103 protein-coding genes and 2 pseudogenes (2 of these 105 only partly in view) are annotated in these 111370 nt (G+C 68.7%); 43 read left to right on the plus strand and 62 right to left on the minus strand.

What is annotated here, in order from left to right:
- Positions 1 to 246, plus strand: the final stretch of a protein-coding gene (locus V5F59_RS17920) for an ABC1 kinase family protein (protein WP_393976561.1). Its footprint begins 1101 nt before the window's first position; the window shows 246 of its 1347 coding nt (coding positions 1102-1347); the start codon falls outside the window, past its left edge; the stop codon is at positions 244 to 246.
- Between the two features lie 253 nt (positions 247 to 499).
- On the opposite strand, the gene V5F59_RS17925 is transcribed toward V5F59_RS17920, so the two are convergent.
- From V5F59_RS17925 to V5F59_RS17985, 13 genes are all read right to left on the minus strand, one after another.
- Positions 500 to 1012 carry a GNAT family N-acetyltransferase gene (locus tag V5F59_RS17925; RefSeq protein ID WP_393976562.1) on the minus strand — a complete coding sequence of 171 codons (513 nt, stop codon included), beginning with the start codon at positions 1010 to 1012 and terminating at the stop codon, positions 500 to 502.
- A 1-nt stretch (position 1013) separates the two neighbouring features.
- The gene (locus tag V5F59_RS17930; RefSeq protein WP_393976563.1) at positions 1014 to 1277 is read right to left on the minus strand and encodes a YjhX family toxin; all 264 of its coding nucleotides are present in this window, start codon (positions 1275 to 1277) and stop codon (positions 1014 to 1016) included.
- 459 nt (positions 1278 to 1736) lie between these two features.
- Positions 1737 to 2906, minus strand: a complete 1170-nt coding sequence (locus tag V5F59_RS17935; RefSeq protein ID WP_393976564.1) for a M20 aminoacylase family protein — start codon at positions 2904 to 2906, stop codon at positions 1737 to 1739.
- 14 nt (positions 2907 to 2920) lie between these two features.
- Complete coding sequence (locus V5F59_RS17940) at positions 2921 to 3568, minus strand: SRPBCC family protein (protein WP_393976565.1); 648 nt, start codon at positions 3566 to 3568, stop codon at positions 2921 to 2923.
- Positions 3569 to 3589: 21 nt separating this feature from the next.
- Complete coding sequence (locus tag V5F59_RS17945) at positions 3590 to 4474, minus strand: NAD(P)-dependent oxidoreductase (RefSeq protein WP_393976566.1); 885 nt, start codon at positions 4472 to 4474, stop codon at positions 3590 to 3592.
- A gap of 18 nt (positions 4475 to 4492) precedes the next feature.
- A complete protein-coding gene (locus V5F59_RS17950; RefSeq protein WP_393976567.1) occupies positions 4493 to 6853 on the minus strand; it encodes a xanthine dehydrogenase family protein molybdopterin-binding subunit in 2361 nt (786 codons plus the stop codon).
- The gene (locus V5F59_RS17955) at positions 6850 to 7335 is read right to left on the minus strand and encodes a (2Fe-2S)-binding protein (protein ID WP_393976568.1); all 486 of its coding nucleotides are present in this window, start codon (positions 7333 to 7335) and stop codon (positions 6850 to 6852) included. The genes V5F59_RS17950 and V5F59_RS17955 overlap by 4 nt, the downstream gene beginning before the upstream one ends.
- Positions 7328 to 8224: an FAD binding domain-containing protein gene (locus V5F59_RS17960; RefSeq protein ID WP_393976569.1), complete on the minus strand. Its 897-nt coding sequence runs from the start codon at positions 8222 to 8224 to the stop codon at positions 7328 to 7330. The genes V5F59_RS17955 and V5F59_RS17960 overlap by 8 nt, the downstream gene beginning before the upstream one ends.
- Positions 8225 to 8228: 4 nt before the next feature.
- Complete coding sequence (locus V5F59_RS17965) at positions 8229 to 9326, minus strand: ABC transporter ATP-binding protein (RefSeq protein WP_393976570.1); 1098 nt, start codon at positions 9324 to 9326, stop codon at positions 8229 to 8231.
- Between the two features lie 12 nt (positions 9327 to 9338).
- A complete protein-coding gene (locus V5F59_RS17970) occupies positions 9339 to 10292 on the minus strand; it encodes a carbohydrate ABC transporter permease (protein WP_393976571.1) in 954 nt (317 codons plus the stop codon).
- A 1-nt stretch (position 10293) separates the two neighbouring features.
- Complete coding sequence (locus tag V5F59_RS17975) at positions 10294 to 11226, minus strand: carbohydrate ABC transporter permease (protein ID WP_393976572.1); 933 nt, start codon at positions 11224 to 11226, stop codon at positions 10294 to 10296.
- 84 nt (positions 11227 to 11310) lie between these two features.
- Positions 11311 to 12654, minus strand: a complete 1344-nt coding sequence (locus V5F59_RS17980; RefSeq protein WP_393976573.1) for an extracellular solute-binding protein — start codon at positions 12652 to 12654, stop codon at positions 11311 to 11313.
- Between the two features lie 161 nt (positions 12655 to 12815).
- A complete protein-coding gene (locus V5F59_RS17985) occupies positions 12816 to 13712 on the minus strand; it encodes a TetR/AcrR family transcriptional regulator (RefSeq protein ID WP_393976574.1) in 897 nt (298 codons plus the stop codon).
- A 211-nt stretch (positions 13713 to 13923) separates the two neighbouring features.
- On the opposite strand from V5F59_RS17985, the gene V5F59_RS17990 reads away from it, so the two are divergent.
- Both V5F59_RS17990 and V5F59_RS17995 read left to right on the plus strand, forming a co-directional pair.
- Complete coding sequence (locus V5F59_RS17990) at positions 13924 to 14235, plus strand: NIPSNAP family protein (RefSeq protein ID WP_393976575.1); 312 nt, start codon at positions 13924 to 13926, stop codon at positions 14233 to 14235.
- An 11-nt stretch (positions 14236 to 14246) separates the two neighbouring features.
- Entirely contained in the window at positions 14247 to 15623 is a 1377-nt protein-coding gene (locus V5F59_RS17995; RefSeq protein WP_393976576.1) for an L-serine ammonia-lyase, read from the plus strand.
- A gap of 333 nt (positions 15624 to 15956) precedes the next feature.
- On the opposite strand, the gene V5F59_RS18000 is transcribed toward V5F59_RS17995, so the two are convergent.
- The gene (locus tag V5F59_RS18000; protein ID WP_393976577.1) at positions 15957 to 17564 is read right to left on the minus strand and encodes an arylsulfatase; all 1608 of its coding nucleotides are present in this window, start codon (positions 17562 to 17564) and stop codon (positions 15957 to 15959) included.
- Positions 17565 to 18150: 586 nt separating this feature from the next.
- Here V5F59_RS18000 and V5F59_RS18005 point away from each other — a divergent pair.
- The 3 genes from V5F59_RS18005 (at position 18151) to V5F59_RS18015 (ending at position 19478) form a co-directional block, all read left to right on the plus strand.
- The gene (locus V5F59_RS18005; protein WP_393976578.1) at positions 18151 to 18441 is read left to right on the plus strand and encodes a hypothetical protein; all 291 of its coding nucleotides are present in this window, start codon (positions 18151 to 18153) and stop codon (positions 18439 to 18441) included.
- Positions 18442 to 18592: 151 nt separating this feature from the next.
- Positions 18593 to 19090, plus strand: coding sequence for an AraC-like ligand-binding domain-containing protein (locus V5F59_RS18010; protein WP_509211110.1), 498 nt, complete (start codon positions 18593 to 18595; stop codon positions 19088 to 19090).
- Between the two features lie 40 nt (positions 19091 to 19130).
- On the plus strand, positions 19131 to 19478 hold the full coding sequence (locus V5F59_RS18015) for a helix-turn-helix domain-containing protein (protein ID WP_393976579.1): 348 nt from the start codon (positions 19131 to 19133) through the stop codon (positions 19476 to 19478).
- Positions 19479 to 19804: 326 nt separating this feature from the next.
- On the opposite strand, the gene V5F59_RS18020 is transcribed toward V5F59_RS18015, so the two are convergent.
- From V5F59_RS18020 to V5F59_RS18065, 10 genes are all read right to left on the minus strand, one after another.
- Positions 19805 to 22720 (minus strand): VCBS domain-containing protein, encoded by a 2916-nt coding sequence (locus tag V5F59_RS18020; RefSeq protein WP_393976580.1) that lies wholly within the window; start codon positions 22718 to 22720, stop codon positions 19805 to 19807.
- An 89-nt stretch (positions 22721 to 22809) separates the two neighbouring features.
- Positions 22810 to 24108 (minus strand): HlyD family type I secretion periplasmic adaptor subunit, encoded by a 1299-nt coding sequence (locus V5F59_RS18025; RefSeq protein ID WP_393976581.1) that lies wholly within the window; start codon positions 24106 to 24108, stop codon positions 22810 to 22812.
- Positions 24109 to 24127: 19 nt separating this feature from the next.
- A complete protein-coding gene (locus V5F59_RS18030; RefSeq protein ID WP_393976582.1) occupies positions 24128 to 25798 on the minus strand; it encodes a type I secretion system permease/ATPase in 1671 nt (556 codons plus the stop codon).
- Between the two features lie 292 nt (positions 25799 to 26090).
- Positions 26091 to 29033: a VCBS domain-containing protein gene (locus V5F59_RS18035; protein ID WP_393976583.1), complete on the minus strand. Its 2943-nt coding sequence runs from the start codon at positions 29031 to 29033 to the stop codon at positions 26091 to 26093.
- Between the two features lie 323 nt (positions 29034 to 29356).
- Positions 29357 to 30034 carry a hypothetical protein gene (locus V5F59_RS18040; protein WP_393976584.1) on the minus strand — a complete coding sequence of 226 codons (678 nt, stop codon included), beginning with the start codon at positions 30032 to 30034 and terminating at the stop codon, positions 29357 to 29359.
- A gap of 11 nt (positions 30035 to 30045) precedes the next feature.
- Positions 30046 to 30552, minus strand: coding sequence for a hypothetical protein (locus tag V5F59_RS18045; protein ID WP_393976585.1), 507 nt, complete (start codon positions 30550 to 30552; stop codon positions 30046 to 30048).
- Between the two features lie 263 nt (positions 30553 to 30815).
- Entirely contained in the window at positions 30816 to 31427 is a 612-nt protein-coding gene (locus V5F59_RS18050) for a hypothetical protein (protein WP_393976586.1), read from the minus strand.
- A gap of 40 nt (positions 31428 to 31467) precedes the next feature.
- On the minus strand, positions 31468 to 32109 hold the full coding sequence (locus tag V5F59_RS18055; protein WP_393976587.1) for a hypothetical protein: 642 nt from the start codon (positions 32107 to 32109) through the stop codon (positions 31468 to 31470).
- A 5-nt stretch (positions 32110 to 32114) separates the two neighbouring features.
- Positions 32115 to 32402: a hypothetical protein gene (locus tag V5F59_RS18060; RefSeq protein WP_393976588.1), complete on the minus strand. Its 288-nt coding sequence runs from the start codon at positions 32400 to 32402 to the stop codon at positions 32115 to 32117.
- Between the two features lie 121 nt (positions 32403 to 32523).
- Entirely contained in the window at positions 32524 to 33051 is a 528-nt protein-coding gene (locus V5F59_RS18065; RefSeq protein WP_393976589.1) for a response regulator transcription factor, read from the minus strand.
- Between the two features lie 134 nt (positions 33052 to 33185).
- On the opposite strand from V5F59_RS18065, the gene V5F59_RS18070 reads away from it, so the two are divergent.
- Entirely contained in the window at positions 33186 to 34274 is a 1089-nt protein-coding gene (locus tag V5F59_RS18070; RefSeq protein WP_393976590.1) for a sensor histidine kinase, read from the plus strand.
- Positions 34271 to 35047, plus strand: coding sequence for a LytR/AlgR family response regulator transcription factor (locus V5F59_RS18075; RefSeq protein WP_393976591.1), 777 nt, complete (start codon positions 34271 to 34273; stop codon positions 35045 to 35047). The genes V5F59_RS18070 and V5F59_RS18075 overlap by 4 nt, the downstream gene beginning before the upstream one ends.
- Before the next feature lie 96 nt (positions 35048 to 35143).
- On the opposite strand, the gene V5F59_RS18080 is transcribed toward V5F59_RS18075, so the two are convergent.
- The 4 genes from V5F59_RS18080 to V5F59_RS18095 form a co-directional block, all read right to left on the minus strand.
- A complete protein-coding gene (locus V5F59_RS18080) occupies positions 35144 to 35869 on the minus strand; it encodes an ankyrin repeat domain-containing protein (RefSeq protein ID WP_393976592.1) in 726 nt (241 codons plus the stop codon).
- Positions 35870 to 35874: 5 nt separating this feature from the next.
- Positions 35875 to 36219 carry a hypothetical protein gene (locus tag V5F59_RS18085; RefSeq protein ID WP_393976593.1) on the minus strand — a complete coding sequence of 115 codons (345 nt, stop codon included), beginning with the start codon at positions 36217 to 36219 and terminating at the stop codon, positions 35875 to 35877.
- Positions 36220 to 36422: 203 nt separating this feature from the next.
- Complete coding sequence (locus tag V5F59_RS18090; RefSeq protein WP_393976594.1) at positions 36423 to 37172, minus strand: hypothetical protein; 750 nt, start codon at positions 37170 to 37172, stop codon at positions 36423 to 36425.
- On the minus strand, positions 37111 to 37911 hold the full coding sequence (locus V5F59_RS18095) for a hypothetical protein (RefSeq protein ID WP_393976595.1): 801 nt from the start codon (positions 37909 to 37911) through the stop codon (positions 37111 to 37113). The genes V5F59_RS18090 and V5F59_RS18095 overlap by 62 nt, the downstream gene beginning before the upstream one ends.
- 319 nt (positions 37912 to 38230) lie before the next feature.
- Here V5F59_RS18095 and V5F59_RS18100 point away from each other — a divergent pair, with 319 nt between their 5' ends.
- On the plus strand, positions 38231 to 39082 hold the full coding sequence (locus tag V5F59_RS18100) for an alpha/beta fold hydrolase (RefSeq protein ID WP_393976596.1): 852 nt from the start codon (positions 38231 to 38233) through the stop codon (positions 39080 to 39082).
- Positions 39083 to 39556: 474 nt separating this feature from the next.
- Here V5F59_RS18100 and V5F59_RS18105 read toward each other — a convergent pair whose 3' ends face one another.
- Together V5F59_RS18105 and V5F59_RS18110 are read right to left on the minus strand one after the other, a co-directional pair.
- The gene (locus tag V5F59_RS18105; protein WP_393976597.1) at positions 39557 to 39880 is read right to left on the minus strand and encodes a 4Fe-4S dicluster domain-containing protein; all 324 of its coding nucleotides are present in this window, start codon (positions 39878 to 39880) and stop codon (positions 39557 to 39559) included.
- Complete coding sequence (locus V5F59_RS18110) at positions 39877 to 41502, minus strand: FAD-dependent oxidoreductase (protein WP_393976598.1); 1626 nt, start codon at positions 41500 to 41502, stop codon at positions 39877 to 39879. Before V5F59_RS18110 ends, V5F59_RS18105 begins: the two co-directional genes overlap by 4 nt.
- Positions 41503 to 41676: 174 nt before the next feature.
- Between V5F59_RS18110 and V5F59_RS18115 the strand changes: the two genes are divergently transcribed.
- Complete coding sequence (locus V5F59_RS18115) at positions 41677 to 42633, plus strand: TauD/TfdA dioxygenase family protein (RefSeq protein WP_393976599.1); 957 nt, start codon at positions 41677 to 41679, stop codon at positions 42631 to 42633.
- Between the two features lie 85 nt (positions 42634 to 42718).
- Positions 42719 to 43882 carry an ABC transporter substrate-binding protein gene (locus V5F59_RS18120; protein WP_393976600.1) on the plus strand — a complete coding sequence of 388 codons (1164 nt, stop codon included), beginning with the start codon at positions 42719 to 42721 and terminating at the stop codon, positions 43880 to 43882.
- Between the two features lie 51 nt (positions 43883 to 43933).
- Here V5F59_RS18120 and V5F59_RS18125 read toward each other — a convergent pair whose 3' ends face one another.
- From V5F59_RS18125 to traA, 6 genes are all read right to left on the minus strand, one after another.
- Positions 43934 to 45841, minus strand: a complete 1908-nt coding sequence (locus V5F59_RS18125) for a recombinase family protein (RefSeq protein WP_393976601.1) — start codon at positions 45839 to 45841, stop codon at positions 43934 to 43936.
- 13 nt (positions 45842 to 45854) lie between these two features.
- The gene (locus tag V5F59_RS18130) at positions 45855 to 46088 is read right to left on the minus strand and encodes a hypothetical protein (protein WP_281805241.1); all 234 of its coding nucleotides are present in this window, start codon (positions 46086 to 46088) and stop codon (positions 45855 to 45857) included.
- 118 nt (positions 46089 to 46206) lie between these two features.
- Positions 46207 to 46503: a helix-turn-helix domain-containing protein gene (locus V5F59_RS18135; RefSeq protein ID WP_281805239.1), complete on the minus strand. Its 297-nt coding sequence runs from the start codon at positions 46501 to 46503 to the stop codon at positions 46207 to 46209.
- Entirely contained in the window at positions 46503 to 46829 is a 327-nt protein-coding gene (locus tag V5F59_RS18140; RefSeq protein ID WP_281805236.1) for a type II toxin-antitoxin system RelE/ParE family toxin, read from the minus strand. The genes V5F59_RS18135 and V5F59_RS18140 overlap by 1 nt, the downstream gene beginning before the upstream one ends.
- A gap of 296 nt (positions 46830 to 47125) precedes the next feature.
- The gene (locus V5F59_RS18145; RefSeq protein WP_281805234.1) at positions 47126 to 47344 is read right to left on the minus strand and encodes a helix-turn-helix transcriptional regulator; all 219 of its coding nucleotides are present in this window, start codon (positions 47342 to 47344) and stop codon (positions 47126 to 47128) included.
- A gap of 130 nt (positions 47345 to 47474) precedes the next feature.
- The gene (traA, locus tag V5F59_RS18150; protein WP_281805232.1) at positions 47475 to 50450 is read right to left on the minus strand and encodes a Ti-type conjugative transfer relaxase TraA; all 2976 of its coding nucleotides are present in this window, start codon (positions 50448 to 50450) and stop codon (positions 47475 to 47477) included.
- A 172-nt stretch (positions 50451 to 50622) separates the two neighbouring features.
- Here traA and V5F59_RS18155 point away from each other — a divergent pair, with 172 nt between their 5' ends.
- Together V5F59_RS18155 and V5F59_RS18160 are read left to right on the plus strand one after the other, a co-directional pair.
- Positions 50623 to 50949, plus strand: a complete 327-nt coding sequence (locus V5F59_RS18155; protein ID WP_281806382.1) for a conjugal transfer protein TraD — start codon at positions 50623 to 50625, stop codon at positions 50947 to 50949.
- A gap of 1 nt (position 50950) precedes the next feature.
- Positions 50951 to 51295 (plus strand): conjugal transfer protein TraD, encoded by a 345-nt coding sequence (locus tag V5F59_RS18160; protein ID WP_281805229.1) that lies wholly within the window; start codon positions 50951 to 50953, stop codon positions 51293 to 51295.
- A 292-nt stretch (positions 51296 to 51587) separates the two neighbouring features.
- On the opposite strand, the pseudogene V5F59_RS18165 reads toward V5F59_RS18160, so the two are convergent.
- The 4 genes and pseudogenes from V5F59_RS18165 to V5F59_RS18180 all read right to left on the minus strand — a co-directional run bounded on the left by V5F59_RS18165 (position 51588) and on the right by V5F59_RS18180 (position 54623).
- Positions 51588 to 52864 (minus strand): annotated as a pseudogene (locus V5F59_RS18165) (IS256 family transposase).
- Between the two features lie 57 nt (positions 52865 to 52921).
- Positions 52922 to 53311, minus strand: a pseudogene (locus V5F59_RS18170) (IS5 family transposase); the annotation flags it as partial.
- Between the two features lie 154 nt (positions 53312 to 53465).
- On the minus strand, positions 53466 to 54068 hold the full coding sequence (locus tag V5F59_RS18175; protein WP_509211071.1) for a group II intron maturase-specific domain-containing protein: 603 nt from the start codon (positions 54066 to 54068) through the stop codon (positions 53466 to 53468).
- Between the two features lie 132 nt (positions 54069 to 54200).
- Positions 54201 to 54623, minus strand: a complete 423-nt coding sequence (locus tag V5F59_RS18180) for a reverse transcriptase family protein (RefSeq protein ID WP_281805228.1) — start codon at positions 54621 to 54623, stop codon at positions 54201 to 54203.
- An 85-nt stretch (positions 54624 to 54708) separates the two neighbouring features.
- On the opposite strand from V5F59_RS18180, the gene V5F59_RS18185 reads away from it, so the two are divergent.
- Positions 54709 to 54864: a hypothetical protein gene (locus tag V5F59_RS18185; protein ID WP_281805226.1), complete on the plus strand. Its 156-nt coding sequence runs from the start codon at positions 54709 to 54711 to the stop codon at positions 54862 to 54864.
- A 9-nt stretch (positions 54865 to 54873) separates the two neighbouring features.
- Here V5F59_RS18185 and V5F59_RS18190 read toward each other — a convergent pair whose 3' ends face one another.
- Genes V5F59_RS18190 through V5F59_RS18205 form a run of 4 tightly spaced genes read right to left on the minus strand, consistent with a single transcriptional unit; the run spans position 54874 to position 60173 of the window.
- Complete coding sequence (locus V5F59_RS18190; protein WP_281805224.1) at positions 54874 to 56847, minus strand: ATP-binding protein; 1974 nt, start codon at positions 56845 to 56847, stop codon at positions 54874 to 54876.
- Positions 56848 to 56849: 2 nt separating this feature from the next.
- A complete protein-coding gene (locus V5F59_RS18195) occupies positions 56850 to 58472 on the minus strand; it encodes a carboxyl transferase domain-containing protein (protein WP_281805222.1) in 1623 nt (540 codons plus the stop codon).
- Positions 58473 to 58805, minus strand: coding sequence for an AtuA-related protein (locus V5F59_RS18200; RefSeq protein WP_281805220.1), 333 nt, complete (start codon positions 58803 to 58805; stop codon positions 58473 to 58475). It abuts the gene before it with no gap.
- A gap of 3 nt (positions 58806 to 58808) precedes the next feature.
- The gene (locus tag V5F59_RS18205) at positions 58809 to 60173 is read right to left on the minus strand and encodes an acyclic terpene utilization AtuA family protein (RefSeq protein WP_281805218.1); all 1365 of its coding nucleotides are present in this window, start codon (positions 60171 to 60173) and stop codon (positions 58809 to 58811) included.
- Positions 60174 to 60436: 263 nt separating this feature from the next.
- Between V5F59_RS18205 and V5F59_RS18210 the strand changes: the two genes are divergently transcribed.
- The 4 genes from V5F59_RS18210 to V5F59_RS18225 are packed head-to-tail and all read left to right on the plus strand — an operon-like array spanning position 60437 to position 63983.
- The gene (locus V5F59_RS18210) at positions 60437 to 61216 is read left to right on the plus strand and encodes an enoyl-CoA hydratase/isomerase family protein (protein ID WP_281805217.1); all 780 of its coding nucleotides are present in this window, start codon (positions 60437 to 60439) and stop codon (positions 61214 to 61216) included.
- A 22-nt stretch (positions 61217 to 61238) separates the two neighbouring features.
- Entirely contained in the window at positions 61239 to 61724 is a 486-nt protein-coding gene (locus V5F59_RS18215; protein ID WP_281805215.1) for a MaoC/PaaZ C-terminal domain-containing protein, read from the plus strand.
- Positions 61721 to 62869, plus strand: a complete 1149-nt coding sequence (locus V5F59_RS18220; protein WP_281805213.1) for an acyl-CoA dehydrogenase family protein — start codon at positions 61721 to 61723, stop codon at positions 62867 to 62869. The genes V5F59_RS18215 and V5F59_RS18220 overlap by 4 nt, the downstream gene beginning before the upstream one ends.
- 1 nt (position 62870) lies before the next feature.
- A complete protein-coding gene (locus tag V5F59_RS18225) occupies positions 62871 to 63983 on the plus strand; it encodes an NADH:flavin oxidoreductase/NADH oxidase (protein ID WP_281805211.1) in 1113 nt (370 codons plus the stop codon).
- A 247-nt stretch (positions 63984 to 64230) separates the two neighbouring features.
- Here the strand turns inward: V5F59_RS18225 and V5F59_RS18230 are convergent, their stop codons facing one another.
- Positions 64231 to 66189, minus strand: coding sequence for a TRAP transporter permease (locus V5F59_RS18230; RefSeq protein ID WP_281805209.1), 1959 nt, complete (start codon positions 66187 to 66189; stop codon positions 64231 to 64233).
- 32 nt (positions 66190 to 66221) lie between these two features.
- The gene (locus tag V5F59_RS18235; protein WP_509211111.1) at positions 66222 to 67184 is read right to left on the minus strand and encodes a TAXI family TRAP transporter solute-binding subunit; all 963 of its coding nucleotides are present in this window, start codon (positions 67182 to 67184) and stop codon (positions 66222 to 66224) included.
- A 267-nt stretch (positions 67185 to 67451) separates the two neighbouring features.
- Between V5F59_RS18235 and V5F59_RS18240 the strand changes: the two genes are divergently transcribed.
- The 4 genes from V5F59_RS18240 to V5F59_RS18255 all read left to right on the plus strand — a co-directional run bounded on the left by V5F59_RS18240 (position 67452) and on the right by V5F59_RS18255 (position 70856).
- The gene (locus V5F59_RS18240; protein ID WP_281806378.1) at positions 67452 to 68234 is read left to right on the plus strand and encodes an enoyl-CoA hydratase/isomerase family protein; all 783 of its coding nucleotides are present in this window, start codon (positions 67452 to 67454) and stop codon (positions 68232 to 68234) included.
- A gap of 127 nt (positions 68235 to 68361) precedes the next feature.
- Positions 68362 to 69159, plus strand: coding sequence for an IclR family transcriptional regulator (locus V5F59_RS18245; RefSeq protein WP_281805205.1), 798 nt, complete (start codon positions 68362 to 68364; stop codon positions 69157 to 69159).
- A gap of 7 nt (positions 69160 to 69166) precedes the next feature.
- A complete protein-coding gene (locus V5F59_RS18250) occupies positions 69167 to 70072 on the plus strand; it encodes an IclR family transcriptional regulator (RefSeq protein WP_281805203.1) in 906 nt (301 codons plus the stop codon).
- On the plus strand, positions 70062 to 70856 hold the full coding sequence (locus tag V5F59_RS18255) for an enoyl-CoA hydratase-related protein (RefSeq protein ID WP_281805200.1): 795 nt from the start codon (positions 70062 to 70064) through the stop codon (positions 70854 to 70856). The genes V5F59_RS18250 and V5F59_RS18255 overlap by 11 nt, the downstream gene beginning before the upstream one ends.
- 14 nt (positions 70857 to 70870) lie before the next feature.
- On the opposite strand, the gene V5F59_RS18260 is transcribed toward V5F59_RS18255, so the two are convergent.
- The 3 genes from V5F59_RS18260 to V5F59_RS18270 are packed head-to-tail and all read right to left on the minus strand — an operon-like array spanning position 70871 to position 74687.
- Positions 70871 to 71635 carry a CoA-transferase subunit beta gene (locus V5F59_RS18260; RefSeq protein WP_281805198.1) on the minus strand — a complete coding sequence of 255 codons (765 nt, stop codon included), beginning with the start codon at positions 71633 to 71635 and terminating at the stop codon, positions 70871 to 70873.
- A complete protein-coding gene (locus V5F59_RS18265; protein WP_281805196.1) occupies positions 71632 to 72573 on the minus strand; it encodes a CoA transferase subunit A in 942 nt (313 codons plus the stop codon). The genes V5F59_RS18260 and V5F59_RS18265 overlap by 4 nt, the downstream gene beginning before the upstream one ends.
- On the minus strand, positions 72570 to 74687 hold the full coding sequence (locus V5F59_RS18270; protein WP_281805194.1) for an acetate--CoA ligase family protein: 2118 nt from the start codon (positions 74685 to 74687) through the stop codon (positions 72570 to 72572). Before V5F59_RS18270 ends, V5F59_RS18265 begins: the two co-directional genes overlap by 4 nt.
- Before the next feature lie 282 nt (positions 74688 to 74969).
- On the opposite strand from V5F59_RS18270, the gene V5F59_RS18275 reads away from it, so the two are divergent.
- From V5F59_RS18275 to V5F59_RS18290, 4 genes are all read left to right on the plus strand, one after another.
- The gene (locus V5F59_RS18275; protein ID WP_281805192.1) at positions 74970 to 76121 is read left to right on the plus strand and encodes an acyl-CoA dehydrogenase family protein; all 1152 of its coding nucleotides are present in this window, start codon (positions 74970 to 74972) and stop codon (positions 76119 to 76121) included.
- 33 nt (positions 76122 to 76154) lie between these two features.
- Entirely contained in the window at positions 76155 to 77360 is a 1206-nt protein-coding gene (pcaF, locus tag V5F59_RS18280) for a 3-oxoadipyl-CoA thiolase (RefSeq protein WP_281805190.1), read from the plus strand.
- 3 nt (positions 77361 to 77363) lie between these two features.
- On the plus strand, positions 77364 to 79442 hold the full coding sequence (locus V5F59_RS18285) for a 3-hydroxyacyl-CoA dehydrogenase NAD-binding domain-containing protein (RefSeq protein WP_281805188.1): 2079 nt from the start codon (positions 77364 to 77366) through the stop codon (positions 79440 to 79442).
- Between the two features lie 132 nt (positions 79443 to 79574).
- Positions 79575 to 80579 (plus strand): MBL fold metallo-hydrolase, encoded by a 1005-nt coding sequence (locus V5F59_RS18290; protein WP_281805186.1) that lies wholly within the window; start codon positions 79575 to 79577, stop codon positions 80577 to 80579.
- Between the two features lie 19 nt (positions 80580 to 80598).
- Here the strand turns inward: V5F59_RS18290 and V5F59_RS18295 are convergent, their stop codons facing one another.
- Complete coding sequence (locus tag V5F59_RS18295; protein WP_281805184.1) at positions 80599 to 80910, minus strand: hypothetical protein; 312 nt, start codon at positions 80908 to 80910, stop codon at positions 80599 to 80601.
- On the opposite strand from V5F59_RS18295, the gene V5F59_RS18300 reads away from it, so the two are divergent.
- The 4 genes from V5F59_RS18300 (at position 80897) to V5F59_RS18315 (ending at position 84491) form a co-directional block, all read left to right on the plus strand.
- Positions 80897 to 81904 carry a TRAP transporter large permease subunit gene (locus V5F59_RS18300; RefSeq protein WP_393976603.1) on the plus strand — a complete coding sequence of 336 codons (1008 nt, stop codon included), beginning with the start codon at positions 80897 to 80899 and terminating at the stop codon, positions 81902 to 81904. The two genes, V5F59_RS18295 and V5F59_RS18300, sit on opposite strands and share 14 nt — an antisense overlap.
- A 106-nt stretch (positions 81905 to 82010) precedes the next feature.
- The gene (locus V5F59_RS18305; RefSeq protein ID WP_393976604.1) at positions 82011 to 82889 is read left to right on the plus strand and encodes an ABC transporter permease; all 879 of its coding nucleotides are present in this window, start codon (positions 82011 to 82013) and stop codon (positions 82887 to 82889) included.
- Complete coding sequence (locus tag V5F59_RS18310) at positions 82879 to 83679, plus strand: ABC transporter permease (RefSeq protein WP_393976605.1); 801 nt, start codon at positions 82879 to 82881, stop codon at positions 83677 to 83679. Before V5F59_RS18305 ends, V5F59_RS18310 begins: the two co-directional genes overlap by 11 nt.
- Positions 83676 to 84491: an ABC transporter ATP-binding protein gene (locus V5F59_RS18315; protein WP_393976606.1), complete on the plus strand. Its 816-nt coding sequence runs from the start codon at positions 83676 to 83678 to the stop codon at positions 84489 to 84491. Before V5F59_RS18310 ends, V5F59_RS18315 begins: the two co-directional genes overlap by 4 nt.
- A gap of 354 nt (positions 84492 to 84845) precedes the next feature.
- On the opposite strand, the gene V5F59_RS18320 is transcribed toward V5F59_RS18315, so the two are convergent.
- From V5F59_RS18320 to V5F59_RS18330, 3 genes are all read right to left on the minus strand, one after another.
- A complete protein-coding gene (locus tag V5F59_RS18320) occupies positions 84846 to 86198 on the minus strand; it encodes a ferredoxin reductase family protein (RefSeq protein ID WP_393976607.1) in 1353 nt (450 codons plus the stop codon).
- A gap of 1204 nt (positions 86199 to 87402) precedes the next feature.
- Positions 87403 to 88116: a sulfate transporter family protein gene (locus V5F59_RS18325; protein WP_393976608.1), complete on the minus strand. Its 714-nt coding sequence runs from the start codon at positions 88114 to 88116 to the stop codon at positions 87403 to 87405.
- A gap of 61 nt (positions 88117 to 88177) precedes the next feature.
- Positions 88178 to 88624, minus strand: a complete 447-nt coding sequence (locus V5F59_RS18330; RefSeq protein WP_393976609.1) for a DUF3574 domain-containing protein — start codon at positions 88622 to 88624, stop codon at positions 88178 to 88180.
- A 254-nt stretch (positions 88625 to 88878) separates the two neighbouring features.
- On the opposite strand from V5F59_RS18330, the gene V5F59_RS18335 reads away from it, so the two are divergent.
- From V5F59_RS18335 to V5F59_RS18370, 8 genes are all read left to right on the plus strand, one after another.
- Positions 88879 to 89568 carry a TetR/AcrR family transcriptional regulator gene (locus tag V5F59_RS18335; RefSeq protein WP_393976610.1) on the plus strand — a complete coding sequence of 230 codons (690 nt, stop codon included), beginning with the start codon at positions 88879 to 88881 and terminating at the stop codon, positions 89566 to 89568.
- A gap of 110 nt (positions 89569 to 89678) precedes the next feature.
- The gene (locus V5F59_RS18340; RefSeq protein ID WP_393976611.1) at positions 89679 to 90908 is read left to right on the plus strand and encodes an efflux RND transporter periplasmic adaptor subunit; all 1230 of its coding nucleotides are present in this window, start codon (positions 89679 to 89681) and stop codon (positions 90906 to 90908) included.
- Positions 90908 to 94054, plus strand: a complete 3147-nt coding sequence (locus tag V5F59_RS18345; RefSeq protein WP_393976612.1) for an efflux RND transporter permease subunit — start codon at positions 90908 to 90910, stop codon at positions 94052 to 94054. The genes V5F59_RS18340 and V5F59_RS18345 overlap by 1 nt, the downstream gene beginning before the upstream one ends.
- A gap of 141 nt (positions 94055 to 94195) precedes the next feature.
- Positions 94196 to 94675, plus strand: a complete 480-nt coding sequence (locus V5F59_RS18350; RefSeq protein WP_393976613.1) for a nuclear transport factor 2 family protein — start codon at positions 94196 to 94198, stop codon at positions 94673 to 94675.
- A gap of 85 nt (positions 94676 to 94760) precedes the next feature.
- On the plus strand, positions 94761 to 95327 hold the full coding sequence (locus tag V5F59_RS18355; RefSeq protein WP_393977074.1) for a TetR/AcrR family transcriptional regulator: 567 nt from the start codon (positions 94761 to 94763) through the stop codon (positions 95325 to 95327).
- A gap of 299 nt (positions 95328 to 95626) precedes the next feature.
- Positions 95627 to 96733: a methionine ABC transporter ATP-binding protein gene (locus V5F59_RS18360; protein WP_393976614.1), complete on the plus strand. Its 1107-nt coding sequence runs from the start codon at positions 95627 to 95629 to the stop codon at positions 96731 to 96733.
- Positions 96726 to 97412, plus strand: coding sequence for a methionine ABC transporter permease (locus V5F59_RS18365; protein ID WP_393976615.1), 687 nt, complete (start codon positions 96726 to 96728; stop codon positions 97410 to 97412). Before V5F59_RS18360 ends, V5F59_RS18365 begins: the two co-directional genes overlap by 8 nt.
- 46 nt (positions 97413 to 97458) lie before the next feature.
- The gene (locus V5F59_RS18370) at positions 97459 to 98244 is read left to right on the plus strand and encodes a MetQ/NlpA family ABC transporter substrate-binding protein (RefSeq protein ID WP_393976616.1); all 786 of its coding nucleotides are present in this window, start codon (positions 97459 to 97461) and stop codon (positions 98242 to 98244) included.
- A gap of 49 nt (positions 98245 to 98293) precedes the next feature.
- On the opposite strand, the gene tam is transcribed toward V5F59_RS18370, so the two are convergent.
- Positions 98294 to 99079: a trans-aconitate 2-methyltransferase gene (gene tam / locus V5F59_RS18375; protein ID WP_393976617.1), complete on the minus strand. Its 786-nt coding sequence runs from the start codon at positions 99077 to 99079 to the stop codon at positions 98294 to 98296.
- Positions 99080 to 99335: 256 nt separating this feature from the next.
- Positions 99336 to 100370: a glutamine synthetase beta-grasp domain-containing protein gene (locus V5F59_RS18380; RefSeq protein ID WP_393976618.1), complete on the minus strand. Its 1035-nt coding sequence runs from the start codon at positions 100368 to 100370 to the stop codon at positions 99336 to 99338.
- Between the two features lie 530 nt (positions 100371 to 100900).
- Here V5F59_RS18380 and V5F59_RS18385 point away from each other — a divergent pair.
- Positions 100901 to 101101 (plus strand): DUF2735 domain-containing protein, encoded by a 201-nt coding sequence (locus V5F59_RS18385; RefSeq protein WP_393976619.1) that lies wholly within the window; start codon positions 100901 to 100903, stop codon positions 101099 to 101101.
- Between the two features lie 265 nt (positions 101102 to 101366).
- Entirely contained in the window at positions 101367 to 101681 is a 315-nt protein-coding gene (locus tag V5F59_RS18390) for a hypothetical protein (protein ID WP_393976620.1), read from the plus strand.
- A 111-nt stretch (positions 101682 to 101792) separates the two neighbouring features.
- Here the strand turns inward: V5F59_RS18390 and V5F59_RS18395 are convergent, their stop codons facing one another.
- Positions 101793 to 102731 carry a LysR family transcriptional regulator gene (locus V5F59_RS18395; protein ID WP_393976621.1) on the minus strand — a complete coding sequence of 313 codons (939 nt, stop codon included), beginning with the start codon at positions 102729 to 102731 and terminating at the stop codon, positions 101793 to 101795.
- Positions 102732 to 102840: 109 nt separating this feature from the next.
- Here V5F59_RS18395 and V5F59_RS18400 point away from each other — a divergent pair, with 109 nt between their 5' ends.
- Together V5F59_RS18400 and V5F59_RS18405 are read left to right on the plus strand one after the other, a co-directional pair.
- Positions 102841 to 103551 carry an SDR family oxidoreductase gene (locus V5F59_RS18400; protein WP_393976622.1) on the plus strand — a complete coding sequence of 237 codons (711 nt, stop codon included), beginning with the start codon at positions 102841 to 102843 and terminating at the stop codon, positions 103549 to 103551.
- 86 nt (positions 103552 to 103637) lie between these two features.
- Positions 103638 to 104168 (plus strand): ester cyclase, encoded by a 531-nt coding sequence (locus tag V5F59_RS18405; RefSeq protein ID WP_393976623.1) that lies wholly within the window; start codon positions 103638 to 103640, stop codon positions 104166 to 104168.
- 25 nt (positions 104169 to 104193) lie between these two features.
- Here V5F59_RS18405 and V5F59_RS18410 read toward each other — a convergent pair whose 3' ends face one another.
- Positions 104194 to 105108 carry a LysR family transcriptional regulator gene (locus V5F59_RS18410; RefSeq protein WP_393976624.1) on the minus strand — a complete coding sequence of 305 codons (915 nt, stop codon included), beginning with the start codon at positions 105106 to 105108 and terminating at the stop codon, positions 104194 to 104196.
- A gap of 144 nt (positions 105109 to 105252) precedes the next feature.
- Between V5F59_RS18410 and V5F59_RS18415 the strand changes: the two genes are divergently transcribed.
- Positions 105253 to 105702 (plus strand): cupin domain-containing protein, encoded by a 450-nt coding sequence (locus V5F59_RS18415; protein ID WP_393976625.1) that lies wholly within the window; start codon positions 105253 to 105255, stop codon positions 105700 to 105702.
- Between the two features lie 149 nt (positions 105703 to 105851).
- Here the strand turns inward: V5F59_RS18415 and tolA are convergent, their stop codons facing one another.
- The 5 genes from tolA to V5F59_RS18440 all read right to left on the minus strand — a co-directional run.
- Positions 105852 to 106592 (minus strand): cell envelope integrity protein TolA, encoded by a 741-nt coding sequence (gene tolA / locus V5F59_RS18420; RefSeq protein WP_393976626.1) that lies wholly within the window; start codon positions 106590 to 106592, stop codon positions 105852 to 105854.
- Positions 106589 to 107002 (minus strand): ExbD/TolR family protein, encoded by a 414-nt coding sequence (locus V5F59_RS18425; RefSeq protein WP_393976627.1) that lies wholly within the window; start codon positions 107000 to 107002, stop codon positions 106589 to 106591. Before V5F59_RS18425 ends, tolA begins: the two co-directional genes overlap by 4 nt.
- Entirely contained in the window at positions 106995 to 107474 is a 480-nt protein-coding gene (exbB, locus tag V5F59_RS18430) for a TonB-system energizer ExbB (protein WP_393976628.1), read from the minus strand. The genes V5F59_RS18425 and exbB overlap by 8 nt, the downstream gene beginning before the upstream one ends.
- A gap of 12 nt (positions 107475 to 107486) precedes the next feature.
- On the minus strand, positions 107487 to 109250 hold the full coding sequence (locus V5F59_RS18435; protein ID WP_393976629.1) for a ShlB/FhaC/HecB family hemolysin secretion/activation protein: 1764 nt from the start codon (positions 109248 to 109250) through the stop codon (positions 107487 to 107489).
- Positions 109251 to 109571: 321 nt separating this feature from the next.
- A protein-coding gene (locus tag V5F59_RS18440; protein WP_393976630.1) for a beta strand repeat-containing protein crosses the window boundary here: on the minus strand, positions 109572 to 111370 show its 3' portion. 1285 nt of this gene lie beyond the right edge of the window; only the last 1799 of its 3084 coding nucleotides appear in the window; its start codon lies off the right edge, out of view; its stop codon occupies positions 109572 to 109574.

Raw genomic sequence — 111370 nt, forward strand, 5'->3', positions numbered from 1 at the left:
GCGCCCGGCCAGTATGGGCGCAAGGAGGCCTTCACCGTGCACAAGGCCCTGAAGGAGCTGGGGCCGGTGACGGTGCCGCGGGAATTCGTCTTCATGGACCGCGCCGCCATCGGCCTCGGCGCCGTGTTCCTGCACCTGAAGGCGGAGCTGAACTTCCACCGCCTGTTCGAGGCGGCCATCGCCGACTTCACAGCGGAGGGGGTGGAGGCGCGCCAGTCCGCGGCGCTGAAAGCGGCGGGGCTCTGAACGGGCCGGAGGAAGAAGGCCTCGCCTGATCGCCTCGGGCGCCGGGCCGATCCCAGCGCGGCCTGGGCTCGGGCGTCGTCGAGGTGGCGCGCGATCATCGCCCGTGCCCCCTGCCGGACCGTGGTGAGGCCCGCTTCCGGGCGGTGGCCAGGATGACACCGGCGCGGCCTGCGTTTGGCCGCTTCCCGCCGTTCGACTGCAGCCGAGATGAGTGGGCGGGCTGCACCATCTGAGGATGCAGCCCGCCTCTCGGTCACTCCGGCTGAGCCAGGCCGAATGCCGGATGATGGATCAGCTCTCCGCGCGGTTCGGTGCCGTCGAAGGGCAGGGCCTGCACCACCTCCGGGGGGCAGCCAGCCACGCCCAGGCCGGGGAAGGCCCGGAAGCCGAACCGGCCATAATAGGCCGGGTCGCCCACCAGCGCCGCGCCCCGGCTGGTCGCCCGCAATCGGCGGAGCGCTTCTGCCATCAGGGCCGTGCCGATCCCCTGGCGATGCCTCGCCGGTAAAACGACAAGCGGGCCGATCAGGCCCCAGCCGTCCTGCGTCCCGATCCGGGCCGCCGAGGCGGCCAGATAGCCGATCACCTCACCCTCGTCCTCACCTTCGTCCTCGGCCACGAGCGAGAGGGCGAGCGCGCCGTCTGCGCGCAGCTTCTCCACGATGCCCGCCTCGGTTCCGGTGGATTGCGGAAGCATCCGGAGCGCTTCAGTCACAAGCCGGCCGATCGCCGGGATGTCACCGGCCGTTTCATCTCGGATCAGCATGTCATGCCCCCTGGTTGTCGAGTTGCGCGCGAACGGAGGTGAGGCCGCGTTTCGAGATCCGGTACGGGCTGCCCGCCCGGGATTCGATCAGCCGTTTCCGCCGCAATCGGGTGAAGACAGCCAGGTCGAAGTCGGCAAGGGCCATCCCCTCGCGCGAGACGCATGTCGCGGACGTGATCTTGGGACCGTCGCCCCGCGCGTGCAGAATGTGCCCGCCAAGGGCCAGCACGTGCAGCGCACGTTGTTCATTTCGTGAGATGTTCATGGAAATCTCGTGTGACAGACGTGACAAAACACCCGGGCGTGCATGCACCCGGCGGCTTTGAACTCACGAGGCTCTCTGAGATCAGAGAGCCTTAATCACACAAGCTCTGACATCCAGTCCCCATCGATCGAGCAGCGGGCATTGTCGCCGCTCAGACCGCCAATCTAGGAAACGCGCGCCCTTGGAACAACCCCGTAAAATGACGGGCGCGGCGGCCGGTGCGGCGCTTCCCCTGCCAGTGCCGGGACCAGCACCAGCCTCGGCCTGCCCCTTCCCGGCCCCAGGGAACGTCCGCTTGTAGGGGCCCGACTGAGCCTCATCGGCGAACCGGCCTAAATCCCATTGGCAGACAGCCAGAATGCCCGCATTTGAAGCGCGCCGCGTATCCGTCAGCGCGCCAAGGGGGCATCTCGGCGGGCGAAGGCCGCCGTCGCCGAAGGGACCGCCGCCTGAAGCCCCTCAGGAGCCGCCGGCCCTGCGGGCCAGCTCCACGAGGTAGCGCACCCCGTGAGGCAGGGCGGCGTCGTTGAAGTCGTAGCGCGCGGAATGGAGATGGCGCCCATCCTCCGCCGGGCCGTTGCCCAGCCACACATAGGCGCCCGGCCGCTGCTCCAGCATGAAGGCGAAGTCCTCCGCCCCCATGCTGGGGGCAAGGTCGGTGGCGACCGCCGCCGTCCCCACCGCAGCCACCGCCGCCGCCTTGGCGGTTTCCGCCTCGGCCGGGGTGTTCAGGGTGGCGGGATAGCGGCGGGTGTAGGAGAAACGGCAGGTGGCGCCGAAGGCGCGGCAGATGAGGTCCGCCCGCGTCGCCATCTGCGCCTCGATCAGGTCCCGCACATCCGGCAGGAAGCAGCGCGTGGTGCCGCGCAGCACCACCTGGTCGGGAATGACGTTCCAGGTGTCTCCGGCATGGATCTGAGTCACGCTCACCACCGCCGCCTCGATGGGGTTCACGGCGCGCGAGACGATGGTCTGCCAGGCGTTCACCAGCTGGGCGGAGATGGCGATGGGGTCGATGCCCTGGTGAGGCATGGCGCCGTGGCTGCCCTTGCCCTCCACGATGGCCTCGAAGGTGTCGAAGGCGGCCATGACCGGCCCGCCATGCACCGCCATATGGCCCACCGGCAGGCCTGGCCAGTTGTGCATCCCATAGACCGCGTCCATGGGGAATTTATCGAACAGCCCATCCGCCACCATCGTCCTGGCGCCGCCTTCATTCTCCTCGGCGGGCTGGAAAATGAAGACGCAGGTGGCACCGCCTGTCCCGGTCTCGGCGAGAATGCGCGCCGCGCCCAGCAGCATGGTGGTGTGGCCGTCATGGCCGCAGGCGTGCATCCGCCCGGCCTGGGTGGAGGCGTAGGGCAGAGCGGTGGCCTCGGCGATGGGCAAGGCGTCCATGTCGCAGCGCAGGCCGATGGTCGGGCCGTTCCCGGCGCCCCTGAGCACCCCAACCACCCCGGTGCCGGCAAGGCCGGCATGCACCTCCAGCCCGAAGCGGCCCAGCCGCTCCGCCACGAAAGCCGCCGTGCGGTGCTCCTCATAGGCGAGCTCGGGATGGGCGTGGAGATCGTGCCGCCATGCCGTGAGCTCCGGCAGGATGGCGGCGATGCGGGCGGGGATGTCGGTCATGTCCGCGCTTTCCGTTAGAACCGGCCGAGATGGAGCAATGTCGCCACGGTGCCGATGCCGGCGCCGGCCACCAGCCACGCGAAACGGTCGAGCAGGCCATAGGCCGTCGCGGCCGGGGCCGCCGTGGCCGGCGCGGCGGGCGGGACGGCAGGATGGACCGGGATGGCCCGCGCCGCCGCCGGGGCGGCGGGGGACTCGGCTTCCGCCGGGCCGCCCGCCGCCTCACCCGCCACGATGCGGGAGAAGGCGCCGAAGAACTGGTCCGCCATGGTCTTCGCCACCCCGCCGATGAGCCGTCCGCCCACGGCGGCGAGCTTGCCGCCCACGTCCACCTCGGCGCTGTAGGTGAGGACCGTGTCCCCTCCGTCGGCGACGAGGCGCACCCGGGCCGAGCCCTTGGCGAAGCCCGCCGGGCCGCCCTGCCCGCGCCCCGAGAGGGTGTAGCCGTGGGGCGGGTCGAGGTCGGACAGCTCCACCTTGCCCTTGAAGGTGGCCGAGACCGGGCCGACCTTGGCGGTCACGGTGGCGGTGAACTCCTGCGCGCCGGTCTGCTCCAGCGTCTGGCAGCCGGGCAGAGCGCGGCGCAGCACGTCCGGATCGTTCAGCGCGGCCCAGACCGCCTCCTGGCGGGCGGGGATGCGGTATTCGCCGGTAATGTCCATGGCAAGGCTCCGGATTCGGCCTCAGAGGCCGGCATAGAGGCGGAACAGCGCCTGGGTGCCGTCGTCCGCGTGGCCCGCCGCGGCGAGGGTGTCATAGAGGCGCTTGGCCTGGGCGAGGCCCGGCAGATCGAGGCCCATGTGCTCGGCCTCGGCAAGGGCGATGCCCATGTCCTTGATGAAGTGGCGCACGTAGAAGCCGGGGGCGAAATCGCCGTCCAGCATGCGCGGGCCGAGCACCGAGAGAGCGAAGCTCGCGGCGGCGCCCGTGCCGATGGACTTCAGCACCGCCCGGGGGTCGAGCCCGGCGCGCGCGGCATAGGACAAGCTCTCGCACACCGCCATCATGTTGCAGGCGATGGCGATCTGGTTGGCCATCTTGGTGTGCTGGCCGGCACCCGGCCCGCCCTGGCGCAGGATGTTGTCGCCCATGGCGGCGAACACCGGAGCGAGGTGCGCGAAGGCGGTTTCCTCGCCCCCCACCATGATGGAGAGCCTGGCGTTGCGCGCGCCCACATCGCCGCCGGAGACCGGGGCATCGAGCACCGGCACGCCCCTCTCCACGCCCGCCGCGGCGATGCGCATGGCGAGCGACGGGCTGGAGGTGGTCATGTCCGCCAGCACCGTGCCGGGCGCCGCCCGGGCAATGAGCCCATCGGCGCCGAGATAGAGCGCCTCCACGTCGTCGGGCATGCCGACGATGGAGATCACCGCGTCGCAGGCCGCCGCCAGCTCGCCGGGTCTATCGTGCCAGACGGCGCCCCTGGCCACGAGCTCGTCGGCCTTGGCGCGGGTGCGGTTGAAAACGTGGAGTTCGTAGCCGGCGGCCTGGACGTGGCCGGCCATGCTGGAGCCCATGATGCCGAGGCCGATGAAGCCGACCTTCCGGATGGGGCGCAACGGGGTCATTCTGGTCCTTCCTGGATGTCAGCGGCGGCCGGCGATGAGGCCGCGGATATAGGGGGCGGAAAGCGGGAGGCGCTCGGCCACCGCCCCGAAGGGCGCCAGCGCGTCGTTCACCGCATTGGTCAGCGCGCCGATGGCGCCCATGACGCCGCCCTCGGCCATGCCCTTGATGCCGGCCGGGGTGCGCCGGCTGGGCGTGTGCAGGGGCAGGATCTCGAAGTCCGGCAGATCGCAGGCGGTGGCGAGCAGATAATCGGCGAGGGTGCTGGAAAGGTTCTGCCCGGTCTCGTCGTAGAACACCTGCTCCATCAGGGCGCCGGACAGCCCCATGGCGACGGCCCCCTGCTGCTGGCCGCGCACCACGATGGGATTGAGCACCGTGCCGCAATCCTCCGCCACCACGTAGCGGCGGATGGCGACGCGCCCCGTCTCCCGATCCACCTCCACCTCGCAGGCGTGGGCGGAGTTGGAATAGGTCATGGGAGGAGGGTCGTAGGAGAGCGAGAAGTCGAGGCCCGGCTCGACGCCGCCGGGCAAGGCGGTGGGGTCGAGATAGGCGATGCGCGCCACGTCGGCGAGGCCGATGCCGGCGGCGGTCCAGGTCCCTGCCACGCGCCGCTCGACCTGGCCGTCGGTGAGCCGCAGCTCGTCGGCGCTGTTGAGGTTCAGCATGTGGGCGGCGACGGTGAGCACATGGGCCTGCGCCTTGCGGGCGCATAGGAACAGCGCGCCACCGCCGGCGGTGGCGCCGCGCGCGCCGCGGCTGCCCATGCCGTAGGGCGCGACGTCGGTGTTGCCCAGCGCGATGCGCACCTGCGCGGTGTCCACCCCGAGCCCCTCCGCCACCGCCTGGGCAAGGGGGGTCTCATAGCCCTGGCCGGTGCCCATCAGGCCCACCGAGGCGTTGACGACGCCGGTGGGCTCGATGCGCACCCAGGCCGCCTCATGGCCGGAGCCGGGAATGCCGGCGGACTTGTAGAAGCGCGAGCCGTAGGTGGTGGATTCCACCACCGAGCAGAGGCCGAGGCCGAGATGGCGCCCCTCGGCCCGCGCCTCCGTCTGGCGGCGGCGGAATTCCTCATAGCCGACCGCCCCCACCACCGCTTCCAGCGTCTCGCGCGGGGTGATGTCCTCCAGGACCTCCCCGGTGGCCATGGTGTAGGGCAGGTCCTCGGGGGAAAGCATGTTGACGCGGCGCACCGCCAGCGGGTCGAGGCCGAGCTTTCGGGCCACCGCGTCCAGCGTGCCGTCCATCACCCAGCTGGTCATGGCCATGGGCGCCCGCATGGGGCCGACGCCGCATTTGTTGGTGAGCGCCACCGTGATCTCGTAGCTGTAATCGGAGATGCGGTAGGGCCCGGTGAGGATCAGGGCGATGACCCGGGCGATATAGTTGCCCGGAAAGAAGCTGTAGGCGCCGAAATCCTCGCGGATGTCGAGCTCCAGGCCCAGAATGCGCCCGTCTTCGGCCACGGATGCGCGGGTGCGGCAGGTGGCCTCGCGGGCGTGGCAGGCGGCCTGGAGATTCTCCAGGCGGTCCTCGCGCCAGCGCACCGGCCGCTTCAGCCGCATGGCGAGCGCCGCCACGGTCAGCTCCTCGCGATAGAGCGCGATCTTCTGGCCGAAGCCGCCGCCGATGTCGGGGCAGATCACCGTGATCTGGGATTCAGACAGGGACAGGCGCCGGGCGAGCTGGGTGCGCAGCGGGTGGGGCACCTGGTTGCCCACATGGAAGGTGAGGTGCGCGCGCCCCTCGTCCCACACGGCGGCGCAACCGCGGGTCTCGATGGGCACATGGGTCATGCGCTGCTGGGCGAATTCCGCCTCCACCACCGCATGGGCCCCACGCCGCCGCGCCGCCACGTCGCCCGCGGCGAACAGCTGGTGGGCGAGGCGATTGCTGGCGAGGCTGTCGTCCACCAGCGGGGCGCCCTCGGCCAATGCGGCGCCCATGTCGGGCACGGCGGGCAGAATGTCGTACTCCACCTCCACCGCCTCGGCGGCATCCTCGGCACGATAGCGATCGGTGGCCACCACGCAGCACACCAGGTCGCCCTGGAAGCGCACCTTGTCCAGGGGCAAAGTGGTCATGGCCGTGGGAACGAGGCCCTCGATGGCGGGGGCCATCTGGAGCGTGGTGGTCCATTCGGCCACGTCGCGCCCGGTCACCACCGCGACGACACCCGGCATGGCCGCCGCAGCGCTCGTGTCGATGGCGCGGATGCGGGCATGGGCGTGGGGTGAGCGCAGGAAGGTGGCGTGCAGCGCGCCGGGAATGGCGATGTCGTCCACGAACCGGCCGGTCCCGGTCAGGAGGCGGCGGTCCTCGCGTCGCGGAAGCGGCCGGCCGATCTGGGAGAAGCCTTCGGCGGCGGCCGTCATGCCCCCACCTCCCGCATCACCGCGGCGGCCTTCAGCACCGCCGAGACGATGGCCTGATAGCCGGTGCAGCGGCAGAGGTTGCCGGACAGCACGTCGCGGATCTCCTCCGCCTCCGGGTTGGGGTGGTCGCGCAGATAGGCCTCGAAGGTCATGACGATGCCCGGCGTACAGAAGCCGCATTGCAGGCCGTGGGCCTCGTGCAGCGCCTGCTGGAACGGGCTCAGGACCCCGTCCTTCGCCACCGCCTCGATGGTGGTGATCTCGTGGCCCTCCATCTGCACCGCGAAGGTGAGGCAGGCACGGGACGGCGCGCCGTCGATCAGCACGGTGCAGGCGCCGCACACGCCATGCTCGCAGCCCACATGGGTGCCGGTGAGGCCGAGATCCTCCCGCAGCACGTCGGAGAGCAGCTTGCGCGGCGGAACACGCACCTCGTGGTCGCAGCCGTTGACGGTGAGGCAGATGGAGACGGCATCATTCATGATCGGGCTCATGGGGAAGACCTTCGCCGGCCGGCGCAAGCGCAGCGGCCAGCGCGCGCGCCGTCAGGCTGGCCGCGAGCTCCTCGCGGTAGAGGGCGGGAATGCGCGGATCCTCGTCCGGCGCGATGGCGGCGGCCACGTCGGCGGCGACGCGGGCGCGCCACGCGGCATCCGGCGGCGCGCCGAGATGGCCAGCGAGCGTGGCATCCATGGCCAGCGGGGTGGGCGCGACGCCGCCCAGAGCGAGGCGGAGCGACGCCACCGTTCCGTCGGGCGCGAGGGCGAGGGTGGTGGCCACCGAGACCAGGGCGAAATCGCCGTGGCGCCGGGAGAACAGCTCGAACCCCCAGCCGCTGCGCGGGCCGGCCACCGGGAAAGCGACGGAGGTCACCATCTCGTCCGGCGCCAGTGCGGTGACGAGGCTCGCCGCGAAGAAGTCGCGGGCGCGGAGGCTCCGCCGCCCAGCCGCGCTTTCAACGCGGATCTCCGCATCGAGCAGGGTCGCGATGAGCGGCATCTGGGCGGCAGGATCGGCGTGGCACAGGCTGCCACCGAGGGTGCCGCGCTGGCGGATGGCATAGTGCCCGATGGTCGAGGCGGCCGCGGCGAGGATCGGGCAGGCCGCCGCGATCTCCGGGTCGGTGGCGACGCGGTGGTGCCGCGTCAGGGCGCCCACCACCAGCAGGTCACCGGCCCGCCGCACGCTGTCCAGCTCCACGAGGTCGTTGAGGTCGATCAGGTGCGCCGGGCGGGCGAGGCGCAGGTTGAGCATGGGGCCGAGGCTCTGGCCGCCGGCCAGCACCTTGGCCTCCCCGCCGAAGCGGGCGATCAGCTCCAGAGCCTCGGGGATGGTCTGAGCCCGGTGATAATCGAAGGCTGCCGGTTTCAAGATCTCACCAGATGAGGTTCGCGCCGGTCTCGGCGTCGAAGACGTGCAGCCGGGCGGTGTCCACCGCCAGCATGACGGTCTCCCCGTCGGCGTGGCGCACGTCCTTGCCGACGCGGAAGAACATCTCCTCGCCTTCCACCTTCATGCCGAGGAACTGGTCGGAGCCCACCGGCAGCACCGAGGTCACCTGCCCGCTCAGGGCGGCGTCGGACGCCGGGGCACGGTGCCCGTCCACGTCCTCCGAGCGCAGCCCGAGCCGCACCTGCCGCCCGGCGCTCGCCGCGAGGCGCTCCGCCGCGAAGGGGGAGAGGGCGAGCCGCACCGCGCCGCGGCGGAATTCCAGGCCCCCCGGCACCGGCACCAGCGCGCCGTCGAGATAGTTGATGGGCGGGCTGCCGAGGAAGGAGGCGACGAAGGTGTTGGCCGGCTTCTCGTAGATCTGGTCCGGCGTGCCCACCTGCTGCACCACGCCGTGGCGCATCACCACGATGCGGTCGGCAAGGGTGAGCGCCTCGGCCTGGTCGTGGGTCACGTAGACGAAGGTGGTCTGCATGGTGCGGTGCAGCTCCTTGATCTCCGCGCGCATGGAGATGCGCAGCGCGGCGTCGAGGTTGGAGAGCGGCTCGTCCATGAGGAACACCGCGGGCTTGCGCACCATGGCCCGGCCCAGCGCCACGCGCTGGCGCTGGCCGCCGGAAAGCTGGCTGGGCTTGCGGTCCAGAAGGTGGGCGATCTCCAGCCGGGTGGCGGCATCGCGCACCCGTCGCTCGATCTCGTCGGCCTTCACGTTGCGCATGCGCAGGCTGAAGGCGATGTTCTCGTAGACCGATTTGTGCGGGTAGAGCGCATAGCTCTGGAACACCATGGCGACGTCGCGCCGGTGGGGCGGGGTGTAGTTCACCACCTCGTCGTCGAACCGGAGCTCGCCCTCGGTGACCTCCTCCAGGCCCGCCAGCATGTTGAGCGTGGTGGACTTGCCGCAGCCGGAGGGGCCGAGCAGGACGATGAACTCCTTGTCGGAGATGGACAGGTTGAGGTCGTCGACCGCGAGGTTGCCGTTGGCGTAGCGCTTGTTGACGTGGCTGAAGGTGATGCTGGCCATCGTTGGATTCCGTTAGCCTTTGACGGCGCCGGCGGTGAGGCCGGACACGATGTAGCGTTCGAACACGACGGCGACGATGACCGGCGGCACGATGGCCACCACGCCCGCGGCGTTGATGAACGAGAAGCTGATGGTGAAATCGGAGGTGAAGGATGCCACCATGATGGGCAGCGTCTGGGAGGCGATGGTCTGGGTGAACATCAGCGCGAACAGGAACTCGTTCCAGCTGGTCAGGAAGGTGAACAGCACCACGGCCACCAGCGAGGGCATGGCCAGCGGCAGGAACACCTTGGTGAGCGCCTGGAACCGCGAGCAGCCGTCCACCCGCGCCGCCTTGTCGAGCTCGTCCGGCAGGCCGTCGAAATACTGCAGCAGGATGAAGACGGTGAAGGGGATGGTGACGGCGAGATAGGTGATGACCAGGGACAGGCGCGTGTCGAGCAGCCCGAGCTTCCGGATGACCAGGAAGAACGGCACGATGAGCGCGATGTCGGGCACCACCCGCGTCAGCAGGATGAAGTAGACCGAGCCGTCGCGCCCCCAATAGCGGATCTTCGACATGGCATAGGCCGCCGGCGTGCCGACGAGCAGGTTCAGGATCACCACGATGGTGGCCACCAGGAAGCTGTTGCCCATGGCCGGCAGCAGGTTCTGCGCGGTGGGCGGGATGTAGCCGCCGGACGAGGCGTCGGTGGTCTTGCGCGTCTCGTAGGTGACCTTCTCCTCGCCGGCGAGGAAGATGGCCTTGAAGTTGCGGGCCGTGGGCTCGTGGGGCAGCCAGTGGGGCGGCACCGAGACGATCTCCTTCTCGGTCTGGAACGAGGAGGACACCAGCCACGCCACCGGCGCGAGCACATAGAGGGCGAGGACCAGGGACCCCGCGAGGATCACCGCCGCCCGGCCGAGGCGGGAGAGGCGGGCACGCCGGCGATAGTCCGGCTGGGCGGAAAGGGCGGCTCCGGTCACGTCAACGGCTCCTTCCGACGGTGCGGATGATGAGATAGGCGAGGCCGAAGGTGATGAGGGCCAGGATGTAGGCCAGCGCTGCGCCGGTGCCGAAGGAGAGCGAGCGGAACGTCTCCACGTAGATGTGCCAGGACAGCGTGTGGGAGGCGTTGCCCGGCCCGCCCTCGGTGAGCACGAAGAACAGGTCGAAGTGCCGGATCGCCACCATGGTCTCGTAGATGAGCACCAGCATGAAGCCCGGCCGCATGGCCGGCAGGGTGACATGCACGAACCGCCGCCACAGCGTCGCGCCGTCCACCTTGGCGGCCTGGTAGAGGTCTTCCGGGATCGACTTGAGGGTGACGAGCAGGAGGATGGCCGCCAGCGGCACCTCCTTCCAGACGAAGGCATTGGCGATCAGCCAGATGGTCTTGTTCTGGTCGCCCAGCCAGACCATGTACTTGTCGATGAAGCCGAGCTGGTAGAGCAGCCCGTTGAGCGCGCCGTAGCCGGAATCGTAGATCCACTTCCACATCAGCGCGTCGGCCACATAGGGGATGGCCCACGGGATCAGGATGATGGTGCTGAGCAGGCGCCGGCCGCGGAAGTTCTCGTTCAGCAGCAGCGCCACCAGGAGGCCGATCACCGTGACCGCCGTCACCGAGATGACGGTGAACACCACCGTGCGCTCCACCGAGGTCCAGAACAGAGGCTGCTCGAACAGCTCGACATAATTGTCGAGCCCGACGAACGGCATCCGGTTGGGCCGGGTGAGCTTCACGTCGAAGAAGCTGAGGTAGAGCGAATAGAGGATCGGGAAGACCGCCACCGCCATGAGCACGGTCATGACCGGCAGCAGGAACAGCAGCGCGCTGCGCTCCTCGTAGCCGAACCTTTGGCCGAACCTTCGGCGGGACGGCCGGGCGCCGCCGGCCGATGCGTCAAATGAGGTCATCGCTCTCATCTCTTTGGGCGCGCGGCGCCACCGGCGGCGGCCGATCCCGGCCGCCGTCCTGACGGACACCGCAAGGGCCCGGTCTCAGGCGCGGGACTTGAGCTTGTCCCAGGTCTTGGCGGACTGGGCGAGCACGGCCTCGGGCGTCGCGTTGCCGAGGATGGCGCCCTGCCAGGCGGCGCCATTGGCCTCGTTCCACTCGCCGAACCAGGGCTGGATCACGTCCTTCTTGCGGGCCAGGGCCTGCTGGGCGCGGACCATCTCGAAGTCGGCGAACTTGGCGTAGGCCGCCTGGATCTCCGGGTCGTCATAGAGCGGCTTCACCGCAAAGTCGGAGCCGGCATCCAGGAACAGGATCTTCTGGAACAAATACTGGCCGTCCGCCTTGCCGCCGAACCATTCGATCAGGCGGGCGGTCTCCTCGGCGCGGGGCTTGTTCTTGGCGGTCTGGGCCGACATGCCGTGGAAGCGCATCCAGCCCACCGTGGCATGGGAACCGTCCTGGCCCATGGGCATCAGCGCCTGCTTGATCTTGCCCGCCACCTTGGACTGCGCCGGGTCGTTGAGCACGCGCAGGCGATACTTGGGCAGGATGGCGAAGGCGTGGTTGCCGGCGGAGAGCGCCTTGAGGCCGGCGAGCTCGCCGGTCTCCACGCAGGCGGGGGAGACGATCTTGTGCTTCCGCACCGCGTCCACCACGAAGCGCAGCGCCGACACGGCGCCCTTCTTGGGGTCCTGCATCACCGCCTTGCCGGCGGCATCGGTGAAGGCGCCGCCGTGGGAGAAGACGAGGGCCGACATGAACTCGATGAGCCAGCTTTCCTGGGCCATGGAGAGCATCAGCGGGAAGTCCGCGATGCCCTTCTGCTTCATGACCAGGGATTGCTCGACCACCTCGTCCCAGCTCTTGGGCGGCGCGCTGAAGCCGGCGGCGGCGAGCTTCTCGGCGTCATAGAGGAAGCCCATGTAGTCGGTGTAATAGGTCAGGCCGTACTGGTGGCCATTATAGATCATCGAGTCGGTGCAGAACGGCACCACGTCCGAATTGTACTTGGTGAGGAAGTCGTAGCCGTCGATGGGGGCGATCCAGCCGGCTTCCGCCCATTCGGGCAGCCAGGCGTCGGACACCCACAGGAGGTCCACCGGCGCGCCGCCGGCGAACTTCGTCACCATGGTCTCGCGATACTGGGCCCACGGCGCGTTGCCGTAGTCCACATGGATGCCGGTCTTCTTCTCGAACGCGGAGAGGTGGCTCTTCACCACGTCCACCGCTGCCGACCACGTCTGCATCGAGAGGGCGCCGGCAGCCTGCGCCGTCCCCGCGATCCGCGGCAGGGCCAGGGATGCTCCGGCGAGCGCGCTCGCCTTGAGGAATTCCCGCCGTCCGAGTCGATTGGCTGCCCGCCCGGGGCCACCTTGAGAAACCATTGCCTGCATCCCCTCTGTGTCGATGCGTGGCCGGACGGCGCCAGCAGGCCGTGCGATGCGGCCCGCGGAAGCAGACGGTTATGGCCCGTCCGCCATCCGGCTCATGAAGGGGAGCTTAGAACAGGGATAATTAAGTCGTCAATTGACGTCTTAGCTGATCGTCATCGATTGACGCTGTGCGGCGCGCCGGAGCAGGCCGCCACGGCGGCCCGGAATCCGCCGAGGAACTGCGCCACATGGATGCCGACGATGGTCGCCTGATCCACCTTCTGGGGGAAATTGTAGAGATGGCGACGGATGGCGTAGTGCGAGAGGGCGCCGTGCAAGGTCCAGCCGATCTCGTGCTGCAGGTCGGCATCGGCAGGCACCTTGACGCCCTGCTCGCGGCCGGCCTCGGCCACGACGATCTCCAGGAGCTGGAGAATCATGGACGAGGTGTAGTTGGGCGCCATGCCCACGTCGGCCAGCGACGAGTACATGAACAGCCGCAACCAGCGATTGGTGAAGACGGTGGAGAAATAGTCGTCGTAGAAGCGGATCAGGCGCTTCTCCAGCGGCATGCCGCGGTCGGAGAGCTCGGCGAACCACACCGCCTTGAATGGCCCCACGATGGCGGCGCGGTACACCTCCTCGAGCAGCGCCTCCTTGGTCGGGAAATAGCGGTAGAGCAGGCGCTGGGAGATGCCGCAGGCGGCCGCCAGGCCCCGGGTTTGAGCGGTCAGGCCATATTCGGAGAAGAAGTCCGCCGCCTGCTCCAGGATCTGCCGGCGGCGGTCCTGCGGGCTCATGCGCACCCGGTCGGGCCTGGCGGCAGACTTGGTGGCAGACTTGGTGGCGGGTTTGGAGGCAGACCTGGTGGCAGGCTTGGCGGCGGCCGTTGCCCCGGCCTTGGCAGAGGCCCTGCTTGCGGGCACCTTCGCCGCCCGGCCGGCCGCGGGCTTGGCCGCGCCGCTCGACGGCCCGGCAGCAGCCTTGGCGTCCGGCTTCGGCTCCGCCTTGGCCGCAGCGGCCCGCTTCGCGGCCGCATTCTCCTTAAGGGCGGTCGATTGTGCCTTCACGATCCATGTCCCCGAAATGCATTGCCTCTCCGAGGCCTCGGACTGTGCCCGATCCTGCGCCATGTTGCAAATTTTCACGCCATTTAAGTCGTCAGTTGACGACTAACATGGATGATCTAGGATCGCCCGTGTCGCCTCCGGCCGACGCCGCACGCCGCCTCTCGGGGTGGCCCGGCGCGCCGATACGGCCCTGCTCCCTGGATGCTCCGCCATGATCTTCGAACACCGCACCTATCGCGTCTCGCCTGGCAAGGCTGCCGAATTCCTCAAGTTCTACGAGGTCGAGGGCCTGCCGCTGATCTCCCGTTATGCCCGCCTCATCGGTTGCTGGACCACGGAAAGCGGCGTGCTGAACTCGGTGCTGTTCATCTGGGCCTATGATGATCTCGGCCACCGCACCGCACAGCGCGCCAAGCTCGCGCAGGACGCCGAATGGCAGGCCTTCGTGCCCCGCATGCTGCCCTATCTGGTGCACCAGGAGAGCTTCTTCCTGACCCCGGCCTCGTTCTCGCCCCTGAAGTGATCGGTCGCGCGATGTCCGTGAGCGCCTTCGACCTGTTCCGCATCGGCATCGGCCCCTCCAGCTCCCACACGGTGGGCCCCATGCGCGCCGCCGGGCGCTTCCTCGCCGAGCTGCGGGAACGGGCGCTCATGGGCCGCGTCGCCCGGCTGCAGGTGGAGCTGTTCGGCTCCCTTGCCCTCACGGGCGAGGGCCACGGCACACTGCGCGCCGTGGTGCTCGGCCTCGCCGGGCTCAGGCCCGAGGCCATGAACCTGGAGTTCGGCGCCCACCTCGTGGCGGAGGTCGCGCGCACCGGCCGGCTGGTTCTGCCCGGGTGCCACGCGATCGCGTTCTCGGAGGCCACCGACATCGTGCTGCACCGCGACCGCACGCTGCCGGGACACCCCAACGGCATGCGTTTCGCCGCCAGGGACGCGGCCGGGGCGGTGCTGGCGGAGCGGGACTATTACTCCGTTGGCGGCGGCTTCGTGGTCGCCGCCGACGAGACGGCGACGCCAGAGGCGGAGGGCCCGGCATTGCCCTATCCCTTCCGCTCGGCCCAGGACCTGCTCGAGCAGGCAGAAGCGCACGGGCTGACCATCGCCGAGCTCGCCTTCGCCAATGAGGCGGCCCAACGCCCGCCGAAGGCGGTGCGGGACGGCCTCGACGCCATCTGGGCCGCCATGCGCGCGTGCATCGAGCGGGGGCTGGCCACGGAGGGAGAGTTGCCCGGGCCGTTCCGTGTGCGCCGCCGTGCGCCGGCCCTCCACCGTCGGCTCATGGCCGGCGACGGCTTGAACGACGCCGGCGGGCGTCTCAGCGGGCTCGACTGGGTGACGCTGTTCGCCATCGCGGTGAATGAGGAGAACGCCGCGGGCGGCCGGGTGGTGACGGCGCCCACCAACGGCGCGGCGGGCATCGTCCCGGCGGTGCTTGCCTATTTCCACCGCAGCCGGCCCGAGGCCGTCGCGGGCGCGACCCACGACTACCTCCTGACCGCTGCCGCCATCGGCGCGCTCTACAAAACCAATGCCTCCATCTCCGGCGCCGAGGTGGGCTGCCAGGGCGAGGTGGGTGTGGCCTGCTCCATGGCGGCGGGGGGCCTTGCCGCGGTGCTGGGCGGCACCAACGCCCAGATCGAAAACGCCGCCGAGATCGGCATGGAACACTGCCTGGGCCTGACCTGCGACCCTGTGGGCGGGCTGGTGCAGATCCCCTGCATCGAGCGCAACGCCCTCGGCGCGGCCAAGGCCATCACCGCCGCCCAGCTGGCGCTGTCCGGCGACGGCCAGCATTACGTGACCCTCGACAAGGTGATCGAGACCATGCGCCAGACCGGTGCCGACATGCAGGCCAAGTACAAGGAAACCTCGCTGGGCGGCCTGGCGGTGAACGTCACCCTGTGCTGACCTCAGCCGCCCACCCGGCAGGCCGGACGCGGCGCGCCCGCCGAACCTGACCCCGAGCGACGCTGACCATGTCCGGCTTCGGGCCGTCTGCTTGCAGCGCAGCCGACAGGCTGGAGCTGACCGCCAAACCGGATAGAGCCGCCTGGCGGCTGGCAGCCTTGCGCAAGCCCCTTGGTGAACGAATGGAGCGGAGGACGCTCTATCGCGCTTTATCCTGCTGGACACGGGCGCGAAGCTGGAAGAGGAGCTGCCGGGCCTGCCCGCGCCCATAAACGCCACAGGCGCGGGAGAGGATCCCGCGCCACCACATGATCCCTTTCAGCAGCGGTCGGCTCACTTGGCCGCGGGGGTGGTCGCGGCCTGATCGACTTGCGCCTTGATGGCCGACAGGTTGAAGCTGGCGCCCTGCTGCATCGGGGGGAAGTCGACGGCTGTCTGCGCGAGCTTGGCCACTTCCTGCTGCGCGAACACGAAGCGCCAGAACTGATCGACGAACCAGCTGTAGTAGTTGAGGGATCCACTGTTCGAGGTCGGCATCCCCGTGCGCTCGAACGGGTCGAGCCTGAGATTGGTCAGGATCGGCCAGTCCACCTTGACCGTCGCGCCCAACCAGCCCGAGGGCTGATCAGTAAAGCGATACTTGTAGTCGCCGATGCGCACCGCCGAAAGCGTGCTTTCGGTGAAGTAAAAGACTTCGTTGCGCGCTGATGCTCCCTTGCCGGTGATCAGGTCCATCTGATTGTAGCCGTCGAGATGCACCTTGTACGAGCGGTCCCCGAGCTGCTTACCCTTCTTCAGTTCGTCCACGATGTTGGCATCGCCGGCCGCTGCCACCAAAGTTGGGAACCAGTCGAGGCCGGAGACGATACTGTTTTCGACCTTGCCCGCGGGCACCTTGCCGGGCCAGCGCAGCAGCGCAGGCACGCGGAAGCCGCCCTCCAGGCCGGTTCCCTTGCCGCCGGCGAACGGCGTCTGGCCCCCGTCCGGCCAGGTGAAGTTCTCTGCGCCGTTGTCGGTGGTGAAGACGACGATGGTGTTGTCGTCGACGCCCATGTCCTTCAGCTTCTTCAGGACGCTGCCCACCACGTCGTCGAGCTGCGCCATGCCGGCCTCCTCGATGGACCAGCCGTTTTCGGGCGTGCGCAGGTTCTCGTACTTGTCCGAAAGGTGGGTAATGACATGCATGCGCGTGGGATTGAGCCACACGAAGAACGGCTTGCTGTCGGCCTTGGCCTTGTCGATGAACTTCAGCGTGAAGTCGAGGATTTCGTCGTCGACCGTCTTCATCCGCTCCGGATAGAGCGTCCCCGCATCCTCGATGCGTTGTTTTCCGATCCTGCCCCAGCGCGGCTGCTCGGTGGGATCGTCGGTGGTCGTGGCCCAGCTGTGAACCATGTTGCGCGGGCCCACGCGATCCAGCAACGCGGGCGGATAGTTGCGATGCGAGGGGTCTTCCATCGCATCCAGGTGGTAGAGGTAGCCGAAGAATTCGTCGAAGCCGTGCACGGTCGGAAGGAATTTGTTGAGGTCGCCGAGGTGGTTCTTGCCGAACTGCCCGGTGGCGTAACCCATGGCCTTCAAGGTGGTGGCGAGAGTGACCGCCTCGTCCGGTATGCCGAGCGGCGAGCCGGCCTGGCCGACCGTGGTCAGACCGGTACGGATCGGCAGTTCCCCGGTGATGAAATTGGCCCGGCCGGCGGTACAGCTCGCTTCGGCGTAATAATCGGTGAAGCGCATGCCCTCGCTCGCCAGTCGGTCGAGGTTGGGCGTGCGGCCGGCCATGATGCCCTGATTGTAGGCGCCGACATTATACCAGCCGATGTCGTCGCCCATGATGACGACGATGTTGGGCTTGCCGGCTTGCTGTGCGTGAACGGAGTCGGCAAGGCCAAAAGCGGCCAGAGCCGCCAGTGCCAGCCTCATGCGAGGAATAGCGAACATAGGAGCGTTCCTCCCCTTTGCCCTCAGCCTCATTCCGGCCGTGCGTGACGAAACGGGGACGCCGCGATCGCAGTGTGCACTTTCCGGGAACTCTGCACTCTCCCTTCCCGCGATGCCGCTACAGGGTACATTACGCAGATGAACTATCGATCTAAAGTTTTTGTGATTCCCGATCGGGCAGTTTAGCTGAACAAATCTGGCGGTAAGACATGGAGGCACAGACGCAATGATGCCGGCGGTCGGCGCTACTTCCTCGTCGCGCCCGGCCGGGAGCTTTCGTCGCGTCGACGGGTCCTGCCCGAGTGCAGGCGCGTCAACCGCTCCTGCACGCCAAGCGTCGCCATGGCCTTATCGGCGCAGCGATGCCGTTGCAGCGCGCGGTCGCCAGCGCGGCCTCATCCTTGGGACAGCTCCGGGGCGGGGGCACGCGGTGCCTGGAATCCCATTTTCATCGCCTCGGCGTCCCAACGTAAGCGCTGCGGTCGGCAACGGCTGGCAAACGTCCGTCCACTCGGGATAAGTCGGTGCGCTCGCTCGTTCGCGCCGGCACGGAAGCAATGCATCGCGCGCAACGGGACGCCTTGTAATGCTGGTCCAGGCGCTACAGGGCGCAACAGAAGGAAACCTGGATGAAGACGAACAGGCCCGTTGTCTGCCCGAGGTGCTGATCGCCACGGCGGTGCTCTTCACATCCTCGACACCGAGTGGCGCCTATTTCTATCATCACGGCGGGCACCCCGGCGGGGCAATTGCAGCCGGCATCGTCGGCCTGGCCGTGGGGGCTGCGGTGGCCGGGAGCGTGCGGCGCGACGCGTATGTCTACGGGCCGCCTGTGGACAATATGGTATTCGAGGCTTCTCGTGAAACAACTGAATGAAAATCTGTTTTTGTCGACAGACATGATAGAGGCCAAGCTTCGCGATGAATTCTGGCGTTACATTTCAAGCCTCATATATTAAGTCGACCCCTGGCAGGAAAAGGGACAGGAAGGCCTGATTGGAAGCGGCCTTTCACGCCCATTCGGGGCGATGACTGTTGGCATTACGAAATTCAACGACCAGAAAGTCAGGCGCACCCGTCAGATCGTGACACGATCCGCCCTGGAAATGTGCGTGGTGCAATTGGCCCTCGCGGGTCAAGCCCAAGGCGATTTTGGTGGAATTGATGCCGATATCGGGCTTGGCGATATCCTCATTCACGATCTGACACAGGTGATGAGCGGCCAGATTACTGCAGGTTCACGTCTTTGCATCGTGGTTCCACGCGCGGATCTGCAGCGCCTCGTGCTAAGAAACAATCTCCACGGCATTGTGCTGCGTGCAAAAAATCCCAGAACCCGCTTGTTGTCGGAATATTTGATCGGCCTGGATAAAGTTCTCGCCGATCTGCCGCAGGATGCCATCCCGGCAGCGCAGGAAGCCCTGCTGATACTCCTGGCGTCCGCCATCAATGGCAGGGACGGCAACAGCGCCGAGGACACCCCCCCTCAACCTGCCGATGAGACAACGCGTTATCGACTACATTGATCGGAATCTGTCGAATCATGGTCTCAGCCCCCAATCGATCATGACCTACTTTCGCGTTTCGCGATCGCATCTTTATCGCTCGTTTGAGGAGGATGGCGGGATTGCCAAGATCATTCGCGATCGACGACTTGATTTTGCCTATCGGACCTTGCTGAGGCGCGACGCAAAACCGCCTTCGATGAAAGAGGTTGCACATCGCAGCGGCCTTTCCGACGGGGTACATTTCGCGAAGATATTCAAGGATAGATTCGGCATATTGCCCATCGAGGTGCGCACCGGTGAGGGGCTTCCGCCGGAGACATGGAATCGGCTGTCATCTCTACATGACTACTTTTGCGAGCAGGCATCAGAGTTTGACTTTCCCGGAAAAGCAACGACAAAGCCCTGACTTTATGCTCCAGCGTGCGCGTGAGCACGCTTTTCCAAGCCCCTCAGCCAAGGCCGCAACGGCGGATGCCGGCTGAGCGGGGCGGGATGGTGGCGGGTTGGTCGAGCTCGCTCTGGGAGAACAAGCCAACGGCTGTTGCTGGCGCCGCACGCCAGCACCTGTTCTCGTTTTCAGATTGTCGCGCTACCCTTTCCGTCAACACGAGCGCCCCTGCCCCTCTTTGACGAGGCCGTATCCACCTTTAGAGCGCACCAACCGCTTTACACGATCCCCATTATTGAAGTGGTCATCAAACTTCGCCTCGTCTGCGGCTGAGCGGGGCTGGTCTAGATCAGTGAATGCCCCTCGTCTTGGCCCATGTGAAGGGCGTTCCAAAGACGAGCGGCGATCGCCTCGGCGCCGTCCGCGGGACCGGCCCCCAGCACGGACTGCCCCGCCCCAGATTGCGGGAACTGATCCAAGACGGTGTCAACGAGATCTTTGAAGCCAGGGGCGAAATCAGGCCGCGACGCGTTCAGGGCTCCCAGGTGGAAGTCTGCAAACGGAGCGACTTGCTCCTCCGCCGACGCGTGAGGACGCGTGCTGCCCAAGGCCGAGACGCGCGCCTCGAGCACACCAGGATGGTTGCCAAGATCATCGTTGATCCCGGAGAGGATCGCGGTGACGGAGGCCCACAGATCGGCGCCATCCGCCTTCGCCGCTCCCGAATCCGCCGCCGCGCGTGCAAAGGTTGCGACCGCAGGGGTCTCGCTGCCGGTGCCTGTCAACGTCACCGTCACATCCTGCGTGGCGGTGCCGCCGTAGCCGTCGGAAAGGATCAGGGTGAACGTCTCGGTGCGGGTTTCGCCGGCGGCGAGAGGCTCCACCTTTGCCTCGTCCACGGTGTAGGTCCACACCACGGCGCCAGCGCCGTCCCTGTCCCCCACCACCTTCGCCGTGACCGTGCCCAGCGTGTCGGACGTCGGGACGACGGCCACCGCGTGCGTGTCGGCCGCGTCCCGGTCCGCGTAATAGACCGTGCCGATGACCGTCAGGGTGGTCTTCGCCGCATCTTCGGTCAGGGTTGCGTTCGTCACCGAAGACGCGGCGAGCGGAAGCATGAAGACGTCGGCCTGGCCGTTGGTGTCGCCCGCCACCAAGTTGGACGCCCCGGACGCGAAGACCAGATAGGCGCCATCCGGCGAGAAGGTCGGATCGAAACTCATTCCTGTCGGGTTTTGGGCAAAGCGCGCAACGGCCCCCGTGGTGAGGTCCTTGATGAAGATGTCGGAGATGCCCTCCGTATCTCCGGGCACGAGGTTGGACGAGGCGGATGAGAAGACCATGCTGGTGCCGTCCGGCGAGAAGGCGAACGACCCGCTTGTCAGGCCGTTGCCCATGATGCCGGCCGCGTCGGAGCTCACCAAAGTCAGCTCGCCGGTGGTGAGGTCCTTCACGAACAGCTGCGCGGAAGCATGGGCCGCGCCGGGGATGACGTTCCACGGGTCGGACAGGAAGGCGACCTTGGTTCCATCGGGGGAGAAGACGACAACGTTGTCCGACGCGTTCGCGCCCGACGCGAGCGTCACCTCGCCAGTGGCGAGGTCCTTCAAATAGATCGACGGCGTGCTGAAGATGCCCGGTGAGACTTCGCTCGCAAAGGCGAAGAACGCGATCTTGCTGCCGTCCGGTGAGAATGTGGCGTTGGAGGGTATGCCGGCGAAGCCGGCTCCGGGCGCATCGCTCGATATGCGTGTGACCACGCCCGTGGCGAGGTCCTTGATGAAAAGGTCGGCGTGGCCGTTGGTGTCCCCCGCCACCAGATTTGACGCTCCAGACACGAAGGCGATCCTGGTCCCGTCCGCCGAGAAGACCGGCGTATGGCTCCAGGAGTTGGCCTGCCCGCCGGCCGCGTCGGTGGAGATGCGGGTGGTCGTGCCAGTGGCGAGATCCTTGACGAAGATGTCCCCGGTTTCGTTCGTATCGCCGTCCACGAGGTTGGAGGCATACGAGACGAAAGCGACCTTCCCGCTGTCGGCCGAGAAGGCGAAGGTGTCGGTCGGGCCGGAATTCCCCGCAGCGCCCGCCGAGCTGGACGACACGAGGGTAACGCTGCCCGAACCAAGATCCTTGACGAAGATCTGCCCGGTCGCGGCCGGCATCGGCGCGGGCGCGTCAGGCAGATTGGAGGCGGACGACCAGAAAGCGACCTTGTTGCCATCGGGAGAAACGATAGGGCCTTGGCTGAACCCATCCCCGCCTTGCCCCATCGATCCGACCGATACGAGAGACATGCCCCCGGCCGGGCCCGATGCCAGGAATGCCGGCGCCTCGTTGTCGAAGGCCAGCGTCACGTGGGCACTCGTGCTGCTCTTCTGCGCATCCGTGAAGGTGAAGGTGACTTGGCGGGACGCGCTTTCCGAAACCGTCGCGGTGGACCGGTAGGACACCTGCTCGGCAAGCGCGGTTATCTGCGCGTCGGAGATGGCGGCATTGCCCTTGAAGGTGATCGCCAGATCCCGCCCCGAAGCGCCGGCGCCAGAGACGCTGCCCACGACCTTGCCGTCGAGATAGAGCTTGGTTCCCGTGATGCTGAAGGGGCCCGAGGAAAGATAGAGAGTGTCGTCGGCCGTCGCTCCATCCACATGGACCACGAGCTTGCCGCCCTTGAACCCGACGCCGTCGGGATCGGCGACGCTCAGGTTGCCGTCGATGACGACGCCCACGCCGGCAGCCGCCGGCGTGTGGGAGGAAACAGGGCCGAAGCTCGAGATCTCGGGAGCGTCGTTTTCCGCCTTCAGCTTGAGCTTCATCGTCGAGACGATGGAGCTGGTTGCCTCGTCCTGATCCGCCCGGAAGGTCACTGTTCTGGCGGCAGTCGGCGGCGCGTCTCCCGTGTAGGAATAGGCGACGGCCCTGGCGAGGGCGGTCATCGCAGCGTCGTCCACCGGCTCGCCGAGCAGCACGGTCAGCCCGCCGGGTCCTGTCATGACGGTGCCGATCTGGACGCCCTCGTAAAAGGCGACCGTGCGGCCGGAGGTGTCGGTTCCCAGAGTGATTCCACCGACCTCGGCGATGGAAAGGTGATCGTCCAGGGTTGCGTTGGCGAGGCTGATGTTCAGCGCGCCGGAGCTGAAGCCCGTGCCGTCAGGGCTGGCGACCTTCACATTGGAATCCAGAACCACCGGCCCGGCATTCACGGTGTTTTCGGCGAGCGTCTTGTTACGGTCGAGCCCACTGAAGGGGGATTTCTTCGCCGCCATTCCCGACCGCTCCCTGCGCTGATATGCAACCCTGCATAGCAGGCGGGAAAGCCGAAATCCAACGCTGATTCCCTAAGGGAATGACCAGCTCAATCGTGGCGGAAGGCGCGCATCAGCTGGTCTTCCACCGGCTTCACCAGATAGGCCAGCGCAGTGCGGCTTCCGGTGCGGATGAAGGCCTCCACAGGCATGCCGGGCACCAGAGACTTGCCGCCGAGCTTCGCGGGCTCGCTCTCCTTCAGGGCGATCCTGACGAGGTAGAAGGGCTGGCCGCCCTGGGCATTGCGCGAGAGGTCCGCAGCAACCCGCTGCACAACGCCTTCAAGCTGAGGCGTGGTGGCGCTGTCGAAGGCGGAGAAGCGCAGGGTCACGTCCTGGCCCACCTTCAGGCGGTCGATCATCTGGGGCTCGACGCGCGCCTCGATGACGAAGCCATCATGTTCCGGCACGATCAGCATGATCTGCTCGCCTGCGCCGATCACGCCGCCCACCGTATGCGCCGTGCTCTCGTGCACATAGCCGCTGGCCGGGGCCCGCACATCGAGCCGCTGGAGCTGGTCCAAAGCGGCGATCCGCCGCTCCACGAGGTCGGCGATCTTCGCCTCCACGTCCCGCGAGTCGGTCGCCACCTCCCGGCGCTGCTCCTGGCCGAGCTGGAGGATCTGCAGCTCCGTCTCGGCGATGCGGCCGCGGGCACGGGCGACCTCGGCCGTCAGTTGGCCGGCCTCGCCCGAAAGCCGGGCCGCCTCGCGCTCGAGGCTCGTCAGGCGGGAGAGCGCGACGAGATTGGCCTGGAACAGCTTGCGCACGCCCTCGAGCTCGACCTTGATGATCCGGATCTGCTCCTGCTTGGAGGCAATCTGGGCCTGGAGCCCGCGGATCTCCTCCCGGGTCTGCGCCATGCGTTCGCGCAGCTGGGAGACCTGGCCTTCGAGCGCGCTGCGACGGGAGCGGAACAGGGTCGTTTCGCCCGCCACGATGGACGCGACCGCGGGATCCTCCGAGCGCGCCAGCTCGGCCGGCAGGTCGAGGGTATCGCGCCCGTCACGTTCGGCTTCCAGGCGGGCTTTTCGCGCACGCAGCTGGTTGAGCTGATTGTCCACCATGGCAAGGCCGGCGCGGGCGGTGGTCTCGTCCAGGCGCAGGAGGACGTCGCCCGCCTTCGCCACGTCTCCGTCCGTGACGCGGATCTCGGCCACCACGCCGCCGGCGGGATGCTGGACGCGCCGCACGTTGCTCTCCACCACCACCTGGCCGGGCGCGATCACGGCGCCGGCCAGCGGCACGGTGGTGGCCCAGACGCCGGCCGTGCCCAGCAGAATCGCCAGGGTGCCGAGGCCGGCGAGGCCGGCCCTTCTGATGTCCCGGTGCGGGTTCATGCGGGACATTCTGCCCTTCCGCCTGCTCTCATGCCCGCTCGGCGACGATGCGAGGCTTCGGTACCTGGTCTTCGGCATTGGCCGAACGGCTTGCCAGCGCCCTCTTCAGCACCTCGTCGCGCGGGCCGAAAGCCTGCATCCGGCCTTCGGCCAGAACGAGGACGAGGTCGGCCGTCGCCAGCGCCGCCGCCCGATGCGCAATCACCACGCAAATGCCGCCGCGTGCCTTGACGCCGCGGATGGCGCCCACCAGCGCCGCCTCGCCCTCCGCGTCGAGGCTGGCGTTGGGCTCGTCCAGAACCACCAGGAAGGGATCGCCGTAGAGCGCCCGGGCCAGGGCGAGGCGCTGGCGCTGGCCGCCGGACAGGATGCCGCCGCTCTCGCCGATGCGGGTCGCGAACCCCTGCGGCAGGCGCAGGATCATGTCATAGGCGCCGGCCGCGCGGGCGGCGGCGCGCACCGCCTCCTCCGTCGCTGCGGGATCGAAGCGGGCGATGGTCTCCGCCACCGTGCCGTCAAACAGCTCCACGTCCTGCGGCAGGTAGCCCAGCATGGCGCCGCGGTCGTCTTCCGGCCATTGGTCGAGGGTGGCGCCGTCGAGCCGCAGCTCGCCCCGTGCCGCCGGCCACACGCCCACCAGCACGCGAGCCAGAGACGACTTGCCGGACGCGGAAGGGCCGATCACGCCCAGCACCTGCCCGGCCTCCACCGCAAAGCCCACCTGGGAGAGGATGGCGGTGGACGCCCCCGGCGCCGCCACGCTTATCTGGTCCAGGGTCAGCCGGTGTCGTGGCCGCTCCGGCGCGACCGGCAAGGCAACGGGACGCGGCGCGCCAAGCGCGTGGCGCAGCCGCTGCCACGCCTGGCGCGCCGCAAGAAACGGGCGCCAGGAGGAAATCGCCAGCTCCACCGGCGCCAGGGCTCGGCTGGCAATGACGGAGGATGCGATCATGACGCCGGACGAGGCTTGCCCCTCGATCACCAGCCAGGCGCCCGCGCCCAGCATTCCGGACTGGAGCATGAAGCGCAGCACCTTGGAAACGGCGCCGAGACCGCCGGAAATATCCGCAGCCCGCTGCTGGGCGGCAACGGCGGCGTCGCCGTGGATATCGAGCCGGTCGACCAGGCGCCGGGTGAGACCCAGAGCGGCCACCACTTCGCCGTTGCGCCGCGCCTGCTCCAGAAGCGCGCCGCGGGCGGCTCCGGCACGGCCCGCCTCCTCCACCCGGCGTCGCGTTCCGACCTCCGTGAGGAGCGTGAGCGCCACCAGCAGGGAGGCGCCTCCAACCAGGATGATGCCGAGCAACGGATGGAGCAGGAAGCACGCCGCCACATAAAGCGGGATCCACGGCAGATCGAAGAGCGCCATGGGTCCGAGGCCGGACAGGAAGGTGCGGACGGCGTCGAGGTCGCGGGCCAGCGTCGTCCCGCCCTCGTTGCCGCGCAACGCGGCATTCCTCAGGATGGCGCGCGCGACCTCGCCCGACAGCGCCTGATCGAGCGCCACCCCGATGCGCCCGAGGATCCGCTGCCGCAAGGCATCGAACAGCCCCTGCACCGCATAGACCACCGCCACCGCGATGGTGAGGGCCACCAGCGTCGGCACGCTGCGCGACGGGAGCACCCGGTCGTACACCTGCAGCATGTAGAAGGAGCCGGCGAGCATCAGGATGTTGACGGCTGCGGAGAACAGCGCCACCGCCAGGAACGCCCTGCGACAGGAGGACAGCGCGCGCGAGGGCAGATCGCCGTCGGAAGCTGCGCCCGTCCTACGCTTGCTGGATGCGCTGCCCGCGGCGCTCGTCGGTTGCAAAGTCACGCCCTGATCATGCACAGCGCCCGGACAGGGCGGAGCCTGCCTTTTCCTTTAAGCTGTAGACGCCAGAAATACCACCCCACAACACATCCATGCCCGCCCTGCGCGGGGCATTCGCTCCGGCCAGCGTTGAGGCTTGACCGGAGCAGGGCCGCGGAACAGGCGGTGGCTCACTCTAGATGAGGGAATGACCGCCGTCGTGAGTGCCGTGGAGCGCGTCCCACAGGTGGGTCGCAATGGCCTCCGCCCCATCGGCCATCTCGTGGTGCGCGGTCGCCGTCTTGCCGGTCCCGTGGGCCGAAGCCTGGCTCCAGAGGGTATCCAGCAGGTCGACGAGCTCAGGCTGCAGATGGGCCGCGATCTGCGCCAGATCCGCGCCTTCTCCCGCGTGCGGGGCCGGTCCGTCGGAGGCCCCTGCGGGCCCCTTCGGATGCGCGGCTTCCAGCGCTACGGCCCGCTTTTCCAGAACCTCAAGGAGCCCGGGAAGCACCTCGCTCGCCCCGGACAGGCTGGCGGCCACCGACGCCCAGAGGTCCGGCGCCTCCACCCGCGCCTGCGTGGTCTCCGCCGGGGCGAAGGCGAAGGCCGCGATGGTCGGCGATGCTGCGCCGTCGCCCGTCCCGGTCAGGGTGACCGTCACGTCCTGGGTGACGGTGCCGCCGTGGTGGTCGTCGAGGGTCAGCGCGAAGGTCTCGACCTTGGTTTCGCCGGCGGCGAGCGGCTCGACCTTGCTCTCGTCCACCACATAGGACCAGACCACGCCGCCGGTGCCGTGCACGTCGCTCACCACCTTGGCGGTCAGCGTCCCCAGCGCCCCATCCGGCGCGGCGACGCTCACCGTGTGCGTGTCGGCCGTATCCGCATCGGCGAAATAGACCGTGCCGGCGGCATTCAGGGTCTTGCGCGCCGGATCCTCGGTCAGCGTGGCGGTGGTGACGGAGGACGTGGGGACCGGCGCCATGAACACGTCGCTCTCGCCGTTCGTGTCTCCGGAGACGAGGTTGTTGGCGACGGACGTGAAGATCACGTGCGCGCCATCCGGCGTGAAGACGGGGCTCGTGCTGGAGCCGGTGGCGAAGGGTTCGACGCGTGTCAAAGCCCCGGTCACGAGGTCGGCCACGAAGATGTTCGAGGTGCCGCCGGTATTGCCGGGCAGAGTCGATTCCGAGGAAGAGAAGACGATCTTGGTGCCGTCGGCCGAGAAGGAGAAGGTGTCGCCGACGACCCCGTCATTCGGCAGGACCCCGCCGGGCGAACTCACGCAGGTGATTTCACCGGTCTGAAGATCCTTCACATAGAGATGGGTGCCCCACATCTCGCCGCCCGGAACGACGGAGCTTTCGTTGGACACGAAGGCGACCTTGGTGCCGTCCGGCGAGAAGACCGGGCGAACCTCATGGGCGCTCGCGGCGGAGACGTAGGTCACATCGCCGGAGGCCAGATCCTTCACGTAGATGCACAGACTGCCGCCAACAATATTGGGCCCGGACTGGTTGCCGAAGGCAACGAACGCGAGCTTGGTGCCGTCAGGCGAGAATACAGGATTGAACCCGCTGGTCGTGGTGGAGGAGCCTGTCTCGTTGATCGATACCTGGGTCGTGACGCCTGTGGTCAGATCTTTTACATACAAGCCGCTGCCATTGGTATCGCCCGCAAGGTTTGCCAGTCCGGATTCGAAGGCGACCTTGGATCCGTCGGGTGAGAAGACTGGCCTCGCACTCCACGCATTTATCTGTGTCCCCGCAGAATCGGTCGATATGCGTGAAATCACGCCGGTGTCGAGGTCCTTGACGAACACATCGCCGGTCCCGTTGGTGTCCCCTTGTACCAGGTTCGACGCAGACGAGACGAATGCCACCTTGTGGCCATCCGGCGAAAACGAGATGTCAGGAGTTCCGTAAGTATCCGGCGTATTGGCGTTGCCGGGGACACCCGAAGCGTTCGCCGACACCACCGTCACCGCGCCTGTCGAAAGGTTCTTTACGAGAAGCTGGTCATGGCCAAGGGTGGCGGCGCCGGAAATGTTGGCCGCGGAGGACGCGAACGCGACTTCCGTTCCGTCCGGAGAGATCACCGGGAAGAAGCTCGCATTGTTGCCCTGCTCACCCGTGGCGCTGACCGAGATGCGCGTCGTCCAGTCCGTGGGGCTGGCCGACAGAAAGGCCGGGGCCTGGTTCTCGAAAGCGAGCGTCACGTGCGTGCTGACCGCGCTCTTCTCCGCGTCGGTGACGGTGAAGGTCACGTCGTGCGGAGTGGTCGGCGCGCTCGGCGCGGTCGACCGATAGGAAACCTGCTCCATCAGCGCGCTCATCTGCGCATCGGAGATGGCGACGTTGCCCTTGAAGGTGAAGGCGAGGTCGTGGCCGGACGCGCCATTGGCGGACACTGTGCCCACCTGCTTGCCATCGAGATAGAGCTTGGTGCCGGAGATGCTGAACGGGCCGCTTGCCAGATAAAGCTGGTCCGTGGCGGTCGCGCCGTCGAGGTGCACGGCAAGCTTGCCGCCCTTGAAGCCCGTTCCATCGGGATTTGCCACATGCGCGTCGCCGTCGATGACGACGCCGCCTGTGGCGCTCGCCGGGGTGTGGGACGAGACGGGGCCGAGGCTTGAAACGACCGGCGCATCGTTCTCCGGCTTCACCTTCAGCTGCATCGTCGCGGCGGTCGAGGTGTGTTCGGCGTCGGTGGCGGTGAACGTCACTGCGTGGGCCGCGCTGGAAGGGGTATCACTCGGATTCGAATAGGCGATTGCGCGCGCGAGAGCCGTGGCGGCGGCATCGCTCACAGGCTGGTCGAAGCTGACCGTGAGCGCCGAGCCGTTCTGGCCAGACGAAGTCTCCGTGCCGATCCGCACGCCGTTGTAGAAGACATAGGTCGCGCCGCTGCCGGCATCGGTCTCGACGGTGATGCCTCCGACCTCGGCGATGGAGAGCCTGTCGTCCGCGGTGGCGCCGGCCAGCTTCACGCTCAGGGCGCCACCCTGGAAGCCCGTGCCGTCAGGATTTTTCAGGGTGACATTGGAATCCAGCACCACGGGTCCTGCGTTCACCGTGTTTTCTGCCAGAGTCTTGTTCCGGTCGAGCGCGCCAAAGGTGGGGGTCGTCTTCTTCGCGGGCATTTCTGCAACTTCCCTGACAAGCCATACAAGCATGAGTAGCGTTGGCGATTGTCACGGTCCACCCCCGATCGGTCGTGGCGCAAACAAATATCATATGTCGTCAGAGAGAAATCGCATCTTACCTAGCGGAATATTCCGCAAGGGAATATTGGGCGCTTGAGCGATTACTGCGGGGATGCGCTGGACTGCGACATCCAGGTTCGAACGAATCCTGCGCTCCTCGCGATCGAGCCGAAACAGGCGCTTGCGATTGATCACGAAGCCCCCCGCCTGAGCAGCACGTGCAGGCGACGATGCACTCTGCGACGGGGGCGTCGTCTTTTTCAGGGGCCGAAGGGAAACAGCCGTACGGACTTTCCCGCCCATGCGGGGCGCTGCGGCGGCGGCAGATCGGACTCGTGATAGGGATCGACAGTGTAGGAGACCAGATCGAATCGGGTCGTGGCATGGTTCAGCTTCCAGCGCCCCGTGGTCCCGGCCTCGCCCTGCAAGCTCCAGGGCGTCGTGCTGGTGATCGTGCCGGTCGCGGGGTCGAATTTGCCCTCCGGCAGCGCGGTCAGCGTCTCGAACCCCGTCACGGAGACGGGCCGCGCCAGCTCCACGCGCACCGCCTCGTCCCGGTACTGAAAGGTGAACACGGGGCTTGCGAAGTGCAGAAGCCGGAAACGACCATCGAACGACCACCAGACCAGGAAGACCCTCGTGGTCTGGGCACCGGAATTGTCGCAGTAGAGATCGTAGAGGCGCGTCTCCACCCGCCCGGATGCGGAGAGGAGCTCCACCCGGTCCGCCCGCGTCAGGTTCGGATTGTCGCGATCGTCGCAGGGAACATCCGTGTGCTGATGGAGAAAGATGCGCGCCTGGGTGAGCGAGGGCGCCTCCTGCGGCCGGATGTCCTGAGCGTGGGTGATCTGCCCCAACGCCAGTATTGCCGGCACGAGCAGCAGGGAGCGGAGCATCGTCTTCGTCCCATCGCGCGACAGGGAGGGCACGTCAGGCATGGCGAGCCCTTTCAACGGCGGGTGCGGCGAATGTCCGCCGCGAGATACCAGCATCCGTCGAGCGGAACGAACAGCAGCGTGCCATGGCCCGGCCGATCGGGAGCGTAGCGCTTGCCGTCGAGATCATAGGGCGTACCGAGGTTTTCCTCGCCTTCGAACGGCGCACGGTAATGCACGCGGGTCCAATCCACGGCGATGCGATTGGTCTGGCTCAGATTGAGCTCGGTCAGCACGTGCTCGTCGTCATCCCCTCGCTTCAGGGGCTGCGCGGACTTCCACTGGAAATCCACCATGCGAATGGGGAAACGGTCGTAGGCCGCGCGCGGGATGAGCGTCGTCTTTCCCGCACCCTTGGCGTCCAGCTCCGAGTATTCGACCGTATCGTCCGTGAACCTGCGGCGCACCGCGGGCGACTGCACCACCAGATTGAAGAACGCCTTCGCGTCGGACGACTTGCAGGCCAGCTCCGCCTGCTCGACCTGTTGCGCCTCGAAAAGGCGGCGCTCCTCCTCGCTCATGCCCGGGCCACGCGCCTGCGCGGGTCGGATCGCATCCGCCGCCGGGAGGAGAAACAGGCACAGCAGGACCGCGGGGCCACGAAGGAAGGAAGGGCGCATTCGGCTCTCGGAATGTCGGGTTCTGGCGAGCCTAGGTCCGCCGGACGGGAGGTGTCGAGGAGCGGCGAGGCACCGGTACGCCGGGCGCATACCGGGCAAGGCGGCGCGGCATTCCTGCGGTGGGGCCGGGGTTTCCGAGGCATCCCCGCGCGGCTTCGGCAGGCTCACCATGGTTTGCAGCGGATCTCCCGATGCGCTTTCAACGCGCCCTTCAGCCCTGATGCTCCGGTTTCGAGCAGAAACCCGGCACTTTCGGCACGGATCGCCGAGGCGTCGAGCATCGCCTGCATCACCTCGTCCCAGAGGGCGACGGTCTCGAGACCGTCGTCGGTGGGCTGCAGGGCCAGGCGGTGGGTCTCTCGGCCTCCGGCATCCAGCAGCACCAGGGAGCCCGGCGTGCCGAAGATCCGCTTCACGGCCTCGTCGTCGGCCTTTCCGCCGGCCGCCGTGATCCCGGATCCGGCCCGGGTGGCGCCGACACGAAACCGCCAGTAGCCCTTCCCGGACATGGCGTCTTCACGGCAGCCGAAGACGAATTCGAACGTCGCTCCGCCCGGCAGGAGAAGCTCGCCCGCCGCGCCTTTCTCCGGTTCACCGAAGACATGCTGAACGCCACCGCGCCAAGCGTAGCTTGCGACCCACTCCGCATCCCGGCCGCGCTCCACGATCGCCGGCGGCGCGGCCCCCGCGCCGGAAGACATGGGGTCTGCCAGAAACGAGGTCGCGACCGTGAAGACGGAAAGCAACGCGATACGGGAACGCGGGGAAGGAGGCATGGAGGTCTTTCCCGGATGGTGCCGGCGGTCGAAGGAGGGGTCAGTCGCGGTGACAGACGAATTTCGTCTTCAGGTCCGCTTCGCCCGGGAAGATCCCGATCATTCCCGTCGCGAGCCGGAGGCGGGGGGTCTCGATCTTCAGCTGCGAGGCGCCCAGGAAGTCGCGGACGTCCTCCGGCTTGAGCGCTTCGATGGTCAGCGCCGCGTTGCCCGGCACGAGGGCGAAGCGCCGGAAGGGCTCATCGCGTTCGTCGAACAGAACCAGTTGCCCGGGTGTAGAGAGCGTGGCCCGCACGTCTTCGTCGAAGGCGCGCTCCTGGTCGCCGCTCAGCCCGGTCTGTGGTGCGGAGACCTCCACCTGGAACGTCCAACGGCTGCGGGCGGGGTCGAAACCATCGCACCCCAGGCGCAGGCGAATCCCCGCCCCGTTTAAAAACGACGATCGCGGGTCCGCAGCGTCCCCCTCCGGCCCCACGGTTCGGGTCATGCCGCCACCCAGCGCTCTGGTGTAGGTCCACTCGTGGGTGGTGGCGGTGTCGCGCAACACGAGCGGCCCGCCGGATGCGGCGATCGCCACGCCGCCAAGCGGCAGCAGGGCGAGCAGAGCGCGCGCTCCCGCGCCCGCCATGGCGGCGAGGGGTGAGCGGTGCGCGCGCGAAGATGAGGAACGGCCGGGACCCATCGCCGTCAATCCATCGCATGGACGCCGGCATCGAAGACGCGCCCGGCATCGGGTCCGTCCGGGATCTTCACGCGCAGCGCCGTCCAGTCCTCGTTCGCCTCGTAGCCGCCGTCGATCGTCGGGCGGCGATGGCCCCGGTCATGGGTCTCGTGTCTCAGCCCGGTCAGGCGGATCCGGCTGTCCTGGGGGTGGAAGGGATCCCGGGTCCAGTCTTCGAGCGTCGACGTACGATCCTGCGCGTGGAGCGGGACGGTGGGGATCAGGACCAAGGCGGCGGCATGCAGGGGCGTCATCGGCGGTCCCTCCGGGTGCGTCCGTGCCGCAGCCGTTGCACGCGGCACCAGTACGCATCGAGGTTTGCCGATCGGAGGCCGACCACGAATAATAGAACACGGTGAGACACGGCCGGCGCGGTCACGCGGCGGACCTCTCGGGGACACCGGCGCCGTCCGGAAGCAGGCGTCCCCCTGTCGTCACGCCAGTTCGACCCGATGTCCGGCCCCAGGCCTCGGCCTCATGGCGGGTCGAAAAATTGAAGGAGCGAAGGATCTGGGAGACATGATTGCGCACGGTGAAATGGGAAAGGGCAAGACGTCGCGCGATCTCCTTGTTGGAGAGCCCCTCCGCGAGCAGACCGAGCACGTCGCGCTGGCGTTCGGTGAGCATGGGCCGGTGACGATCCCGGCCGGTCTCTGCGCATTCCGACGTCGCCCCCGCGGGGCCGAGGACCACCGCGCCCTCCGGCAGCAGCGCCCGCATCGAAGCGAGGAAGGACGGCGCGTCCTTGGCGCGCATCGACACCAGAACCATGTGGTCGCCCCGGAGCGTGGCCGGCCGGTACGGGGGCGAGGACTGCGAGCCCGTTGAAAAGGCGATGCCGGACATGGAAACCTCTTGCGTCGGAAACCGGTTGCCGATCGAGTTCGGGAACAGGCTATCCATGGCCGAAGCCCGGTGCATTGGCGCTCCGACGGCAGGCTACCGCGCACCGACGAACGGCAGGCGTTTTCTGCGAATGGCGATGTGGCATCGACGAACGGCTGTGCCGGTGCCCACCGGCAAGGGGAGGCGGGGTGATGGAAAGCGAAACGAGAAGCTGCACCGTCCGTAAGGCCGCCCTGCGCTTCGGCCTCGTCTTCTGGGGCGGGGTCCTGATCTTCTCCAGCATCCTCTGGGGGCTCGTCGGGACCGACCCGATCGAATCCGCCCTCGGCAAGGTCGTCCATTACGTGCTCTGCTCGCTGATCACGGCGGGCATCTCGGTGCTGCTCTTCCGCCTGCACGAGTGGAGCAAGGTTCGCTCGCTGGATGTCTCGCTGCCCCTGCTCGTCCTGGCCTCCTTCCTCCTTTCGCTCGCCGCGGCGCCGCTCTGGGCGCTCCTCGGCTACGGCGTCTACGCGGTCTTCACCTGGCCCCAGCCGGCGGTCTTCGACTGGAAGGATTTCAGCTACGACATGGTCTATGGCGCGGCGCTCTTCTTCGGCTGGTCGTGTCTCTTCACCACGCTGCTCTTCAGCTTCGAGATCCACGAGCGCGAGCTCGCGCTCGCGGCGGTGCGCGAGGAGGCGCTCGCCGCCCAGATGCGCGCGCTGCGCTATCAGGTGAACCCGCATTTCCTGTTCAACACGCTCAATTCCGTGGCGGGCCTGATCGAGGAGGGGGACGGCGCCCGCGCCGGCAAGATGGTGCTCTCGCTGTCCGAATTCCTGCGCACGACCCTTTCCATCGATCCCATGAGCGACGTGCCGCTCGCCGACGAGCTCGCCTTGCAGGGCGGCTATCTCGCCATCGAGCGTGAGCGTTTCTCGGACAGGATGGCACTCAGCATCGACATGCCGGACGAGGTGCGCGATGCGCTCGTGCCGAGCCTGATCCTCCAGCCCCTGATCGAGAACGCGATCAAGCACGGCGTGAACGCCACCACGGGGCCGGTGGAAATCGCCCTGCGCGCCCGGCGCGAGGCGGATCGGCTGCATCTGGTGGTGGAGAACGACATGCCCCTTGAGGCACCATCGGCGGCCAAGCCGCCGGGGATGGGGGTGGGGTTGCGCAACGTCGCCGAGCGGCTGCGCAAGCGTTTCGCCGACGAAAGCGGCTTCAGCTCCGGTCCCGTCGCGCCGGGCCGCTTCCGTGTTTCGATCGATCTGCCTTGGAGATTGGCATGACCGGCGCTGGCGTGCTGGTGGTCGATGACGAGCCGCTGGCGCGGCGCAGGCTCGTGCGGATGCTCTCCAAGCTCGATTGGATCGGCCCTGTCGGGGAGGCGAAGGATGCCGCCGAAGCCCTTCGGAGCATCGCCGCGAACGAGCCCGACATCCTGCTGCTCGACATCCAGATGCCTGGCGGCAGCGGGTTCGACGTGCTTGAACGCCTGGGGTCCCGGGCGCCGGTGGTGGTCTTCGTCACGGCCTTCGATCACCACGCACTCCGGGCCTTCGAGGCGAATGCGGTGGACTATGTCACCAAGCCCGTCGAGCCCGCCCGTTTCGCTCGCGCGCTGGAGCGGGCGCGCCTCGCGCTCGAGGGGCGGACGCAGGCGGATCGGCTGGCGGAACTCGCGGAGACGGTCGCCGCGCTCAAGAGCGCGCTCGAGCACAAGCCGCCTCTCAAACGCGAATTCTGGGTCAAGGTGCGCGGAGAATATCAGCGCCTCGCGCTCGACAGCATCGTCTGGTTCCAATCGGAGCGGGACTATGTCCGCATCCATGTCGCCGGTGCAGCCCATCTTTATCAGGACAGCCTGGCCGGGATCGAGCGGGGCCTCGACGGCGACGCCTTCATACGCATCCATCGCGGCGCGATTGTCAGGCGCAGCGCCATCGTGCGGCTGCGCCCCGCCCCCTTCGGGGCGCTGATCGCCGTGTTGAGCGACGGCTCGGAGGTGCGCGTCGGGCGCACGTTCGGGCCTTCGGTGCGCGCGCGGCTCCTGAAGACTTAGAGCATTTCCTGGTTTTCACGGAATTGAGGACATGCTCCAGCGTATGAGTTGACGCGTTTTTCACGCGGACCGGTTTCCACTTCGCTCGAAAACGCTTTAGCGCTCCAGCGCGATGTCGCGGCTCGCAAGCCAAGCCGTCACGGCTTGCCTTGCCGCGCGTGCCCGAGCGTCGAGAACCCGCTCCGGGGTCATGAAGAAATAGGTCTGGAAGGTCTTGCCTTGCCGGTTGCGCGCGCCGGGTGGCGCGCCGTGCTCGAGCAGCGCCAGAACCTGGGCTGAATCACCAATCTGCGCCGCGATGTGCAGCGGCGTGTTGCCCATGGCATCGCTCGCGTCGAGACGGGCCCCGGCTTCACGCAACATCTCGACCTGAACCGCTCGGTTCCCGATCAGGGCTTCCATCAGGGGCGTGCGTCCGGTGTTCGCGTTGCGGGGATCCACACCGACGCGCCGCTCGAGGAGCATGCTCAGATAGGCGGTGTCATTTGCCCTCGCCGCGAAATGAACGGCACTGTCACCGTCGAGTCCCGTCAGCGCGGGATCCGCACCGAGATTGAGCAGGATGCCGAAGCCGATATGGCTTTTGTTGAACATCATCCATTGCAGCAGCGTGACATCGCCCGCCCCACGCGCGTCGGGGCTGGTGCCCGCACGCACCAGTTCGGCGGCGCGCGTGGCGTTGCGTGAAAGCGCGGCATCGGCCAATGCCGCGACCCCGGGGTCGGCAAAGATGTCGGCGGAGGAAGGACCTGCGACAGCGGGCGTAAGCGCACCGGCGGCGAGGACGCCGAGGCACGCCCGGCGGGAGAGGAGAAGGGTCATGCCCGTCACCTCACCGGCGGATCGAAGGTGCTCAGCGTGAAGCCTCTTTCGTCCTGGATCATCAATGTGCGCCCCTCGCATTCGCGGGTCGTCTTCTCGAAGCTGTGGCTGATCTCCATCTGGCCGAGGTCCGCGCGCATCTTCCCGTGGTGAAACCACAGCGTCGCCTCGTAGCGCAGGCGATCCGGCGCCAGCCTCTGCATGCCCTCGGTCTGGAGGGTCACCTCGCGGGTGGTGCCGTCGGAGGCGGTGGTTTTCGCCTCGACCGCCTTTCCGTCCTCCGCGGCGAGACTCTCCATCTCGGCGGCGCAGGCGGCGTGCGAGGCCAGCACCTTCGCGATCGGGGGCATCTGGAGCCGCCCGCCTGCCCTCGGCGAGGTCCCTGTGCCGAAGAACGCCAGGGCGATCATGCTGCATGAGATGATACCGGAACGGGGCATGTCGCTCTCTCGCGGGAGTGGGGGAACCCGCTTCGATCACCCATGCGTCCCTTCGGCGGATGCCGGGAGATCGGTCTGCGGGAAGACCTTCGGGACCCGGTCCGCAGCGGGTCTCAGGGTGTGCCCTGGCGGAGGATGCAGCCGCTGTTCGTCAGGTCCGTGCCGGGCGTGAACAGCGAAAAGGCGAACGTGGTCTCACCGGGCCCGGACGTGCCGCCGTCCATCCGGCCGGCGCGCACGAAGACGGCGGTCGGCGCGTCCGGCAGGTCGATGCGGTAGTAGGCGGCGTGCTCCTGCTCCGCCGGGCGACCGAGCGCGTCGCGCGTGCAGTCGTCCGCCAGCAGCACGATCTGCCCGTGCATCATCTGGCGACGCAGGATCACGGCATAGTCGGCGCTGGGGTAGGGCTTGCTCATCAGGATGAGATGCGGCCCCCGAAGCGCCGGATCGTTCGAGTTGGAAAAGCGGATCTCGAAGCTCGCATCGCCTTCATCGACCTTTCGCGTGGTCTGTGCAGCGCCCACGCCCACAGGGACCTCCACCGTGGCGAAACCGCGCAGCCGCAGCTCGCCCCGCAGCACGTAGGTATAGGCGTTGTCCTGCTCGCTATCGGCGGGGTAGCTGATCCCGTTCCATCCGATGCCGGGCAGCTCCTGCATGGCCATCTCGTCCCATCGCTCGGCAAAGGCGCGCAGCAGGATCTCCAGCGGGCCGGCCTCCGCGCGCGCCGGAAGGGCCGGCAGGAGCGCAGAAGCGATGTGAACGGCCACCAGCACGCGGCACGTTGAAACCGCCATGCTGTCACCCCCTCCCACGCGCCGCGAGGCAGCGGCGCAGTTTTTCGCGCGCGGCATCGCCGCCATGCCATTGGATGTCGAGCACCGCCTCACCCGCGACGGCGAGGTTGAAGCCCAGCTTGTCCTGCATGTTGGCGAGCAGGGCATCGGCGGTCGGAACCGCGAAAGCGATGACCCCGGTGGGGATCGAGAGGCTGCGATCGGTGTAGTTGAACGCCTGAACAGTCTGGGTCTGCCCGTCGTCCGACTGCGTGAGCGAGACGGAAATGGTGCGCAGCGCATTGGGCGTTGGAATCTTCGGCCCCCAGAAGGTGAGCAGCGCGCCGCGATAATCCGCACCCGGGCCGGAAACACGCACGAACCCGTCGAGGTTGACGAAGAGCGCTGCGCAGAACTCGCCGGGCTTCCTGTCGTTGGTGTCCTGAAAGAAGTGCCACTGGCCTCTTCTCACCGCCTGAAAGCGGGGATCTTTGGACATCTTGTCGCTTTTTTCGATGGTCCCCTTGGCACCGCGCACCATGCCGACCACGGCGTCGAGGTGCTGTCGGGTCGGGTCCGGGGCCTGCTCGGCTTCGCGCCGGGCGTCGATGCGGCGCTGGCGCGCCTCCTCCTGGCTGGCCGCGTAGTCCTCGGCGGTCTGCCGCGCCGTTTCGACACTCTGTTCATGGAGCTGCCGGTGATACTCGCAGGTGCTCGGATGGTTGGAGCAGGCCGCGGCGGGCAGAGCAGGCAACATCAGTCCGACAGCGGCGAGAAAAAGAACCGGAACCGCAAGGCGGAAAGACCGGAGGGTCTCGGAACTCACCTGTCGGCTTCGCCGCACATCAGCAGGGATCGGAAACGGCAGTGTCGAACCTGTTCTCACGCAGCTTCCCCTATCGAGAGACGGTGCTCACGATAGTGAAATGCCAGCGCACGGTCAGTCCTCGAAAGGTACCGGTGCATCGGGCCCTCGATCATATTTCAACGTGGCATTTCGGGTCTGACGCAGTCGCTCCGGGCAACGCACCGGTACGCCGACCTCGCTCAACTTCCGCCCCCGTCGATATTAGCTTCCATCGGTCGGCAGCCACTTGAGGATCCGGGCGCCACCGCGCGACCGTGAGCTGGCCCGGGGAGATTTCATGAACCGTATGTCCAAGCCTCTCCACTCGCGACCGTGGGGTGGTGCCACTGTTCTTCTCACCGTGAGCCTCGCACTCGGCGCCTGTTCGACGATGGAAGGGGTCACGACTTCGGTCATCGCTGAAAGACGGGTGGAGTATGTGATCGCCGGGTATGGCGCACCGGCGGTGGTGTTGGAGAATGGCCTCGGCGGCGGGCTGGAGTGGTGGGCGAAGGTGTTTCCGGAAGTCGCCAAGGAAACCAAAGTCTTCGCTTATAATCGCCCCGGCACTGGGGCGAGCAACGATGTCTCGACGCCACGCGATGGCGACCACATCGTCGAGGAGTTGCGACAGACCCTGCGTGAGACGGGGATCGCTCCGCCTTACGTTCTGGTCGGCCATTCTCTCGGCGGGCTCTACATGCAGCTCTACGCGCGGCGCCATCCGAATGAGGTCGCAGGTCTCATACTGGTCGATTCCACACATCCCGAACAATTGAAGGGGGCCGGCGCGCGTGAGAACTGGCCGGCCTGGGCGAAGGTCGCATTCGAGACGGTGACATCGAAGACCGCGCAGGAAGAACTGGCGGCCATCCCGGCAACCGGCGCGGCCGTGCTGGCTCTGCCACCACTCGAGGGAAAACCGGTGATCGTGCTCTCAGCGAAGGGGCCGATGAGCGAGACATCCGAGATCGCCCGTGACGCCAACGCCAAACGCGTCGACATCGCCCGTCTGCATCCCGGGGCAAGACAGGTGTGGGTGGACAGCGGCCACGGCATCCCTTTGGAAAAGCCTGAAGCAGTCGTCGCCGCCATTCACGAGGTGTTGGTGACGGTGCGAGCCAACGCCGTCGCGCGTGGACAAAAATGACGCCCTGATCCCCGGGTGACGATCGGCGCATGGGTGCGGTCTGCACACCAACCATCGAGAGATCGGACGCGCTCGCACCGAGCGGTTGCTCCGACAGGGCGAAAACCCCAGTATCAGGCGCCGCTGCTCATTTGTCGTTCAGCAAGACATAGACGCTTGGATTTTCGGGCATTTCTGAGTGTGAATGCACCGGTCGGCGTCACAGCAAGCTCCCGCCTCTGGTACTAAGACGCCGAAGCATCGCCGGCGTGGACGGAGTTGACCGCATACCTAAAACCGGATGCGAACCTAAAACCGGATGCGAAGCGTCCGCCATTCGGCTCGCTGCCAAAGTCTGCAGTTGGCGCAAGAACATGCAGCCCATGGCCGAGTGCCCTGCTCAGGTGCAGAATGACCGCTTCCACGACTTTCCGGACGGCTTGTGGGAAGAGGCATCGCTCGAAGCGGACGTCGCCCGCTCGGCCGGCCGCGACCTCATTTGGCGCCGAGCACCAAGTGCATGGTGTCGACCGCACGGTTGCCGGCGGTAGCGGTGGTCCAGCCGATGGCGGCGCGATAGCTGCCGAGGGGAAGGGGCGCGCCGGCCTCCGCGTTCAGGCCGAGCGGGGTGCCGGCGGTGGGCGCCACGTAGAGCGCATCCTCCGGGCAGTAGAGCTCGCACATGAAGCAGGTCTGGCAGTCTGCCTGCCGGGCGATGACGGGCGGCCCGGACGGCGCGGGCTCGAACACGTTGGTGGGACAGGCCGTGACGCAGATGTTGCAGCCGGTGCAGCGGGCGCTGCTGACGAGCTCGATCATGCCGCGATCCCTTCGGCGGACAGTCTTTGCGCCGCATCCGCCGCGAGCGGCGGCGCCGGCCGCCGCGCGACGAACACCTCGTCGAGCCCGCCCGAGGTGAGCAGGTGGCGCTGCGCCGGGTCGGCCGCCGCATGGTCGAGTCGGCGATGCATGCCGCGGCTCTCGGTGCGGGCCAGGGCGCTGCGGTACATCCAGCGGGCCACCGCCGTCATCGCCGCCGCCTCGCGGGTGCGCAGCACATCGGTCCGGCCGGCGGGCGCGGAGGCGCTCAGGCTCTCCCACTGACGGTCGAGGCGGCCGAGGGCGCCGGCGAGGCCCTCCTCGGTGCGGAAATAGTTGCGGTCGAAGGGATGGACCTCCTCCACCACCGCCCGCGCCGCCGCGGCCGGATCGAAGGGGCGGGCGCCGGCGTCCCGCAGCCCCGCGATGCCGGCGCCCCGGCGCGCGCCACCCTGAGGGGCGCGGCGGCCGAACTCTGCGGCGGCACGCCCGGCCCAGCGCCCGGACGACACCGCCCAGGCCGCATTGTGGCTGCCGCCGCCCGTGAATCCCCCGCAGATGAGCTCGCGCGTCGCCGCATCGCCCGCCGCATAGAGGCCGGGCACGCGGGTGGCGCAGGTCTCGTCCACGATGCGCAGCCCGCCCGTGCCCCGCACCGTGCCTTCCAGGTGGAGCGTGATGGGGAAGCGCTCATTGAACGGATCGATGCCCATGCGGTCGAAGGGCAGGAAGAAGTTCGGCTGGGCCGAGCGCATGTGCGCCTGCATGGCCCCATCCGCACGGTCGAGCTGCGCGAAGACGCGCCCCTTCTGCAGGTGCCGCGCGATCACCGAGCGGCCGCCGTTGGAGGCGGCGCCGGGGATCACCGCGCCGGCCTCGTCGGTAAAGGTCGCCCATTTGAAGAACAGGGTCTTGGTGACGGAGGCGAAGTCCGCGGCGATGGCGTAGGCGTTGGAGAATTCCATGCCCGAGAAGTCGGCCCCGGCCTCCGCCGCCATCAGGTGGCCGTCGCCGGTGAGCGCGGTGCAGCCGAGCGCGCGGGAGAGGAAGGCGCAGCCGCCAGTGGCGATCACCACCGCGCCGGCCTCCACCTGCCAGACGTCGCCCTGCTGGCGGCGGATGCCGCGGGCGCCGGCCACCGCGCCGGCCGCGTCCACCAGCAGCTCCAGCGCCGGCGCATGGTCGAGGATGCGCACGCCTGCGCCCTTCGCCAGCTTGCGCATGAGGCGCATGTATTCCGGCCCCTGCAGGGAGACGCGGATGGGGGTGCCCGCCGCATCCACCGGGAAGGGATAGCCGCGGGCGCCGAGCTCGTGCAGCGCCGCATGGGTCGTCTCCAGCACCCGCGCCGACCAGTCGCGGTCGGCGAGGAAGCCGCCCAGCGCCTCGCGGCTGACGATGGCGGCGTGGCGCAGCTTCGGGTCTGGCTCCACGTACCAGATGGAGGTGCCCGACGGGGCGGTGGCGCCCGAGGTGCCGCAGAAGCCCTTGTCCGCCAGCACCACCCGCGCCCCCGCGCGCGCCGCCTCGAACGCCGCCCAGGTACCGGCCGGCCCGCCGCCGAGGACCAGCACGTCGCAAGCGAGGTCGAGCCCGGACGGGGCTGAGGATGAAAAGCCCATGTCGCCTCCCGATGCGCCGCGGAGCCCGCCGCGCTAAACAACGCAGATTTAATGTTCATTTAGTTTATAGACTTAATTGAATTTATCAAGATTAATATCCCCCGGCCGCCCGGCGACGCGCGGTCCCGTCACAGGTGGCACGCAGGTGGCCCGACCCGCCGCAAGGAGGTTCCCATGAGCGCTTCGATCAGCACCCTTCCCGGCATTCCCGAGGGCGACATCGTCCCTCTCTCCGGCCGCATCGGCGCCGAGATCCGCAACGTCCGCCTCGCCGGCGACCTGCCCCAGCCGCTGTTCGACGAGATCCACCGCCTGCTGCTGAAGCACAAGGCGCTGTTCTTCCGCGACCAGGCCGATCTCGACGATGCCGCCCAGGAAGCCTTCGGCGCGCGCTTCGGCGGCCTCGTCCCGCACCCGACCATCGGCGCCCTCACCGGCACCTCCTCGGTGCTGGAGCTGGACACCCGCCGCACCGGCGAGCGCGACACCGGCCAGGGCGCCGGCCGCGCCGACCAGTGGCACACGGACGTCACCTTCGTGGACGCCTATCCCAAGATCTCCATCCTGCGCGGCGTGGTAATCCCCGCCGCCGGCGGCGACACGGTGTGGTCCAACACCGCCACCGCCTACGAGCGCCTGCCCGAGCCGCTGCGCAAGCTGGCCGACAGCCTGTGGGCCACCCATTCCAACGCCTACGACTACGCCGCCGTGCGCCCCCACGCCTCCGACGACGACCGCCGCCAGTTCGACCGCAACTTCACCAGCACCGTCTTCGAGACCGACCACCCGGTGGTGCGGGTGCATCCCGAGACCGGCGAGCGCACGCTCATCCTGGGCAATTTCGTGCAGCGCTTCATCGGCCTCAACAAGAGCGACAGCCAGAAGCTCTACGACCTGTTCCAGAGCCACATCACGGCGCCGGAGAACACCGTGCGCTGGCGCTGGCGGGCGGGCGACGTGGCCATCTGGGACAACCGCGCCACCCAGCATTACGCCGTGAACGACTATGGCGACGCCCATCGCGTCGTGCGCCGCGTCACCGTGGACGGCGAGGTGCCGGTGAGCGTGGACGGGCGCGCCAGCGTCACCCGCAACCGTTTCGACAAGCCGGCGGTGGGCCGCGCCGCCTGATCCCCCGCAAGCGCCGGCGGGCGGAAGGCCCGGCCGCCGGCCGCCCCGCCCGCTCTGCCGACCGTCCTTCAGGAGCCCGAGACTGATGCCTGCTCCCGCTTTCGCGCCTTCGTCCACGCGGCCGAAACGCCGTGCCGCCTCAGCTTTGCTGCGCCCCTTCGCCCTGGCCGCCGCGGCGCTGGCCTTCGCCGGTGCCTTGGTCGGTATTTTGGCCGGAGCCGCGGCCGCCGAGACGGTGATCCGCTTCGGCCATCCCGGCGTCGGCGCCGAGCAGCGGCCCTTCTCCTATGGCGACCCCACCACCTATGGGCGGGCCCGCCAGTTGATCGAGAAGGAGTTCGCCGACGACAAGGATGTGAAGATCGAATGGACCTTCTTCCGCGGCGCCGGCCCGGCGCTCAATGAAGCGGTGGCGTCCGGCCAGCTCGATTTCTTCCTGCTCGGCGACCTGCCCGCCATCGTCGGCCGGGCGCGGGGGCTGAAGCACAAGTTCATCTTCGCCACCGGCCGCAACAACTCGATCTTCCTTGCCGTGCCCACCGACAGCACCATCGCCAGGGTGGAGGACGTGAAGGGCAAGAAGGTCGCCCTGTTCAAGGGCACCAACCTGCAGAACGCCACCGACCGCATCCTCGCCCTGCACGGGCTTTCGGAGAAGGACGTGCGCTTCATCAACCTCGACGCCAACGCAGCCGTGGCCGCGCTCACCTCCGGCAATGTGGATGCGGTGTTCGGCGGGCAGGAATATCTGCCGCTGGCCGCCAAGGGCGTGGTGAAGATCGTCTACACCACCAAGGGCGACGACCCGACGCTGGGGCGCAACTCCTCCTATTTCGTCACGGAATCCTTCGCCGCCGCGCATCCGGACCTGACCCAGCGGGTGGTCAACACCTTCATCAAGGCGGCCCACTTCATCTCCCTCGACGAGAACCGCGACGAGGCGTTCGAGGCCTGGGCCCTGTCCGGCCTGCCCAAGGAAACCTTCGCCACCAATTTCGAGGGTCAGCGGCTGTCCCTCGTCGTCAATCCGCTGATCGATGACTACGTGGTCGCCCGTTACAAGGAGCAGGCCCAGGCCGCCAAGGACTACGGCCTGCTCAAAGGCGATCCCGACATCGACCACTGGTTCGACCGCACCTATCTGGACGCGGCGCTGAAGACGCTGAAGCTCGAAGACTTCTGGTCCACCCGCGACGGGCGCGGAAACATCGAGACCCGCGGCCGCATCGACCAGAAGGCCTCGAACTAGAGCGTTTCCGAGCGAAGTGGACACCGGTTCGCGTGAAGGAAACGCGTCAATTCAAAGACCTGGATCGTTTCCCCGATTCCATGAAACGGGGAAACGATCCAGGGGCCGCCATGAGCCGGCGCTTGCCGCCAACCATCGAAGCATGAGGCGCCCTCGCCTCTCGCGTGATTGCGCCGTCATGCCCCGGCTTGTCCGGGGCATCCACCGGGTCGCTCGTCCGCTGCTGCAAGCCGGATGCGCAGCCCGGCCGCGAAGTGGATCCCCCGGACAAGCCCCGGTTTTTACCGAGACCGACAAACGGGATGATGGGGTGTCAATCGCAGGCTTGTGGCCGGGTTTTCCGGTGCGTTCGATCCAATCGAGGATTGCGCCAAGCTCTCCTTGCAGGGTGATGGAGAGGTCGCGGCGCATCGGGCCGGGGGTGATGATGATGCCGTCGATGATCTCGCGGATCGCCTCGGCCGCCTCTGCCGCGTCGTCGGGGTGGTCGAGCGCGGCGGTCAGGCGCTCGATCCTACGCCGGTAGGTCTCGGCAATGCCGGGGTGGATGTCGGGAACGTCCTGTGGCGCGTCGGAGAGACGGGCGGTGAGGCTGTCCTGTCGGGCCTCAAGCTCGGTCAGGCGGTCGGACAGGGCGCGGTGATACCCGCCTTGCTCGATGACGCGCACGATCTCGGCAATGGCTTTCGTGATGTCGCCCAGTTCCTTGCGGCTGGCTTCGGCCGAGTTTCGGCGGTCGCGATTGAGCCGGTTGGTTTCCTCGGCATAGACTCGCATGGCCTCGGCGGCGATCTCCGGCGTCATCATTCGCTCGCACAGGCCGGCCAGCACACGCGCTTCCAGAGCCTTGCGGTCCACGGTGCGGGCGTTGTCGCAGCCATTGCCCAGCACATGATTGGTGCAGGCGTAGCGGTCCTGCCCGCGACGGGCATAGGAGCCGCCGCAGCAGCCGCAGAACAACAGGCCGGACAGCAGGGTGCGCGGGCGATGGGTGGCGTTGAGGCCGCCATTTCGGGCGAGGCTGCGCTTCATGCCCTCGCGCGATGCCTCGATCTGGGTCTTGTACCGAGCGGTCAGCTCGTCCTGCCGCGCCTTGGCGGCGTCCCATAGCTCCTGCGGCACGATGCGAAGCTCGGGAGCCTCCGAACGTATCCATTCGCTTTCGGGATTGACCCGATAGGCGAAGTGACCCGTATCGGGGTTTTTCAGCTTCTTCTGCCGGTTCCAGCGGATCACGCCGACGTAAAGCTCGCAATTGAGGATGCCGGAACTGATGATGCGGTTGCCCCTGATGGTGGTGTCGTTCCAACGCTTGCCGGTGGGGCTGGGGATGCCGTCGCGGTTCAAATCGGCGGCGATGCGCTGCGGCCCCTTTCCGGCGACATATTCGCGGAAGATGCGGCGCACGATCTCGGCCTGTTCCTCGATGATCTCGCGTTCGCCACGGATCGGCTCGCCGCGCGCGTCGAGCTGCTGGACGACGCGATAGCCATAGGCGTTGCCACCGCCAATCTTTCCGGCCTCGACACGGCCCCTGATGCCGCGATGGGTCTTGATGGCAAGGTCTTTGAGGAACAGCGCGTTCATCGTGCCTTTGAGGCCGACATGGAGCTCGTTGATCTCGCCCTCGGACAGGGTGAAGATGGTCACGCCCGCGAAGCGCAGGCGTTTGAAGACGCCCGCCACGTCTTCCTGATCGCGGCTGATGCGGTCCAGCGCCTCGGACAGCACCATGTCGAAGCGCCCTGCCTGTGCGTCGGCAAGCAGGGACTGGATGCCAGACCGGATCAGGGACGCGCCCGATATGGCCCGGTCGAAATAGGTCTCCGCGACCGTCCAGCCCTCGCGGGCGGCGCGCTCGCGGCACTGGCGCAACTGGTCCTCAATGGAAGCGTCACGCTGGTTGTCGGAAGAATAACGGGCATAGAGCGCAACGCGCGGCATCGGACGGGCAGTCATCGGGGCGGTCCTTTCACTCCTTGTCGGCCCCGTCCCCCGTCGCCTCGGATGCGTTGGGCCTGTTGTCGTTGGCGGCGGTCAGCCGCTCGAAATCCTCTCGCGCCATGCGGCGGCCGATGATGCGGGCCAGCGTCAGCGCTGCGCGGTCGATCTTGAGCCAGGTTTCCGCACTCGGCTCGCCCTGCGGGCCGTTATTGTCGTTGGCCGGTTTGAACCGTTCCGGCCTTGATTCACTGTCGTCTTCCATGCCGCTTCCTGCCGTGTTTTCGAGACAAACAGGCATGAAGCGGCACGGGATTCAGCCTGTGAAGGCATAAAACTCACGCGTGCGGCGTTGGCGAAGTATCGGCGGCATATAGGACGGGTCACGCTGCCTGCAAAGCCTTCTGAACAGCCTTCGGCGCGCGGTCGATGACCAGAAGATAAGCGCGAGTCGGCCCTTCCGGTTGGCGCGAACCCTGTTCCCAATGGCGCAGCGTGTTGACGCTGAACCCGAACCGTCCGGCAAATTCTTCCTGCGTCATGTCGAGCTTCGTGCGGATCGCCTTCACGTCGATCCGCTCGGGAACATGGACGCGATAGGCGTTCGCGTCGGCCTTGCCCTCGGCATAGGCCAGAGCCTCGTTAAGGCCACGCCGGATGCTGTCGGCAACTGTGTTCATCACTTTCTCCTCTTGAAGGCGTCCACCAGCAGCATGGTCAATTGGCGGAAGTCGTTCTTGTCCTGCTGGCTCAGATCGGCCCGCTCGTTCTTGGCGTAGGCGGTGAGCGCAAAGAGCGGCATGTCGGCGTCGTGGTAGAAGTAGATCACCCGCGCGCCGCCGCGCTTGCCTCGCCCTTCCAGCCCCCAGCGGACCTTGCGGATGCCGCCTGTCCCCGGAACGAGATCGCCGGCCGTGGGATTGTGGGCCAGATAGTCCACCAGCAAAGTACGCTCGTCATCGCCCATCAGCTTGCGCGTCGCCGCCAGGAACTCCGGGGTTTCCACGACACTGACGGGAACCGATTTTGCCTTGTTTGATATTACTCCACTGACTCAGTCGATGCAATCGAAATGATGATCCAATGGATTATAATCGTGCCGCCCCTGCCGCCTGTTCGTTCCGAATTGGGAGCGCGACCGCGCCCACAATCCGCCCTTGCCTGCTTGGAGAGCCCTGACCGGAGCGGCGGCGGGCGGTCAAGGCGGGCGCTTCAGCGCCCCTGCGCAGCGGCTCGGCCTTGAGGGCTGACGCCGTTCTGGTTCCATCCCTACCGGCAGCAAAGGCCATGCCTCCGCCCTCATCAGAAATCATCGAAGTCGGACTCGCTCCGTGGACGCCATCCGACGGGATTGGCGATCCATCGATTGACATCGGACTCCTTCCACCCCGTACCGTTGACGCTGATCCTGATCTGCGCGGGAAAGGTGCCCTCGGCGATCTTGCGGTAGATGGTGGACCTGGACAGCCCGGTCCAGGCAAGGACGGTTTTCAGGCGGATGATACGGTCTGGTTGGCGCATGGCTGGCCTGCCTCATGCTGGCTGTTTCTGACAACTGCTGGGACCAGTCAGGTCAGGCGGTTACGCGCGCGCAAGAGGGTTCAACACGTCGCAGGGCTGTGGCGCAGGAACGGCGGCAAATCGGATGGGTTCAGATGCCGATGCCGCGTCCCCTGCCGAGGCCGAGACCGTGGGTGAAGGCGAGTTCCTGGCCGAGGCTACGGCCTGATTCCATACCGATGCCGAGGTCTTTCTTGCGGCCCGCTAGGATGGACTCTAACTGCGGATCGCGTTCGAGGCTTTTGGCCATATTGCCCATCTCTGCCCGCGTCGCCTTGTAGCTGGAGATGTCGCCCGCCTGATACTGGCGCTGGCTGGTCTGTTCGAGCTTCCGCCAGCGCTCCACAAAGCGGTCGGCCCGCCAACCCGGATTGCGGCCGGGATCGGTGCGGATTTCGGTTTCGAGCTGGACGGCGCGCACGGCACGAGCAACCTGGCCGACCGCCGTCTCGCGGACAAGGTCTGGGTTCTTGACATAGGCTGCTTCCGCATCGCGCCAGCCATACGGGCGAACCTCCTCGAAGGCCTTGCGGGCCTCGGTCAGTTCCCGCATCTGTACAGGACTTGCCTTGCCCTCCGCGTCTCCGGCGCTGAGGATCGCATCGATGGCGCGGGCATGGCGCACGAGGGCATCGGTGCGGGCGCGGCGCAACGACACCTCCGGGTCTTCCGCCGCCGCACTTTGCGGCCCCTCCCTTTCCAGCCGCTGCACACCATTCCCGCCGGGCACAGCGTCTGCGGGGGAGCGCACCCCGTCGAGCATCCCGTCGATCCGGTCGCGCAGCTTTTCGGGCACGAGTCTGCGCACGATCTCGGCGACACGGGCGCGGAAGGTGATGCCGCGCCGCTCGGCGTAATCCCGCGCCGGATCGATCTGCTCATAATCGGACGCCATGTCCTTGGCCCGGTCGCGCGACAGGGTGCGCACGAGCCGGTCCTGATTGGCAAAGTCGTCGCGGCCGTAATGCAGCTCCATGCCGTCGCGATGTCGCGACAGGGCGACATAGCTGCCATGGGCATCCAGCCCAGGTGTCGCCAGAACATGGGTGCGGTCCACCGTCATCCCTTGCGCCTTGTGGATGGTCGCCGCATAGCCATGGTCGATGCGGTCGTAATCCTTCAGGTCGAAAGCAACGGAACGGCCGTCATCGGTGCGCACCGACATGGATTGTTCGCTGACCTGTTCGATGGTGCCGAGCGTGCCGTTTTTCACGCCAAGCCCGCGTTCGTTTTGCAGGAACATGACGCGATCCCCGCTGGCAAAGTTCCGCTCGCCGCGCTCGACCGTGACGCGCACGTCCTCGCCCAGATCGCCGGCCTCCCGCATCCGCTCGCGTGCTGCCTCGTTGAGTTCCTGTACCTCGGCATTGGTATGGGTCAGGATGATGCGGCTATCGTCTGGATGCGCCTGCCGGTCGCGGTCCCAGCGCTCGATCAGATTTTTCCGCGCGTCCTCCCGCGTCGGAGCGGCATGGACCATGTCGTGGGAGCGGTAGGCTTCAAGAGCGTTGCCGGTTTTACCACTGGCAAGATTGCGCGTGGCGTCGCGCTGCCAGTCCTCGCGCTGGCGGCGCACCTCACCGATCTCCGCGCCGCCGTGGCGTTCGTGAATCGAGCGGAAGGCCGCGCCGGCTTCTATTGCTTGCAACTGCCGCGGATCGCCGACCAGCACGACCTTTGCGCCAGCCTCGGCGGCATGGGACAGCACGCGCTCCATCTGCCGCGTGCCGACCATGCCGGCCTCGTCGATCACCAGAACATCGCGGGCGGTGAGCACGTCGCGGCCCTGTCCCCAACCATGTTCCAGGCTGGCGATGGTGCGCGACGCGATGCCCGATCCGCCTTCCAAATTTTCCGCCGCGATACCGGACAGCGCCACGCCCCGGACCTCGTAGCCAGTCGCTTCCCAAGCCTCGCGCGCCACGCCCAGCATCGCGCTCTTCCCCGTCCCGGCATAGCCGACCACAATCCCAAGATCGCGCCCGTCCGTGACATGCGCCAACGCATCGGCCTGCTCGCCGGACAGAACAAGGCCGCGTTCTTCCGCACGGGCAAGCGCCGCCGCTCTGTCCCTGTCGTTGACTTCATGATGTTCGCGGTCGGCCATCAATTCAGCGGCGCGGTGCAGGCGCTGTTCGGCCTCGATCATCTCGCGCGTGGTGAAGCGGTCCTCGCCGCGTCCGTCCTTGCCGAGTTCGACCAGATTGGGCGAAGTGCGCATCGCGCTCATCACCTCATTGAACTGGTCGATCCCGTCGCTGTGCCGGTGCGCGAACATCGCCATGTCCCGGCGCGTGAAGGTCGATTGCTGATGGGTGATGGCGTCCAGCGCCAGGGCTGGATTGGCGATGATGCGCTCGCCGTTGCCGCGCGCGATCTCGAGGTGCATTTCCGCGCGGTCGGCGGCTTCGATCCCTTCGCCCTCGATCCGCTGCGCGGTTGCGCCGATCTGGCTTTGTGGCTCCAGCGCGATGCCCTGGGCCTCCAGGCTGCGATGGTCGATCCGTGCGTCGATGTCGAGTTCGGCCAGCCGTTCGTTGGCGAGCGCGGCCCAGCGTTCCCGCCAGCGTTCGACCATCTCGGTGCGGTTCCAGTCCCGCACCTTCGGGCCGAAGCCGTTTTCGTCCACCGCACGCATGGTCAGCATGACATGGGCGTGGGGTTTGGGACTCCCATCCTCGGCCCTGTCCCAATGCACATTGAGGTCGGCGATCATGCCCTGATCGACGAATTCGGACCGCACGAAGTCGCGGGCGAGTTCGATGCCCTGCGTCTGCGTCATCTCGCGCGGAAGGGCGAACTCCACCTCGCGGGCAAGCTGGGCGTCCTTGCGGACCTCGAAGGCTTCCACATCGTTCCAGAGCCGTTCGCGGTCGCTCCATTGCTCGGGTGCGTTCTCCGGCAGCAGCACCTCGGAATGGACGACGCCGCGTTTGGCGGAAAAGTCCTGCACGCGGTCAATGCGCTCGTCGCGCAGCCGCGAGGCCGAGCGGTAGGCGGCGGACGCCACCGCGCTCGAACCGGATTTACGGCCAATGACCTTGACATGGAGATGATAGATCGCCATCGCGATCAGATCATTTGCACGACAAAGCGCACGTCGGAACGACGTATAAGCGCGCCCTCCCTCGAAAAAATCTCGGGAGGGACCGGGCCGTGCCACACCGTCCCGGCAACCTTACAGCATTCCGGCAGAGGCTCAACTATCATCGCTCCATCGACAACTTATGGAGGACATGATGCGCAAGCCACGGGACTTCGACGCGGAACTGAGGTCGCTCGAAGACAAGACGCGAGACCTGAAAGCCCGCAAGGTGCAGCAGCTTGGCGAACTGGTCATTTCGACCGGCGCCGACGCCCTCAGCCCCGACGAACTGGCGGGCGCGCTGATCGTGCTGGCCGAGACGAAGGATGCCGGAAAGAGGGAGGCATGGGCGAAGCGCGGGGCCGCGTTCTTTCACGGCCGGGCGCGGCGACCTGCATCGGCGCCTCACCGCGACGCGGGCGGCGCTACGGCACAATCGGGCGGCGCGCAACCGGCATCAGGCGGCGCGGGCTCGACATGACATGCGCACATGGCAGGTCGAGCGCCGCAAGCGCACCCGGCATCTGATCGAACTCGGCGGCCTCGTCGTCAAGGCCGGCATCGTGGACCTGACCGGCGATGACCGCGCCATCATCCTCGGCGCGCTGCTCTGGATGGCCGACAAGCTGCAAGGCGATCACGGCGATCACGCGCGAAGCCTGTGGGCTGCAAAGGGAAAGCAGGCGTTCGAGTATGACTGGCCATCAGCATCGCCAAACGACACGGCCCCTTCGGCGCGCGTCGTGGTCATGGAAAGAGAACGCGCAGCAAGCCATCCGCCAGTTGGAGGCCTCCAAAAACCCCTGTGCAAATCGGCGTTGGGCTGATTCTCTCGCTGCTTTTTGAGGCGGATCGCGGGCATGGTGGATCAATCGCCGAGTTTCTTCGACTTCGATGATCGGATGGCGGCACTGTTGGCGAAGGGCGACGATCTGGAGCGGGTGAAGGCGCTGGTCGATTTCGAGATGTTTCGACCTGCACTGGAAGCCGCTGTGCTGCGCGCGGACCGGTCGAAGGGCGGCAGGCCCGCCTTCGATCACATGCTGATGTTCAAGGTCCCCGTGGGGATGTCCCACCCGATGTTGAAAAGAGCGCGGCGGACGTGGCTGGTTGAGGAGGCTATGCAGCCTCGCGGACAGGGTCAAGGCCGGCGCCGACGGCGCACTCGGCCTGATGGGCGAGAAGGGCGGCGCGCAGGCTGGGCAACTGGTTGTGGGCCTTCAGTCGGCGGAAGCCCTTGGCGGCTTCGATCATGGCGGCCCCTGTCCAGCGCAGGGCCATGGCCGCATCCCGCCACCGCTTCACGTTGCGGCAGACGCGCCGGATGGTGCCGTTCATGTTCTCGATGATGTTGGTGCAGGCCAGCGAGCGCCGCAGTTCGGTCGGCAGCCGCAGGCGCGTGACGGTGAGGATCTCGTCGAGGCCCTCCAGGAGGCTGGCCGAGACACCCGGAGCCTCGCGCTCGAGCCGACGGGCGAGATTGCGGATCAGCGTTTCGGCCTTGTCGGCGTCGTCCAGCTCCCAGGCTTGGCGAAGAGCCCTGCGCACCGAGGCGTGCAGGGATTTCGGCAGGCGCTCGGTGATGTTGCGGGCCTTGTGGACCTGACAGCGCTGGATCGGCGCACTTCGGCCGAAGCTGTTGCGGATCGCCTTCGACAGGGCACGCGAGCCGTCGATGATGAACAGGCGACAGACGGCGGGGTCGAGGCCCCGGCCGACCATGTTGTCGAGCAGGGCCTGGCAGACGGCGGCGTTCTCGCTTGCCCCCTCCATGACCCCGAGCGGGTGCTTGTCGCCGTTGCCGTCGACGCTGACCGCCGCCAGCAGGATCAGGTCCTGAGCGATGTGGATGCCGTCGATCTGGATGACCAGCAGATCCAGCGCGGAGAGGTCGGCGGCCATCCACGCCTTCATCGTCTCGGCCGACAGCGCCACGAAGCGACGCGACACCGCCGATCGGGTCACGCCGGCTCCCCGCTCGGCGGGGATGTCGCCGCCGGGCAGGCGGACGGCGCCGCCGAACTTGCGGGTCGACACGTTCATCAGCATCAGATTGAGCGCCCATTGGCCGAGAAGATCCTCGTCGACCGCCGCCGCCCAGCTCGGCAGGGGCATCTCACCGCCGAGCGGGCACGAACCCGAGGGCGCTCGACTTCGACCTTGCCGCCGTGAAAGCCGATCTTTCCCTTGGCTCTGCCCCAACGATGAGCCTCCCGATCGCCACCGCGACCATGGCGCGGGCCGCAGAGCCGAGCCGCATCCTCTTCCATCATACCGGTGAGAGTGGCCAGCCCGGCCGTCAGGCACAGGCGTTCGAAGCTGGCGCGGACCTCGTCCACAGCTGCCTCGACGAGCGCAGACGGTGTCACCGCTGCCGATGTGGTAGGTTTCTTCATGGCGTTGCTTTCCTTCGAGGATTCGACACCCGAGCCTTAAGAGCCGGATTCAAAAGTTCACGCGGTTTTGCAATGTCTTACGATGCGGCGTGTTAGCATGCGGATGCTGGCGATGTGGGCGAAGGCGGTCGCGCTTTCGATGGATTTCTCCCAGTCCTTTGCGAGGCGGCGGCAGCGTCCGAGCCATGCGAATGTCCGCTCGACCACCCAGCGGCGGGGCAGGACGACGAAGCCCTTGGCCGCGTCGGAGCGCTTGACGATCTCGATGGTCCAGCGTCCGTGGCCGGCCATGGCGTCCTTTAGCTTGTCGCCGGCATAGCCGCCATCGGCGAAGACCTGGCGCAGCCACGGATGGCGGGAGCGGATCGCCCTGAGCAGGTCGGGAGCACCGTCGCGGTCCTGCACGTCGGCCCCGTGGACCATGACGAAGATCAGCAAGCCGACCGTGATGGCGCCGATCGCCTTGCCGCCTTCCGAAATGGTGAGGCTCGCCTGGGCGATCTGTAGAGTCGAGGACGGGCGCGGTGGCATTGCCCCGTTTCCCGTCCCCGCTCATCAAACCGGACGTGCGGATTTCCCGCATCCGGCTTTCCGACTGGTTTCACCGCAAGGCCCACGGCGACGACCGACTGCGCTCGCGTCGAAGGCATCGGACGGCCAATTCCCCGTAGACATATTCTCGAGAGAACCGGTCCGCTCCACGCCCCTGCGCTTTGTGTCGTTGACGGAGGAAGTGCCGCGTTCGGTCATACACATGCTGATCGACGGCCTCGTATGCCGACGCGAGGGCGCCGTAGGAGAAGTAGGCCGACCAACCGCGCAGAACGCGGTTCAACCGTGCTCGCACTTCGTCCCAAGCGCCCTTGTTGCCGGGCACCAGAAGTTCGCCGATCTTCACCTTGACCCGCTGCACGCTCTTCTTGGACGGGCTCGCCCCCAGGTGCCAGCGACCTCCATTGGGAAGGTGGCGCGGTCCCAGTGTGTAGCCAAGGAAGTCGAAGCCTTCACGCCGGGCATTTTTCACCGAGGTTTTCGCCTCGTTGAGCGTCAGCCCGAGCTTCGTCATCACCGCCCTCGTCCAGGTCAGAGCCTCTTCCGCGTGTCCGCGGCTGAGGATGACGAAGTCGTCGGCATAAGAGATGACATGTGCGTGGAACACCTCGCCGCGCCCCGTCAACCGCCAATGCTTCAGGAATCGGTTCATGTAAATGACGGAGAGCAGCGGACTGGCGACACCACCCTGGGGGGGTGCCGCGAGCGCTGCTCTTGCCGCCGCTCATGTGCCGTTTCCCGTCGCCATCCCGTTCCTCGACCGGCACTTGCAGCCACAGCTTGATCAGCCGCAGCACATTCCGGTCGAGGACACGGCGGGCCACCGATCGGAGGAGGTCCGCGTGCGGGATCGTGTCGAAATACTTCGACAAGTCGGCATCGACGACGTCGGTATAGCCCTGGTATAGCCCCGGCATAGCAGCCGGTGCGTTTCCTTGACGGCATCGATCGCGCTCCGACGCGGCCGATAGCCGTAGGCACCGTCCTCGAAGTCCGCCTCGAAGATCGGCTCCAGCACGATCTTGGCTGCGGCCTGAACCACCCGGTCCCGGATCGTCGGGACGCCAAGCGGACGTTCGCCGCCGCCAGGCTTTGGGATCATCACCCGCCGCACTGGATCAGGCTGGTAGGACTTCGAGACGAGGTCCTCGCGCAAGCTCGCCAGCCACGCGTCTATATCCGCCGCCTCGATCTGTCCGAAGGTCATCCCGTCCACACCTGGCGCACCCGCATTGGCGCGGGCAGTCACCGCGACGAATGCAGTTATTGGAGGTGTCCAGCTGAAGCGGATCGTGGCGGATTTGTCGCTCGACGACCCGCGCACGCTACCGACCGCGGAGGAGGCCGCCGCCGCCATCGTACCGTTGTGCCTGCCGGCGTGCGAGGACACCGGGCGGCTCTACGATTTCCCCACCCGGAGCTTCCTCGACTTCCGGATGCCAGCCTGAGGCCGGCGCTCACAGGGCGAGGCGCACCAGCCTCTGCCCCGCCTCCACCTGCTCGCCGACCCGGCAGACGATCTCGGCGACGATGCCGTCCCGCGGGGCGGTGACGGGGTTCTCGAACTTCATCGCCTCGATCACCGCCAGCACGTCGCCGCGGGCCACCCGTTCGCCCGCCTTGGCCGCGACCGCGACCACGAGGCCGGGAATCTCGGCGCTGGCCCAGTCGGTCGCCTCCGCCTCGTCCGGGCCGCCGCGCACCCGGCGCGAGACCTCCGCGCGCGCGCCGTCGATGATCACCTCCACCGCATCGGGCAGCACCAGCGCGCGCCAGCGCCGGCCGTCGAGCATGCCTTCGAGGAGGCCGCCGGAACCGCGCCCGCCCTCGACCGTCGCGGTCAGCCGCATCCCGGCGGTCTCGGCCTCCACCGTCACGGCGCCGCGCCGGGCGGAAAGGACCCGCACGGCGGCGCGTGCCCCGGCGATTTCCAGGACCATCGCGCCGAGCGGCGCGCCCTGCGCCAGCGCGTGCCGGCCATAGGGCGCCGCGCTCGCCTGCCAGGGCGAGGCCGGCCCGCTTCCCTCCGGCATGGCGTCGAGCACGACGGCGGCGCCGGCCACCGCGGCTAGCGCGCCGGGCGCGGCCGCGCCGAGGAGCTCGGGCAGAACCTCGTCGATGAGGCGGGTGTGCGCCGTTCCGGCCGCCACCTCCGGCCGCGCCGCGAGCGCCGCGAGGAAGCCGAGATTGGTCGCGACCCCCATCACCGCGGTCTCGGCGAGGGCCGCGCGCATGCGCGCCAGTGTCTGCCGCCGGTCGTCGCCATGGACGATGATCTTCGCGATCATGGGATCGTAGTGGGGCGGCACGGGGCTTCCAGCCTCGACCGCGCTGTCGATGCGCGCCCCGGAGGGCCAGGCGAGGTGCGTGACGCGTCCCGGCGCCGGCCGGAAGCCCGCGGCCGGGTCCTCCGCATAGAGCCGGCACTCGATGGCATGGCCGCGCGCGTGGATCTGCTCCTGGGCGAGCGGTAGCGGCGCGCCCGAGGCGAGGCGCAATTGCCATTCCACGAGGTCGAGGCCGGTGATCGCCTCCGTCACCGGATGCTCCACCTGGAGGCGCGTGTTGACCTCCAGATAGTAGAATGCCCCATCGGCGCCGACGATGAACTCGAACGTGCCGGCATTGCGGTAGGTCACGGCCCGCGCGCCGGCGACCGCCGCCTGCGCGAGGCGCGCCCTGAGGGCGTCCGGCAGGGTGGAGGCGGGGGCTTCCTCGATCACCTTCTGGTGGCGGCGCTGGAGCGAGCATTCCCGGTCGAACAGGTGCACCGCGCCGCCCGCGCCGTCGCCGAACACCTGCACCTCCACATGGCGCGGCCGCTCGATCAGGCGCTCCACCAGCAGGCGCCCGTCGCCGAAGCTGGAGCGTGCGGTGCGGATCGCCGAGGCGATCTCGGCGCGGGCGCCCGGCTTCGTGACCACCTGCATGCCCTTGCCGCCCCCGCCCGCGGCGGGCTTCAGCAAGGCGGGATAGCCGGTCGCCGCGATCAGCCGCTCCACCTCCTCCACGTCGTCGGAGGCCGCGGCCGAGCCGGGCACCACCGGCACGCCGGCCTCGGCCATGAGCGCCTTCGCCCGCCCCTTGTCGCCGAGCGCGGCGATGGTGTCGGGCCGCGGCCCGACGAAGATCAGCCCCGCCGCCTCCACCGCGGCGGCGAAGTCCGCATTCTCCGAGAGGAAACCGACGCCGGGATGGATCGCGTCGGCACCCCGCTCGCGCGCGGCGCGGATCAGCGCCGCCCCGTCGAGATAGGAGCGCGCCGCCGGTGCCGGGCCGATGCGCACCAGGTCCGCCGCCCCCTCCAGGTGGGGCGCGCCGCGGTCGGCGTCGGAATAGACCGCCACATAGGGGATGGAGAGCCGCGCGCAGGTGCGGGCGATGCGCCGGGCGATCTCGCCGCGGTTGGCGATCAGGAGCTTGCCGATCATGGCTACATCCGGAACACGCCGAAGCGGGTCTCCCCCTTCGGGCCGCCTTTCGCCATGGCGAGGGCGAGGGCGAGGAAGGCGCGCGTCTCCTCCGGCTCGATCACCGCGTCCACCCACAGGCGGGCGGCGGCGTGGAGCGGGTGGCTCGATCGCTCGTAGGCGGCGCGGATGGGGGCCTCGAAGCGCGCCCGCTCCTCCGCGTCGAAGGTCCGCCCCGCCTTGGCCAGCTGGCCCTCGCGCACCAGGCCGAGCACGGTCGCGGCCTGCTCGCCGCCCATCACCGAGGTGCGCGCATTGGGCCACATGGCCATGAGGCGCGGGCCGAAGGCGCGCCCGCACATGGCGTAGTTGCCGGCGCCGTAGCTGCCGCCCACCAGCAGGCTGAGTTTCGGCACCGCGGCGGTCGCCACCGCATTCACCAGCTTCGCGCCGTGTCGGGCGATGCCGCCCGCCTCGTATTCCTCGCCCACCATGAAGCCGCTGATGTTGTGCAGGAACAGCAGCGGCACGCCGCGCTGGCAGCACAGCTCGATGAAGTTCGCCGCCTTCTGCGCGCTCTCGGCATAGAGCACGCCGTCGTTCATGAGCACGCCGACGCGGTAGCCCTCGATGGCGGCGGTGCCGCAGATGATGGTGCGGGCATAGCGCGCGCGGTACTCGTCGAGCCGGCCGCCGTCGATGAGGCGGGCGAGGATCTCGCGGGCGGGCAGGCGCTGGCGCGGGCTCGCCGGGATCAGGCCGGCGATCTCCGAGGCCGGGCTCAGCGGCGGCTCGGGCGGAAGGTCCGGGCCGGGCAAAGGCGGCGCCGGGGCGCGGGCGAGGATGGCGCGCACCAGGAACAGCGCCTCCACGTCGTCCTCGGCCAGATGGTCGGCCACCGCGCTGCGGCGGGTGTGCACGTCGGCCCCGCCGAGGGTCTCGGCTTCCACCACAACCCCGGTCGCCGCCTGCACCAGCTGCGGGCCGCCGAGGAAGATGGTGCCGGTGCCGCGCACGATCACCGTCTCGTCCGCCATGGCGGGGATGTAGGCGCCGCCGGCGGTGCACGAGCCCATGACGGCCGCGATCTGCGGCAGGCCCAGCGCGGACATCTCGGCGATGTTGCGGAAGATGGCGCCGAAATGGTGCGCGTCGGGGAAGATGTCCTCCTGGTGCGGCAGGAAGGCGCCGCCCGAATCCACCAGGTAGACGCAGGGCAGGGCATTCTCCCGCGCCACCTGCTGGGCGCGGATCTGCTTCTTCACCGTGAGGGGATAATAGGTGCCGCCCTTCACCGTGGCGTCGTTCGCCATGATCATGACGAGGCGCCCGCCGACGCTGCCGACGCCGGTGACGATGCCCGCCGCCGGGACCGGCTCGTCATAGACGCCGTGGGCAGCGAGCCGGCCGATCTCCAGGAACGGGGTCGCCGGGTCGAGCAGGAGCGAGATGCGCTCGCGCGCGGTCAGCTTGCCGCGCTCCTTGTGGCGCGCCACCGCCTCGGCCGGCCCGCCCGCCGCGGCGAGCCGCGCGGCCTCCTCGATCGCCGCGCACTGGAGGCGGAAGGCCTCGGCGTTGTCGGGGGGAACCGCTTGCGCCGGCTCTTGCTCGGGGTCTTGGGCGGGAGTGTCCGGCAGGGCCGCCATTCAGGCGGCCTCCGATCCGGCGGGCGGCAGCACGGCCGGAAGGCGCAGCAGGCCGTTGCCCATGGCCTTGCCGGTCTGGTCGAGGCGCAGTGTGCGCGTCGCCCCGCCGCCGAGCGCCCGGCGCATGATCACGACCACGGCCTCGATATTGTCCATGGGATAGGTCTCCACGTCGCCCTGGACCCAGTCGCCGAACAGCGCCTTGACCCGCTCGGGCGTGAGGCTCGCCAGGAGCACGGGATAATCCTGCGGCGTGCGGGCGATGACCCCCACCGAGACCACGTCGCCCTTGTCGCCGGAGCGCACATAGGCGAAGTCGCGAAGAAGCTGCATGGCTCAGGCCTCCAGGAGCGAGACGCGCTGCGTCACCACGGACTGCGGCACGAGGGTGGGCCACACGCCGTAGACCGGGCGCGGCTTCATGGGCGTGCCGAAGGAGGTGCCGCCCGGCCCCATGATCCAGAGCTGCGCGCAGGCCCGGCGCACCTTCTCCGCCTCCTGGCGGGTGGCGGTGTGGACCGCGACGCGCAGGCCGATCTCCGCCGGCTCGTAATCCGGCATGGGGGAGGCCGGCCCGTGCAGCATGTTGACGCCCACGAGGTCGAACTGCACCGCGTCGGCCTTCAGCTTCAGGCGCTCGAAGCGCTCGCCGAGGGTCTGCTTCGCCTTCTCGGCGCGCCCCAGCGCGTCGGGCCAGGGGAAGAACATCATGCCCTCGCCGATCCAGCCGTCCTCGTAGCCCACCACCAGCTTGAGGGTTTCCGGGCGCGGGCCGCCGCCCATGTGGGAGAGCCGGACGCGGTCCGGCCCGATCTCCTCCAGCCGCACGCGAGTGAAGTCGGCGACGCCGTCCGGCATGAGGTAGCGGCGCGGATCGCCGATCTCGTAGACGAGGTGCTCCTTGACGGTGAACGGGTCCACGCGTCCGCCGGTCTGGTCGAGCTTGGTGATGACCGCGGTGCCGTCGCCGTCGAACTCGACGATGGGAAAGCCGACCCTGCCCATGTTGGGCATCTCGTCGAAGCGGGAGGACATGCCGCCGGTGGCGGCGGCGGCGCACTCCACCACGTGGCCGATGGTGATGGCGGCGGCGATGCGGTCGGTGTCGGCCGCGCCGTAGCTCCAGCCGAACTCGTGCATCAGCGGGCCCACATAGAGCGCGTTGTCGGAGACCCGGCCGGCGATCACCACGTCCGCCCCCTGGGCGAGCGCCTCCACGATGCCGGAGCTGTCGGTATAGACGTTGGCGGCCACCACGCGGTTGCGGATGGCGGCGAAGTTGGTCTCGCCGGTGTCGATGTTGGTGAGGTCGGTGCCGCTCTCGATCAGCTCGTCCAGCCGGTCGAGCACGTCGTCGCCTTCGATCACGCCGATGCGCAGGCCGTTCAGCCCGAGCTCGCGGGCGAGCGAGCGGATGCGCTCGCCGGCCGCGCGCGGGTTGGCGCCGCCGCCGTTGCAGACGATGCGGGTGCCGCTCTTGCGGGCGAGAGGAAGAAGAACGGAAAGGTGCGCGGGAAGATCGGGAATGTACCCCGTCTCCGGGTCCTTCAGGCGCTGGCGCTGGAGCAACGCCATGGTCAGCTCGGCGAGATAGTCCATGGAGAGATAGTCGAGCGTCCCCCGCTCCAGCAGCTCGACCGCAGGGTCGAAGGCATCTCCCCAGAAGCCGGAACCGGCCCCGAGCCTCAGCGAACGCCTCATGCGCGCCTCTCCCAAAGAAATCATTCTTCCGCAACGCCATAGGCCGGGGCGCGCCGAGGCGCGCCGGGTCCCGCAGGGTCCGGATCGATGCAGAGGGTGCGTCGCTGCGGGGCGTAAAGTCAAGTGTATTTCGAAAATCAGTTCCGCAAGATGGATTTTTGTTTGACCCGCCCGCCGGGCAGGCACTAAGGTCGTCGCCAGAGAAGGGCGCCCCGAGCGCTCCGGCCCGCCATCGGGCCCGCCCTGGAGGAAGGCGCCGCGCCATGCAGGCGGATGAGGTGGAACTGGCCGTCGCCGACGGCATCGCGCGTGTCACCCTGAACCGGCCGGCGCGGCGCAACGCCCTCACCGCGTCCATGGCGAACGCGCTCACCGCCGCGTGGGCCCGCATCGACGCGGACCAGGCGATCCGCGCCGTCGTGCTCGCCGCCGCCCCGTGCGGCACCTTCTGCGCCGGCATGGATCTCAAGGAGATGGCCGCGGCGCGGGCCGAGGGCGCGGACCTCCTCGCACGCATCGCCGATCCGTTCCAGGAGCGCCTGCGCGCAGTCCGCCAGCCGGTGGTGGCGGCGCTCAACGGCCATTTCAGCGGCGCCGGCATGCTGCTCGCCATGGGCGCCGACATCCGCGTTGGCCTCGCCGGATCGCGCGCCGCCATCTCCGAGGTGCGGTTCGGCCGGGGCACCTCCTGGGCCGTGCCGCTGCTGTGGATGCTGCCGCAGCCGGTGCTGAGCGAGATGATGCTCACCGGCGCGCCTTTGCCCGTGGAGGAGCTGTGGCGCCACGGCTTCGTCAACCATCTCGAGGCGACGCCGGAGGTGGTGCTGGCGCGCGCCCTCGCCCTCGCCGGCCAGATCGCCCGGAACGCGCCGCTCTCCGTGCGCGCCGCCAAGGCAACGCTCGCCGCCGGCATGGACCTCGGCTGCGCGGGCGGGCTCGCGCGCGGCGCCGAGCTTCACCGCGCGGTCTATGCCAGCGCCGATGCACAGGAAGGGCCGAGCGCCTTCGCCGAGGGGCGCGTGCCCGTCTGGCAGGGCCGGTGACCAGGAAGGAAGAGCAGGAGCGATGATCGATCAGCCGTTTCCCGAATTGAAGGTCGGCCAGTCCAAGGTCTCGCGCGGGCGCACGCTGACCGAGACCGACGTGGTCAACTTCTGCATGCTCACCGGCAACTGGCTGGAGATCCACGCCAACGAGGAGTTCGCCAAGACCGCGCGCTTCGGCCGGCGGGTGGTTCAGGGCTCGCTCGTCTTCTCCATCGTCAACGCGCTCCTGCCCTTCGATTCGAGCGTGGTGGACGCGTTCTACGGCGTGGACCGGCTGCGATTCCTCAAGCCCACCTTCATCGGCGACACCCTGTGGGCGCGCTCCGAGATCATCGACCTGCGCGAGAAGGACGGAGGCGCCGGCGTCGCCACGCTCGAGCTCGTCGGCGCGAACCAGCGCCGGGAAAAAGTCATGCGCTGCGAGTTCAGCCTGCTCATCTTGGGCGCGCGCCTGCTGCCGCCCTCGAACGACCCCTTCACCCTTGCGGAGCCTGCGGCCCAATGAACTTCCTCAACAGCGAACAGAGCGCCTGGCACGACACCGTCGACCGCTTCATGGAGAAGGAGATCACGCGCGAATACATCCGCACCCAGGACGAGGCGCGCGCCTACCCTTACGAAGGCTATGAGAAGATCGCCAAGGAAGGCTGGCTGCGCCTGCTGATCCCGGAGGATCACGGCGGCTACGGCGGCGACATCTTCGACTACGCGCTCATGTGCGAGGGGCTCGGCAAGTTCGGCTTCGACTTCGCGACTGCGGTGCTGGTGCCCACCTTCACCGCCATGAACATCGTGAAGTTCGGCAACGACGCCCAGAAGGCGGACTATCTCGAACCCTTCATGTCCGGCGCGCGGCGCTTCTCCATCTCCATCTCCGAGCCCTCGGCCGGCTCGGACGCTGCCAGCACTCGCACCCGCGCCCGACGCGACGGCGAGAGCTACGTCATCAAGGGCCAGAAGCTCTGGTGCAGCGGCGCGGCGGCGCAGAACGTGACCATCCAGATGCTGGTGCGCACCGACCCGGAGACCGCCAAGCACCGCGGGCTCTCGGTGCTGCTGGTGCCCAACGACACGGCGGGCGTCGACATCCGCCGGCTGCCGACTCTGGCGCGCCGCGCCACCGGCACCACGGAGATCTTCCTCGACGACGCGCGGGTGCCCGCCGCCAACCTGCTCGGTCACGAGGGGCAGGGATGGGAGATCATCACCGATCATCTGGAGTTGGAGCGCATCGCGGTGTCCGCCGCCTATGTGGGCAATGCCCAGACCGCGGTGAGCGACGCGCTCGCCTATGCCCACGAGCGCGAGCAGTTCGACCGGCCGATCTTCGATTTCCAGGTGATCCGCCACATGCTCGCCGACATGCAGACCCAGGTGGATGCCGCCCGGCTCCTGGTCTACCGCGGCGCCGAGCTCGCCTCACGGCACGAGCCGTGCGCCAAGGAGGTGGCCATGGGCAAGCTGTTCGCATCCGAGACGCTGCAGAATGTCTCGCGCATGGGCATGCAGATCCTCGGCGGGCACTCCATGCTGCCGGACTCGGACATGGAGCGCTATTTCCGCGAAGGCATGCAGAGCACCATCGGCGGCGGCACCTCGCAGATCCAGCGCACCATCATCGCCAAGGCCATGCACCAGAACCCGGGCTGAGATGGCGCGTCTGTTCCAGCCCCTCGGCCTGCGCGGCCTCACGCTGAAGAACCGCGTGGTGGTCTCGCCCATGCAGACCTACAGCGCGCCCGAGGCGCGCGCGACGGCCTGGCACCAGGCGCATCTCGCGCGCTTCGCCCTCGGCGGCGCCGGGCTGGTGGTGGCGGAGGCCACCGCCGTGACCCCGGAGGGGCGCTCGACCGACCTCGATCTCGGGCTCTGGGACGGTGCGCAGGAACACGCCCTGCGCGGCCTCGCGGAAGCGGTCCACGCCTGCGGCGCGGCGCTCGGCGTGCAGCTCCAGCATGCAGGCCGCAAGGCGGCGACGTCCGCGCCGTGGGAGGGGTTCCGGCCGCTCGCGCCGGAGGCCGGCGGGGCGGTGCTCGGGCCGACCGATGCGCCCGCGGCTCCCGGCGGCCATGTTCCGCGCGCGATGGCGCCATCCGACATGGCCCCGCTCGTGGCCGCCTACGCGGCTGCGGCCCGGCGCGCCGATACGGCGGGCGTGGACCTCATCGAGATCCACATGGCCCACGGCTATCTCCTCCACAGCTTCCTGTCGCCCCTCTCCAACACCCGCGCCGACGCGTACGGCGGGGCGATCGAGGGGCGCATGCGATTTCCTCTCGAAGTGGTGGAGGGCGTGCGGGCGGCCTGGCCGGCGCACAAGCCGCTCGCCTGCCGAATCTCGTCGGTGGACGGGATCGGCATCGGCTGGTCGCTGGAGGATTCCCAGGTGCTGGTGAAGGCGTTGATCGCCGCCGGCGTCGACCTGGTGGACTGCTCCTCGGGCGGCATGATCCTGCCGAGCGGCCAGATGATGGTGCCCCGCGGCCCAGGCTTCCAGGTGCCGTTCGCGAGCCAGCTCAGGCGGGCGACCGGCGCCTGCGTGATCGCGGTCGGCGGCATCGCCGATGCGGCCGAGGCCGAGGCGGTTCTGACGCGCGAGGATGCGGACCTCGTCGCCATCGGCCGCGCGATGCTCGCCGATCCGAACTGGGCGCTCCACGCCGCCGCCACGCTTGTTGAGGACGGCGGCTGGGCGCACTGGCCGAAGCCGTTCGGCTGGTGGCTGGAGCGCCGCGCCCGCGCCGCGCGCCGGTACAAGGCTTAGGTCCCGCCGGCGCTCGCGCCATTGCCGCCTTGTCGACCGGGATATGTTCCGGTGCGGCGGCGTGCTGATCTTCCTGAAAACCACGACGGCCATCGCGAAGCGCCGGACGCCTCGCCGGGCGCCCGCGCGCGGCGGCGCGTCTTTTGTGGCCCGAAACAGCTTGCGCCCGGATCGCGGGACGATCCGGGCGCAAGGATTTCGATCGACGGTGCGGGGGGCCAGGGCCGCGGCGCAGGCGCGGCCGAAGCTAAAGCTTCAGATCCGCGGGCTGCCGCTGTGCGGCGCCGGCCGATCGCGGCTCGCGAAAGTGGCTCACCCCTGCCAGCGCCGCGATCATGATCAGGCCGACGATGTCGCTCCAGGCCGCCGGATAGAACAGCAGCGCCGCCGCGCCATAGACGAAGATCCGCAGCGGCCAGTTGAGCGGGCCGAAGAAGTAGCCCGTGGAGGCCGCCGTGATGGCGATGATCGCGATGGAGGTGATGCCCGTGTCATAGGCGATCTGCAGCCACGAGCCCTCCATCAGCACCCCGGTGCGGAAGATGAAGAGGAACGGGATCAGGTAGAGCCCGATGGCCAGCACCACCGCATGCCCGCCCACCTTCCAGAAGTTCACTTTCGCTATCGAAGCAGCCGCGAACACGCTCGCGCAGACCGGCGGCGTGATGGCGGACAGGATCGCGAAATAGAAGATGAACAGGTGGGCGTTGAGCGGGGCGACGCCGAGCTTGATGACGATGGGCGCCGCCACCGCCGCCGCCAGGATGTAGGAGGCGGTGGTGGGCACGTCCATGCCGAGAAGGATGGCGAGCACCGCGGTGAGGATCAGCACGAAGACGAGGTTCTCGCCCGACAGCGACAGGATGAGGCTCGACACCTTCACACCCACCCCGGTGGCGGTGAGCACCTTCACCACAATCGCCGCGCAGGCGAGCAGCACCGCGATCATAGCGATGGCCCGGCCGGCGTCGTAGAGGCCTTCCAGCACCTGGCCCAGATACTCGCTGTAGGTGGCGCCGAGCTCATGAGCGCGGCCCTCGGCCAAGCATTTCGCGCCGCGCAGGATCACTTGGGTGACGACCAGCATCGCCACCGCCGTCGCGCCCGCGAGGGTGGGGGTGAGGTCCATGGCGAGCATGCCGATGAGGACGCCAACCGGCAGATACATGGGCAAGGCGGTGTAGGGGTCGAGCAGCTCGCGCGCCGACGGCATCTCCGAGCGGTCGAGCGGGCGGATGTTCATCTTGCGCGCGCGGAATCCGACGCTGAACCAGATGGTGAGGAAGTAGAGGATGGCCGGGATGAGGGCGGCGCCGACCACGCTGGAATAGGGAATGTCCAGCATCTCCGCCATGATGAAGGCGCCCGCCCCCATCACCGGCGGCATGATCTGCCCGCCCGCCGACGCCACCGCCTCGATGGCGGCGGCGTAGCTCTTGGTGTAGCCCGCCCGGTGCATGGTGGGGATGGTGATGGGGCCGAGCGCCATCACGTTCGCCACCGCCGATCCGGTCACCGTCCCGAACAGGGCGGAGGAGGCGGTGCACACCTTCGCCTGGCCGCCCCAGCTGCGGCCGGCGATCAGGGTGGCGAGCTTGATGAAGATCTCCGTCGCCCCAGTGCTGAGCAGCAGCGCGCCGAAGATGATGAACACCGCGATCACCCGGGTGCCCATGTCGACCATGTAGCCGAAGATGGTCTCGGTGGAGGCGTAGGTGGTCTCGATCAGCGTCAGGGTGGAGACGCGCGGCGGCTGCCACGGCCCGCTCACATAGGCGCTGCCCAGATAGAAATAGAGTAGCCCGGTGAGCGCGAGCAGCGGCAGGAACCAGCCGATGGTCCTGCGCGCCGCCTCCAGCACCAGGGCCAGCGCGATGAAGCCGAGCGCGAGGTCGAGCGTGCTCAACTCGCCCATGAAGTCGGACAGGCGCTGGTTGTTGAGCGCCACGTGGAAGCAGACGTAGTAGCCCGCGAGCGCCAGCACGATGTCGAGGATGCGGCGCGCGCCCTTGCTCCCGCCCTCGACGGCCGAGAGCAGGAACACCGACCCGAGCCCGAGCCCGAGGAACAGGCCCCGCTGGACCAGCGGCTCCATCATCCCCGCGAACGAGGTGTAGAGCTGGAACAGCGCGAATCCGATGAGGATGATCCGCAAGGAGAACGCCGTGCTCTTGCCGAGCCAGCTGTCGGTGGTGCCGTCTGCCATCTGAGCGCCTCTGACGTTCGCAGCCGAAGGAATTATTGCGCCGACTTCCAGTGGGCGAGCGCGCCGGGATGGACGGCGATGCCGATCTCGACCGTCTCGAGCAGCGACTTCTTGAAGTCGTAGTCCTTCAGCTGCGGCCACACGCTGATGAGGATCTGCCGGTTCTGGTCGATGGCGTGGGCGATCTTCTTCGCGGTCGCATCGTTCATCAGCGACAAACGCGTGGCATAGACGATCGGCACCGAGGGCGTGGCGAAGGCCGGGTTGTCCTTGATGAAGCCGACCGGGATGGTGACGAAGCTCACGCCCGGGATCTTGGCGAGCACCTTCTCCTGCTGCTCCTTGGTGAAGCCCAGGATGCGCATGTCCACCTTGGTCATCAGCTCGCGCAGAGTCGCGTCGACGCGCGAGGCGGCGGCGTACTTGGAGTAGCCCACGAGCTGGTTGTTGCCGACGCCCTCGATGGCGTCGTTCACGGTGCCGTAGATGTAGCGCGGCTTGATGCCAAGCAGGTTGAAGCTCTGGGTGACGAGCAGCTCGCCGCCGCTGCCGCGAATGCCGGGCGTGAAGTTCTTGCCCGTCAGCCCGTTGAGGTCGGTGATGCCGCTGTCGACGCGCACCGCGATGTTGATGATGGAATCGTCATAGGGGTAGAGCGCCACGAGGTCGGCCACCGGCTTGCCCTCGAACTGGCCGGTGCCGTTCTTCGCCTGCACAAAGACGTCGCCCGCCACGAGGCCGAGGTCGATCTCGCCCCGCGCCAGCCGGCGCACGTTGTCGACGCTGGCCCCGGTCTCCACCACCGTGACCGTGGTGCCCGGATTTCCCTTCTCGATGGCCTGCGCCATGCCCACGGCCACCTGGTAGTGGCTCGACGTGGCGTTGGTGGCGCCGAGCGTGAGCGTCTCCGCCCCGGCCGGCAGCGCCAGCAGCGCCGCGAAGGCGCCGCCGCAGAAGAGGGCCGACGCGCGGCCGCGGCCGCGCCGGCGGCCCATGAGAAGCCCAATAGCGCGAGAGAAGTGTCCCCGCATGTCGTTCCTCCAAAGTTTTTCTTGTCGCACGCCGGGTCGCGCCGGCGGTCACGGGATGAACGCCGGCGGCGCGCACGAACGCGCCGGGCCGGGCCCTCATCGTCCCGATACTTATGAACGTGACACAGATCGGAGGAAGGTACAATTACATTTTGAAAATACGTTCCGCACAGTGAGTTTTTGATGTAGCCTGATCGCCGTGCCATCATTCGGCAAGGAACGGAATCGGTGATGCATCCCGACGAGATCGTGCAATTCGAGGCCGCAGACGGCCTCGCCACCATCACCCTGAACCGCCCGGAGCGGCGCAACGCCCTGTCGGTCGCTGCCGCCGAGAGGCTCTTCGACCTGTGGGAGGAGGTAGACCGGCGCCCCGAGATCCGCGCCGTGATCCTCACCGCCGCGCCCTGCGGCACGTTCTGCGCCGGCATGGACCTGAAGGAGGCGAGCAGCATCGGTGCCAAGGGCGGCGACGTACTGCAGATAATTCGCGACCCGTTTCACGAGCGCATGCGCCGCGTGCGCGCGCCTATCATCGCCGCCATGACCGGCCACTTCGCCGCAGGCGGCTTCATGCTCTCGCTCAACGCCGACATCCGCATCGGCGTCGCCGGCACCAGCGGCGGGATCACCGAGGTGAAGCGCGGGCGCGGCTCGCCCTGGGCGGTGCCGCTCCTCTGGCAGATGCCGCAGCCGCTGGTGATGGAGATGGTCCTCACCGGCGAGCCCCAGACGATCGAACGCCTGCACGCCATCGGCTTCGTCAATTATGTGGAGCCGACGGCAGAAGCGGCGCTGGAGCGGGCACGGACGCTGGCGCGCATCATCGTCGCCAACGCTCCGCTCTCGGTGGCGGCGGGCAAGCAGTCGTTGCTCAATGCCATGAGCCTGGGCTGCGACGCCGGCCTTGCCGAGGCCAAGCAGATCTATCGCTCCGTCTATGACAGCCGCGACGCTCAGGAGGGCCCGCGCGCCTTCGCCGAGAAGCGCGCGCCGGTCTGGACCGGGACTTAGAGTGCGATTGGTCGCTCCGGAAGCGCGAGGCGCTTCCACGTGGACTGTGGTTCGCTCTCTAACTTATTGAGAGAGCCGGATTCGGCGTAGGCGAATCCGGCTTGAGGGTGCGAGCGTGGGAAGGATCATGGCGCCATCCAAGGACAAGACCACCGAGGTCGTCTCGCTGGCGCGCGGGCTCGCCATATTGCGGGCTTTCCGCGCCATCGACGCGCCGCTCGGCAACAAGGAGATCGCCGAGCGCACCGGGCTGCCCAAGGCGACCGTGGCGCGGCTCGCCTACACGCTGTGCGCCATGGGCTATCTGCGGCAGGTGGGGCCGCACGCCCAGTACCACCTCGGCGACAAGGTCTCCACGCTCGGCTACACGGTGCTGCGCACGCTCTCGGTGCGCCAGGTGGCCGAGCCGCTGATGCAGGCCATGGCCGACAAGCACGAAATGTCGGTCGCGCTCGGCATCGGCAACGGTCCGGACATGATCTATCTGCATTATTGCTCGGGTCCCGAGACCATCACCATGCGCCTGCATATCGGCGCCCTGGTGCCCATCGCCCAGTCGGCCATGGGGCGGGCCTATATGTGGGCGCTGCCGCCGCCGGCACGCGAGGCCCACATGCAGGCCATCCGCGCCGCGGCTGGCCCCTCCGCCGACGCGATGGAGGATGGCCTGCGCGAGGCCATCGCCGAGGTGGACCGGCGTGGCTTCTCGGTCTCCTTCGGCGACTGGCGCCGGGAGATATATGCGGTGGGCGCGCCGGTGTGGCTCGACCGCGGCGAAACCATCCTGGCGCTCAATTGCGGCACGCGGCGGCGCGATCTCGATCCGGCGCGGTTCCAGGACGAGCTGGGACCGGAGCTGATGGCCATGTCGAGCGAGATCGGCCACCGCATGGATCAACTGGGCGCGAGCTTCTGGGGCGACTGACCTTTCCATGGATGACCAGATCGACGAAAGCACCGCCGAAGACCGGGCCGCCCCGGCCCCGCGCGACATGGTGCGCCGCCGCCGCCAGCGCGGGGTGATCGCGCAGGACCGCGACTTCGTGAACGCGCTGGCGCGCGGGCTCATCGTGCTCGAGGCGTTCGGCACCACCCAGTCGGTCTGGCTCAGCGGCATGGAGGTGGCGGAGAAGGTGGGCCTGCCCAAGCCCACCACGTCGCGTCTGCTCCAGGCGCTGGCCGGCCTCGGCTATCTGCACTATTCGCCACGCCGGCGGCAGTTCCGCATCGGCACGGCGGTGCTGGCGCTGGGATTCGCCGCGCGCGAGCCGTTCAGCCTCGGCGACCTGGTGCGGCCCTACCTGAAGGAGCTGGCGGACACCTTCGCGGTCCATGCCTCCCTCGCCGCGCGCGACCGCCTCGACGTGATCGAGCTCGAGGTGTGCCACTCCCTCAACACGCTCATGACCCTGCGCCTGGAAGTGGGCTCGCGCATCCCGCTGGCAGGCACCGCCACCGGACATGCCCTGATCGCGCCGCTGGCCGAGAACGAGCTCCAGTATCTCCTCGGCCTGCTGCGCGAGCGCCACGCCAAGCGCTGGGACACCCTGCTCGCCAGCATCGAGACCGGGCGGCGCGAGGTGGCCGAGCAGGGCTTCACCACCGCGTCCGCGAGCTGGAACACCGACATCAACGGCGTGGCCGTGCCGCTGGTCTTCCCCGGCGGCTCGCCGGTCTACGCGCTCGCCTGCGGCGCCCCGGCCCGGCACCTGCCTGGCTGGAAGCAGCGCAAGATCGGCCAGCGCCTCGTGCAGATCGCCCGCGAGATCGAGCGCCGCCTGCTGGACGGCAACGTGGCGGCCCATCCCGGTGTCCCGGAGGTTTCCGATGTCCGATGAGGTCCTGCTGGATCGCCGGCCCGACGGCGTCGCGCTCCTGACCCTGAACGATCCCGCGCGGCGCAATCCGCTCTCCGACCGCCACATGCTCGATGCCCTGGTGGCGCGGCTCAGGGAGGTGGAGCAGGACGGCGCCGTCCGCGTCCTGGTGATCACCGGCGCGGGGCCGGTGTTCTCCGCCGGGGGCAACGTGAAGGACATGCGGGCGAAGGCCGGCATGTTCGCGGGGCCGGCGGTGGAGATCGCCGAGGCCTACCTGTCGGGCGTGCAGCAGATCCCGCAGATCATGCAGCGGCTCGACATCCCCACCATTGCCGCGGTGAACGGGCCGGCCATGGGCGCGGGCTGCGACTTGAGCCTCATGTGCGACATGCGCCTCGCCTCGGGCACGGCGCTGTTCGGCGAGGTGTTCGTCAATCTCGGCATCGTCTCCGGAGACGGCGGCGGCTGGTTCCTGGTGCGCCATGTGGGTTACCAGCGGGCGTGCGAGATCAGCTTCCGCGGCCGGCCCATCGATGCCGCGGAGGCGCTGCGCCTCGGCCTGGTGCTCGACGTGGTGCCAGAGGAGGAGCTTCTGCCGCGCGCGCTCGCGCTCGCCGGCGAGATCGCCGCCAAGCCCGCGCCGGCGATCCGCATGACCAAGCGCCTTCTGCGCATGGCGGAGCGCACCCATCTTCAGGACTTCCTCGGCGCCGCCGCCGCCATGCAGGCGGCCGCCCATGGCAGCGCCGAGCACGACGCGGCGCTCGACGCCGCGCTCGCCCTGCGCGCCCGCGCCTCCTGAGGCCGGGGCGGCGCTCAGTTCCGCAGCAGGCCGTCGGGGTCCACGATGCCGCGCAGCAGCTCCAGCTCGCGCGCGGTGGGCGCGGGCGTCTCCGGCACCTCGGCCGGCACTTCGAGCGCGAAGCCGGTCTTCGCCGCCACCTCGTCCACCGAGCTCCAGGCATGCACCGACTTCAGGCGCATGCGCAGGGTCTGCGGGTTGAAGTCCATCACCGCCAGCGGCGTGATGCAGAAGCGGGGGCCGCCCTTCAGGCCGGCCGCCTTGACGCTTTTCGGCCCGTCAAGGAAGCCGGGGGAGGTGACGAAGTCCACCTTCTCCACGAAGGTGCGGGGCGAGTGCGCGGTTGTGCAGATGTAAAAGCGCCGCGACATGGCGGCATAGGAGATGTTGGCGGCACCCGGCCCGCGCATCTTCGGCTTGTCGATGGTGCCGCCCACGAAATGCAGGTTGATGTTGCCGTGCGCGTCCACCTGCATGCCGTTGTGGAAGAAGAAGTCGAGGCCGCGATGGGAGTGGCCGAACAGTTCCAGGAACGTCTCCGAGGCCTCGCACGCCCCGAGCGCCCGGTCGTCCAGCATGGAGTTCCACAGCTTTCTGGGCCGCGGATTGACGAACATCTCGCCGGCGATCTGAATGTTCGGCGCATGGGTGAGGCGGGCGAGCAGGATCGCCGCCATGGGAATGGCCGCCGACGCCCCGGCAGCGCCGAGCTCGCCATCCTCAAGGTCGCGGGAGAGATAGACGGCCTGGAGCTCGGCCGGCGCGCAGTCGGTGGTCATAGGGATGCGGCCTCCTCCTCGAGCGCGCGCATTCGGGCGGTGCCGTCGGCGAGAGCGAGATAGTCCTCCTGGCGCGCCGGCGCGCGCACGTGAGCCGCGATGTAGTCGGCGAGCCTTTCCCGCGCGCCGTCGGCGCCGCGCCGGGCGGCCTCGGCGAGGTCGGCATAGTGCTCGATATAGGCCTCGTCGATGGAGTAGAGCGGGAAGCTGCCGGTGGGGTGGGCGCCGTAGGGGATCTCCACCACCGCGTCCACATAGATGCAGGGGATGGAGGTCTCGCGCGGGCGCGCGATGATCTCATCCGGCGGGACGATGCGGTCGACGCTCACGATCACCGTCTCGGCGGCGCGGGCGATGAGCTGGTCCGCATAGGTCATGGTGGCGAGGTGGCGCACGTTGCCGTAGGCGTCGGCCTCCTGGGCATGGAGCAAAGCGAGCTTGGGGCGGATGGCGCGGGTGGCGTAGAGCGCTTCGCCGGTGAACGGGCAGGTGATTGGGGCGACGAGCGGATTGTGCTTCGGCACGTCCGAGCCCTTCCAGGCCGCCACTGGCTGGAACGGCACGCCGTTCGCCGCCGCCAGGAGCCCGCCGACGATAGACAGCGCGTCGACGCAGTGGGCGGTGACGGTGCCCGCCTCCACGGCGCCGCGGAAGGCGGGGCACATGCGGTCCTCCAGCGTCACCGCCGGCAGGAACGTCTCCGCCACGCAGCCCGCAGCGATCAGCAGGTCCACGTCGAAGCCGGAGCCGGGCGAGGAGACGAGCTTGAGCTTCTTGCGGCCGAGCCGGATCACCTCGCGCACCAGGGCCAAGGGGCGGCCCTGCTTGAACAAGCCGCCGATGGCGAGGAGGTCCCCGTCGGCGAGTGTGCGCGCGATCAGGGCGCCGGCATCCTTTGCGGCGATGCGCTTCTCGCGCCTCTTGCCCGGCGCGCTCACGACGGCGCGCCCATGCGGAACACGGTGGCGTCGAGGATCCACGCGCCCTCGCCGGCGCGTCCCACGCCCACCGGGTTGAGCTCCAGGCCCGCAAAGTCGTGGCCGAGGCCGGGCGCGAGGTCAGCGACGGCGACCGCAAGGTCGGTCAGCGCCTCCACGTCGAGCGCCGGCCGGCCGCGCGCGCCTTCGAGCAGCGCCGCGATCCGGCAGCTGCGAATCATGGCGGCGATCTCCTGGGGGTCCAGCGGCAGGATGCGCACCGCCACGTCCCGCATGATCTCGGTGTAGATGCCGCCGGCACCGAAGGTGAGGGTGGGGCCGAACTCCGGGTCCAGGCCTAGGCCAAGGATCACCTCCGCCTGGGGCCGCACCGTCTCGGCGAGGAGGAAGCCTTCAAGCGTGAGGGCATGCGTCTTGATGCTGTCCAGCATCGCCGCGATCCTCGCCTTGAGCGCCGCCTCGTCGGGCACCGCCACGGCCACGAGGCCGAGCTCGGACTTGTGGACCACCCCGGCGGCCATGCCTTTCAGCGTCACCGGATAGCCCACCTCGCGGGCGGCGGCGAGGACCGCCGCACCGTCTGCGCCGGGCACGAACGCCTCGCGCGGAAAGGCGAGGCCGCGGGCCTTCAGCAGGTCCTTGCTGGCCGCCTCGCTGAGGGCGACCGGCACGCCGTCGAGGCGCAGCTCCCGGCCCTCGGCCGGACCCTCGCGCAGCAGGCGGGGGGGCGCGCGCCGCGCCGCGTCGGCCACCGCCGCACCGGCCACCGCCGCCACGAAGGTGTCGATGCGGGTGAAGACCGGCACGCCCTCGCGCCGCAGCCGCCCGAGCGCGGCGCCGTTGAAGATCTCCGCGGGCGAGACCAGCGAGATCGGCTTGCCGGTGCGCCGGCTGGCGGCGATCATCGCATCGGCCACGTTCTCCGCCCAGGGCGGCACGATGGGGGTATTGGCGACCGCGATGCCGTCGAAGGCGGGATCGTCCGCGAAGGCGTCGAGGCAGGTGGCGAAGCCCTCGGGACGGCGGAACGGCGTGCCGGCGATGTCCACTGGGTTCCTGGTGGACAGGAACGCCGGGATGTCGGCCCGCATGCGCGCCACGGTGGCCTCCCCGGGCGCGGGAAGGGACACGGCGCCGCTGCTCTCCAGCGCGTCGGCGACGCAGCCGCCATAGCCGCCGGAAACGGTGAGGATGCCAAGGCTGCGGGTGGCGCAGGCGGTCGCCACATATTGCGCCACCGGCAGCAGGTCCTCGATGGCGGCGACATCCACCCAGCCGAGCTGGCGCACCGCCGCCTCGTAGGCGCCGCGCTCGCCGACCAGCGCGCCGGTATGGCCGGCGGCGGTGCGCCTGCCTGCCTCCGAGCGGCCAGCCTTGTAGAGCGCCACCGGCTTGCCGGCGGCATGGGCGCTGCGCGCGGCCGCCAGCAGCCGGCCGCTCTCGCGGATGCCCTCCACATAGAGCGCGATGGCGCGCGTCGCCGGGTCGTCGACCAGGAACTGCACGAAGTCCGCGAGGCCGGTCGCCGCCTCGTTTCCCGTGGAGATGACGTGGCTGAGGCCGATGCCGGCGCGCTCGGCCTCCTCCATCAGCGCGCTGCCGAGCGCCCCGCTCTGCACCACGAGGCCCACCACGCCCGGGCGCGGCAGGCTGGCGGTGATGCGGCTGGTGGAGCTCAGGGCGACGCGCCGGCCGAGATTGACGAAGCCGGTGGTGTTCGGTCCAAGCATGGCCGCGCCGTGGCTGCGCACCAGCGCGGCGAGGCGCGCCTGCTTGGCGGCGCCCTCCTCGCCGGATTCCGAGAACCCGCCGGTGATGACCACGAACGCCCGCACCCCGAGGCCGAGCGCCTCTTCCACCGTGGCGTAGACGTCGTCGGCCGGCACCGAGATCACCACGCAGTCCGGAACATGGGACAACTCGCGGAGGCTGGTGACGGTCTCGACGCCATCGATCACCGCCTTCTCGCGGGTCACCAGATCGATGCGCTGGTCGTAGCCGTGCAGCCGCAGGTGATCGAAGATCGCGCGCCCGCCCACCTGGAACGTGGCCTTCTTGGTGGAGACGCCGACGATGGCGATGGAGGCGGGGTCGATCAGCTTCTTGAGAGACACGGAGCATCCTTCCGGCTGGGGCGGCGCGCTGACAAACTGATAATCCGGCCGGGATCGAAATCAAGAAAATAAAAATGCGTTCCGCATAATGGATTAGAATCTGGACTTGTCGGGGAAACTCCGATACCCCTTCCGGCCGGAGCGAGATCCGTGCAGATCCACGCGCTTTGTCGCTGGATCGGCGGCTCGCGCGGAGATGGAGAACGGGGTGTCCGGCCCGAATTGTCGTGCACGCCGGTCGGCGCGCATGCGAGCAAGCGCGGCATCTCGGGGAGGGTACCGGTGGCGCTGGATCATGAAACCTTCACCCTGCTCAAGGACACCGTCCGCCGCTTCGTGGACGAGCGGCTGATCCCGGCCGAGCCGGCGGTGGCGGAGAGCGACGTCATCGATCCGGCCATCCTTTCGCAGATGCGCGAGCTCGGACTGTTCGGCCTGTCGATCCCGCAGGAGTGGGGCGGCCTCGGCCTCGGCATGGCCGAGGAGGTGGAGATCGTCATGGAGCTCTGTCGCGCCGCGCCCGCCTTCCGCTCGGCGGTTGGGACCAATATCGGCATCGGCTCCCAGGCGATCGTGCTCGCGGGCACCGAGGCGCAGCGCCAGCGCTACCTGCCGCGCCTCGCCAGCGGCGAGCTTGTCTCGTCCTTCGCCCTGACCGAGCCCGATGCCGGGTCGGACGCCGCGTCCCTGCGCACCCGGGCGGTGCGGCGCGCCGACGGCAGCTGGGTCATCAACGGCACCAAGCGATACATCACCAACGCCCCCGAGGCCGGGCTCTATACCGTCATGGCGCGCACCTCCGACACGCCGGGAGCGGGCGGCATCTCCTGCTTCCTTGTGGAGCGCGAGGCGCTGGGCCTCTCGCTCGGCCCGTGGGATCGCAAGATGGGCCAGCGCGGCGCCCACACCAGCGACGTGATGTTCGAGGACTGCGTCGTCCCCGCCGATGCGCTCGTCGGCGCCGAGGGCCAGGGCTTCAGGGTCGCCATGCGGGTGCTCGACAAGGGGCGTCTGCACATCTCCGCCGTCTGCGTGGGCGCGGCGACGCGGCTCATCGAGCTGAGCGCCGCCTATGCATGCGAGCGCCAGCAGTTCGGCCGGCCCATCGCCGAGTTCCAGCTGGTGCAGGCGCTGCTCGCGGACAGCTATGCGGAGACCTACGCCGCCCGCTCCATGGTGCTCGATGCCGCGCGCCGGCGCGATGCCGGCGAGAACGTCACCATCGAGGCCTCGGCCTGCAAGATGTTCGCTTCCGAGATGGTGGGCCGGGTCGCCGACCGCGCGGTGCAGATCCACGGCGGTGCCGGCTACATGTCGGAATATGCCGTTGAGCGTTTCTTCCGAGACGTGCGGCTGTTCCGCCTTTATGAGGGCACCACCCAGATCCAGCAGCTCATCATCGCCCGCGAACTGCTGCAGAAGATCAAGAACTGAGCGCGCGGCGCCCGCCTGCGCACGGAGGACGCGATGAACGACGCCTATATCTGCGATTTCGCGCGCACGCCCATCGGCCGCTATGCGGGCGTGCTGAAGGACGTGCGGACGGACGATCTCGCCGCCCATCCCATCCGCGTCCTGATGGAGCGCAATGCGGGCGTCGACTGGGAGGCGCTGGACGACGTGGTGTTCGGCTGCGCCAACCAGGCGGGAGAGGACAACCGCAACGTGGCGCGCATGGCCGCGCTGCTCGCCGGACTGCCGGCCAGCGCCCCCGGCACCACGGTGAACCGCCTGTGCGGCTCGGGGCTCGACGCGGTGGGCATCGGCGCGCGGGCGATCATGACCGGCGACGCCGACCTCGTGATCGCCGGCGGCGTGGAGAGCATGACCCGCGCGCCCTTCGTCATGGGCAAGGCGGCGGAAGCGTTCGCGCGCCAGGCGGAGATCTTCGACACCACCATCGGCTGGCGCTTCGTGAACCCGCTGATGAAGGCGCAGTACGGCGTCGATTCCATGCCCGAGACCGGCGAGAACGTGGCCGAGGACTTCCAGGTCTCGCGCGCCGACCAGGACCTGTTCGCCTATCGCTCCCAGCAGCGCACCCGCGCGGCGCAGGACAGCGGCTTCTTCGACCGGGAGATCGCTCCGGTCGAGATCAAGGGCAAGAAGGGCGCGCTCGTCCGCGTGGAGAAGGACGAGCACCCGCGCGACACCACCCTGGAGCAGCTCGCCGCCCTCAGGGCGCCGTTCCGCAAGGAGGGCGGCACCGTGACCGCCGGCAACGCCTCCGGCGTCAATGACGGGGCGGGCGCGCTGATCCTCGCCTCGGCGGCGGCGGCCCGCAAGTATGGCCTCACGCCGCGCGCCCGCATGGTGTCGGTGGTGCAGGCGGGGGTGCCGCCGCGCATCATGGGCATCGGCCCGGCGCCGGCGACCAGAAAGCTCCTGGAGAAGAACCGTCTCGCCCTCGCCGACATCGACGTGATCGAGCTCAACGAGGCGTTTGCCGCCCAGGCGCTCGCCGTGCTGCGCCAGCTCGGCTTGCCGGACGATGCGGAGCACGTGAACCCGCACGGCGGCGCCATCGCCCTCGGCCATCCCCTCGGCATGTCCGGCGCGCGGCTCGCCATGACGGCGGTGAGCGCGCTGGAGGCGCGCGGCCAGAAGCGCGCGGTCGCCACCATGTGCATCGGCGTCGGCCAGGGCATCGCCGCCCTCATCGAGCGGGTCTGAGCCATGGACGCGGCGACCTCTCCCGTCCGGGTCGAGCGGCACGGCCCGGTCGGCGTGGTGGTGATCGACCATGCGCCGGTCAACGCCCTGTCCAAGGGCGTGCGGCAGGGCCTGCGCGACGCCGTGGGCGCGCTCGGGGCTGACCCCGGCGTCAGCGCCATCGTGCTGAGCGGCGGCCCGGGGCGCTTCATCGCCGGCGCCGACATCCGCGAGATGAGCCTGCCGCCGGACGACCCGCTCCTGCCCGACGTGATCGCGGCCATCGACGCGCTGGACAAGCCCGTCGTGGCGGCCATCGACGGCGCGGCGCTCGGCGGCGGCTGCGAGGTCGCGCTCGCCTGCGACCTGAGGATCGCCAGCCCCAAGGCCCTGGTGGGCCTCACCGAGACGCGGCTCGGCATCATCCCCGGCGCCGGCGGCACGCAGCGCATCGCGCGCCTCGTCGGCATCGCCGACGCCATCGCCCTCGTCTGCGAGGGGCGCATCCTCAAGGCGCAGGACGCGCTCGGCCTCGGCCTGCTGGACGAGGTGGTGGACGGCGACCTGATCGCCGTCGCCGTCGCCCGCGCGCCGCAGGCCGCCAAGCGGCGCCTGTCCGAGCGCGCGGTGCCCGAGGGCGACGCCGCCCGCGAGGAGGCCGCCGCCGCGGCGGCGCTGAAGGGCGCCAAGGGCCTTCCGGCCATCGCCGAGGCGGTGCGCGTGGTGCGCGCCGCCCGCGGCACGGCCTTCGCGGCGGGCCTCGCCGACGAGCGCGCCACCTTCCTCGCGCTGCGCGAGAGCCTTGAGGCGAAGGCGCTGCGCCACCTGTTCTTCGCCGAGCGCGAGGCCGGCAAGGTGCCCGGCCTCGAAGGCGCGGCGGCGCGCGTGCTCAAGCAGGCGGCGGTGATCGGCGCCGGCACCATGGGCGCCGGCATCGCCGTGGCGCTGGCGGATGCGGGGCTCCCCGTGACGCTGGTGGAGCGCGACGCCGCGGCGGCCGAGGCCGGCCTCGCGCGGGTGCGCGGGCTCTATGAGCGGCCCGTGAAGAGCGGCCGCCTGTCCCAGGCGGAGGCCGACAAGCGACTCGCCGCAATCACCGCCACCAGCGATTGGCAGGCGCTCGCGGACGCCGATCTCGTCGTCGAGGCGGCGTTCGAGGACATGGCGGTGAAGGCCGACATCTTCGGCCGCCTCGACGCGGTGGCCAAGCCCGGCGCGGTGCTGGCGAGCAACACCTCCTATCTCGACCTCGACGCCATCGCCGCCGCGACCTCCCGCCCGCAGGACGTGGTGGGCCTGCACTTCTTCGCCCCCGCCAACGTCATGAAGCTGCTGGAAGTGGTGCGCGGGAAGGCGACCGCGCCGGACGTGCTCGCCACGGCCCTGGCGCTGGCGAAGCGGATGGGCAAGCAGCCGGTGGTGGCCGGCAATTGCGACGGCTTCATCGGCAACCGCATCTATGCGGTCTACCGCCGCCACGCGGAATATATGGTGGAGGACGGCGCCACGCCGGAGGAGGTGGACGCGGCGCTGGAGGCCTACGGCTTCGCCATGGGCGTCTTCGCGGTCTCCGACATGTCGGGGCTCGACATCGGCCATGCCATGAGGAAGCGCCGCGCGGCGACCCGCGATCCGGCGGAGCGCTACGTCGTCATCGCCGACGCTCTGGTGGAGGCGGGCCGGCTCGGCCGCAAGACCGGCGCCGGCTGGTACGCCTACGACGCGGCGGGCGGCAAGTCCGCCGATCCGGCCGTCGCCGAGGCGGTCGCCGCCGCCCGGCGCGCGGCCGGCATCGCGCCGCGCGCCTTCACCGCCGGGCAGATCCAGCGCCGGCTTCTCGCGGTGATGGCCAATGAGGGCGCGAAGGCGCTCGGCGAGGGCATCGCTCTGCGGGCGTCCGACATCGACCTCGCCTTCGTCAACGGCTATGGCTTCCCGCGCCTCAAGGGCGGGCCCATGTTCGCCGCCGACGAGATGGGCCTTGCCGCCGTGCTCGCGGAAATGGAGGCGGCCCACGCGGCGGGCGGCGCGGGGTCCGAGCCGGCGCCGCTGCTGGTCGAGCTGGCGCGCAGCGGCGGGCGCTTTGCCACCTGGACGCGGTGAGAGCTGGCGGCGCGATGCGACTTTGCCATTGCCTCGCCGGCCCGAATGGGCATTTTGCCCGGCAACGGATGTATCTCAGGCGGGCGTCATGACCGCCCCTTGGCCGAGGCGGCGCGAAGAGGCGGGACGACGATGACGGTTTCGACGCAGGTGGAGGCGCCCGAGCTCAGCGAGGTCGCTCCGGGCATCCTCAGGGTGCGGGTGCCCCTGCCCTTCCCGCCGCGCGAGGTGAGCGCCTGGCTGCTCTCCGGCGCGGACGGCTGGACGCTGATCGATTCGGGCGTGGACGACGCGCCCACCCGCGACATCTTCACCCGCGTGCTCGCCGATCCCCGGCTCGGCGGCGCGCCGGTGGAGCGCCTCCTCGTCACCCATTTCCACCCGGACCATATCGGCCTCGCGGGCTGGCTCCACGGGATCACCGGCGCCGATCTCCATATGAGCCGCACCGAATGGCTGCAGGCGAACCTGCTGCTGAAGGAGGACCCGGCCGAGGAGATGGCCGCGCTGGTCGCCCATTGCCGGCGCGCCGGCGCGCCGCAGGAATTCCTGGAGTACCTGCCGAAGCGCGGCATGCTGTACCCGAAATGGGTGGGCCCGCTGCCGCGCCGCTACCTGCGGGTCGCCGCGGGCGACGTGCTGAAGATGGCGGGCACCGAGTGGCGGGTGATGATCGGCGAGGGCCACGCGCCGGAGATGATCTGCCTCCATTCCGCGGAGCGCGACCTGCTGATCGCGGCGGACCAGATCCTCGGCCACATCTCGCCCCATATCGGCGTGCAGCCCTCCGATCCGGGCGCCGACAACCTTTGCGCCTTCCTGCGGTCGCTGGAGACGTTCGAGGCGCTGCCCGCGGGCACGCACGTGCTGCCCTCCCACGGCGAGCCGTTCGACGGCCTGCATGCCCGCATCGCCGTCCTCAAGGCGCACCACGAGGAGCGGCTCGCCCGCCTGATCGACTTCTGCGCCACCCCGCGCACCGCCATGGACACGCTGGAGGTGCTGTTCCGCCCGCTGCCTCTGGAGCAGACCGGCTTCGGCCTCAGCGAGGCGCTGGCGCACCTGCGCCATCTGGTGTTCAAGGGCGCGCTGGCGCAGGGCGTCGCGGACGGGCGCTGGGTGTTCACGCGCGCCTGAGGCTCCGGGCGGCGGGGAATCAGAGGCCGAGGCGGATGCTGCCCGGCGCGTCTTCCGCGAACACCGCGGCCTCCGCCAGCGCATGGCCGTGGAGGCCGAGGCAGGGCCCTTCGATCCGTGCCGCTCTGGGATTCCCTACCTCACCTTCCTCACCGGCAGCGCCCTCCTGTTCGCCTTCCAGGCGGTGCGCCTGGTCGGCCGGCTCCGGTCCATGCGCCCGTGCGCGCAAGCCGACCGCGCTCTTCAGGTTCGGTGGGCTTCTGGCCATCACGACCCTGCTCATCGCGGGTGGCGGCGACTGGTCGGCTCTCGGCGTCGTGCCGAGCACCATCTGGGACTCGGTCACCAATTTCACGCTCACGGCTGTGCCGCTCTACATCCTGATGGGCGCCATCATCGCGGCGTCCGGCATGGGCGCGGAATCCGTCGGCAAGCTGTTCCTGGCGGGCATCCTGCCGAGCCTGCTGCTCGCGCTGCTGTTCACCGCCTATCAGATGTGGCTCGCCCGCCGGCGGTTCGTCAGCGCCGCGCAGCCTGTGCGCGCGGGTCCCGTCAGCATGTCCGATCACATGCGGGCGCTGGTGGAAATCCTGCCCGTGGCGACGCTCATCGCCATCATCCTCGGCTCGGTCTACAGCGGCATTGCGACGCCCACGGAAACGGCGGCCATCGGCGTCGCGGTCAGCCTGCTGCTGGCCTCCGTGCTCTATCGCGAGCTCGACTGGCAGAAGTGCCGGCTCATCCTGATGGAGACCGGACGTGGCAGCATCATGGTGATGACGATCATCGCGGGCGCCATGGTGTTCGGCTACGCGCTCACCACCACGGACATCGCCCCCACGCTGTCGCGCGTGATGGCGCGGGTGGACTTGCCGCAGTGGCTGGTCTTCATCGCCATCAACCTGCTCCTGCTGTTCCCTGGATGCTTGCTGGAGACCTTGTCGATCATCGTGATCACCACGCCCATCATCATCCCCATCATCGACACGTTCGGCTGGGACAAGGTCTGGTTCGGCGTGATCTTGATGATCAACATGGAAATGGCTTTGATCACGCCGCCGGTGGGCCTCAACCTGTTCGTGGTGAAGGGCGTGGTGCCGGAGGTGCCGCTGGGGCGCATCATCTCCGGCACGCTGCCTTATGTTGCGATCATGGCGCTGGCGCTGGCGCTGGTTGCGGTTTTCCCCCAGCTGGGTTTGTATCCTCACAGGTCTCCTGACGGCATGGTAGTGGGTTTCAAATCTCCACGGTCAGCCAATGTCTATCTCGGTCAAAACCTGCCGGGGGATGACGGAGCGGGGTGGAGCGACGTCGGTGAGGACTGACGGGTGGTGATGAGGAAGGACGACGGTCGAGGGGGGGGCGGCCGATGGCAGCGCGCGATGGCGGTTGAGAGCAGCGGCGAGACGCAGAGACGGAAGGTGACACAGCATGAGCCTTACACAGACTCTCGATAAACCGGCTTTCGAGGCTCCCGCCCTCGGCGGCGCCGCGCCGGACGCCTCCACCCGCCGGCGCGCGCGACGACGGGCCTTTGCCCCCACGCCCCTCGGCTCGGTGCTGCTCGGCCTCTCCTTCCCCCTTGCCCTGCTCGCAGCGTGGTGGTGGGCCGCGCGCCTCGGCCTCGTGCCGGAGCAGATCCTGCCGGCGCCGCAGACCATCTACGAGACCGCCGCCGGCCTCATCGCCGACGGCTCGCTCCTGACCCACCTCGACGTCTCGGCGCGGCGCGTGGCCGTCGGCTTCGGCCTCGGCGCCCTGTTCGGCCTCGTCTTCGGCGCGGCGGCGGGGCTCTCGCCCACGGTGCGGGCCTTCCTCTATCCGCCGGTGCAGGCGGTGGCGCGGGTCAACGTGCTCGCCTGGATGCCGCTCCTCACCCTGTTCATGGGCATCGACGAGCCGCTGAAATACGTGGTCATCGGCTGGTCGGCGGCGATCCCCATCATCCTCGGCACCGCGCGCGGCATCGAGAACGTCTCGCCCGCCTTCCGCGAGCTCGGCCGCGTGCTCCAGTTCAACACCCGCGACACCCTGCGCCTCGTGGTGCTGCCGGGCGCGGTGCCCTCCATCTTCGCCGGGCTGCGCGAGGGTCTCGCCAACGCCTGGCAGACGCTGGTGCTGGCCGAGCTGTTCGCCTCCTTCGAGGGGCTCGGCTATCTCATGACCTGGGGCCGGCAGCTGTTCCAGCTCGACCTCGTCATCATCGCCATGATCGTGGTGGCCCTCGCCGGCCTCGCCATGGACCTCGCCCTGCGCTGGGTCGAGCGCCGGGCGCAGCCGTGGAAGCGGGGCACCAGCGATGTCCATTGAGGCCACCGCGGACCGGGCGGCCCCGCCGGCGGCCGCGGCCCGTCGCCCCGACTGGCGCCCGTGGGCGGCGTTCGCAGCGCTGCTCGCCTTGTGGTTCGCAGCCCATCACCTGGGATGGCTGCCGGCGAAATACCTGCCCTCCCCCCTTGCCGTGGCACAGCGCCTGGTGCGCGAGGTCACGACGGGAACCCTGCTCAACGACCTCCAGGAGACGCTGCGCCGCAACGCCTGCGGCCTCGCCATCGGCGTCACGGCGGGCCTCGTGCTCGGGGCGCTGCTCGGCGTGTCCTCCCTCGTGGGGCGGATCGTCGGCCCCACCGTGCTGGCCCAGCGGCAGACCGCGCTGTTCGCCTGGGTGCCGCTGCTCGCCATGTGGTTCGGCGGCGGCGACACGGGCAAGATCACCTTCATCGCGGTGGCCGCCTTCCAGCCGGTGGTGGTGGGCACATGGCGCGGCATCAGCCTGGTGCCCGCCACCTATCGCGAGCTTTCCGACGTGCTGCTGCTGAGCCGCTGGAACTACACGCGGCTGGTCGCGCTGCCCAACGCCTTGCCCATGATCTTCACCGGCCTGCACGGCGCGGTGATCTATGCCTGGCTCGCCACCGTGGGCTCGGAGCTGTTCCTCAACATCTCGCCGGGGCTCGGCGGGCGGCTCAACGAGGGCAGCCAATTGTTCGAGATCGACCTGCTCTTCCTCGTCATCGCGCTGTTCGGCCTCATCGGCCTCGCCTTCAACACCCTGGCCGAGCGCGCCGAGGCCCTCCTGATCCGCTGGAACGACAGATGAACGCCCTCTTCCCGTCCTCCGCCGCCGCCCCGGCCGCCGCCGGTCGGCCCGCCCTCGACATCCGCGACGTGAGCAAGGCCTTCGTGGTGAACGGCAAGGCCGTGGAGGTGCTGGCCAACATCTCGCTGGCGGTGGAGGCCGGCGCCTTCGTGAGCGTGGTCGGCGCCTCGGGCTGCGGCAAGTCCACTTTGCTGCGGCTCATCCTCGGCCTCGACCTCGACTATGCCGGAGAGATCCGCCTCGACGGCCGCCCGGTGGAGGGGCCGGGCGCCGAGCGCTCCATCGTGTTCCAGGAGCACCGCCTGCTGCCGTGGCTGACGGTGGAGGCGAATGTGGGGGCGGCGCTGCTGCATTCCGGGATCGATGCCGCGGGCCGGCGGCGGTCGGTGGCCGAGCATCTGGAGCTGGTGGGGCTGGAGGCCTTCGCCAAGGCCTATCCGGCCCAGCTCTCCGGCGGCATGGCGCAGCGCGTCGCCATCGCCCGGGCGCTCGCCAACCGGCCGCGCTTCCTGCTGCTGGACGAGCCTCTGGGCGCTCTCGACGCGCTGACCCGGCTGCGCCTGCAGGGCGAATTGAAGCGCATCGTCGCCCACGAGGGCGCCACTGCCGTGCTCGTCACCCATGACGTGGACGAGGCGGTGTTCCTCGGCCACCGCATCGTCGTCCTCCATCCCCGTCCGGGCCGCATCGCCGCGGTGCTGGACGTGCCCGAGGCTGCCCGCGCCGACCGCTCCAGCTCAGCGTTCGTCGCCCTGCGCGACCGGGTGCTGGAACTGCTGGGCGTCTCCCTCGGCGAAGGGCGGGCGCGCTGACGGGCCACCGTCAGAGGGGCTTCAGAACGGCGGCCAGGGCCGCCCTCTCCTCCCCCGTCAACCCGAGGGGGCGGATGTGGGGGAAAGCCGGGTGGCGTCCCGATGGAACGGGCGGGTCGCCGATAAATGGTGAGCTCAATGCCGGGGCTTCCGAGACCCGGCCCGCGCGATGATTGGGCTGCGACCAAATACCCATCGAGCTGAAAACGCGAGCCGTGAGGTTGCCGTGAGTGTCCGCAATTGGCGCGAGGCGATTCAAGAATAATTCCATCAACCGCCGCCGCGCTTGCCTCTTGAGCAGCCGCTGTCTTTTTACCTACCCGGCATGCTCGAAAGGCTTTCTGCTGCAAGACCTCACCGCATGTCGAAAAGCTCCTGGTGGAAGCGCTCCTCCACGGGAAAGCCATGGGCGGCGAAGTCCTTCCGCAAGGCCGCCCCGAAGCCAGCGGGGCCGCAGAACCAGATGCTGGCGTTGCGCCAGTCGGGCACCACCTCGCGGATCCTCGCACCCGTCAGATGGCCGTCGCGCGGGCTGATGAGAACGTCGAGCCGCACCTTCGCCGCCTCGGCATCGGCGGCGAGCTTCTCCAAGGCGGTCTCGTCGACGTCGGAGGTGGTGTGGAACAGGTCGATGACCTGCCCGTCGGGCCAGTCGGGCGCATCCTCGCGCAGGGCCATGTGCTTCATGCGCGCGATGAAGGGCGTGATCCCGATGCCCCCGCCGATCCAGATCTGGCGCGGGCGGTCATCGTCGAAGGTGAAGCAGCCATAGGGCCCCTCCACCCTCACCTTCTGGCCGACGCGCAGCTTCTCGCGCAGGCGGCGGGTATGATCGCCCAGTTCCTTGGTGATGAAGGTGATCTTCGGGTCCTTTTCATGCCAGCCCGAGGCGATGGTGTAGGGGTGCGCGCCTTCCGAGGCATCCGACAGGGCGAAGGCGAACTGGCCCGGCCGGTGCCCCGGCCAGCCATGGGGCACCTCGATGATGGTCTCCAGCGTCTTCACGCCGGTATAGTATTCAAGGGCGGCAATGGTGCCCTCCACCTGCCGGCCGGCGCCCACCCGGCGCAACAGCACGATGACGGCCGCCACCGTTCCCCATGCGAGCAGGACCGCCATCACGAGGCCGAGGGGTGTGATCCAGTCGCGGAAATTGAGCAGCACCACCGCATGGAAGACCAGCACCAGATAGCCCAGCGCCAAGAGCCGGTGGGTCTTGAAGAACAGCCGGTAGGGAAAATAGCGGATGAGCGCCAACACGATCAGCACGACGGCTGCGTAGAAGGCCCATTCGCCGACACCTTCCGCCGTGCCGCGCAGACCAGCGAGCGCCGCCTCCACCGGGTTCTCGATGGGCGGGCGCGCGCCGCGCGCTGGCCGCTCCAGAAGGCCCCAGCCCACCGCCCATTTGGGCCCCTGCGCCCACAGCCAATGGATCACGGACACGGTCAGGGCGGTGATGCCGAGCCATTTGTGCAGGCGGTACATCTTGTCGAGCCCGCCCATCCATCGCTCCGGCCAGCGCGGGCGCAATGCCAGGATCATGGCGAGGCTCATGGCCGCCATGGCGATGACCCCGCTATATTGCACCGCCGCGCCCCGCACGGCGAAGAAGCCCTCGGACTGGAAGACCCCCGGCTCCGCCAGGAGCCAGAGAAGAGTCACAAGAGCAAGGAAACCCCATAGGGCGCGCGTGATGTTTCGCATGACCAGGTCTTTTCGTCTCTCGAGCCGTCAAAGCCGTGGCTCAGGTTGCTAACTTAGTTCACCGGCGCAGCCGGGGTCATTGAGCGCCCGCAAGGTAAGGACCGAATTCCGCACGACGCAGGATTGTGGCTCAGCCCACAAGATGAGGCGGCACGTTCCCCGGCGGCCGATGGTGACTCCGCCATCTGCTCGCCCGAACAACGCCGCAAGGCCGAGGCGCCGGGCGAGCACGGAGCCTTGCTCCGCGCCCGTCACCAGGAGGGCGGTGGCCCATGCACCCGCGACCGTGCACCCGCCACCATGCCAGGCCCCGGCCGGCACGGCGACGGGGGAGCACAGTCGCGCGCGCACCTGACGGCAACCTGAACAGGGCGCCGGTCGGCGTTCAGCTTCCCGTCAGGCTCGCGGCGGGGCCGAAAAGCGCACCCGCGCCCGGAAGCCCTGTGAAGACCTCGGCGCTGGGGACGAAAAATCCAGCGCCAGCGCCGCGGCAGATGACGGCGCGGATGGCGAGGCCGAGACCGGAGCCGTCCGCCTCGGTGGGGCCGCGCTTGAACGGGCGGCTCCGGCGCGCGAGGCGCCGCCGGCGCCGCGGGACCGGCGTTGGACACCTCGAAGACATTGCTGGCGAGCCGCACGTCCACGAACGTGTCGGACACGCCGTGTTTCGATCCATTCTCGATGAGGTTGCGCGCAAGGATGGCGAAGGCGTCGGGATCGATCTCTGAGACGGGCCCGCCATCGGGTGTGATGAAAACGGAAAGGTGCTCACACCGTTCGCTCTGCCGGGTGGTCCCTGGCTCACCAGCCGCAGCTCGGCGCCGAGCGAGGCCGGTGCTTTGGCCAGGAGGCCTCCGCCCTCCGCCTTGGCAAGCTGGAGCAGCTTCTCCGACAGGCACGAGAGGCGCTTCAGCGCCGTGACGATGGCCCCCCGCTCGCGCTCCGGCCCGTCGGCAAGCTCCTTCCATGAGACGCTGGATCTGCGCCAGGACGGGGCAGCGATGGGGGCCTCAGCTCATGGGCGCTCCTGGCGCATTACGTCCGCAACCCAATTCCGGGACAGCGGAAAGGCCAACCGATTTCAGCGCATCCCTCGCCCAAGAGACCGGCAGCGGACCGCCATGTGCAACGACCGCGCAACCCACCGTTCGGCAATCCGCGTATCGACGCCCCGTCAGACTTCGCCTCCCGCGAGCCCCCGCGCCTACATGGCCCGCCCCTCGATCACCAGTGCTCCGTCCTTGCCGCGGGCGACGGGGAGCGGAGCGATGCGGCGGTGGAGGTGGACCATGAAGGCGGTGCCGAACACCGGCATGATGAGGTTCAGCACCGGCACGAACAGGATGGGCGTGATGAGCAGGCCGGCGATGAAGATCTGCGTCGCATGGGCCTGCCGCAGGGCCTTCGCTTCCTCCGGCGTGCGATAGCGCATGGCGGCGAGCTCGAAATATTCACGGCTGATGAGATAGGCGTTGGCCACGTAGAAGACCACGAGGTTCACCCCCGGCACCAGCAGAAGCAGCAGCGCCGCGAGGTTCACCACCAGCACCAGGCCGAAGAAGCGCAGCGAGTAGAACAGGGCACGCAGCACCGGCTGGGGGCGGCCGGCGGGATCGGCGGGGTAGCTGTCGCGCTCCACCCGCTCGGCCACGTCGTCGAGGAACAGGCCCGCCACCAGCGAGGACACCGCCGGCATCAGATAGACGACGCCGAACACCAGGCCGAGGCCCGCCACCACCGCCAGCGTCGTCTCCACCCACGGATAGGAGGGCACGTGCACGAAATGGGTGAGCGCCGCTTCCAGCCCGATGGCGAGCCCCAGCAGCAGCAGCAGCGCCAGCCCCATGGACTTCAGGAGCACGCCGCGCAGCAGGGGCGAGAAGGTCTGGCGCAGGGCTTCGAGGGCAGCGGGGATCATGTCACCGTCCATGTTTCGGTGGGGGAGAGGTAGGCCGCCTCGGGCCCTGCCTCAAGGGGCGTCAGAGTGTCACCCGCACGGCGTTCGTCACCTGCAGCACGCCCCATTGGTGGAAACGCTCAGAATAGAGCCGGCGGATCTCGGCGAGCCGCGCCGCCGCCTCGGGCGTGTCAGGGTGGTAGATGAGCACGAGGCGCATGCTTTCCTGAACCACCTCGGCGCCGCCGTGCGCCTCCCCCTTCACCTGCCCGGTGGCAGCGATGACGGTGAGGCCGTCCGGAAAGCGCGGCGTCACCTCCCTGGCGAGGAAGGCCGCCCATTCCTGCTCGCTCACGCCGCTGCCATCGGCGCTGGCGAGGCCGAACAGGAGCTTGGTCTCGATCATGACGGCGCTGATGCCGGGGGCGATCGTGGCGGGCTTCGCCTCCTCCGCATGCAGGCCGGCGCCGGTCGCCGGCGCGAGGAAGAAGGCGAGCGCAAGAAGAAGGCGAAAGGCGGGGTAGGGCATAAGGGCTCCGAAGCGGACAGCAGGACGGCAATGCCCGATTGAAGCGCGCCGCCGCCGCAAGGCAAGAGCCCCCGCCCTCCTTCGCTCTCCTTCCCCCTCCCCTCCCCTCTCCGCCCGGCCCGCGGCCACTCGCCGCGACCACCTGCCCGAGGCGCGAACGAACGTTCACTCTTGCGCCATCATTGGCGGGCATGGTAGCGCGAATGAACATTCGCTCTCGCCGCAGGCCCGTTGCACCCGATGACCCAGCGCCCATGACCGACGCCCGCACGTCCACCGTCAGCACCGCCCCGGCCGCGGATGTCGCCGCCGCCCCGGCGGAGGCCGCCGCCCGGCCGGACCATCGGGCAGGCCAGCGCCAGCGCATCCTTGCGGCCGCCCTCGCCTGCTTCGCCCGCGACGGCTTCCACGGCGCCTCCATGCAGAAGATCTGCACCGAGGCGGGCATGAGCCCGGGAGCGCTCTACCGTTATTTCCCCTCCAAGGAATCCATCATCGCCGCCATCGCCGAGGGGGAGCGCGCGGAGCGGCTGGCCTTCTTCGACGCGGTGGCGAAGGCCCCCTCGGTCATCACCGCCCTCACCGACTGCACCCGCGCCATGCTGGAGGACGGCTGCCTTGCCACGGCGCGCCTCGGCCCGGAGATCATGGCGGAGGCCATCCGCAACCAGGACCTGCGCGCCGCCATGGAGCCGCACGAGGCCGAGAGCCGCCAGCAGCTGCGCGCGGCGCTGGAAAAGGCCGTGGCTCAGGGCGAGATCGACCCCGCCCTCGACCTCGACATGGTGGTGGTGATGCTCCAGATCATCGGCGACGGCGTCATCCTGCACCACCACCTCCATCCGGAGTGGAACATCGCGGCGCGCCTCTCCAGCTTCGCGACGCTGGTGCGCCGCATGCTCGCCCCCGAGGCCCCGCAAGCCAGACCCGCAGGGGAGGCGTGACCTCGATGCAACAGTCCCGCTTTCGCTTGCCGGCCCTTCCCCTTCGTCACGGTAATGCCGCTGTCTGCGACCACCGTCCCGCGATTGTCCGCACCGAGGATTCTTCCGTCATGTCCGCGCCCTTCCGTTCCGTGTCCCGCGCCGCACTCCTGGCCGCCCTGCTGGCGGCCGGCCCCGTCGCCGTGCCCGGAGCCATGGTCACGGGCGCATGGGCCGCGGAGGCGAGCAAGGCCGTGGACAAGGCCGCGCCAACCCTCACCATCACCGTGGTGCAGCCCAAGGCCGAGACCATGACCGAGACCCTGCTCGTGACCGGCACGCTGAAGCCGCGCGAGGAGATCGAGGTGGGCCCCGAGATCGAGGGCTACCGCCTGACGGAGATCCTGGCCGAGGCCGGCGACCGGGTTCAGAAGGGCCAGGTGCTCGCCCGCCTCTCCCGCGAGGTGCTGGAGACCCAGCTCGCCCAGAACACCGCCTCCGCCGCCAAGGCGCGCGCCGCCATCGCCCAGCAGCGTGCGGCCCTCGACCAGGCGCTGGCGCAGGAGACCGAGGCGACCTCCGCCGTGGAGCGCACCCGCCAGCTGCGCAAGACCGGCACCTCCTCCCAGGAGCAGCTGGACGAGCGCGAGCGCGCGGTGAAGGTGGCCACCGCCCAGGTGGCGGCCGCCCGGGAGACCCTGGTCGCCGCCGAGGCCGAGGCCGTGTTCGTGCAGGCCCAGCGCGAGGAGCTGGAAGTGAAGATGAAGCGCACCGACGTGCGCGCCCCCGCCGCCGGCCTGGTGCTGTCGCGGGACGCGCGGCTCGGCGCCATCGCGCTGTCCACCCGCTCCTCGCCCCTGTTCCGCATCGCCGAGGACGGCGCCATGGACCTGGAGGCCGATGTGCCAGAAAGCGCCATGCCGCGCATGAAGGAAGGCCTGAAGGCGCAGGTGGTGCCAGCTGGCTTCGACGCGCCGCTGGACGGCAAGGTGCGGCTCGTCTCCGCCGAGGTGGAGCGCACCTCCCGCCTCGGCAAGGTGAAGATCGCCCTGCCGGGCGACCCGCGCCTGAAGTCCGGCGCCTATGGCCGCGCCGTCATCACCCTCGGCGACGTGAAGGGCCTCACCGTGCCCCAGTCCGCCGTCATGTTCGATGCCGAGGGCGCCTATGTGCTCACGGTGAAGGACGGCGTGGTGGGCGAGCGCCGCATCGTGCCGGGCCTGAAGAAGAGCGGCCGCGTGCTGGTGGCGGAAGGCCTTGCCGCCGACGATGCGGTGGTGGCGCGGGCCGGCTCCTTCCTGCGCGACGGCGACCGGGTGACACCGGTCACCGCTCCCGTCTCGGTGGGCGAGGCACGCTGATGGCCCTCAACGTCTCCGCCTGGGCCATCCGCAAGCCGGTCCCCTCCCTCGTCCTGTTCTTCATCCTGATGGTGCTCGGCATCGTGCATTTCCGCTCGCTGCCGGTGACGCAGATGCCGAACGTGGACGTGCCCATCGTCATGGTCACCGTCACCCAGGCCGGCGCCGCGCCGAGCGAGCTGGAGACGCAGGTGACCAAGAAGGTGGAGAACGCCATCGCCGGCATCTCCGGGGTGAAGCACATCACCTCCTCCATCTCCGAGGGCACCAGCGTCACCACCGTGGAGTTCCACCTGGAGACGCTGGTGGACCGCGCGGTGAACGACACCCGCGACGCCGTCACCAAGATCCGCCAGGACCTGCCCCGCTCCATCGACGAGCCGCAGGTGCAGCGCGTGGACATCGAGGGCCTGCCCATCGTCACCTATGCGGTGTCGGCGCCCTCCATGAGCACGGAGGAACTGTCCTGGTTCGTGGATGACACCCTCGCCCGCGCGCTCCAGGGCGTGCGCGGCGTGGCGCAGGTGAAAAGGCAGGGCGGCGTCGACCGCGAGATCCGCATCTCCCTCGATCCCGACCGGCTGATGGCGCTCGGCATCACCGCCGCCGAGGTAAGCCGGCAGCTGCGCGCCACCAATCTCGACGTCTCCGGCGGCCGGGGTGAGGTGGGCACGCAGGAGCAGTCCATCCGCACGCTGGCCGGCGCGCCCTCCGTGGAAGCCCTGGCCGAGACCCGCATCGTGCTCTCCAACGGGCGCTCGGTGCGCCTCGGCGAGCTCGGACAGGTGAGCGACGGGGCGGCCGAACCGCGCGTGTTCGCCCGGCTCGACGGCAAGAGCGTGGTGGCCTTCGGCGTCTACCGCGCCAAGGGCTTCTCGGACGTCACTGTCTACGACCGCTCGACGGCGGCGCTGAAGACCCTTCTCGCCGCCCATCCGGACATCTCCGTCACCGAGATCGACACCACGGTCCGCTTCACCAAGTCGGACTATGAGAGCGCCATGCACACGCTGGTGGAGGGCGCCATCCTCGCGGTGATCGTGGTGTTCCTGTTCCTGCGCGATTTCCGGGCGACGCTGATCACCGCGCTGGCGATCCCCCTGTCCATCCTGCCCACCTTCTGGGTGATGGACATGCTGGGCTTCTCGCTGAACGCGGTGAGCCTGCTCGCCATCACGCTGGTCACCGGCATCCTGGTGGACGACGCCATCGTGGAGATCGAGAACATCGTCCGCCACATGCGCATGGGCAAGTCGCCCTATCGCGCCGCCATCGAGGCGGCGGACGAGATCGGCCTCGCGGTGGTGGCGACCACGCTCACCATCGCCGCCGTGTTCGCGCCGGTGTCCTTCATGGGCGGCATCGCCGGCCAGTATTTCAAGCAGTTCGGCCTCACGGTCGCCATCGCCGTGCTGTTTTCCCTGGCGGTGGCGCGGCTCATCACGCCGCTGGTGGCGGCCTATCTCCTGCGCGACACCGGCCACCGCGAGGCGCAGGACGGGCGGGTGATGGGCGGCTACGTGCGCCTGCTCGGCTGGTCGGTGAAGCACCGCTTCGCCACCATCGGCGCAGGGCTCGCCATCTTCGCCGGCACCATCTGGCTGTCCACGCTGTTGCCCTCGGGCTTCCTGCCCACCAATGACATCTCCCGCGCTCTTCTCTCGGTGGAGCTGCCGCCGGGCACGACGCTGGCCGAGACCCAGAAGGTGTCGGACGACATTACCCGCACGCTGCTGAAGCTGCCGGAGGTGAAGAGCGTCTACGCCACCGCGGGCGCAGGCGGATCGGGCGGGCTGTCGCTGACGGCGGGCGAGATCCGCAAGGCGCAGATCGTCGTCAACCTGAAGCCCCGCGGCGAGCGGAGCATGGACCAGAAGGCCTTCGAGACCGACTTCTCCCGCACGCTGGCCGCCATGCCGGACATGCGCTTCTCCTGGAGCCAGAACGGGCAGAACACCCAGCGCGGCTTCCAGGTGGTGCTCTCCGGCAGCGACGGTGCGGCGGTGGAGCAGGCCGCCGTGGCCCTGGAGAAGGAGATCCGCGACAAGGTGCCGGAACTCGCCAACGTGGTCTCCTCCGCCGCCCTCGACCGGCCGGAGATCCGCATCGTGCCGAAGCTGGACGAGGCGGCGGAGCTGGGCGTGTCGGTGGACACCATCGCCGAGACGGTGCGCATCGCCACCATCGGCGACATCTCCGCCAATCTCGCCAAATTCTCCGCCAAGGACCGGCAGATCGACATCCGCGTGCAGCTGAACGAGAAGGCCCGCACCAGCCTCGCCACCTTCGACGCCCTGAAGGTGCCCACCGCCGCCGGCGGCGCGGTGCCGCTCTCGGCGGTGGCGGACGTCACCTTCGGCAAGGGCCCCACGGCCCTCGACCGCTACGACCGCGCCCGGCGCATCGCCGTGGAGGCGGACCTGGTGGGTGACACACCGCTGGGTGACGCCCTCGCCAAGGTGAAGGCCCTGCCCACGGCGGAGAACCTGCCCGCAGGCGTGACGCTGAAGGAGGCGGGCGACGCGGAGATCATGGGCGAGGTGTTCTCCGGCTTCGCCATGGCCATGGCCGCGGGGCTGATGCTGGTGCTGGCGGTGCTGGTGCTGCTGTTCCACGACCTCCTGCAGCCCATCACCATCCTGGTGTCGCTGCCGCTCTCGGTGGGTGGCGCCTTCATCGCCCTGCTCATCACCGGGCACGCGATATCCATGCCGGTGGTCATCGGCTTCCTGATGCTCATGGGCATCGTGACGAAGAACGCCATCCTGCTGGTGGACTTCGCCATCGAGGCCATGCACCAGGGCATCGACCGCACCACCGCCCTCATCGAGGCCGGCCGCAAGCGGGCGCAGCCCATCGTCATGACCACCATCGCCATGGTGGCGGGCATGGTGCCCTCGGCCCTGGCGCTCGGCGACGGCGGTGCCTTCCGCGCGCCCATGGCCATCGCCGTCATCGGCGGCCTCATCACCTCCACCGTGCTGTCGCTGGTGTTCGTGCCGGCGGTGTTCACGGTGATGGACGACCTCAGCCACATCCTCGGCCGCCTGTTCGGCCGCTTCATTGGTGGCAAGGACGAGCCCGGCAGCCATGACGCGGGCGGCGCGCCTCACGCCCCCGCCGGGCTGCCGCGCGCCGCCGAATAGGAGGAGACGCGACAAGCACACGCCGTCCTGCGTGCAGGCGGCCGCCATTCGGGGCGGGGGAACCTCCGCCCCGCTTGACTCCCGCGCCCTTCTGTACCAATCAGTACAAGTATTGTACCAATTGGTACAGCGGAGAACGACATGTCCACGCCCATCGCCCCGCGCCCGCCCTTTCCGCCCTTCACCGCCGAGACCGCCGCGCAGAAGGTGCGCATGGCGGAGGACGCCTGGAACAGCCGCGATCCCGAACGGGTATCGCTCGCCTACACGCCCGACAGCCGCTGGCGAAACCGCTCGGACTTCCTGGTGGGGCGCCCCGCCATCGTCGCCTTCCTCGCCGCCAAGTGGGAGAAGGAGCAGGAGTACCGGCTCATCAAGGAGCTGTGGGGCCTGAAGGACAATCGCATCGCCGTGCGCTTCCAGTATGAGTGGCACGACAAGGACGGGGCATGGTACCGCTCCTATGGCAACGAGCAGTGGGAGTTCGACGAGAACGGCCTGATGCGCCGGCGCGAGGCGTCCATCAACGACGTGCCGATTGCGGCGGGCGAGCGGCGCTTCCTGTGGCCCCTCGGCCCGCGCCCGTCGGACCATCCGGGGCTGGAGCCGGACCCGCGCTGACCCATGGCGCAGGGGCGTTTCCTGCGCGAGCATCACGGAGCGCGTGCCCTCGGCGGGCCCGCGCTCCCGCACCATCGAGGACGAGATGGCGAAGACGGTGGCGGAGCGCGCGGACATCCTGCCGGCCCTGGGCGAGGTGTTCCGCGAGCACGGTTTCGAGGGGGCGAGCCTTGCCCACATCACGGCCCGCACGGGCCTCGGCAAGGGCAGCCTCTACCACTTCTTCCCCGGCGGGAAGGAGGAGATGGCAGCGGCCGTGCTGGCCGAGATCGATGCCTGGTTCGAGGCCAACGTCTTCGCCCCCCTGCGCGAGGACGCGGACGGCGCCGGCGCCATTCGTTCCATGCTGGAGCGCGTCGATGCCTATTTCCGCTCCGGCCGGCGGGTGTGCCTCGTGGGCGTCTTCGCCCTGGGCGAGGTGCGCGACCGTTTTTCCGGACAGGTGCTCGGCTATTTCGCCCGCTGGCGCGAGGCTCTGGCCGAAGCGCTCGGACGCGCCGGCATCGCCCCGGCGGAGGCGACCGACCGCGCGGAGGAGGCGGTCCTCTCCATCCAGGGCGCGCTGGTGCTGGCGCGAGCCCTGGACGACCCGGCGGTGTTCACCCGCAGCCTGTCGCGGCTGGACGCCCGCCTGCTGGCCACGCAGGGCTGACCCGCGCCAATTTCATGATTAAATTTATCATGTTAATTCAGACTTGACGCGTTCGATAAAGAGAACGATACTGCGTCGCATCATTGCCCCAGAACGGATGGGCGTCGCCATGATGATGTGTCGCTGAAGTCAGCCTTGTTGCCCGGGAATCCGCAGCTTTTCACAGCTCCGCCGGGCCCGCCCCCGCACCATCATTTCCGCAACACGCCGCTTTCCCCATCCCCACCTGCCCCTTCCCGTCCTTTCGTGGCATAGGAGGGGCCGGTATGGCGAACAGGCGGCTAGCCCAGAGCCTTGCCGTGAACGCCCCTCTCATCCATTCGGCGCCGCCCGTGCAGACCCCCTCCCCTGATCCGGATGCCCGGCCCATCATCCGCTTCGCGCAGGTCGCCAAGACCTATGCGGCACGCCGCGGCCACCCGCCCGTCACCGCCCTCGCCGACATCTCCCTGGATGTGCCGGAAGGCGCCATTGTCGGCGTCATCGGCCGCTCGGGGGCCGGCAAGTCCACCCTCATCCGCCTGGTGAACGGGCTGGAGCAGCCCACCTCCGGCCGCGTGACCGTGGACGGCGTGGACATCAGCGCCCTGAGCGAGAAGGACCTGCGGGCGGAGCGGCGCTCCATCGGCATGATCTTCCAGCACTTCAACCTGCTGGCCCGCCGCACCGCCTTCGACAATGTGGCCCTGCCGCTGGAGATCGCCGGCACACCCGCCCGCGAGATCAAGGCCCGCGTGGAGCCCCTGCTGGAGCTGGTGGGCCTCTCCGACAAGCGCGACCGCTATCCGGCGGAGCTATCCGGCGGGCAGAAGCAGCGCGTCGGCATCGCCCGGGCGCTCGCCACCCGCCCGCGCGTGCTGCTCTCCGACGAGGCGACCTCGGCGCTGGATCCCGAGACCACCAACCAGATCCTCGCCCTTCTGCGCAAGGTGAATGCCGAGCTGAACCTCACCGTGCTGCTCATCACCCACGAGATGGCGGTCATCAAGGCGGTGGCCGACCGGGTGGCGGTGATCGACGGCGGGCGCATCGTGGAGGAAGGCTCCACCTATGAGGTGTTCGCCCGGCCGCAGCACGCCACCACCCGCTCCTTCCTCTCGGCGCTGACCGGCCAGACCCTGCCGCCGCATGTGGCCGACCGGCTCCAGCCCATCCCCGGCGAGGGGCGCGAGGCGGTGCTGCGCATCGTCTTCACCGGCACCCATGCCACCGATCCGGTGCTGTCGCGGGTGTCGCGCCTGCTGTCGGTGGACGTGAACATCATCCAGGCGCAGGTGGACGAAATCGCCGGCGCGCCCTTCGGCGTCATCGTCGTGTCCGTGCCGGGCGATGCCGCAACCGTTTCCGCCGTGGTCAACGCGGTGGAGCGGCTGAACCTGTCGGCGGAGGTCCTCGGCTATGTTTGACATCACCTTCGGCCTCCTGCCCCCGGCCATCGTCGACCTCATCATCGACGCCACCCAGCAGACCCTGTTCATGGTGGCGGTGTCCGGCGTGCTGGGCACGCTCATCGGCCTGCCGCTGGGCGTCTTCCTCGCCACCAGCCGCTCGGGCGAGCTGTTCGCCGCGCCCCTCGTCAACCAGGCGCTGGGCCTTGTGGTGAACGCGGCGCGCTCGACGCCCTTCATCATCCTGGTGGTGGCCATCATTCCCTTCACCCGGCTTTTGGCCGGCACCTCCATCGGCACCAACGCGGCCATCGTGCCGCTGACGGTGGCCGCCGCGCCCTTCATCGCCCGGCTCATCGAGGCGGCCATCCGCGAGGTGGACCAGGGCCTGGTGGAAGCTGCCCGCGCCATGGGGGCGAGCCCGCTGCAGATCGTCGCCAAGGTGCTGCTGCCGGAGGCCCTGCCCGCCATCACGCTCGCCCTCACCCTCGCGGCGGTCTCGCTGCTCGGCTACTCGGCCATGGTGGGCGCGGTGGGCGGCGGCGGCCTCGGCGACCTCGGCATCCGCTTCGGCTACCAGCGCTTCATGCCGGAGGTGATGGCGGCGGTGGTCATCGTGCTCATCCTGCTGGTGCAGGGGGTGCAGACCCTGGGCGACCTCCTCGCCCGCCGCCTCGACAAGCGCAACCGCGGCTGAGCCCCACGCGCCCGCGCTCCTCAAGATCCTTCAAGGAGAAGACCCCATGAAAGCCCTCGCCCTCGGGCTGGCGCTCGCCGCCAGCCTCGCCCTTCCCTTCGCCCCCGCCTCCGCGGAAACCGTCAAGGTGGGCGTCACCCCCGGCCCGCACGCCCAGATCCTGGAGAAGGTGAAGGAGCTCGCCGCCCCCAAGGGGCTCGACGTGAAGGTGATCGAGTTCTCGGACTATGTGGTGCCCAACGCGGCGCTGGCGGCCGGCGACCTCGAGATCAACTCGTTCCAGCACCAGCCCTATCTGGACAACCAGATCAGGGACCGCGGCTACAAGATCGTGCCCGTGGGCCTCACGGTGAACTTCCCCATCGGCGTCTATTCGAAGAAGTACAAGAGCTTCGACGAGATCCCCGCCGGCGCCTCCATCGGCATTCCGAACGACCCCACCAACGGCGGCCGCGTGCTGCTGCTGCTCGCCGACAAGGGCTTCATCAAGCTGAAGGACGGGGTGGGGGTGAAGGCCTCGGTCATCGACGTCGTCGAGAACCCGAAGAAGCTCAAGTTCGTGGAGATCGACGCCGCGCAGCTGCCGCGCTCCCTGCCCGACCTCGCCGCCGCCGGCATCAACACCAACTTCGCCAAGGAAGCCGGCCTCGACCCGGTGAAGGACCCCATCCTGCGCGAGGATCCCAAGGGCCCCTACGTGAACATCATCGCCGTGCGCGCCGAGGACAAGGACAAGCCCTGGGTGAAGACCTTCGTGGAGACCTATCATTCCCCCGAGGTGAAGGCCTTCATCCTCGACACCTTCAAGGGCTCGGTGCTGCCGAGCTGGTGAGCGCTCCGGCCCGGCTCAGCGGGAAAAAGGGGGCCGCGCGGCCCCCTTTTTATTTCACCGCCACGATGAACAGGCGCGGGAAGGCGAGCAGCACCTTGCCGTCCACCCGCGGCGGGTAGGGCGCGGCGAGGCGGGCGGCATACTCCTCCAGGAACTCGGCCCGCTCGTCCCCCTCCAGCGGATCGATGAAAGGGCGCAGGCCCGTGCCCTTCACCCATTCGACGATGGCGGCCACCCCGTCGAGCGGATGGTTGTAGATGGTGTGCCAGATATCCACCGCCCCAGCGGCCACCGGCGCCAGCATGTCGTAATAGGCCCCGGGCTCGGGCAGCACCGTGCGGGCGCTGGTCGCCACGGCGAGCCGGTCCGCCCAGGGGCCGGACATGGCGGCCTCGCGCATGGCCACGTGGGAGGGCTCGTCCAGATTGTCGGGCATCTGCACCGCCAGCACGCCGCCGGGGGCGAGCATGGACATCAGCCGCGGCAGCAGCACGTCGTGGTCCGGCACCCATTGCAGCACCGCATTGGCGAAGATGAGGTCCGCCGGCCTCGGCAAGGTGAAGGTGGAGGCATCCGCCTCTTCAAAGCGGGCGGCGGGCAGGCGGGCGCGGGCGGCGACGAGCATGTCCGGCGAGGTGTCGAGGCCCAGCACCTCGGCACCGGGAAAGCGCTGCGCCAGGAGCTCGGTGGAATTGCCGGGGCCGCAGCCGAGATCGACCACGAAGACGGATTCGCCCTGTGTCCTCGCCAGTGGCACCCGGGCCAGCAGGTCGCGTGCGGGGCGGGTGCGCTGGTCCTCGAACTTCAGATACTGGCGGGCGTTCCAATCGGCCATGGGGCGGCTCCTGCGACAGTCTGAGGAGCATTACACCAGCCTGCGCCGCGGTGCACGATAGGCCATTTCCGGGCATCGGCGCACGGGCAAGGGACACGACCCGCGGGTGGCGCCCAAACCGCGCGGGCGGGCGACGGGAGCGGCAGGCCCCTTGAAAAGAAAAGTCCGGCCCGGGGCAGAGCGCCCGCACAGGCCGGACAGGCAAGGAGGGAGGCAATGGGGCCCGTCGCGGCGGGGGCCGCCGCGACGGGAAGGATCAGGCCGCAGCCGAGACGTCGGTGGGAACCGAGGAGATGGTCTTCAGGATCTGCGAGGCGATCTGGTAGGGGTCGCCCATGGAATTGGGGCGGCGATCCTCAAGATAGCCCTTGTAGTCGTTCTTGACGAAGGAGTGGGGCACGCGGATGGAGGCGCCGCGGTCGGCCACGCCATACGAGAACTTGTTCCACGGCGCGGTCTCATGCTTGCCGGTGAGGCGCATGTGGTTGTCCGGGCCATAGACGGCGATGTGGTCGTCGAGGTTCGCCTCGAAGGCCGCCATCAGCTTCTCGAAATAGGCCTTGCCGCCCACTTCCCGCATGTAGGCGGTGGAGAAGTTGGCGTGCATGCCCGAGCCGTTCCAGTCGGTGTCGCCGAGGGGCTTGCAGTGGAACTCGATGTCCACGCCGTACTTCTCGGTGAGGCGGAGCAGCAGGTAGCGGGCCATCCACACTTCGTCGGCCGCCTTCTTGGAGCCCTTGCCGAAGATCTGGAACTCCCACTGGCCCTTCGCGACTTCCGCGTTGATGCCCTCGTGGTTGATGCCGGCGGCGAGGCAGAGGTCGAGGTGCTCCTCGACGATCTGGCGGGCGACGTCACCCACGTTCTTGAAGCCGACACCGGTGTAGTAGGGGCCCTGCGGCGCGGGATAGCCGGCCTCGGGGAAGCCGAGCGGGCGGCCGTTCTTGTAGAAGAAGTATTCCTGCTCGAAGCCGAACCAGGCGCCGGCGTCATCGAGGATGGTGGCGCGCTTGTTGGTCGGGTGCGGGGTGACGCCGTCCGGCATCATCACTTCGCACATCACCAGGGCGCCGTTGGTGCGGGCCGGGTCGGGATAGACCGCGACGGGCTTCAGCACGCAATCGGAGCTGCGGCCCTCGGCCTGCTGGGTCGACGAGCCGTCGAAGCCCCACAGCGGCAGTTCCTCGAGGGACGGGAACACGTCGTATTCCTTGATCTGCGTCTTGCCACGCAGGTTCGGCACCGGCGTGTAGCCGTCGAGCCAGATATACTCGAGTTTAAACTTTGGCATTGCAGTCTCTCATAAGCCGATGGCGTGAGGTTCTGGCACTCGTGCAGGTTCTGGAACGCGCGAACGAGCGTCCGGCCGCGAAGAACTCACTGGCCCCGAGGGGCCGGACTATGGAACAGCAAGTTGCGTGCCAGAGATGCTTCGGCGGCAACACAAGGCTTTAGCTTGCCCCGCAAAGGCGCATCTGCCCTCGGCTGCATCATGAATAGGCCTTCCGCTTGGGCGCCTCGCCCAATGGATGTGCAGAAGCAACATCCGCCGCGTGCCGTCAGCGGCATCGCGCAACCCTCGGGAACAAAACACCGCCGCCCGAGCTTGACTGGCCACAGGCTCGCTGCACTGCGATAGACGCGCGGACGCCATGCAGCATCCGCACAAATAAACGCAGTGTTTGGCGTCGATTTAAATGTGCCTAAAATTTATGCATACAACTAATTTTTTAGGCAACTCATGTATTCAGTGAATCTGAATCCTGCTATGAACGGACCAATGGATGGCGCCCAGGAGGCTCATCGACCGGAGACCGAGTGATGACTGCGAACATGAAGCGCGAGACGGCGAAAATCTATATCTTCCCGGTGAAGAGTGGCGCGAATAGCGGCATGCTCTCTAAAGAGGCGAAGTGGGACGCGGAGATCGCGGCCATGGGTGCCGACCGGGCCGTGACCGGCTCGAGCTGGTATCACGAGGAAGCTGTAAAGGCCGCCGACCCGCGCAACACGCGCCAGTGATCCCTTGATCGGCCGGAACGGTAAGGGCGGGCAGCGCCCGCGCAACGTCGCGGCACAGGCCGACCATCCTTGAACACGAGGCCGCGCAGACGCGCGGCCTTTTGCTTTTACGCCCGGACCTGGGCTCCCGGTGCGCGCCCCCTCGCCTGCCCCCGCCTGATCGGACGGTCCCGCCTCAGGCGCCAGCCGCCGGCCCGCAAGCGCGGCCATGGTCTCCTTCTTGCGTGGTGACCCCCCGGACGGATGCCTGGGTAGGAAATGCGACATGGCGCTTGATCTCAACACCCAATGGACGGATGCCGACCTTGCGGCGCTCATCGCCTCGGTGGTGGACGACCGGGACTGGCGACTGGAAGTGACGAAGGACGGCCTCGCGGCCCTGGCCGACAAGTCCGCCAACCCCACCGGGGCGGACTATGACGAGGGCCTGCACTGCTACTTCGAGACCTGGATGGCGGGCACCGACTTCGTGGGCCCCGGCGCCGCCGGCGACAAGACGCTGGTCGGCAAGATCGCCGGTGCCCTGCGGGCGAATTTCCCGGCGCTGAAGGGCGAGAAGTTCATTTACGTGGACCTGTAAAGCCCGCGCGGCCCCGGAACGAGACCCTTTCGGCCCCGGTGAAGAACCGGAGCCGTCGGGCCAAGCCTCTTCCCGCCCGCGGCCTCGGGCCCCCGATCGCAGGCAAGCCGCTCAGCAGACCACGGCGGCGGGATCCGCAAGGAACCGTCGCGCGTGGCCCTTGGTCAGCGCGGTGAGGTGCATGGCAAGGCCGTCGAGCAGGACGCGCGTCTTGAGCGGCACATGCTTGGCGCTGGGGTAGAGCGCGAGGATGGGCGCCTCGCCCCCGTCCCAGTCCGGCAGGACGCGCTCGAGCCGGCCTGCCGCGAGATCCTCGGCCACATCCACTTCGGATTTCAAGAGGAGTCCGAGCCCGGCAAGCGCCCAGTCGTGGGCCACGTCGCCGTCGTCCACGCGCAGGCGCGCGGGGGCGGGCAAGCTTGCCTTCTTTCCGCCCGGCCCGCGCAGCCGCCACGGGTCGAGGCCCGGACCGTAGCGCAGGAACGCGTGCCCGCCCGCGTCCTCGGGCGTTGCGGGACGGCCGGCGCCATCGAGATAGGCGGGCGCGGCGACCACGATGCGCCGATTGTCCGCGAGCTTGCGCACCATGACCGAGCTGTCCGCCGGCATGCCGATGCGCACCGCCACGTCGAACCCCTCGGCTACCAGATCAACGACCCGGTCATCGAGTTCCAGGGACACGACAAGGCGGGGATAGCGCATCGCCAGCGCGCCGAGCACCGGGGCCACATGGCGCCGCCCGAGCGCGATCGGCGCGCTCACCCGGAGCGTCCCCGCCGGCTCGCCGCGCCCGCCCGCCAGACGGTCCTCGCCGGCCTCGATGGCCTCCAGCGCGCGCTCGACATCCATGGCAAGACGCGCCCCCTCCTCCGTGGCGCTCAGGGCCCGGGTGGTGCGGTGGATGAGGCGCACGCCGGCCCGCTCCTCCAGGGTCGCGAGCCGCTTGCTCACCACGGCGAGAGACACGCCGAGCCGTCGCGCCGCTGCCGACAGGCTGCCTTCCCTCAGGATCGCCCGGAAGGTCTTCAGCTCGTTGAGATCATCGAGCATGCCACTCTCAACTTCAGATCAAGAAAGCCTTGCATAGTGGATCACTTATCGCATGCCAGACAATGGCCGACAGTCGGAGGAGGATCAGATCGCCAACAGGAGACAGGCCATGACACGCGATGTGAAGAACCAGCGGGTCCTCGTCGTCGGCGCGGCCGGCGGCATCGGCGCGGCCACGGCGACGGCTTTTGCCACGGCGGGCGCGCGGGTCTTCGCTGCCGGCCGGCCCGGGACGAAGCTGGAGGCGGCTGCGGCCGCGACGGGGGCCCGGACGGCGGCGCTCGACATCCTCGATGCGCCCGCCGTCGAAGCGTTCTTCGCCGGCACGGAGCCGTTCGACCATGTGGTGATCGCCGCCGCTGCCACGAAGAGCGGGCCGGTGGCCCGCCTGTCCCTGGAGGAGGCCCGGGCCTCGATGGAGAGCAAGTTCTGGGGCGCCTATCGCATCGCACGGGCGGCGAAGGTGGCGGATGGCGGTTCCATCACCTTCGTGTCCGGCTTCCTCTCCCATCGGCCGAGCGCGAGCTCGGTGCTCCAGGGCGCCATCAATGCCGCCCTGGAGGCGCTCGGCCGCGGGCTGGCGCTGGAACGCGCCCCGGTCCGCGTCAACACGGTGTCGCCCGGGCTCGTCGACACGCCGCTGTGGGCCGGCATGGAAGCGGCCGACCGGGCCGCCATGTTCGCCCGCACGGCCGAGCGGCTGCCGGCGCGACGGGTCGGCGCGCCCGAGGACATCGCGCAGGCCATCGTGTTCGTCGCCACCAATCCTTTCGTCACGGGCACGACCGTGACCGTCGATGGCGGCGGCAGCATCGCCTGAACGCCGCGACGCGCCACCACCCGACGAACACACCCCATGCGGCGTTTCGCGAGCGCGCAACGCCCGACCTCCATGGAATGAGCAACATGCGTGATCTTCTCGCCCTCGCCGCAATCACCGGCGTCGTGCTCTCGCCGCCGGCGCACGCCGCCGAGGTGAAAATCCAGCAGTTGGTGATTGCCCGGACAATCCCCGCGGCACAGCAGGATGCGACGGTCAAGGCGGCCAGGGCCTTCTACCAGTTCTGGAACACCGGCGACGAAGAGGCCCTGAAAGCGGCGATCGCGCCGGACTTCACCGATCGCACCCTGCCTCCGGGCCGCCCGCAGGGACCTGCCGGCCCTGCCTTCGCCGCGAAGGCATTCCACGCCGCGGTTCCGGACCTCACCGTCGACGTCACGAAGATGATCGTGGCCGATGATCATGTCACGGTGCACATGACGTTCAGCGGCCACTTCAGCGGCACCCTTGGCAAGACTAAAGGCCAGGGGCAGAAGATCAGCTTCCTGGCCACCGATCTCCTGAAGATTGTCGATGGCCGCATCACCGAGAATTGGCACATCGAGGACAATCTCACCCTGCTCACGCAGATGGGTGTTGCCCGGGTCGAGCCATGAGGCCCCGCCCGGCCGATCGCCGGCCTCACTCTGCCAGGATGTCGGGATGGCGGCCCAGCCGGTCCGCCAGGAAGCCGACAAAGGTCTTCACCTTGGCCGCGATATGGCGGTTCGCCGGATAGACGGCGTGGATCGGAATGGTGGCGATGGCCCAGTCCTCGAGAAGCACAGCCAGCCGGCCGGCGCGCACCGCCGGCCCGACCACGAACCCGGGCAGGAGCGCGACGCCCGCGCCCGCAAGGGCTGCCGACAGGAGACTCCTGCCCTCGTTGCACTCGAAACGCGGCACGACCGGCACCCGGACCTTCTCGTCCTTGCGGGAGAAATGCCACACCCTGCCCCAGCGCAGCCTTGCGAAGTGAAGACAGGCGTGGCGGGCAAGATCCTCGGGCCGCTCCGGCCGACCGTGCCGCTGCACGTAGTCCGGAGTGGCGCAGACCTGGATCGGCGAGGCACCGATCTGCCGCGTCACGACGTTGGGCTCGATGGAGATGGTCCCGCGGATTGCCAGATCGAATTTCTCCTCCACCAGGTTCACGGCATCCATCGACAGATCAAGATCGATGGAAATGCCCGGATTGAGCTTCAGGAACTCGGCCACCAGCGGTGCAAGGTGATCCGATCCGAGGTCCGGCGGGGCCGAGACGCGAATGCGCCCGATCGCCTCCTGCTGGAAGGAGGTCGCCGCGCGCTCGGCCTCCCGGATCTGGGGAAGGACGCCGGACAAGGCCTGGTAATAAGCCTCGCCCGCCTCTGTCAGGGCCACGGACCGCGTCGTCCGCTGCAGCAGCCTGACGCCCATCCGCCGCTCGAGCTCCTGAACCTGGGCGCTGACCGTGGGGCGCGACATGGCCAGCCGGTCGGCGGCGCGAGAGAAGCTCGATGTTTCCGCGACAGCGAGAAAGGCGGAGATGCCCGCCAGGGGATCCAGCGTCTTCACGTAAAATGATCCGACCAGTCTTGTTCGACCATCAATCTTAACACCCGGGCGGATGCAAGCTAGAACCGATGCATCCGACGACCGCCGGCCGGCGCATCGGGATGTCATCCAGGTCCCCCACGCTAGGGGCGCATCGAGGTTCCCATGTCCGAAAACGACCGCTGGTTCATGAATGCCTACCTGAGGATCCTCCTGCCGAAGGCGCAGAGTGCCGCGGGCGTTTCCCTCATCGAGCACACGATGGCGGAAGGCTTCGCCGTTCCCCTGCACGTGCACAATGACGAGGAGGAGACCTTTTACCTCCTCGACGGAAAGGTGCGCTTCCGCGTCGGCGAGAGGACGTTCGAAGCCGGCGGGGGCGAATCCCTCCACGTTCCCGCCGGCACGGTCCATGGTTTTCGCGTCATTTCGCCGACCGCACGGTTCCTGTCGATTTCAAACGGGCGCTTCGAGGACATGGTCCGCGAGGCGTCCGTCGAGGCCGGCGCAGCCGCCCTTCCGCCGGCGGCGCCCTTTACCGAGGCCGACCAGCAAAAGCTCGCGGCCATCTGCAACCGCAACGGCATCGAGTTCGTCGGTCCTCCGATCGACTGACGCGGCAGGCCGCTTCAAGCGCAACGCGGATGCCCCATCGGCGCGCATGAGCGGGGATCGGCCGACGATCTGCGAGCGGAGCGGGAGAAGTTGTGATCCGCCATTCGCCGAGCACCTTCGGCGGGCTTCGGGACCCGTCTGCCGCGGGTTCAGTTCGGGAAGTAGTCCACCGGCACGCCGACGCTCATGGGGCGCGGGGGCGGGTCGAACGGGGCGTTCTTCTCGACCGTGCGCAGCGCGGCGGCATCGTAGGCGGGGGTGCCGCTGGAGCGCGTGACCTTCAGCGAGCCGGTGCGCACCTGGCCGTCCGCCTCCACGGTGAAGGAGACATAGGTGGTGCCCTTCTTGCGGATGCTGCGCTGGGCATCGGGCGGATAGACGAGGTTGTCCTTCAGCTTCTTCGTCAGGTCCCGCACATAGGCCTGAAGTATCTGCCTCTCGTCCACGGGCGCTACCGTCTGCGCCTGCTTCTGCTCCTGCGTGCCCTGCACGTCGGCCAGGCCCGGATTGCCCGACTGTGCCTCGGCCGGCTTCGCGCGCTCCTGCGGCGGCGCGGCCTGCGCCTCCTGCTCGGGGGATGGCGGCGGGGCAGCGGCGAGGGTGCCGTCGGGGACCTGCTCCTCCTGCGGCCGATCGGGGGACGCGGCCTGCGCCGCTTGCGTCTTCTGCTCCTCCCGCGCCTCATCCTGCTGCTTCTGCTCCGGCGCCCCCCGGGTCTGCTGAAGCGCCTGCTGCTCCGACTGGGTGTCGGAGATGAGGCCCTGGAGCTCCACCACCAGCAGCTGGTCGTCCTGGGGCGGCGGAGGCTCCAGCACCGCCACGAAGGGCAGGATGAGCGCCCCGTGCAAGGCAAGCGAGGCGGCAAGGCCATGGCCGAGGGTGAAGGTCATTGCGCCGCTCCCCCCGGCGCGGCCACCCCTGCGGCGACGCCCTTGGTCTGCACCCCCACCTTGGTGAAGGCGAGGGTCTTCAGCACGTCGGCCACGTCCACGAACCGCTGGAAGGCGATGGACCTGTCCGCCCGGATGAGGATGGAGGTGTCCTTCGGCATGGCGCCGAGCCGGCCCTTCAGCTCCTCCACGGAGAGCGCCGCTCCCTCCAGATGCAAGATGCCGTCCGCCGTGATCTCGATCATGGCGTCCTTCGTCTGCTCCACCTTCATGGGCGCGGCCTGAGGGAGGCTCAGGGGGATGCGGCCGACCGCGATGAAGCTCGCCGTGGTCAGCACCATGGTGAGCAGCACCAGCATGATGTCCACGAAGGGGATGACGTTCATGGTCTCGAACGGCTTCTCATCCATGGGACGCCCCCGCCGCTTCCGCCGGGGCGGGGCCCGTGGCCGCCTCGCGGGCGATCTCCCACCGGAGCATCAGCACCTTGGCCCGGCGCAGGAGTGCGTTGTAGGCCACCACCGCCACCAGCGCCACGACGAGGCCCGCCGCGGTGGCCTTCAGCGCCAGGGCGAGGCCCACCATGATCTTGCCCGGGTCCGCCCCGGCGGAGAGGTCCATGCTAGAGAAGGTGAGCATGATGCCCAGCACCGTCCCGAGCAGCCCGATATAAGGCGCGTTGGAGGCGACCGAGGCCACAACCACCAGGCGCTTCGACAGGTCCAGCTCCAGCCTCTTGGACGAGGCGTAGGCTTCCGGCTTCACGCCCGCGAAGAAGAAGATGCGCTCCAGCACCACCGCCACCACCAGGATGCTCAGCACCAGGAGCAGCCCGATGACGCCGTAGTCGATGGCTTCCTTCAGCCAGGTCATGCTTTCCATGGTTCCTGCCCTTCAGAAGGTGAAGCCGGCCTGGATGAGGCCCACGGTGCCGCCGCGGCTGTAGCCGGCATCGGCCTCGTTGCCGCCCACGCTCCAGGCGAGATAGGCCTTCAGCAGCAGGTTGCGTCCGGGGCTGTATTCGTAATTGCCGTAATAGCCGATGCCGATGTCGCCGAGCTGCACATAGTCCGGCTGGGTGATGGTGTAGCTGCCGTCCTCCAGCGCCACCCCGCCCACGTCGGCGAACGCGCTCACCGCGTGGTGCCAGCCGTAGATGTCGGGCAATGCGTACTTCAGCTCCGGCGTCACCAGCCAGCCGGAGTCCCCGGACAGCCCCTCGTAATAGCTCCTGACCCCGAAGATGCCGGTCAGGCCGAACTGCTCGGAGGAGTCCAGGTTGCCCGAGAAGGACTTCTGCCCGCGCACGTTCACCGACAGGGAGAGCTTTTCCATCAGCGCCACCGTCATCACGAAGGAGGCGGTGAGCTTGGAGAAGTCGCCCTGGGTGTCGGCGCCCAGCGCGTTGACGAGCGCCTGGTCGGGATCGGGGAAGTCCACATTGCCGAAGGTGAAGGCCACTGCCGTGGAAGTCACGATCGGCATGTTGAGGACTGGCAGAACCCCCGAGGTGTCGCGGTTGAGGCCGAGAGTGCCCTCGTTGATCCGGCGGTGGGCATAGGAGAAGCCCATCGTCTGGTCATTGAGGTTCTTGTAGCTGTAGACGGCGCTGCCCCAGATGGAATCCGCCCGCGAGCGCAGGAAGGGATAAAGCAGGCTCGCCGAGACGCCATCGGCGACGCCCGTGGCGTTGAGGTCGGCATAGGTGTCGCCCAGCGCGTAGGTGGTGCGGAAGGCCGCCACCTCCGCCCTGAGGCCGTCGGTGCCGATGGGCAGCGAATAGGCCACGCGCCCGTTGAGCATGTCGGTGGAGTTGGAGACGAGGCCGAAGGCGGTGAGCCTGTCGCCGATGCCGAGCGGGGAATTGATGTTGAGCCCGCCCGAGGCGCGCCATTCGCCCGTGTAGGGCGTGCCGAAATTGTCGCCCATGAGAAAGCCGTCGATCAGACGCTGCTCCGGCACGTCGAACAGGAAGTCCGACGTCCCCTGCGTCGCGCCCGCCCCGATCACCGCCCGCGGCATGCCGGCGCCCGCGAGATCGGAGATCAGCAGCATGGCGCGCTCGAGGCGTCCCGTCTCGATCAACTCGCCGGGCGCGACCTTCTGGGTGTCGAGCGTGCCCTTCACCATGAAGTCCTTCACCCGGCTCTCGTTCTTCACGCTCACCTGGCCGTAGCGGCCGGGCAGGAGCTTGAAGGTGAGCGTGCCTTTTCTTGCGTCCTGCTGGGGCACATAGACCTTGGCCACCAGGTATCCGGCCTCTCGATAGAGGGCGGTGACCTTGTCGGCGGCCTCGTAGATCTGGGCGAGGGTCAGCTTCCTGCCCTCGTACGGCGCCAGCACCGCGCGCAGCTTCTCCTCGCTCACCGGCAGGCCCTGCGTGCCGGTGACCACGATGTGGCGCACGTGGAGCGTCGACTTGTCGGGGAGCACCAGTTGCGGTTCGGCGAGCTTCGGCAGCACGAGGGGCGCCGCCTGCTGCGGCTGCGGCGCCGCCTGCTGGGACTGCTGCGCATCGCGCACCGCATCGCCGATGTTGAAGGGCAGGCCCTGGGCAAGGGCGGAGGCCGGGGCCAGGAAAGGAAGGAGGAGGCCGGAGGCCGCCGCGAGGGCGAGGCCGGAGCGGGACGTGCCGGCGGGAATCCTGGAACGGGTCATGGCAAGCTCTCGGAAGGCAAGATGCGGATGAACGAACGGGAAGAGACGAACGGGGCAGATGAAACAGATGGGCCCGGAGCCGAGCCAAGGCACGGTGAGACCGACGGCCCCGGTCCGTGACCGGCGCCGAGAAGAGATCGCTCAAGCGCCACGCGGGCGGATACCAGGGCCACATGAGGCAAACTTATCGGCCCCTGGCTGAGCTCCCCGCCGCCGGCGGCATAGCCCTGCGGCGACGAAGCGGTGACGGCCCCTCGGGCGGGCCGCCGGCGGCGGGCGCGAGACGGGTGGGGCAGCCCGCCCGGCCCGACGCGTGCGCCCCTACCGGGCCGGGGCGGCCGGTTGCGCGGGCGGAGCGTCCTTCTCCAGGTCGAAGTGCTGGCCGTCCACGTCGATGGAACGGATGGCACCGCCGTAGCCGCCCGCCGGCGCCGGCCGCGCCTGCTGCTGGGCCGCGCGCTTCCTGCGCCGGTCCTCCTGCTCCTGAATCTGACGCCAGGAAGTGGTCGGCGCCGGCGCCGCGCTGGTGTCGATCTGGGACGCCACCGACGGGCCGGACAAGGCGGCCGTGGCCGCGCTTCCCGCCGTCGCCTGCACCGCGCTCGGCGGATTGTCCGCCGTCTGCTGGGTGCCCGTGGTCGCGGCGAAGGTGGCCGCCCCTACAGCAGACTGCACGGCGTCGGTGGCATATGCGGGTGTGCTCGGTGTCGAAATGCCCGTCACCGACGAGCCCACCCCTGCGCCGTTGCCGACGCTGCCCGACTGACCCGTGGACGTGGTGTTCCAGGTGCTCGACGAGACCTGGCCCGACCCGATGTTGGCGCCTGCCAGCCCGCCCACATTGGTGGTTCCGGATACCGAGCCGGTAGCAGTGGAATTGCTGACCCCACCCAGGTTGTTGCCGACGATGCCGCCGACGTTGCTGGTTCCCGAGGTCGATCCTGTCGACGTGGCATTGGAGATGCTGCCGGTGTTGGCGCCCACCACGCCGCCCACCGCGGTGACCCCCGTGACAGTGCCGCTGACCTTCACATTGCTGATCGTGCCGCCCAGGTTGAAGCCCGCGATGCCGCCCACGGCGGCGGTGCCGTTCACGCTGCCGGTCACCTCGGAATCGGTGATGGTGCCGCCATTCCAGCCCACCAGTCCGCCGGTGATCCAGGTCCCGTTCACGGTGCCCGAGAAGGAGGCATCGGCAATCTTGGTGCCATCGGTCTTTCCGACCAGGCCGCCGGTGTAGCTGCCGCTGTTCGTCACGGTCCCGGATGCCGAAACGTTGGTGAGCGTTCCGTACTGGGACATGCCGACCAGCCCGCCGACGCTGTCGCCACTACCGGTCACGTTGCCGCTGGCATGGGCGGTGCTCAAGGTGACGCCGTTGCTGTAGCCGATGAGGCCGCCCACGGTCTCGACGCCGGTCACATCTCCAGTCGCATAGACGTTGGTGTAGGTGCCTCCGGCGAGGCCGGCCAGCCCGCCGACATAATTGTTCCCGCTCACGTCGCCGGTGGCGTAAGCGTCGCTCACGGTGCCGCCACCGCCGCCGACCAGCCCGCCGACGGCCGTGTAGCCCGATACATCTCCTGTGGCATGGGAAGCGGTGATGACGCCATAGCTGTAGCCGACCAACCCGCCGACGTAATTGCCGGAGCTCGTAACCGTCACGTCGGCGTGGGACCCGGAGATCCTTCCATAATTTTCCCCGACCAGGCCGCCGGTGCCCGCCCAGCTGCTGGACAGGCTCCTGACCGTGCCGGTCGCGTAGCTGTTGCTGACCACGCCGTTATTCTCGCCCGCGAGGGAGCCGACGGTGGAGTGGCCCGTGATGTTCACGTCGAGCAGCCCGATGTCGCGAACGGTGCCGCCGCTGGCGATGGAGCCGATCAGGCCCACATTGCTGCCACTGGACGAGATGCTCAGCCCGCTGACGGTATGGCCAAGCCCCGCCAGGGTTCCGCCGAGCTTGGCCACCACCGCGCTGTCGTAGGCGGTGGCGCTGGCATCGATGTCGTTGGCGATGGCGTAATAGCCCGATGCGGTGCCGGTGGCATCGTCGAGGGCCGCCAGCTGCGCCATGGTGTGGATCAGCGTATAGGCCTGCCCGTTCATGGCGAGGGTGG

The sequence above is a fragment of the Xanthobacter nonsaccharivorans genome (genome assembly GCF_043194755.2).
Lineage (GTDB): Bacteria > Pseudomonadota > Alphaproteobacteria > Rhizobiales > Xanthobacteraceae > Xanthobacter > Xanthobacter autotrophicus_G.

What these genes read in the sequence shown, in the direction of transcription:
- V5F59_RS18215 (WP_281805215.1), top strand. Translation starts at nt 61,239, where the DNA reads ATGATCGATCAGCCGTTTCCCGAATTGAAGGTCGGCCAGTCCAAGGTC.
- V5F59_RS18075 (WP_393976591.1), top strand. Translation starts at nt 34,271, where the DNA reads ATGACCGGCGCTGGCGTGCTGGTGGTCGATGACGAGCCGCTGGCGCGG.
- V5F59_RS17925 (WP_393976562.1), bottom strand. Translation starts at nt 1,012, where the DNA reads ATGCTGATCCGAGATGAAACGGCCGGTGACATCCCGGCGATCGGCCGG.
- V5F59_RS18100 (WP_393976596.1), top strand. Translation starts at nt 38,231, where the DNA reads ATGAACCGTATGTCCAAGCCTCTCCACTCGCGACCGTGGGGTGGTGCC.
- V5F59_RS17930 (WP_393976563.1), bottom strand. Translation starts at nt 1,277, where the DNA reads ATGAACATCTCACGAAATGAACAACGTGCGCTGCACGTGCTGGCCCTT.
- V5F59_RS18260 (WP_281805198.1), bottom strand. Translation starts at nt 71,635, where the DNA reads ATGACCACCGACTGCGCGCCGGCCGAGCTCCAGGCCGTCTATCTCTCC.
- V5F59_RS18330 (WP_393976609.1), bottom strand. Translation starts at nt 88,624, where the DNA reads ATGCCCTACCCCGCCTTTCGCCTTCTTCTTGCGCTCGCCTTCTTCCTC.
- V5F59_RS18000 (WP_393976577.1), bottom strand. Translation starts at nt 17,564, where the DNA reads ATGTTCGCTATTCCTCGCATGAGGCTGGCACTGGCGGCTCTGGCCGCT.
- V5F59_RS18085 (WP_393976593.1), bottom strand. Translation starts at nt 36,219, where the DNA reads ATGCCCCCGATCGCGAAGGTGCTGGCCTCGCACGCCGCCTGCGCCGCC.
- V5F59_RS18415 (WP_393976625.1), top strand. Translation starts at nt 105,253, where the DNA reads ATGTCCGAAAACGACCGCTGGTTCATGAATGCCTACCTGAGGATCCTC.
- V5F59_RS18335 (WP_393976610.1), top strand. Translation starts at nt 88,879, where the DNA reads ATGACCGACGCCCGCACGTCCACCGTCAGCACCGCCCCGGCCGCGGAT.
- V5F59_RS17950 (WP_393976567.1), bottom strand. Translation starts at nt 6,853, where the DNA reads ATGACGGCCGCCGCCGAAGGCTTCTCCCAGATCGGCCGGCCGCTTCCG.
- V5F59_RS18345 (WP_393976612.1), top strand. Translation starts at nt 90,908, where the DNA reads ATGGCCCTCAACGTCTCCGCCTGGGCCATCCGCAAGCCGGTCCCCTCC.
- V5F59_RS17975 (WP_393976572.1), bottom strand. Translation starts at nt 11,226, where the DNA reads ATGACCTCATTTGACGCATCGGCCGGCGGCGCCCGGCCGTCCCGCCGA.
- V5F59_RS17955 (WP_393976568.1), bottom strand. Translation starts at nt 7,335, where the DNA reads ATGAATGATGCCGTCTCCATCTGCCTCACCGTCAACGGCTGCGACCAC.
- V5F59_RS17965 (WP_393976570.1), bottom strand. Translation starts at nt 9,326, where the DNA reads ATGGCCAGCATCACCTTCAGCCACGTCAACAAGCGCTACGCCAACGGC.
- V5F59_RS18395 (WP_393976621.1), bottom strand. Translation starts at nt 102,731, where the DNA reads ATGCTCGATGATCTCAACGAGCTGAAGACCTTCCGGGCGATCCTGAGG.
- exbB (WP_393976628.1), bottom strand. Translation starts at nt 107,474, where the DNA reads ATGGAAAGCATGACCTGGCTGAAGGAAGCCATCGACTACGGCGTCATC.
- V5F59_RS18145 (WP_281805234.1), bottom strand. Translation starts at nt 47,344, where the DNA reads ATGCGCCAACCAGACCGTATCATCCGCCTGAAAACCGTCCTTGCCTGG.
- V5F59_RS18090 (WP_393976594.1), bottom strand. Translation starts at nt 37,172, where the DNA reads ATGGCGGCGATGCCGCGCGCGAAAAACTGCGCCGCTGCCTCGCGGCGC.
- V5F59_RS18050 (WP_393976586.1), bottom strand. Translation starts at nt 31,427, where the DNA reads ATGCCTCCTTCCCCGCGTTCCCGTATCGCGTTGCTTTCCGTCTTCACG.
- V5F59_RS18350 (WP_393976613.1), top strand. Translation starts at nt 94,196, where the DNA reads ATGTCCACGCCCATCGCCCCGCGCCCGCCCTTTCCGCCCTTCACCGCC.
- V5F59_RS18435 (WP_393976629.1), bottom strand. Translation starts at nt 109,250, where the DNA reads ATGACCCGTTCCAGGATTCCCGCCGGCACGTCCCGCTCCGGCCTCGCC.
- tolA (WP_393976626.1), bottom strand. Translation starts at nt 106,592, where the DNA reads ATGACCTTCACCCTCGGCCATGGCCTTGCCGCCTCGCTTGCCTTGCAC.
- V5F59_RS18005 (WP_393976578.1), top strand. Translation starts at nt 18,151, where the DNA reads ATGCTGGTCCAGGCGCTACAGGGCGCAACAGAAGGAAACCTGGATGAA.
- V5F59_RS18055 (WP_393976587.1), bottom strand. Translation starts at nt 32,109, where the DNA reads ATGGGTCCCGGCCGTTCCTCATCTTCGCGCGCGCACCGCTCACCCCTC.
- V5F59_RS18225 (WP_281805211.1), top strand. Translation starts at nt 62,871, where the DNA reads ATGGCGCGTCTGTTCCAGCCCCTCGGCCTGCGCGGCCTCACGCTGAAG.
- V5F59_RS17990 (WP_393976575.1), top strand. Translation starts at nt 13,924, where the DNA reads ATGATCTTCGAACACCGCACCTATCGCGTCTCGCCTGGCAAGGCTGCC.
- V5F59_RS18245 (WP_281805205.1), top strand. Translation starts at nt 68,362, where the DNA reads ATGGCGCCATCCAAGGACAAGACCACCGAGGTCGTCTCGCTGGCGCGC.
- V5F59_RS18405 (WP_393976623.1), top strand. Translation starts at nt 103,638, where the DNA reads ATGCGTGATCTTCTCGCCCTCGCCGCAATCACCGGCGTCGTGCTCTCG.
- V5F59_RS18010 (WP_509211110.1), top strand. Translation starts at nt 18,593, where the DNA reads ATGACTGTTGGCATTACGAAATTCAACGACCAGAAAGTCAGGCGCACC.
- V5F59_RS18195 (WP_281805222.1), bottom strand. Translation starts at nt 58,472, where the DNA reads ATGGCGGCCCTGCCGGACACTCCCGCCCAAGACCCCGAGCAAGAGCCG.
- V5F59_RS18155 (WP_281806382.1), top strand. Translation starts at nt 50,623, where the DNA reads ATGCGCAAGCCACGGGACTTCGACGCGGAACTGAGGTCGCTCGAAGAC.
- V5F59_RS18125 (WP_393976601.1), bottom strand. Translation starts at nt 45,841, where the DNA reads ATGACTGCCCGTCCGATGCCGCGCGTTGCGCTCTATGCCCGTTATTCT.
- V5F59_RS18380 (WP_393976618.1), bottom strand. Translation starts at nt 100,370, where the DNA reads ATGCCAAAGTTTAAACTCGAGTATATCTGGCTCGACGGCTACACGCCG.
- V5F59_RS18295 (WP_281805184.1), bottom strand. Translation starts at nt 80,910, where the DNA reads ATGGTGCTCGGCACGACGCCGAGAGCCGACCAGTCGCCGCCACCCGCG.
- V5F59_RS18120 (WP_393976600.1), top strand. Translation starts at nt 42,719, where the DNA reads ATGCCTGCTCCCGCTTTCGCGCCTTCGTCCACGCGGCCGAAACGCCGT.
- V5F59_RS18320 (WP_393976607.1), bottom strand. Translation starts at nt 86,198, where the DNA reads ATGCGAAACATCACGCGCGCCCTATGGGGTTTCCTTGCTCTTGTGACT.
- V5F59_RS18230 (WP_281805209.1), bottom strand. Translation starts at nt 66,189, where the DNA reads ATGGCAGACGGCACCACCGACAGCTGGCTCGGCAAGAGCACGGCGTTC.
- V5F59_RS18015 (WP_393976579.1), top strand. Translation starts at nt 19,131, where the DNA reads ATGACCTACTTTCGCGTTTCGCGATCGCATCTTTATCGCTCGTTTGAG.
- V5F59_RS18060 (WP_393976588.1), bottom strand. Translation starts at nt 32,402, where the DNA reads ATGACGCCCCTGCATGCCGCCGCCTTGGTCCTGATCCCCACCGTCCCG.
- tam (WP_393976617.1), bottom strand. Translation starts at nt 99,079, where the DNA reads ATGGCCGATTGGAACGCCCGCCAGTATCTGAAGTTCGAGGACCAGCGC.
- V5F59_RS18220 (WP_281805213.1), top strand. Translation starts at nt 61,721, where the DNA reads ATGAACTTCCTCAACAGCGAACAGAGCGCCTGGCACGACACCGTCGAC.
- V5F59_RS18065 (WP_393976589.1), bottom strand. Translation starts at nt 33,051, where the DNA reads ATGGATAGCCTGTTCCCGAACTCGATCGGCAACCGGTTTCCGACGCAA.
- V5F59_RS18310 (WP_393976605.1), top strand. Translation starts at nt 82,879, where the DNA reads ATGTCCATTGAGGCCACCGCGGACCGGGCGGCCCCGCCGGCGGCCGCG.
- V5F59_RS18180 (WP_281805228.1), bottom strand. Translation starts at nt 54,623, where the DNA reads ATGACCTTCGGACAGATCGAGGCGGCGGATATAGACGCGTGGCTGGCG.
- pcaF (WP_281805190.1), top strand. Translation starts at nt 76,155, where the DNA reads ATGAACGACGCCTATATCTGCGATTTCGCGCGCACGCCCATCGGCCGC.
- V5F59_RS18370 (WP_393976616.1), top strand. Translation starts at nt 97,459, where the DNA reads ATGAAAGCCCTCGCCCTCGGGCTGGCGCTCGCCGCCAGCCTCGCCCTT.
- V5F59_RS18250 (WP_281805203.1), top strand. Translation starts at nt 69,167, where the DNA reads ATGGATGACCAGATCGACGAAAGCACCGCCGAAGACCGGGCCGCCCCG.
- V5F59_RS17935 (WP_393976564.1), bottom strand. Translation starts at nt 2,906, where the DNA reads ATGACCGACATCCCCGCCCGCATCGCCGCCATCCTGCCGGAGCTCACG.
- V5F59_RS18400 (WP_393976622.1), top strand. Translation starts at nt 102,841, where the DNA reads ATGACACGCGATGTGAAGAACCAGCGGGTCCTCGTCGTCGGCGCGGCC.
- V5F59_RS18210 (WP_281805217.1), top strand. Translation starts at nt 60,437, where the DNA reads ATGCAGGCGGATGAGGTGGAACTGGCCGTCGCCGACGGCATCGCGCGT.
- V5F59_RS18040 (WP_393976584.1), bottom strand. Translation starts at nt 30,034, where the DNA reads ATGCCTGACGTGCCCTCCCTGTCGCGCGATGGGACGAAGACGATGCTC.
- V5F59_RS17940 (WP_393976565.1), bottom strand. Translation starts at nt 3,568, where the DNA reads ATGGACATTACCGGCGAATACCGCATCCCCGCCCGCCAGGAGGCGGTC.
- V5F59_RS18385 (WP_393976619.1), top strand. Translation starts at nt 100,901, where the DNA reads ATGACTGCGAACATGAAGCGCGAGACGGCGAAAATCTATATCTTCCCG.
- V5F59_RS18235 (WP_509211111.1), bottom strand. Translation starts at nt 67,184, where the DNA reads ATGGGCCGCCGGCGCGGCCGCGGCCGCGCGTCGGCCCTCTTCTGCGGC.
- V5F59_RS18340 (WP_393976611.1), top strand. Translation starts at nt 89,679, where the DNA reads ATGTCCGCGCCCTTCCGTTCCGTGTCCCGCGCCGCACTCCTGGCCGCC.
- V5F59_RS18255 (WP_281805200.1), top strand. Translation starts at nt 70,062, where the DNA reads ATGTCCGATGAGGTCCTGCTGGATCGCCGGCCCGACGGCGTCGCGCTC.
- V5F59_RS18325 (WP_393976608.1), bottom strand. Translation starts at nt 88,116, where the DNA reads ATGATCCCCGCTGCCCTCGAAGCCCTGCGCCAGACCTTCTCGCCCCTG.
- V5F59_RS18205 (WP_281805218.1), bottom strand. Translation starts at nt 60,173, where the DNA reads ATGAGGCGTTCGCTGAGGCTCGGGGCCGGTTCCGGCTTCTGGGGAGAT.
- V5F59_RS18105 (WP_393976597.1), bottom strand. Translation starts at nt 39,880, where the DNA reads ATGATCGAGCTCGTCAGCAGCGCCCGCTGCACCGGCTGCAACATCTGC.
- V5F59_RS18425 (WP_393976627.1), bottom strand. Translation starts at nt 107,002, where the DNA reads ATGGATGAGAAGCCGTTCGAGACCATGAACGTCATCCCCTTCGTGGAC.
- V5F59_RS17995 (WP_393976576.1), top strand. Translation starts at nt 14,247, where the DNA reads ATGTCCGTGAGCGCCTTCGACCTGTTCCGCATCGGCATCGGCCCCTCC.
- V5F59_RS17945 (WP_393976566.1), bottom strand. Translation starts at nt 4,474, where the DNA reads ATGACCCCGTTGCGCCCCATCCGGAAGGTCGGCTTCATCGGCCTCGGC.
- V5F59_RS18305 (WP_393976604.1), top strand. Translation starts at nt 82,011, where the DNA reads ATGAGCCTTACACAGACTCTCGATAAACCGGCTTTCGAGGCTCCCGCC.
- V5F59_RS18110 (WP_393976598.1), bottom strand. Translation starts at nt 41,502, where the DNA reads ATGGGCTTTTCATCCTCAGCCCCGTCCGGGCTCGACCTCGCTTGCGAC.
- V5F59_RS18285 (WP_281805188.1), top strand. Translation starts at nt 77,364, where the DNA reads ATGGACGCGGCGACCTCTCCCGTCCGGGTCGAGCGGCACGGCCCGGTC.
- V5F59_RS18200 (WP_281805220.1), bottom strand. Translation starts at nt 58,805, where the DNA reads ATGCAGCTTCTTCGCGACTTCGCCTATGTGCGCTCCGGCGACAAGGGC.
- traA (WP_281805232.1), bottom strand. Translation starts at nt 50,450, where the DNA reads ATGGCGATCTATCATCTCCATGTCAAGGTCATTGGCCGTAAATCCGGT.
- V5F59_RS18070 (WP_393976590.1), top strand. Translation starts at nt 33,186, where the DNA reads ATGGAAAGCGAAACGAGAAGCTGCACCGTCCGTAAGGCCGCCCTGCGC.
- V5F59_RS18175 (WP_509211071.1), bottom strand. Translation starts at nt 54,068, where the DNA reads ATGAACCGATTCCTGAAGCATTGGCGGTTGACGGGGCGCGGCGAGGTG.
- V5F59_RS18160 (WP_281805229.1), top strand. Translation starts at nt 50,951, where the DNA reads ATGCGCACATGGCAGGTCGAGCGCCGCAAGCGCACCCGGCATCTGATC.
- V5F59_RS18365 (WP_393976615.1), top strand. Translation starts at nt 96,726, where the DNA reads ATGTTTGACATCACCTTCGGCCTCCTGCCCCCGGCCATCGTCGACCTC.
- V5F59_RS18315 (WP_393976606.1), top strand. Translation starts at nt 83,676, where the DNA reads ATGAACGCCCTCTTCCCGTCCTCCGCCGCCGCCCCGGCCGCCGCCGGT.
- V5F59_RS18130 (WP_281805241.1), bottom strand. Translation starts at nt 46,088, where the DNA reads ATGGAAGACGACAGTGAATCAAGGCCGGAACGGTTCAAACCGGCCAAC.
- V5F59_RS18190 (WP_281805224.1), bottom strand. Translation starts at nt 56,847, where the DNA reads ATGATCGGCAAGCTCCTGATCGCCAACCGCGGCGAGATCGCCCGGCGC.
- V5F59_RS18290 (WP_281805186.1), top strand. Translation starts at nt 79,575, where the DNA reads ATGACGGTTTCGACGCAGGTGGAGGCGCCCGAGCTCAGCGAGGTCGCT.
- V5F59_RS18390 (WP_393976620.1), top strand. Translation starts at nt 101,367, where the DNA reads ATGGCGCTTGATCTCAACACCCAATGGACGGATGCCGACCTTGCGGCG.
- V5F59_RS18025 (WP_393976581.1), bottom strand. Translation starts at nt 24,108, where the DNA reads ATGTCCCGCATGAACCCGCACCGGGACATCAGAAGGGCCGGCCTCGCC.
- V5F59_RS18045 (WP_393976585.1), bottom strand. Translation starts at nt 30,552, where the DNA reads ATGAGCGAGGAGGAGCGCCGCCTTTTCGAGGCGCAACAGGTCGAGCAG.
- V5F59_RS18020 (WP_393976580.1), bottom strand. Translation starts at nt 22,720, where the DNA reads ATGGCGGCGAAGAAATCCCCCTTCAGTGGGCTCGACCGTAACAAGACG.
- V5F59_RS18035 (WP_393976583.1), bottom strand. Translation starts at nt 29,033, where the DNA reads ATGCCCGCGAAGAAGACGACCCCCACCTTTGGCGCGCTCGACCGGAAC.
- V5F59_RS18355 (WP_393977074.1), top strand. Translation starts at nt 94,761, where the DNA reads ATGGCGAAGACGGTGGCGGAGCGCGCGGACATCCTGCCGGCCCTGGGC.
- V5F59_RS18115 (WP_393976599.1), top strand. Translation starts at nt 41,677, where the DNA reads ATGAGCGCTTCGATCAGCACCCTTCCCGGCATTCCCGAGGGCGACATC.
- V5F59_RS18135 (WP_281805239.1), bottom strand. Translation starts at nt 46,503, where the DNA reads ATGAACACAGTTGCCGACAGCATCCGGCGTGGCCTTAACGAGGCTCTG.
- V5F59_RS18240 (WP_281806378.1), top strand. Translation starts at nt 67,452, where the DNA reads ATGCATCCCGACGAGATCGTGCAATTCGAGGCCGCAGACGGCCTCGCC.
- V5F59_RS17980 (WP_393976573.1), bottom strand. Translation starts at nt 12,654, where the DNA reads ATGGTTTCTCAAGGTGGCCCCGGGCGGGCAGCCAATCGACTCGGACGG.
- V5F59_RS18080 (WP_393976592.1), bottom strand. Translation starts at nt 35,869, where the DNA reads ATGACCCTTCTCCTCTCCCGCCGGGCGTGCCTCGGCGTCCTCGCCGCC.